Below are 111,150 nucleotides of genomic sequence, written 5' to 3' on the forward strand. Positions count from 1 at the left end.
GGTGCTCAGCCTCATGGCGGCCGCGATGCTCGCGAGCCTGGTGGCGCGCTGGATCGCGCGGCCGCTCTATCCGGCGCTCGCGGCGGCGCAGGTCGCCGCGCTGCGGCTCGATGCCAACGCGCGCGAGACGCAAGCGCCGGCGCGGGCTGGGGCGTGATTCGCGCCCGCGCCCGCGGCCGCGCCGTGACGCGCGCAGGCCGGGCAGGTCGAGCAGGGCGGTCAGTGCCGGTGGTCGCGGTCGTCACCGCCACGATGGCCATGCGGCCCGCCAGCGGGACCGCGGCCGCGGTTGGGCTGTGCGTGCTCGATCCGTGCGGCGGGCGGGCCGCCCATCACGTGCGTTTCCCGCTGCGCGCGCGGCGCAGGTGCGGCGCGCGCGGGTCTCTCCGGACCGCGCATGCCGAGGATCGCTTGCGGCGCGGGGGCGGGCGCGACGTGAGGCGCCTCGTGCCGCACGACCGGGCCGCGGTCGTGGTCGTTGCCGTGGTTGTGGCCGTGGTCGTGGTCGTGGTTGTAGTAGTAGCTCATCGACGGCGCCCGATGCTCGTAGCGGTGCCGCTGCGCATAGAACGGCCGGTGGGCGTAGTGCGCGGACCAGTAATCGTCCAGCGCGAAGCCGAGGATGCCCAGGCCGATCAGGCCCGCGACGTTCGGCAGCGCGACGTACGAGCCCTGATACGGATAGTTGAGGCTGCCGCCCCAGACCCAGCCGCGGTCGAGCCCCGCGATCACGTCGCACCACGTGTAGCCGGCGAGGCAACCCTGCACCGAGACCTGCATGCCCGCGGGCAGGGTCACGACAGGCGGATACATCGGATCCGGCCCGGCGCGCAGGGTGAGCGGGGTGGATGAGTAGGCGATCTGCTGGGCCTGTGCGGCGGGCACGAACGCGCCGAGAGACAAGGCGCTCGCGACCGCGAGGATGGTGGACTTCATACGGCTTCCCCTTCGAACGGGAGGCGCGGCACGCGACTGCCGGACCGCACGGCTCCCGCTCACCAATGTAGCGGCGGGGAGGCACCGCTCGATGTCAGCCGAGGCTGGCAGGGCGGGCAGGAGGAAGTCTCGCGGGGCACGGGATGGCATCTCCTGCCCATCCTCTTCAGGAACGGCCATTGCACCATCCAGTCGCCATCCCGTTCACGGCGCGAGCACGCCCAGCGCGAACGGAAGACTTGCCATCCCGAGCAGGGTCGAGAGCGTGACGAGCCCCGCGACGTAGCCGCCGTTGTAGCCCATCCGCGATGCGAGCACGTAGCAGCTCGACGCCGTGGGCAGCGCGGAAAAGGCGAGCAGCACCGTCGTCTGCGCGACATCCAGCCGCATGAGCAGCGCGAGCGCGAGTGCGACCAGCGGCAGCAGCAGGTGCCGGATCGCGAGCACCGACACCGTGAGCGACTTCGACCGCGCGAGCTGCGAAAACTGCATGCCCGCGCCGGCCGTCATGAGGCCGAGCGCGATGGACGCCGAGCCGATGCGATCCAGTGTCGGAGACATCCACGGGGGAACGCGCAGCCCCGCGAGATTCGTCGCGAGCCCGAGCGCCGTGGCGATCACGAGCGGGTTGCGCAAGAGCGCCTTCATGAATCCCGTCTGCGCGTGGCGGGCCATCGGCCAGACGGCCCCGATGTTGAACAGCGGCACGCACACGCCGATCAGGATCGCGATCAGCAGCAGCCCCTGCGCGCCCGCGAGCCGCTCCGCGATCGCGAGCGCGATGAATGAATTGAAGCGGAACGCGACCTGGGCGCTCGCCGCATGCTCGCGTGCATCGATGCGCTTCGAAAGGCCCGGAACGTACGGGATGGCATAGGCCATGGCGATGCCGATCACACCGAGCAGGAGCCCCGCGGCCATCAGCCGCCACGCCGTCGACAGATCGAGCGCACTGCGCGCGATCGACTGGAAAAGAAGCACCGGGAAGAGAAAGAAGTAGACGAGCACCTCCACTTGTTCCCACACGCTGCGCCCGAGCGCCGTGTAGCGGCACACGAGAAAGCCGCAGAGGATGAGCGAGAAGTCGGGCAGGAGCAGTTGCGCGAAGGCCACGGGCGCAAGGATAGCGAACGGCACCGCGCGAAGCCGGGGTGCCTGCCGTCAAAATGTGGGAATCCACAGCCAGCCGCACGTGAATCGGAACTAGCATCCGCGGGTCTTTCGACAAGGAAGCCGCGCAGTCCTTCCCCCCCCTCCCACCGACACCGACACCGACACCCAAGGAGAACCGTTCGATGAATCGCCGCTTCTGGCTCGCAGTCCCGGCCCTCGCGCTGGCCGCCTTCGCCACCTCCGCGTCCGCCGATGGCTACCCCGTCCGCCCGATCAGGCTCACCGTGCCGTTCGCCCCGGGCGGCACCACCGACATCATCGCGCGCGTGATCTCCGAATCGCTCGGCAGGAACCTCGGCCAGCCGGTCGTGGTGGAGAACAAGGCGGGCGGCGGGGGCGTCGTCGGCGCGACGGACACCGCGCATCAGGCGCCCGACGGCTACGTCATCGGCATGGCGACCGTTTCCACCGTCGCGGCCAATCCGGCGATCAACCCGAAGATCCCGTACAACCCGCTCACGGACTTCACGCCGATCGTGAACATCGCCGCAACGCCCAACGTGATCGCGGTGAACCCGGGATTTCCCGCGCGGGACTACAAGACATTCCTCGAGGTGCTGAAGCGCAATCCCGGCAAGTACTCGTTCTCGTCCTCCGGCACGGGCGGCATCGGCCACCTGCAGATGGAGCTCTACAAGAGCCTTTCGGGCACGTTCGTCACGCACATTCCGTATCGCGGCGCGGGCCCCGCCCTCAACGACACCGTCGCGGGCCAGGTGCCGATGATCTTCGACAACCTGCCTTCGGCGCTGCCCTTCATCAAGGAAAACCGTCTCGTGCCCATCGTGGTGGCCGCGCCCGCGCGCGTGAAGGACCTGCCCAATGTGCCCACCTTCCAGGAAGTGGGCCTCGAGCCCGTGAACCGCATGGCCTTCTACGGCCTGTACGGGCCCAAGGGCATGCCGAAGGACGTGGTCGCGAAAATCCACGACGCGGTGATCAAGTCGCTGCAGGACCCGGCGGTGAGAAAGCGCATCGAAGACACGGGCTCGATCGTCATCGGCAACACGCCGGAGCAGTTCGCCCAGCAGATTCGCGAGGAGTACGCGGTGTATAAGAAGGTCGTGGCAACCGCGCATCTTTCCCTGGATTGAGCTCCGACGATTCGATCGACGCATTCATCGACGCCCTCTGGCTGGAAGAGGGCCTCGCGAAGAACACCCTGGCGGCGTACCGGCGCGACCTCGCGCTGTACGGCCGCTGGCTGTCCGCGAGGGGCAAGGCGCTCGCGCAAAGCGGCGAGGACGACCTGCTCGGCTACTTCGCCGCGCGCCACGCGGACACGAAATCCACTTCGGCCAACCGGCGCCTCACGGTCTTCAAGCGGTTCTTCCGCTGGGCGCTGCGCGAGCGCATCGTCGAGGCCGATCCCACGCTCAAGCTGCAGTCGGCCAGGCAGCCGCTGCGCGTGCCCAAGACCCTGACCGAAGCGCAAGTCGAAGCGCTGCTCGCGGCGCCCGACCCCGCCACTCCCCTCGGACTTCGCGACCGCGCGATGATCGAGCTCATGTACGCGAGCGGCCTGCGGGTGAGCGAGCTCGTCACGCTCAAGACCTTCAACGTGAGCCTGAACGAGAACGTGCTGCGCGTCGTCGGCAAAGGCGGCAAGGAGAGGCTCGTTCCTTTCGGAATCGTGGCGCGCGACTGGCTGCAGCGCTACCTCGCATCGAGCCGCCCCGCGATCCTCGCGGGACAGCAGACCGAGGACCTCTTCGTCACGGCGCACGGCCACGGCATGACGCGCGCGATGTTCTGGGTGATCGTGAAGCGCTGCGCGGTGCGCGCGGGCATCGCGTCGCCGATTTCTCCGCACACGCTGCGCCATGCGTTCGCCACGCACCTCCTCAATCACGGCGCGGACCTGCGCGCGGTGCAGATGCTCCTCGGTCACGCCGACATCTCCACCACCACGATCTACACGCACATCGCGCGCGAGCGGCTGAAGCAGCTGCATGCGGCGCATCATCCGCGCGGATGATCCGACCCCGCGCGGGGCATGATCCACCACGCGCCGGCCGCGGCGCGCACAATGGGTGAATGGCGAATTCCCTCGACGCGGCCCCGGCTGCCCGCGCGGCACCGATCCGGCTGCGCTACAAGGCCGATCTGCTTTACGAAGTGCGCAGCGACGTGTGCGATTTCATCTTCAACGTGCAGGCGACGCGCACCGAGCAGCAGCGCGTGGTCTCGGAGACGCTCGGGATCGCCCCCGAGCAGCCGGTGCATGCGTACACGGACCCGGCGACGCACGCGCGGTACTTTCGCCTGCGCACCCGCCCCGGCGCGCTGCAGGTGAGCTGCGAAGCGGTGGTCGACCTGACGCATCGGCGCGCCGCGGCGTCGTCGCTCGGGGAGGTGCCCATCTCGGAATTGCCTGCCTCGGTGCTGCCCTATCTCTACCCGAGCCGCTATTGCGAGTCGGATCGACTGCACCGCTTCGCTTTCGCGGAGTTCGGCGCCTTGCGCCAGGGCTACGAACGCGTCCTCGTGATCCGCGACTGGGTGCGGCGCCACGTCGCGTTTCTCTCCAACAGCTCCGACGGCAACACGTCGGCGTGCGACACGCTGGTCACGAAGCAGGGCGTCTGCCGCGACTTCGCGCACCTGATGATCGCGCTTTGCCGCGCCGTCAACATTCCCTCGCGCTTCGCGACCGGGATCGACTACGGCGCCGACCCGGCGCTCGGGCCGCCGGATTTCCACGCCTATGTTGAGGTGTACGTCGGTGGCGCGTGGTATCTGTTCGATCCTTCGGGCACCGCGATTCCGATGGGGTTCATTCGCCTTGCCACGGGACGCGACGCGGCGGACGCCGCCTTCGCGTCCATCTTCGGCAGCGTGGAGTGGAAGACGCCGGTCATCGAAATCGAAGCGATCGCCGGCGCCGACGGCGTGCGGCGCATCCCCGAGCATTGCGAGGATGCGTTGTCCACCGACGCGGGGCCGGCCGATGCATGAGCGGCCCGGCGGGTCCGGGCACGCCCGCCGTCAATGGTTCAGCAGCAGCTGCAGGATCACCCCGGTGGCGACCGCCGCGAGAACGTAGTCTCCGCCCGTCTGCACCCAGTGGTAGCCGCGGGGCGGCGCGCTCAGGTGATGGCCGCGCCAGTCGTCCACGACGTAGGTCCTGTTGCGGTATTCGGCGGGCAGGCGGTCGCCGCGGTGGAATTCGTGATCGGGCCCGGCGCCGCGCTCGTCCCTCGGGGGAGCGCGATGCTGCTGTGGCGGGTGGGCGCGGGCCCGGTGCGACGTGTTGCGGCCGTCGCCGTGCCGTTGGTCGTCGCGGCCGGCCTGGGCATAGGCGGTCCCTCCGAAGGCAAGGGGCAGCACCAGCAGGGCGCACAGGATCGGGTTTCTATTCATGACGAACTCCATCGAGAGGAAAAGCCCTCTTGTGATTCCAGCATGGCGCCACGCGCCGTGCCGGTCTGTACGGCGCCGCACCGAGCGGCAATATATTTGTTCAAATCGAGAACAGCCACCCGCCGACGGCCGGCCATCCGAGCCAGGCCGTGAGCGCGAGGAGGGCGAGCGTGCCGACGACGAAGCACGCGCCGAGCGAATCTTCGATGTGCCAGGCTTCCAGCTGCGGTTCGGGCGGTTTCATGGGGCGGGCTACTGCATGAACCAGCCGTGGCTCACCACCAGGGACTGGCCCGTGAGCGCGCTGGTCGGAAACGCGGCGAAGAGCAGCGCCACGCGGGCGACGTCGTCGGTCGTGGTGAATTCGCCGTCCACCGTTTCCTTGAGCATCACGTTGCGGATCACCTCATCCTCGCTGATGCCGAGCGTCTTCGCCTGCTCGGGAATCTGCTTTTCCACGAGCGGCGTGCGCACGAACCCGGGGCAGATCACGTTCGCGCGCACCTTGTGCTTCGCGCCTTCCTTGGCGACGGTCTTGCAAAGGCCGATGAGCCCATGCTTGGCCGTCACGTAGGGCGCCTTCAGGAGCGATGCTTCCTTCGAATGCACCGACCCCATGTAGATCACCGAGCCGCCGCGCCCCTGCGCGTACATGTGCTTCAGGCACGCCCGGGTCGTGAGGAACGCGCCGTCCAGGTGAATGGCCAGCATCTTCTTCCATTCGGCGAAGGTGAAGTCCTCCACCGGATGCACGATCTGGATGCCCGCGTTGCTCACGAGGACGTCGATGCCGCCGAACGAGGAGGCCGCCAGATCGACCGCCGCGTTCACCTGGTCTTCGTTCGTGACGTCCACGGCGACGCCGAGCGCTCGCCCGCCGCTCGCATTCAACTCGGCGGCGGTTGCGTCGGCCGCCTCCTTGTTCATGTCGGCGATGACGACCTTCGCGCCTTCGCGCGCATAGACGATCGCGATTTCCTTGCCGATGCCGCTGGCCGAGCCGGTGACGAAGGCGACCTTGTCCTGGAGTTGCATGGGAATGCTCCTTGTGATGATTGCGCGGGAAAGTGGAATGGGGCGGCGCCCGGGCCGGGCGCCCGAGGCATGGCGCGGGCGTCGTGCTTCACGACCCGCCTTCGGCCTGCGGCGCCGGATGCCGCACACGCCCGGGGCCGGGCTGCGCGAGGTCGAACGTGGTCACTCCGTTTTCCGTGGCGCTTCGCAGCCACTCCGGATGGGCGATGGTGTTGCGCATGTCGCGGACGCCGGCGTTCCAGTGCTCCTCGACCATGCCGCGCGAGAACTCGTAGTCCTTGGAGTCGAGCTCGTAGGGCTTGTCGCGATAGATGAGGTGCACGATGTCGATCGGCTCGCACTTCATCTGCTGTCTCAAGGCGACGATGCTCGCGTCGGAACGCCGCCGCGCCGGCAGCTCGGCGATCAGGTCCGCCACGGCCTGCTGCAAGTTGACGTGGGTCGCCGCGGCATCGGTATTCATGCGCGTGCGGCTCGAATACGTGATGTCCTTCTGGCGCTCGATCACTTCCGACAGCGTGCGCGGCATCGAACCGCGCGCGCTGAACAGGTCCACCTGGAGGATCACGAGCCGCCGGTTGCGCTCGTACGAGTCCAGCACGTACTGCAGCGGCGTGTTCGAAAGCAGGCCGCCGTCCCAGTAGTCCTGGCCGTCGATGTGCACGGGCGGAAAGCCGGGCGGCAGCGCGCCGCTTGCCATGATGTGCTCGACCCCGATGCGCTGCGTGGCGTTGTCGAAATAGATCGAGTTGCCCGAGCGGACGTTCACCGCGCCGACGCTCAGGCGCATCTCGCGCCGGTTGATGCGGTCGAAGTCGACCAGCCGCTCGAGCGTCGCCTTGAGCGGCGCCGTGTCGTAGAAGCTGAGCAGCGGCGCGGCGCCGCCCATGAGCAGCGACAGGTCCGCGCGCGGCCGGAAGAATCCGGGAATGCCCGCGAGCATCGCCGCGGCGGCGCTCCACTGGTTGAGCACCGCCCGATCGCCCCAGTGCAGCGGGACGTTCTGCGCGGGGCCGGAAGACACTTCGCGCCAGAATTCACGCAGGCGATCCACCCGCTGGCCGGGCGCGTTGCCGGCGATCAGGGCGGCGTTCACTGCGCCGATGGATACGCCCGCGACCCAGTCGAGGCGGTTGTCGCTCTCGAGAAGCGCCTCGTACACACCCGCCTGATAGGCGCCCAGCGCGCCGCCGCCTTGCAGCACCAGCGCCTTCGCGGCGCCGGTCATCGGCACGGGGCGCTTCAGTCTTTTTCCGTCGGCCGGCTTTGTTCCGGAGGGCATGCGTCCATCACCTTGTTCTCCCATTGCGTGACCTGATGCTCGGCCTCTTCCTTCGCGATGCCGTAGCGCTCCTGAATCTTGCCAGAGAGCTGCTCGCGATGGCCGGCGATCAGCTCGAGGTCGTTGTCGGTCAACTTGCCCCACTGCTGCCGGGCGTGCCCGGTCACCTGCTTCCAGTTGCCCTTGATGCGGTCCCAGTTCATCTTTCGTTCCTCTTCACGATGCGCAGGTGGTTGCTGACCGTCCTCACGCCGTCGGTGGCGCGCGCGATCGACACGGCACGCTCCGCTTCGTCCCTGCTGCGGACGCTGCCGCTCAGCGTCACGGTGCCCCTGCCGCGCGTATCGACCTTGACGCGCGCGAGGCTGCCGGGCCTTTCCTCGGCCAGCCGGGCCTTGATCTTCGTCGTGATGAACGAGTCCTTGACGAATGCCTTGGGGTGTGCACGATCGCCGTCGCCGCCGTTCGATTCGGCGGCGTGGAGGGCGAGCGGCGCAAGCAATGCTCCGATGACGAAACAGGCCGATGCGATCTTGATTTTCATGAATGACTTTCGTGTGTCGGTGATGACGCAGCACATGATGCTCGCGGGCTCGCACCTCGTCTGTGCGCCGGCGCGCATAGTACCTCGCGCCGCCGCTCAGAGGAGAGGACCCCACAAGCGAGCGCCGAGTTCCTTCAGCTTCGACTCGAGGGGCCTGCGCTGCCATGCCTCGAGCTCGATGGCATCGGAGGCGGCGATGTCCTTCTCGTACGCGGCCTGCATCTGCTGCCCGAACTCGCGCCCGAGAATCACCGCGTTGATCTCGTCGTTGTCGATCGCGCTGCGCCAGTCGAGGTTGCTCGAGCCGACGCACGACCAGACTCCGTCGACGATCGCGTCCGCGGCCTGTTCGCCATGCCGGATCGAGGAGCCGCTCGAGTAGACGTTGCTGATGTTGATGCCGCCCAGGAAGGCGATGGCCCCGTCGACCACGAGCAGCTTGCGGTGGTCGCGGTGGTTGGGCGCCCAGCCCTTCTTCAGGTTGAGCGGACTCACCGGATTGAATTCCACCACCTGCACGCCGGCCTGCGCGAGGCGCTCGAAGAACTGCCTGTCGGTGGCGAACGCGCCGACGCTGTCGTAGATCGCATTCACCTGCACGCCGCTTGCCTGCCGCTCGAGCAGCGCCTGCGCGAATTGCTGGCCGATCTCGCCGTCCTCGATGATGTACGACTCGATGTCGATCGCGAGGCCGATCGCGGCCGCCAGCCTGACTGCAACTTTCATCGGGCGGCTCCGGTCATGCCTCGCCCCGCAGTTCCATTCCGATGCCGCGATAGCCGATGAACTGGCAGGTGCGGCTGAACATCGGCTCGCCGCTCACCTGGAACTTCTGTTCGGTGCCGTCGGCGTTGCGGCGGCTGAAGACGAAATCGAGGAAAGGCTCGCGCGCCGCGATCGCGGCCCGCAGCGATGCGCGCTCGGATTCGTTCCACCCCGCGACTTCGTTGTCGCGCTCGCGCGAGACGAGCCCGTCCACCCGGATGCCCAGCATCTCCAGGACCGGACCGGACACCTTCGTGAAGGCGCCGCTCTCGTCCTGCTCCCAGTACCAGTCGCACGCGAGTTCGGTCAGGCTGCGATAGCGCGCCTCGCTCTCGCGCAGCTGTGCGGTGCGTTCCTCCACGGCGGCTTCCAGCCCCAGGCTGTACTCCTGCAGTCGCGCGTGGAGCAGCCGCACTTCCACCATGTTGCGGATGCGCGTCTTCACCTCCACCAGCTCGAACGGTTTGCCGATGAAGTCCCTCGCGCCCGCCTGCAGCGCGCGCAGCTTGTGGCCGGGCTGCGCGGTGATCACGAGCACCGGCAGCCACGGGTCGGTCTCGTTGGTCTTGAGCGCTTCGATCAGCTGGAAGCCGTCCATGCCCGGCATTTGCAGGTCCACGAGGATCAGGTCGAAGCGTTCCCGGCGATGCAAGGCGCACACTTCCAGCGGATTCATCGTGGAGGCGACGTTCGTGTAGCCCGACTGGCGCAGGACCTCCTCCAGCAGCGTGACGTTCGTCGGCTGGTCGTCGACGACGAGGATGCGCGCCGCGAGGATCGCCGCCTCGGCGATCAACATGGGGATTCCCCGAGCGGGAGTCCGCGGCCGCCGCCCGGATTCGCGAGCGCCGCGTCGAGCGCCAGCATGAATTTGCCGACGACGATCGGCTTGGTGACGTAGTTGAAGAAGCCCGCGACGAGGGCGCGCTCGATGTCGCGCGGCACGGCGTTGGCGCTGAGCGCGATCACGGGAATGTGCGCCGTTGCCGGATCGGCCGCGAGCACCTCGAGCGCTTCGAGCCCGCTCATGCCGCCCGGCAGGTTGATGTCCATCAGGATCACCTCGGGCAGGTAGGCCCGGGCGTACTGGATGCCCAGCGGCGCGTCGGGCGCGCTCAGCAGGCGCAGGTCGCCGCGCCGCGAGATGAGCTGGCTCACCAGCTCGAGATTGGCGGGATTGTCCTCGACGTAGAGCACCGTTCGAAGCGCCGCGCCCGGGCTGGCGGCGCGCGCGGGTTCGGCTTCGCCGGCTGTCGCGAGGCTCGCGAGCGGAGCCTGCGCCTGCGCGAACTCGACCCAGAAGACGCTGCCTTCGCCCGGCGTGCTTTCCACGCCGATCGAGCCGCCCATCAGGTCCACCAGGCGCTTGGACACGACCAGCCCGATGCCGCTGCCTTCCTCGGCCTCGGTCTGCTTGCCCAGGCGGTTGAACGGCTGGAACAGCTGGCCCAGCTGCGCGGCCTGCAGGCCCATGCCGGTGTCGCGGATGCTGATGCGGGTGGTTCCCGCGCTGCCCGTGCCGGCATCGATGCCGACCGTGCCGTTCGGGCGGTTGTACTTCACGGCGTTGAAAAGAAGGTTGATCAGCACCTGCTTCAGGCGGGTGCGGTCGGCCTGGATGAATTGCCTGGCGTCGATGCGCGGCGACGCCATGCCGATGCCGCGCGAGCCGGCCTGCGGCTCGATCATCGCGTGGCATTCCGCGATGATCTCCGCGAGCGACACGGGCTCGTTGGACAGCGTGAGCTTGCCCGACTCGATGAGCGCGAGGTCCAGGATCTCGTTGATCAGGTCCAGCAGATACCAGCCGGCCTTCAGGATCTGGTCGACGCCGCGCTTTTGCGTCGCCGTCGGCGGCGGCGCGCCGGTGTCGATCAGCTGCGCGAAGCCGAGGATGGCGTTCAGCGGCGTTCGCAGCTCGTGGCTCATGCCCGAGAGGAAATCGGACTTGGCGCGATTGGCGGTTTCGGCGGCGGCCACCGCTTCCTTCAGAAGCGACTCCGCGCGCTTTCGCGCCGAATTGTCGGTGCCGATCAGCAGATACCCGATGACCTGCCCGTCGCGCCCGCGCAGCGCGGTGATCGACACGATCGCCGGGATGCGGCTGCCGTCCTTGCACACGTAGGTGAGCTCGTGGATGTCCTCGATCTCCCGCGATGCCTTGAAGGCGAGCGCCTCGAAGCCCGGCGCGATCGCGGTGCCCATTTCCAGGCTGAGCGCCTCGGCGCGCTCGCGCACTTCATCGGGGTCGTGCAGATCGCTCGGGGTCAGCCGGTCGACCACTTCGAAGGCGCGGTAGCCGAGCATGCGTTCCGCGCCGCGGTTGAAAAGCTGCACGACGCCTTTCTCGTCCGTCGCGATGATCGAGAAGCTGGCGCTGGTGAGGATCGCCCGTTCGAGCGCTCCTTCCTTCAGGCGCACGACGGTGGAGGGCGGCTCGCGCGCGCCATCGGCTTCGCGCGCGTCGTCGCCCACGGCCTCGAGGGCGCCTCGTTGATGGGACATGGTTCACTTCCGGGTAGGAACAAGCGCACCGCATCTGCTGCGGCTGCCGGCCACCGACGGACTGAAGGGATGGGAAATGCGCGCCTGTTGCGGCAACCCTAAACCGACTCGCCCGCGCCGTATGTGCGGTAGCGAACCGACGGCGCCTCGCGCGCCCCGTCGCTCATGGATCGCGCCGCGCCGCGGCGGAGGCGAACACCTCGGGCACAACGCGCGGGATGTCGTTCATGAGCCGCTCGTATTCCAGCTTCACGACGCCATAGCACTCGCAGACGGTCGCTTCGAGCCCGGCGCGATCCAGCACGTCGATGTGTCCGCGCCGGTAGCGGATGAGCCCCGCGCGCTGCAGGTGGCCCGCGGCTTCGGTGATGCCCTCCCGGCGCACGCCCAGCATCCCGGCGATCAGCTCCTGCGTCATGTGCAGCGAGCTGCCCGAAGTCCGGTCGAGCGTGAGGAGCAGGGCGCGGCACAACTGCTGCTCGACGGCGTGGTGGCGGTTGCACACGGCCGTCTGCGCCATTTGCGTGAGAAGAGACTGCGTGTAGCGCAGCAGCAGGCGCATCACCGGCCCGCCGCGGTTGAATTCGGCCTGCAGCAGCGCGGCGTCCAGGCGATAGGCGTGGCCCGCGCCGCGCGCAACCGCCCGGCTCGGCGTCGTATCGCCTCCCATGAACAGGGAGATGCCGACGATGCCCTCGTTGCCGACGACGCCGATTTCCGCGGCGGCGCCGTCCGCGAGCACGTACATGATCGAGATGACGGACGTCGTCGGAAAATAGACGTGCCGCATGCGGCCGCCGGATTCGCTCAGCACTTTGCCGAGGGGCATCTCGACGAGTTCGAGGCTTGCCGCGACGCGCTGGTATTCGGCTTCGGGAAAAACCGCGAGGAGGTGGTTCTGGGAGGTGGTGTGGGGCGAATGCACCGGGCATTGTCGCCTGTCCCGGCCGGCAATCGTGCGCGGAGCCACGGTCCGCTTGCGCGGGGCCGCGGAACCATGGCTCATCGGTAGCGTCCGACACCCCGACGCGCGGATGTCGCAGCCCGGGACGCGCGCGGCTCCGACGGCCTCGCGCAACCGTCCGGGCACCATCAGCCGGATGAAAATACTCAGCTACCTCCATCTGGTGCTCGCCCAGGCGTTCTACCGCTGGGCCATGAGCGAGATCGACCCCACGCATCCGGACGTTCCGCGCATCATGATGCGGCAACGGGAGTTGTCCGACCGCGCCAGGCGCCTCTTTGCCTGAGCCGTCAGGCCGTCGCGGTTGCCTGCTCGATGACGGCCACGAGTTCGGCCAGCCGTGCGCGCTTCGATACGCCGCGACGGCCGCCGACCACGCCCTGCAGGTCGCGCGTTTCCTCCGGCGAGACGAGCGCGGAGAGATACACCACCGGAATCTTCCTGGTGAGCGCGTCGGCCGCCAGCGCGGCCGCCACGTCGCCGCCGCTCATGGCGGGCATGTCGATGTCGCAGACGATCACGTCCGGCTGCTGCGCTCGGGCGAGCGCCACGCCCGCATGCGGCTCCTGCACGGTGAGGACCTCGTAGCGCGTGCCCAGCTTCGATCCGAGGTAACGCAGGACGACGGCGTCGTCGTCGATCAATAGAACCTTGGTGCGCTTGGCCATGAAGAGCTTCGAGAGTCGCGGTGGGGTGGGGCAATGGGTGAGACGATGGGGTGGGGCATTGTCACGCAACTTTTCGCGCGATGGGGCGCATGGCCGCGCCGCGCGGAGACGAGCGGCAGGAAATGGACGACCGGACGGTCTCGCTTCCCACACGAAACCGCCGCATCCCAACATAATTTGAATCGCGCAACGCTCGTACATTCGTGGACGCGCCCACCACCATCACGCAGCCCGCCACCGAAGAGCTCCCGCGGCGAGGCACCGGCATCGATCTGCGCGGCGATTTCGTGCAAGCCCATGGGGCACGCGTGTTCCTCGTCCTCTGCGCGGTGGGCGGGCTCTTCCTGCTGCCGTTCGCGCTCAACAACTTCGTTCAGGACCGCGCGGTGCTCGGCGTCGCGAGCCTGCTGGTGGTGGTCGGCCTGCTGGGCAATGCGTACGCGATCGCGCGGCACCGCAAGCCCGCGTTCCCGGTGGTCCTCATCTTCGGACCCGCGCTCGTCGCGCTCGGCCTGGCGATGTACGAGCAAGGCCTCGTGGGCATCCTCTGGTGCTACGCCGCGATCCTGCTCATCCATTTCGTGCTGCCGCGCGGGCCCGCCAACCTCTTCAACGGCGCGATCGTGCTCATGGCTATTCCGGCGGCGTGGTTCCACCTGGGGCCTCAGGTGACTGCGCGCGTCGGCGTGACGCTGGCGCTCACCATGCTCTTCACGAACATCTTCTCCTCGATCACCGACGCGCAGCGCAGGAAGGAAGCGCAGCAACGCCAGCGGCTCGACCTGCTCGTGCGCGGCACGAACGCCGGCTCGCTCGAGTGGGAGGCCAACGGCAAGGTGCTCTATTCGCAGCGCCTGCGGGCGCTGCTGGGCCTGCCGCTCGAAGGCGACTCGAGCCGGTGGCAATTCACCGACTTCGTGCACCCCGACGACCGCGAACGCATCGGCGCGCACATCCGCGCGGTGTTCGATGCGCGCGCGCGGCCGCACAGCGTGATCCATCAGCCGCCCGACGACCTGAGGCTCCTGCGCGTGTCCGGCCACGCGATCTGGGTCCACACGGAAGGCATCGCCGTGATGGACGGCCGCGGCCGCACGCAGGCCTTCATCTGCACATTCATGGACATCTCCGAGCACGTGAACGCGCAGCAGGCGCTCCTCGAATCGCACGAGCGCATGCGCGAGCAGGCGCGCCAGCTCGAGCGGCAAAACGAGCAGCTGCGCGAGGCGATCCGCGTGCGCGAGGAAGTCGAACGCATCGCGCGGCACGACCTGAAGACGCCGCTCGCCTCGATCGCCTCCGTGCCGCGGCTCCTGCGCGAATCGGGGCCGCTCGCCGCGCGCGAGGAGGAGCTCCTCGCGATGGTGGAAAACGCCGCGCTGCGCGTGCTGAGCATGGTGAACCTCTCACTCGACCTCTACCGCATGGAGCAGGGCACCTACCGCCTGCGTGCCGAGCCGGTGGACCTGGGCGGACTCGTGCGCACGGTGGCGCGCGAGCTTCGAGGGCATGCGGACTCCAAGCGCATCGCGTTTCGCGTCGAGGCGCCGCGCGAGCCGCTCCTCGGCAAGGGGGAGGAGCTGCTTTGCTACTCCATCCTCGCCAACCTCATGAAGAACGCGCTGGAAGCGTCGCCGGAAGGCGGCAGCGTCACGGTGCGGCTGCAGCGTCACCGGTATGCGACCGACACGGTGATGCTCACGATCCACAACGCCGGCGCCGTGCCCGAGGCCGTGCGCGAGAACTTCTTCCAGAAGTACGCGAGCCACGGCAAGCCGGGCGGCACGGGGCTCGGTGCCTATTCCGCGCGGCTCATGGCGCAGGTGCAAAGCGGCGACCTGCAGATGTCCACCGGCGAATCGGAAGGCACGACGCTTGCGCTGTGGCTGCCGCTCTGGCCCGCCTCGGCGCCCGCGGCGCCTGTGCCGGGCGCACCGAGCCGGCCGGCCGTTTCCGCGCGCGAGGAGACGATGCCGGGCATCCCGATGCCGGCGGAGCCGGCCGAAGCGCAGACGCGCGCGCTCCTCGTCGATGATGACCCGTACAACATCCTCGTGCTCAGAAGCCTGCTGCCCGCGCGCGTGAGCGTGGACGAGGCGGTGAATGGCCGGGCCGCGCTCGAGTGCGTGGCGCGTGCGCGCCCCGACATCGTCTTCCTCGATCTGCAGATGCCCGTGATGGGCGGGCCGGAGACGATCCGGCGGATTCGCGAGCTGCAGCGCGAGCGCGGCCAGGTGCCGAGCGTGATCGTTGCATTCTCCGCGTGGGACGACGAAGCGACGCGGAGGCAGTGCGAGGAGGCCGGGTTCGACCACTACCTCGTGAAACCCGCCACGCGCGAGGAAGTGCTGGCGGTGGTGCGCGGCGAGTCGCTTTCCTGCGCGGCCGATGCGGGCGACTCCATCGACGACGATCCGGGCGCGCTGCTGCCCGAATTCATCGCGTCGCGCCGCGTGCTGATGGGACAGCTGCGCGAGGCCGCCGAGCGCGGCGACCGCAACGCCGTGCGCGCGGCCGCACACATGCTCGCGGGCAGCCTCGGCATGTACGGCTTCGAGGCGGCGGGCGAGCTCAGCCGCGAGATTTCAGTGCAGGCGCAAGCGCGCGAACTGGACTGGCTGCAGCAGCGGTGCGCGGAACTCGCCGAGCGATTCGAGCGGGACCAGGTGCAGGCGCACGCGTAGGGTGCGTTCGGCTCGTCATCAAGCCGACACGCTCGGCGCGGACGATCCCCGGGCGGAGGATGCGGCAAACGATGAAGCGAAGAATCCGCGCGGCCGCCGCCGCGGCGCTGGCCGTGCCCACGTGTGCGCTGGCCTGCGCGTCGAGCGTCGAGGAGGTTGCCGCGCTGCTCGGGGAGAAGCGCCTGCCGCAGGCGTGGGTCGAGACGTCGATGGCCGACGGCAAACCGCTCGTGATGTCGCTCGCGCAACGCGACGGCGTGCTCTTCATGCAGTTCTACAAGACCCACGAAGGGCTCTGGGCGCAGGGCCCGGTGGCGGTGTGCGCGAGCAACGACGAGGTCGTGGCCGAGATCGCGCCGGGGCGCGTCGCGCTCGGTCCGGCCGCGCACTGGCTGCTGCGTCAGGCGCTTGCGAACGGCGCGCGCTTTCGGCTCGCCAGGCTCGGCCGGCGGTTGCGCGTGGCAACCACCGGCTGGAGCGGAATCTTCGCGCCGGCCGAGTAGGCGAGCAGGCGCCGCGTTCACGGCACGGCCGCGCAGGCGTGTGCTATCAACGGGGCATGGCTGCCTTGGCACCGCTCGATCGCCTGCCCGCGTTCGATCGCGAAGGGCGCTTGCGCGTCGTGATCGAAGCGAGCGCGGCAACGCGCACCAAACTCAAGTACGAGCCGCGCCTGCGCGCGTTCGAGCTGCACCTGATGCTGCCGGTGGGCAGCGCCTTTCCCACGGATTTCGGCTTCATTCCTTCCACGCGCGGTGGCGACGGCGACCCACTCGATGCACTGGTCTTCGCGGACGAGCCGCTCGCACCGGGCATCGTCGTGCCGTGCCACGTGCTGGGTGTGATCGAGGCCGAGCAGACAAGCGCCGCGAACGCGAAGCCGGTGCGCAACGACCGCTTCATCGCGGTGGCCGCCGCTTCACACCGGTTCGGTCACTGGCGTTCGCTCGAGGACGTGCCCGGGAAGGTGCTGTGCGAACTGGAAGCGTTCTTCGTGTCGTACAACGCGCAGCGAGGTGTGAAGTTCACGCCGCTCGGGCGAAAGGACGCGGCCGCGGCGCGGCGGGCATTGAAGCGATCGGCCGGGGCGGGATCGTCAAGGAGGAAGCGGTGACGCTGACGGTGGATCAGCGCCAGAACGGCCGCACCTCAGCGCGGAAGCGCCGGCATGCCTTCTCGCATTCGGCGAGCGCGGCGCGCCGGTTCGCCTGCAGCCAGCCGACCGCGAACCACGCGGGTGCTTCGATCGCGGTGCGCTCGTTCCACGCCGAAAGCGCGGTGATCGTGTCCTGATACTCGCCCAGCGCGTCCTGCAGCGGCTTGATCGTTTCGAGGAAGTCCTCGACCTGCGTGCGCCGGTACAGCGTGCCAACGAAATCCGCGAGATAGCGCAGGTGCTTCAACCGCTTGCGCAGCGCGTGCTGCCCTTCGAGCGGAAGCGCCGCAAAATCCTTCGTGCCCTTGCGCACGCGGCGATGGAGTTTCTTCAAGCGCGCTTCGATCAGCGCGTGAAGCGCGTGTGGATCGGCCGCAGGCAACTCGCCGTCGGTGCAGAGGTTGCCGAGCACGTGCAGCAGCACGGACTGCAACCGGCCCTCGCGCACAGTGGCCCCCGGGTCCGGCGGGTCGCTTCGCGGCACGTGCAGGCGGCCGGACGGCGCGCCGTCGGCCTCCATCTGCCGGATGAGGCGCGGCTCGACGTAGGTGCTGTCGCGGTAGGCGCCCAGCGCGCGGAACGCATCCTTGAGCACCTGGATCTCCGCGGGCGAGCAGAACGGCGCCAGCGTCTGGAATTCGCGCAGCGCCGTGCGCAGGCGGCGCAGGCCGACGCGCATCTGGTGGACGTGCTCGTCGGCGTACGCATCGGCGGCGATCGCGCTCGCGTTGCCCAGCACCTGGCTCAACGCGGAGCCGACGACCGCGCGTGCGACGGCGGGCACGTCCATGTTCGCGTCGAGTTCGGGTGCCTCGAAGCCGGTGGGCTCGATGCGCTCTTCGGCCGCCGCGAGACGCCGGCCCCGCATCGACTTCGTGACCGTGTCGAGCCAGAGGCCGTGCTGTTCGCACCAGCGCTGCGCGAGTTCGATGGCCGATGCACGGCTGCCTTGCTTCAGTTCCAGTTCGAGTTCGGCGATGTCCTCGTGACGGCGCCCCGCGATCACGCGGCCCGTATCGAGCGCGAGTTCGACGGTGGTGGTGCCGACCGTGAGCAGTCGCGTGGTGCGCGAAATGTCGGTGCGGAATTGTTCGCCGAGCGAAGCGTCCGCCTTGGCGCCGAGGCCGCCCAGGGCATCGGCGAGCAGCTTGCCCGCATCGGTGCCCTTGTGCCGGGCGAGGCGGATGCGGGCATCCTCGCCCTCTGCCAGCACGACTTCGTGTTCGAGGCGATCGAGCATGCCGTCGCCCGGCGCCTTCACGGTCTGCACCCAGTGTCGGCCTTCCTGGCGCAGGCGCAGCACGACTTGGCGCGCGGCGAGCTTGCCGTCTTCGGTGTCGAAGTAGCGTGCTCGCAGGCGCTCGTCGCGCGATTCGCCGCGGCGCACGGCGGCCTGCACGGCGGCGAGCCTGTCGCCGGGGACGTTCAGCTTGATCTCGAATTCGCTCACGGCGCGAAGCGTAGCAGGGTCGCGTGCCGGCCGATCGGAAGCTTTCCAATTCGGCTACAATGGCAATCCTTTCGGGGGTGTAGCTCAGCTGGGAGAGCGTCGCGTTCGCAATGCGAAGGTCAGGAGTTCGATCCTCCTCATCTCCACCAAAGGCTTCCGGTTTTCAGATGTGGGTTCTTAGCTCAGTTGGTAGAGCAGCGGACTCTTAATCCGTAGGTCGTAGGTTCGAATCCTACAGGACCCACCACTTCAAACCTGTCCTTCCCGAAGAGATACGTGACTGAACGTACCTGAGACATGGGTGACATCCTCGCGCCGAACGCGTTGTCGAGGGGTTGCAATGTCCTGGTTGCGAAAGGCATCAGCGAAAGCATGAAATGAGCCTTGCCATTCAGCTCCAAGCCAGCTCCAAGCCAGCCCGAGGCCAATCGAGCGCGATCAAACGTCCACTGGATGAGAGTGTCACGTAGGCGGTCCGCCGGTCCGGTCCACCGAAGCAGATATTTGTAGTGAACAGGTCGGGCAGCGGCGTGTGGTCGATTCGCTTTCCGTCCGGCGCGATCGTCGTGATGCCGCCATTGAACAGCGTCGCGACGCAGATGTTGCCGTCGGCCTCGACGGCAAGCGAATCGAAAAGCTGGTAACCCGGCAGGCCCGCCACCAACGTGCCGCCATTGGGCGACGGGAACGGCTTGCGATCGATCTCACCCGGCGCGCGAACGGCGAAGGCCCACAGCCGGCCGGTTGCTGTCTCTGCCACATATAGGACGCAGCCGTCGGGTGACAGCCCGATCCCGTTGGGCGTCATCATGGGATGGATCACTTCGCGGATCTCGCTGCCGTCGATGCGCGCGTAGTAGACGCCGCCCTGGTCCATGTCGCGCTCGCGGCGCTTGCCCAAGTCCGTGAACCAGAAGCCTCCCGCGCTGTCGAACACGATGTCGTTCGGCCCGCGCAGCGGTCCGTTGGGCGACTCGCGATACAGCACGCTCCATTCGCCGGTGACCGGATCGACACGCTCGATTCTTCCGCCGCCGTAGGCCATCGACTGGCGACCAGGGCGCACGCCATGCTCATCGCGATGCCACTCGAACCCGCCGTTGTTGCAGACATAGACGGCACCATCGGGCCCGATCGCCGCGCCGTTGGGCCCGCCGCCCAGATGCGCAACGACTTGCTTCTCGCCTGAAGGCCGCACGCGCGTCACGTTACCGTGCTGGATCTCGACCAGCAGGATCGACCCGTCCTTCATTGCGATGGGCCCTTCGGGGAACCCCAGTCCTTCAGCCAGAATTTTCACGATCGTCCTTCGCCCGCAGGGAACACGCGCTTGCCGCGCGGCGTTGAATACTCTAGTATGGTACTCGCGTCCGGTTCGCGGACCCTCGCGGAGGCAGGAGAAATTTCGTGAAGATCGAGCAAGTCCAGAGTCTCCATTGCGATGCGGGATGGAGGACATTCTCCTTCCTGAAGGTGACCACCGATGACGGTCTCGTGGGCTGGTCGGAGTACACCGAGGGTGACGGCAGCCGCGGCCTGACGTCGGTGATCCACGGCATGGCCGAGGGCCTGATCGGGATGGACCCGCGCCCCGTGCAGGCGATCGCGTCGCTCCTCTACATCCGCCACCAGCAAGCGGCGAGCGGCGTCAACCAGCGCGCGATGGCGGCGATCGAGAACGCACTGCTCGACATCAAGGGCAAGGCGCTCGGCGTGCCGGTCTACGAATTGTTCGGCGGGCCGATTCGCACCCGGTTGCCGGTCTACTGGTCGCACTGCGGCACCTACCGCGTTCGAAACCATCGCGACGTCGGAACGCCGCAGGCGATGACCTATGACGACATCTCGGCACTCGGCGCTCATGTGAAGACGCGCGGCTTCAAGGGCCTCAAAACCAACATCCTGGACTTCGACGGCACGCGGCTGGTGGGTTTCGGTCCCGGCGCCGGGCGCACGCCGGGCTGGCCGGAACTGAACGTCGATCGCAGGGCGCTGAAGGCGGTGCGCGATACACTCGCCGCGTTTCGCGCCGGGGCCGGCCCGGAGATGGACCTGTATCTGGACGTCAACTATCACTTCAAGACCGAGGGACTGCTGAAGGTTGCGAAGGCCGTCGAACCCTACGACCTCGCGTGGCTGGAATTCGACACGTGGGACCCGCGCGCGCTAGCCTTGATTCGCAGTCGCGCGCCATGTCCTGTCGCCTCGTCCGAGTCGGTGTCGGGCCGGCGCGGCTATCGCCCGTTCCTCGACGCCTACGCATCGGACGTCGTCATCGTCGACGTGCTGTGGAACGGCATGCTCGAGTCGATGAAGGTTGCCTCGATGGCCGAGAGCTACGAGGTCAACGTCGCACCGCACAACTACTACGGCCACCTCGCCACCGCGATCAGCGCTCACTTCTGCGCGGTGGCGCCGAACTTTCGGGTGATGGAGGTTGACGTCGACAGTGCGAGCTGGCGCGACGAGCTGTTCGTGAACGCACCGGTCATCGACAACGGCGACTTGCTGCTGCCCACCGGGCCCGGCTGGGGCGTGGAGGTGAACGAAGCGGCTGTGCGCGCCCATCCCCCGAAGTAAGGTTGGATCGATGATGGACTTCACAGGCAAGGTTGCATTGATCACCGGCGGCGGCGGCGACATCGGCCGGGCTGCGGCGCTCGCCTTCGCAGCGCATGGCGCGAGAGTCGTGGTCGTGGACATCGACGAGGAAGCCGGCCTCGCCTGCACGAATGCGATCGAGGAGCACGGCGGCGATGCCCGCTTCGTGCGCGCCGACGTCGCGCGCTCCGACGACGTGCGGCGCTACGTGCAGGCTTCGCTCGATGCCTACGGCGCCATCGACTGCTTCTTCAACAACGCGGGAGTCGAGGGTGCCATCGCGCCGACGCAGGACTATGACGAGGCGATGTTCGATCGCGTGATCGGCATCAACCTGAAGGGCGTGTTCCTCGGCTTGCGCCATGTCCTGCCGGTGATGCTGCGACAAGGGGGCGGCACCGTCGTGAACACGGCATCGATCACCGCGATCTTCGGCGGTGCCGGCATGCCCGCCTATGTCGCCTCCAAGCACGGCGTCCTGGGCCTGACCAAGGCAGCGGCGGCCGATGTCGCGCGAATGGGCGTGCGCGTGAACGCCATCTGCCCCGGTCCCGTGGAGACGCGGATGATGCGTTCGATCGAGACGCAGCGCAACCCGGCCGACCCCGTCGCGATGGGCGTGGCCATCCGTGCCGGCATCCCCACCGGCGCCTACAGCACGCCGCTCGAAATCGCGAACGCGGTCCTGTACCTGTGCTCGCCGCTCTCCGGCAACGTCACCGGAACCCATTTGATGCTCGATGGCGGCCGCACGGCCACGGGTGGCGCGCCATCGCCGAACCGAATCCAGGAGAACATGAAATGAAAGCTCTCGAAGGCAAGGTCGCGGTGATCGTCGGCGGCACCAGCGGCATCGGCGCGCGCACGGCGGAAGTCTTCGTCGAGGAAGGCGCGACCGTGGTGATCGCGGGCCGTCGCAGCGACGCCGGCGAAGCGTTGGCAAGCAAGCTGGGCGGCGCGGCAAGCTTCGTGAAGACCGACGCGGCGAGCGAGACGGAGTTGAAGGACCTGATCGACGGGACGGCCCAACGTTTCGGCCGCATCGACTGCCTCTTCAACAACGCGGGGTACGGTATTCCCCAGCGCAGCATCGCCGACCTGGACATCGCCGAGTTCGATGCGCAGATGGCTGTCATCGTACGCGCCGTGGTACTGGGCATGAAATTCGTCGCGCCGGTCATGCTGCGCCAGCGCTCCGGCTGCATCCTCAACACGGGCAGCATCGCCGCGCATCGCTCGGGGCTGAGTTCGCAGACCTATTCGCTTGCCAAGGCGGCGGTCGTGCACGCGACGCGTTGCGTGGCAGCCGAACTCGGCGAGCACAACATCCGTGTCAACAGCATCTCGCCCGGTGCCATCGTGACCGGCGTGTTCGCCAAGGGCGTCGGCGTCGATCCCAATACCGCAGACCGGCACCTCGAGACCGTGACCAGGCACTTCGCCAATGCGCAGCCGATCCCGCGCGCCGGCATGCCGCAGGACATCGCCCAGGCTGCGCTGTTCCTCGCGTCCGACTCCGGCAGCTTCATCAACGGCGTCGACCTCGTGGTGGATGGAGGCGTGATCACCGGCAACCGTTTCTCCGCGGGCATCCAGGCGCGGCGCGATTTGGTTGCCGCAGTGAAGGCCGAGATCGACTCGGCCGGCTGAGCGAAAGGCAACGACAGTGTCCAACAAGATCATCGTCACGTGCGCCGTCACCGGCAGCGGGGAAGGCTTCCGCACCAATCCCGCGGTGCCGATCACGCCGGAGCAGATCGCGCGGGCCGCGCTCGAAGCCGAAAGCGCCGGCGCCTCCATCGCGCACCTGCACGTGCGCGACCCCGAGACCGGCAAGGGATCCGGCCGCGTGGATCTGTACCAAGACGTCGTGGAACGAATTCGTGGCGCTCGGTCGCAACTGATTCTCGAGTTGTCGTGCGGGCGCGGCGGCACCTATGCGTTCGACGCGGCCAAGCTGGGTGTTGCCGGCGAAGGATCGACGTTGCTCGCCGCGGCCGAGCGCGTGGCGCACGTCGAACTATTGCGCCCCGAGCTGTGCAGCCTGGACGTCGGCTCGATGAACTTCGAAAAGCTCGTCTACATGAACGCGCCGAGCGAGTTGCGCGAAATGGCGCGGCGCATCCGCGCGGCGGGCACGCGGCCCGACCTCGAAGTGTTCGAGCTCGGGCACATCGAATTCGGCAAGCAGTTGATCCGGGAAGGACTTGTGGAGACGCCCGCCTTGTTCCAGGTCGTGCTGGGCGCGCGCTGGGGCGCGCCGGCGACGCTATCGACGATGCTGGCGATGAAGGACTCGCTCGCGGGCCTGCACTGGTCGATCGCCGATCTGGGCTCCGGTCACCCGCATCGCACGATCTCGCAAGGTGCACTTCTGGGTGGCAGCGTGCGCGTCGGCCTCGAAGACAGCATCTACATCGAGCCGGGCGTGCTGGCCAGCAGCAACGCGCAACAGGTCGAGCAGGCTGTCACGCAGATGCGCCACCTGGGCTACGAAGTCGCCACGCCGCGCGAGGCGCGCGACATGCTCGGCCTGAAGGGGCCCTGACTTTGGGAGACAGCGATGCCGCGCCAGATGTGGACCCTCACCCAGTCGGACGCCAGCTTCCTCGTCGATCGTGCGATCGAGGCGGCTGCGGGGATGGGTGTGCGTGTCACGGTTGTCGTGGTGGAGGCGAGCGGCGTCCCCCTTGCGCTGCTCCGCATGGACGACACCAAGCCCGCGAGCGTCCACGTTGCGCAGGCCAAGGCGTGGACCGCCGCGTTGTTCCAGCGGCCCAGTGGCGACTACGGCCCCACCACCGCACCGGGCGCCATTGCCTACGGTCTGCCGAATGCATTTCCCGGCTGGATGGTCCCGCTGATCGGTGGCCAGCCGATCGTCGCGGCCGGAGTGTGCATTGGCGGCATCGGTGTGAGCGGCGCGACGGGCGAGCAGGACGACGGCATCGCTCAGGCCGCAACGGCCGCGTTCGCGCAGCGGGCGGTGGCATGAAGAGCAAGAAACTCACCGTGGTCCGCACACCGGACAAGCTGGGCGACATGGGACTCGCATCGCCGCGCTCGTCGCTGTCGTCGGTCGACTCCGCCGCGCAGCATATCCAGCAGGAGTTGCGGCGCGCGATCGTGACGCTGGAACTGCCTCCGGGTGCGCACCTGTCGGAGAACGAAGTCGCGTTGCGCTTCGGCGTCTCGCGCCAGCCGGCGCGCGAGGCGATGATCGCGCTCGCCAAGCTCGGTCTCGTGCGCGTCGTGCCGCAACGCGGAACGGTCGTGGTGAAGATCTCGGCGCGGCAGGTGATGCAGGTGCGCTTCACGCGCGAGGCGATCGAGACGGCGATCGTGCGCCAGGCCTGCGCGCGCTTCGACCCGATGTTCCGCGCCAGCATCGACACCATCCTCGCGGCGCAGCGCAAGGCGGCGAAGGACGGCGACTTCGTCACCTTCCAGCTGCACGACGAGCGTTTCCATGCAGCGCTCGCCGCCGGCGCCGATGCCGAGCTGGCGTGGCAGGCCGTCATCGACATCAAGGCCCACATGGACCGCGTCTGCCACCTGACGCTGCTGGACCAGAAGACGGTGCTCGGGCTGATCGCGCAGCACGAGACCATCCTGGCCGCCATCGATGCGCACGATGCGGACGCAGCCGACCGCGCCATGCGCCGCCACCTGACCGAAGTCCTTCGCTCGCTGCCGAAGGTGCTCGTGGATCGCGCGGACCTGTTCGAATGAGAAACGCCGGCATCGACAGTTTCTTCGACCGGCATTTCGCGCGGGTCACGGTGCTGCCCACGTTCGCGATGATGCTGTGCGTCTTCGGCCTGCCGCTCCTGTTCTCGCTCTACCTGGGCTTCAACTCGTGGGGCCTGGAGCAGTCCCTCTTCGCGGGCAAATTCGTCGGCCTTGCCAACTACGACGATGTGGTGAGCAACCCCGTGTTCCAGAAGGCGACGCTGATCACCTTTGGCTATACGGCCGCCACCGTGGCGGCACAGATGCTGCTCGGGCTCGGGATCGCGCTGCTGCTGAACGTGGACCTGCCAGGCATGCGCGTGTTCCGCAGCGTGCTGATCGTGCCGATGATGATGACGCCGATCGTCGGCGCGCTGTGCTGGAAGCTGCTGCTCGACCCGAGCCACGGCATCCTGAACCAGTGGATCGGCGCGGAGGTCGTGTGGCTCGGCCGCCCCGACACGGCGATCTACGCGATCTGGCTGGTCGGCGTCTGGCAGAACACCATCTACGTCACGATCATCGTGCTGGCCGGGCTGCGTTCGCTGCCGAGCGAGCCGCTCGAGGCGGCCGCGATCGACGGCGCCGGCCGCCTCGCGACCTTCTGGTTCATCACGCTGCCGATGCTGCGGCCCTACCTGCTGGTGGCCCTGCTGCTGCGCACGATCTTCGAGTTCCGCGCCTTCGACAACATCTATGCGATGACGGGCGGCGGCCCGGCGAACAGCACGATGGTCCTCTCGATGTACACCTACCTCACGACGTTCGTGCAGTTCGACTTCGGTTTCGGCGCGGCAGCGGCCTGGCTGATGCTGCTGATGTCGCTCGTGATGTGCGTGCTGTTCATCATCGTGATCCGCCGCCGGGAGGCGCTCTGATGGCCGCCGTGACCGGTTCCGCACGCGCGCGCAAGCTGGAGTCGGCGCTGATCTATGCCGCGCTTGCGATCCTCGCGTTCGCATTCCTGTTCCCGGTGCTCTGGGTGTTCGGCCTGTCGCTCAAGACGCGCTCCCAGGTGTTCGCGTCGCCGCCGCTCTACCTGTGGTGGCCGACGTTCGAGAACTACGCCGCGGTGCTCGTGCGCGCGGACTTCGTGCGCGCCTTCACCAACACGATGATCGTGTCGACCAGCGCCGTGCTGCTGTCGCTCGCGGTCGGCGCACCGGCCGCGTATGCGTTTGCGCGCTTTCCGTTCCGCGGCCGCTCGGCGCTGTTCTTCGCCCTGCTCGTGATGCGCATGCTGCCGCCGATCGCCGTGCTGGTGCCGATGTACCTGCTGTTCCACAAGATGGGGCTTGCGACCACGCGGCTGAGCGTCGTGCTGGCGTACACGACCTTCAGCCTGCCGCTGGTGGTGTGGATCATGCGCGGCTACTTCGAGGACTTGCCGGTCGAACTGGAGGAGAGCGCGTGGATCGACGGGGCCAGCCGCTTCGCCGCGTTCCGCTTCGTCATCCTGCCGCTGGCCCGGCCGGGGCTGGTGGCGGCCAGCATCCTGTGCCTGCAGCTGGCGTGGAACGACTTCCTGTTCGCCGCCGTGCTGACCAACAACGCCACGCAGACGCTGCCCGTGATGATGGCGGCCTTCAACGCGGGCGAGTCCGGCATGGACTGGGGCGGACTCACGGCATCGGGAATGCTGGTCACCCTGCCTGTGGTCCTCTTTTCATTCCTGGCTCAGCGCCACCTCGTGGCGGGCCTGTCGTCGGGAGCGGTCAAGGGCTGAACGCGCGGAGCGGCCCCTGACCTTTCAGCAAGTCGGTTCCGCATCGTTTGTGAGTCGAGTGGTACGTGCAACCCAAGGAGACAACGAAATGGCTGCATTGAATCGAAGGCAATTGTTGAAGGGCTCGGCGGCCGGCGTGCTGGCAGCTTCCTCGGTGAGGGCGTGGTCGCAGTCCAAGCCGGACAAGCTGGTGCTGGTCTGCGAGAACTCGCGTGCCTGGAAGCGCACGCTGCTGGAGGAAGTGGCGCCGACGTTCGAAAAGGTCCACGGCATCAAGATCGATTTCACGATGCTGCCGGTGGACGCGTGGCGCGCTCGCCTGAAGGCGGAACTGAACGCAGGGTCGACCGGCATCGACCTCGCGATGCTGTCGGTGCAGATGTCGGGGTGGATGGCGCCGCACGTGCTGGACCACAACGAAGTCGTGCGCAAGATCATGGCGCGCGACCCCGATTTCGCGTGGGACGACTTCCTCGGCAAGTCCGCGGGAACCTACGACGGCAAGCTGGTCGGCATTCCCTATCGCATCACGGCGCAGATCCTGCACTACCAGAAGGCGTTGCTGCAGCAAGCCGGCTTCACGCAGGCACCGCGGACCTTCGCCGAATTCGAGAAGGCCGCGATCGCCGTGAACTCGCCGCCGACGCGCTACGGCTTCGGCCTGATGGGCAAGCAAGGCGCCGGGACCTTCACCAACGTCGTGCCCTGGATCTTCTCGGCCGGCGGCCGCCTGCTGGACTTCAAGACCGGCGAGATCTACATCGACGATGACAAGGCGGCAGCCGGCCTGCAGTTCTACGCCGACCTGTTCAACAAGGACAAGGTCGTGCCACCGGAAGCCACGACGTGGGAGTTCGACGAGATCATTGCTGGCGCGCAGAAGGACAGGTACGCGATGTCCGTCACGTTCTCGTCGTACGGCACGCTTTTCAACGACCCGAAGCTGTCGAGCACTGGCGGCAAGTGGGCCTGGGCGACGATGCCGGGCTACCCGTCGAAGGAGCAGAACCGCAGCCTGGTCGACGGCCAGTTCATGGCGATCTCGAAGTACTCGAAGAACCAGGATTGGGCGATGGAGTTCGTGCGCATGGCTTGCGGCAAGCAGGCGATGATCCGCTCCATGGAGGGCGGCAATGCACCGCCGCGCAACTCGTGCCTGCGCGACCCGCAGATGGTGGCCGCGCTCGGCTGGCCCGCCGTCGCCGCGGAGGCGATCGAGAAGGGCGGCATCCCGATCTCGCAGGAGGCCGCGTGGGACGGTCTGGAGATCGCGCTGCGCACCGGCGTGTCCGAAGCGTTGCTCGGCCAGAAGACGGCCAAGGCCGCGCTGCAGGGCGTCGCTGCCGAATGGCGGCGCAACCTGCGCCGCGCGGGCATCATCAAGTCGTGACGTCGCGGGCAGGACCGAGTGGCCGAAATTTCCATCGACAACGTTCGCAAGGCCTTCGGCGCCCACGAGATCTTGCATGGCGTGAGCGCGAAGGTCGCGGACGGCGAGTTCGTGGTGCTGGTGGGGCCGTCGGGCTGCGGCAAGTCGACCCTGCTGCGCATGATCGCCGGGCTGGAAACGGTCGGCAGCGGCACGATCCGGATCGGCGACCGCGTCGTCAACGACGTGACGCCGCAGGACCGCAACGTCGCGATGGTGTTCCAGAATTACGCGCTGTACCCGCACATGACGGTCTACAAGAACCTGGCCTTCTCGCTGCGGTTCCAGGGTGCGTCGCGCGCGGAGAGCGACGAGAAGGTCCGGCGCGCAGCCGGCATCCTCGGGCTCACGGAGTTGCTGGACCGCTATCCGCGCCAGCTCTCGGGCGGGCAGCGGCAGCGCGTGGCGATGGGCCGGGCCATCGTGCGCGATCCGCTGGCTTTCCTGTTCGACGAACCGCTGTCGAACCTGGACGCGAAGCTGCGCGTGCAGATGCGCGTGGAGATCAAGGCCTTGCACCAGCGGCTGCGCACGACCATCGTCTACGTCACGCACGACCAGATCGAGGCGATGACGATGGCCGATCGGATCGTCGTCATGCGCGATGGCTCGGTCGAGCAGGTCGGTGCGCCGCTCGAGGTGTACGACTCGCCGGTGAACCGGTTCGTCGCGGGATTCATCGGTTCGCCGGCGATGAACTTCCTCGATACCCGCTACGTGACCGTAGGCGGTCCCGGTGTGCGCACGGCGGGCGGCACGGTGCTGCAACTCGCAACCCAAGCAAATCTGGCCGAGAACCAGCCGGTGGTCTATGGCGTGCGACCCGAGCACCTCGAGGTGTCGTCAACGGGCATCCCGGTCGTCGTCTCCGTCGTCGAGCCGACCGGATCGGAGACCCACATCTTCGCCAGGGCCGGTGAGCAGGACGTGACGGCGATCGTGCGCGAGCGAGTCGACGTCATTCCAGGACAGACCATCCACCTGAAACCGAAGGCCGACCGCGTCCACCTGTTCGATGCCGAGTCCGGCTTGCGGCTGCCGCACTGAGGGCGCGACGGCCGACATCCCGGACCGACTCCCACGGCCAGAGGCGTGAGCACCCGCCGCGTGCCGCCAGATCTTGTGCCGCAAGCCTGGGCCCCTGGCTCGAGGGTCGACGCGGTCGCCTGCGCGGCAGTCCACATTCATGCCGCCACTTGCTTGTCGGCAAGCGTGGCACCTCGGCCCGCCTCTGCCCGCTCGATCGCTTCCAGGGACTTGCGCGCCGTCTCCGGCCCCAGGAGGGCGACGATGAAAGCGCAGACGAGAAATACCGCCGTGCACAGAGCGATGACAGCCGCGGCCGAGCCCGCCTGAAACAGCGTCAGCACGATGAACGGAACGAAGACGCCCGATACGCGCGCGGCCGTGTTGGCAAATCCGTTGCCGCGCATCCGGTATTCCGTGGGGAACAGCTCCGGCACGTAGCAACCCATGCCCAGAGCCGCCACGAGGTACAGGCCGACCATCAACACGAGACCCGCTCCGAGCAGGACGAGATCGGATGAAGCGCCGAGGTATACGAGGCCCGCGAGCGCATCGAGCAGCAGCACGGCAACGAGCGTCTTCTTGCGCGCAGCCCGGTCCGCCAACCAGATTCCGACCACGCATCCGAGCGGCGCGCCGGCCGACATCATGGCGGTGAACGCGAGCGATTGCGCGATCGAGAGGCCCTGCTTCACGAAGAACGTGGGCATCCAGGCGACGAAGCTGTAGATGACGATCACCAGCGACACGGCGATTGTCGTCGACACGAGCGTGCGGGGAAGCACTGCCCGGCCGAAGAGCACGGTCCAGGGAACGTGGCGTTGCGCGGGCTGGGCGGTGGCGATCGTGCCGGGCACCGACTGTGTCCTGGAGACTTCCGCCTCGATGGCAGCCATCAGTGCGGCGGCTTCTCCGTGCCGGCCCTTCGATTCGAGCCACCGCGGCGACTCCGGCATCGAGCGCCGTGCCAGCCAGACGAGGAGCGCGCCGATGCCCGCGATCACGAACATCCAGCGCCAGCCGAAGTTCGGAACGACGAGGAACGAAACGGCTGGGGCCACGAACACACCCATGTTCACGATCAGCGCAAGCATCGCACCCCACCGCCCCCGCACCTGTGGAGGCACGAATTCCGCCAGCAGGGCGTAGCCGATCACGCTCTCGGCGCCCAGTCCGACGCCGATCACGAACCGCAGGCCGACCAGTACCTCCATCGACGGCGCGCACGCGGCAGCGACCGACGCGAAGCCGAACAGGAGGAGGTTGAACTGGTAGGCGAATTTGCGCCCGAACCTGTCGCCGACGATGCCGCCCACGAACGCGCCGGTCGCCATGCCGATGAACGTGGCGGACATGAAGAGCGCGTTCAGGTCCAGGCTCGACCATCCCTCCCGCATCACGGCAGCCAGGATGCTGCTGCCGATGTACAGATCGAAGGCGTCGATGAAGAGGCCCGCGCCGATGAGCACAAGAATGCGCCAGTGGAACGGCGAGATGGGCAGGCGATCGAGGCGATCGCCTGCATGCGCGCCTGCGGTCGTGGCGGTCATGTGGCGATCAGTTGATCCACGGGCTGTCCCATGAAGGCTTGACCTCGGGTCCGTGCGTCTGCTTCGTGTAGAGGCGCAGGCGCCGGCCATCGGGGTCTTCCACCACGATCAGCCATCCGACCAGCCCGGCGAGTACCGGCGAATGCGGCAAATTCTTCGCCTGGAAGTGGGCGCGCCACTTCTCGAGATCGGCGGGGCCATCGACGGTCAGCGTGATGGGATCGAGCCCCTTCTGCGACTTTGCGGCGGCCGGATCGAGGCGGATCTCGAGTTCGGTACCCAGACCGGGAAACGACAGGATGTAGGCGAACAGCGTTCCGTCGGGCTTGCGATGGTCCATCGCCGTCTTCGTGCCAAAGGCCGCTTCGTAAAAGGCCCTGCTCTTTTCCAGATCCGCGACCACGAATTTCAGGTGGTGAATGCCAAGCGCGACAGGCGCGCCTGGCGCGGCCGTTTGCGCAGCCGCGGGCGCGTTGGCGCAGGCGCACAGGCACGCGAACGCCGGCGCCAAGAGAAATCCGGCGAATCGATCGATGTAGTTGCATCTCATGGTTGGCTCCTTTGGTGCTCCGTTGATCTCTACCGCTTCAGCATCCGCGCGACCAGATCGCCGCCAACGATCGAAGCCCCATGGTAGATGGCGCGGAGGCGGGTCGCCAGCAAGATGCTCCCTGTCATGCGAGGCGATGGCTGCCGACGCATGTCTAGAACGCGTGCCGCAAGCCGATGCCGAAGCTGGTCGCGCTTGCGCTGACGTTTCGCGGCGGCGCAGGCAGCGTGGTCGTGACGGTGTGGTCGTTCATTGCGATGGCGTAGACATCGGTTCGCTTGGAAAAGAAGTAGTCATAGCCGACGCTGGCAACGCGCCGGCTGAAGTTGCCGCCCGGCGCAGTGGGGGGCACAGGTGGAACGACGTCGCCTGTCTTGCGCGATGCATAGCCAGCGAGGATCTGCCCCGCGCCAACGGGGATGGACACGCTCAGGCTCCAGAGCCTGTGATCGCGGTCGGCCGGAGCAGCCAGCAGGCCGCCATCCTTGATCGCGCCGAGATTGGCGTGCACCTTGGCCCACTTGAAGTCGTAGGTGCCTGACAGAAGCCATGACTTCGTCTGCGAGAACGAAGTGCCGTCGGCAAACGTGAGCGGCGTTTTCTTCACGTCCTGCCATGCCAGCCCCGCGTACAGGTCACCCGTCCGATAGAACACGGCCGCGCCCAGGTTGCGCTTGCCTTGCCCCTCCGGCAACGCGCCGGCCACGCTGAACGACAAACCGCCCAGGGACGGGCTGTCGTAGACGATCTGGTTGTTCCATGCCGTTCCGCCCGACAACGGGCCGCCGACGAACATGACGAGGTTCATCGGCGAAAACGTCGTCGATGCGCCAAAGGCGTTGGCCGACAGCGAGTTGATGAACATCAGCGTCGTCACGTTGCCGAAACGCAATGAGCCGTAGCGCGCGTGCCCGATGCCGACCCAGGAGGTGCGGCTGAAGAAGCCGTCGCCTCCCAGGTTGGTGGGGGGGCCGAGCGCATCGCTGCGGCCCAAGGCGCCCGTATCGGCGCGGATGAAGGTGGAGAGCTCGAATGCCGCGTATGCGCCATCGCCCAGGTCCTCGCGCCCGCGAAAGCCGAGGTAGCTCGTGGACAGGCCGCCACCGTTGAGCACCTGCACGGGCCTGGTCGCCGAGTTGGCACCCGGCAGCGTGCCCATCCGGCCGACAAAGAGGTCCATCAATCCATAGATCGTCACGCTCGACTGCGCATGCGCAACTCCCCCGATGGTCAGCAATGCGGCGCCGACCAGGCCCAGCTTCCATTTCATCCTCGTCTCCATTCGTTGATTGAACCCAGCTCCGTTGGCCCCCTCAGGCCGCCAATGTTTCTTCTCGCCCCTTCACTGTCACTTCCAGAAGGCCAACGCCTTCGATCTCCGCGGCGATCTCGTCACCGGCTTGCAGGAACGGCACGCCGTGCGACTTGGCAGAGCCTGCGGGCGACCCCGTGAATACGACATCGCCTGGCTCCAGCGTCACGAAGCGGCTGATGATGGCGAGCTGCTCTTCGATGCTGTAGAGCATTTCGCGGGTCGATGCGTCCTGGCGAACCACGCCGTTCACGCGCAGGCTGAGACGCAAGGCGTGCGGATCCGGCACGAATGCCGCGGGCCGGATGTACGGCCCCATCGGGCTCATCGTGTCTTGCGACTTGCCGCGCGCGAGATCGACCGGCATCGCCGAGCCGGCCGGCTTGATCAGTTCGCGCGCGCTGAGGTCGAGGCCAACCGAGTAGCCCGCAATCGCGCGCCGCGCCTGCGCTTCGCTCGCATGCGACAGGCGCTTGCCGACGACGACAGCCAGCTCGATCTCCCAGTCGAATTCGCTCGTGTCGGTCGGCACGACCACCGTGCGGCCCGGACCGACCATCGACGTCGTCGGCGGCTTGAAGAAAAAGGGCATGGGTTCCCAGCGGGCGATGGGCAAACCCATTTCTGCCAGGTGTCCGCTGTAGTTCGCGCCGACGGCGATCAGCTTGTTCGGATACAGGATGGGCAACTGCAGGTGGGACTTCGCGTCCGCCAGGTGGGGCAGGCCCGACCGCGGGTCGGCGCAAGCGATCGCCAGCGCCTGGAGCCGGTCGAAGGCGGCCTCGCCTTCGCAGATCAACTCCTTGACACTGCGCCCACGCGGCACGTCTTGGCCACGTGCGCGAAGCGCTTCGAGCGACCAATACATGCCGTCGATCTCCAGCGCGGCCACCGGCGATTCATCGAGCACCGTTGCAAGACCGAACTTCATGCACCATCCTTGAAACGCGCGGGCGCGTACTGTTTATCAACAGATCGTCTGGAAGCTGACGATATGGCGGGATGCTAATCGACATGAGGCGAGGCGTGCGTTCGGGTATTCCCGGGGTGCGGGCAGTCTTCTAGAGGTCCAGCACCAGCAGGTCGCTCTTGGCTCGCGAGACACACAACATCAGCGACCGACCCGCCTCGCGCTCCTCACGCGAGAGGACGTAGTCGCGGTGATCGGGCACACCTTCGATCACCGTTGTTTCGCACGTGCGGCACATGCCTTCGCGGCAGGAACACGGCACGTCGTAGCCGCTTTCCTCGAGCACCTGCAGAATGGACTTGCCCTGCGGCACCACCAGAATCCGCCCGCTGCGATCGAGCCTCACCCTGAAGTCCGTGGTGACACCATTCGCAACGCTCTCGGCCGGCGGGGAGAACCACTCGAAGAAGGCGGGATTTTCGGGATGGTCCTTCGAGAATTTGTCGACCGCATTCATCACTGGCGTGGGACCGCAGCAATAGATGGGCACGCCCGCATCCACGACGAAGGCCGGGCCGGCAAAATCGAACAGCGCGCGCGCTTCATCGTCGAAGTGAAATCGCACACGGTCGGCGCCGAGCGCCCTCAGTTCGTCCTGGAAGGCCGCGTGGGCGCGAGTGCGGGCCAGATAGAGCAGGCGCCAGTCCCAGCCCTTGCTCGCGCAATGGCGGATCATCGACAGGATCGGCGTGATGCCGATGCCGCCCGCAACGAATTGAAACGCGTCCTGCCCAGGCCGCAGCGCGAAGTTGTTGCGCGGCTCGCCGATGTCGACCATGGCACCGCACCGCAAGTCGGCATGTACGCAGCGCGACCCGCCGCGGCCCGCGTGCGCCTTCGACACGGCGATCTCGTAGCGACTCGTTTGCCGGCCGTCGCCGAGCAGCGAGTACTGCCGCACGAGGCCGTTCGGCAGATACAGGTCGATGTGCGAGCCGGGTGTGAACGCAGGCAGGTCGTTGCCATCGGGCTTGCGCAGGCTGAGCTTCACGACATCCGTCGCCACATCGCTGCGTCCCTCGACCGAGACACGGATCCTCTTCATGACGGCGCGGTCCTCAAGCTGCCACGGCCTCTTCCCTGATCCGTTTCTCGATCAGCCAGCGCAGGTGCGACAGCGGCGCATCCGATGCAATCGCCTTGAGCTTGAACGACGGATCCGCGTCGAGCACTTTCTGCTGCGTCTCGATCATCACCTTGTCCTCGTGGAAGCCCTCGAGGATGCTGTCGTGAAGCGAATGCGCGATGCGCTCGATGTCGCGGGTGCGGTTGTGCATGTAGACCCAGAAGAAGTGCGTGGTGCCATCCGTCTCCGGCGTCATCGCCTGGAAATTGCGGAACTCGATCACGCCTTCGCGGTTGCCTTCGCGGATGCCGGTGCCGGCCGGCGAAAACCCGGACTCGAGGAAGAAGTAGCCCGGCACTTTCATCTGCGAGGTGTTCCACCGATCCACCTTCGTCACCTTCCTTTCGAACTTCCTCACGAAGGGCGGCAGATCCGTGTTCATGTGCCACTTGGTCAATCTGAAGCCGTCGTCCAGCCGCTCCATCGGCGCGGCCTCGCTCTCGACCGCGTACTTTTCGGAGCCGCCGAGCGTGTTGGTATGGACGTAGGCGATGTGGTTCAGATCGGCCAGGTTATCGGCGATCAGCAGGTAGCTGGCGTCGTAGTGCAGGTAGTCGGGTATGCCGTGCCATAGGGGGTCCTTCAGGTACGGGAAATCGGGAATCGTCGACTCGTCGGCCAGCGCCGGGTCGCCCATCCAGATCCAGACCAGGCGGCCGCCGTCGACCACGCGATAGCTCTTCACCTTCAGGTTCGGCGCAATCCTCTCCTGCCCCGGAATCTGGATGCATGCACCGGTGCCGTCGAACAGAAGGCCGTGATACATGCAGCGCACGCAGTTGCCCTCCAGCCTGCCCAATGACAACGGTGCGCCCCGGTGACAGCAGCGGTCCTCGATGGCAACCACGTTGTCGTCGTGGCCCCGGTACAGCAAGACCTTCTCGTTGAGCAGCGTGCGGCCCACCAGGGCGTTGTCTTTCAGCTCGTGGCTCCAGGCTGCCACGTACCAGCAGTTCTTCATGAACATGTCGTCGTCTCCGGTCTGTCGAGGAAATCGTGCTGTGCCGCGTCGAGCGCCATCACGCCGACCGTGCAGCCGCAGGAAAATGCGGGAATGGGTTCGTAGCACCAGACTTCGCCCGTCGATCCGCGCGCGGCTGCGGCTGCGGCGATGAAAGTGCGGATCTCGTAGCCGCCTTGGCCGCCTTCGCGGTAGGTCTCGTCGTCCGTGTAGCCGATGAGCGCGGCGCGGTCGTTGCGCGTCCAGCGGTCCAGGAACTCCTTGTCCCACGCTTCGTTGATCGTTCCCGAGTCGGGCGTGCACGGCCAGTGCGAGATGCCGCCCGTGCCGATCACGGCAATGCGCTCGGGGATGCTGTCGGCGGCGCGGCGAATCGCTTCGCCGAACGCATACACGCGGTGCAGCGGCGCCATCGGCGGCGCCTGGCAATTGATGTTGACGGGGACGACCGGCAGGGCATAGTCCGGCGTCAGGTGCTGCAGCGGCACCATGATCCCGTGGTCGAACTTCCACTCCTCGCAGTAGCTCACGTCAACGTGCTGCATGACGCCGTCGATCAGCTTGCGCGAGATCGCGGCGCTCCCCGGCACTCTGCGGCGGGGGATGCGCAGCCAGTCCGGGTCCTCGATCGGCCCCTCGTAGTGCGGCGCCATGCCGATCGCGAACGCCGGCATGTTGTTCATGAAGAAGTTGGCAAAGTGCTCGGCGGCGATGACGACCAGTGCGTCGGGCCGCGCCTCCTGGAGCGCGACGCGCATGCGTGCGTAGGCCGCGCGCAGGCGCGAATATTGCTCGGGGTCCGCGCGCTCGGTGCGGGCCGTGATGCCCGGGCCATGGCTGCAGACGCCGGCGAAGACCAGGCTCATCGCTGCACCGCTTTCGCCGCGTAGAGCCCCGCGCGCACGGGTCCATGCTCGCTCACGCCCTGCTTCATCGCGGCGATGTACGCATCCCACTCATAGCCGCAGGCCGCGGCGAAGTGCATCAGCAACTGCCCGTTGACGCCCAGGACATAGAGCAGGCCGATGTCGGGCCCGCAAAGCGCATCGGCTTCTTCGCAGTCCAGGTCGCAGGCTGCGGCGAACTGCTTCGGATCGGCGCGGTACCGGTTCATCGCGGCTTCGTCGCGATTGACCTCGTAGATCGCCTTCTGCAGCGCGTAGAGTGTCATCACGCCTGCCCCAAAGCCCGCGCGAAGCCAGGCGGCAGCTCGTACGGGCGCACGGCACGTTCACGCGCGAGGGCCTTGCGCACCGCCGGGCGCGCGAGGAGGCGTTCCGCCAGCGCTGCATAACGCGGCCGATCGGGCAGTGCCGCCTCGATGCGCTCGTCGAAGCTCCACGTGTAGAACACGAACAGGTAGGCGTCCACGGCCGAGAAACGCGCACCCAATGCGTAGTCGGCCTCGCCCAGCCGGGTCTCGACTTCCTGCAGAATCTTCGCGAGCTTCTTCTGTGCATGCTCGCGCACCGAGTTCATCGCCTGCGGGTCGTCGCCCGCATAGGCCTGCGGCCGGAAGATCGACCGGTACGCCACGTGCATGGTGCCGGAGATCCAGTTCATCCATTCGTGCGCCCGCGCGCGGGCGAGCGTGCCGGGCCGCGGGATCAGCTCGCTCTCGGGCGCGAGATCGGCGATGTGGGTCAGGATGGCGTGCGACTCGGTGACCACCGCGTTGCCCACGGCGAGCGAAGGCACAGCGCCGGCCGGGTTGATCTTCAGGTAGGCAGGCGTCGTGTTCTGCCCGGCGCGGATGTCGACCGCAACGGCCTCGTACGGCAGGCCGGATTCCTCGAGCGCGATGTGCGGCGCGAGCGAACACGCCTTCGGGCTGTAGTAGAGCGTGAGCTGGGGCGCAAAGGCCCGCGATGCCTGGTCCTGCATGCATTCGAGAGTACGGGCGCTCCTCTCGCGCGCTGTCATCACGGGCTGATGACACCACTTTGCTGCCGCGCTTTCAGGAAGAAACCAGCAGGTCGTGAAGTTCGCGCACCGACCCGACACCGAACTTCGCGTACGCGCGGCGGCTGTAGGTGATGACGGTATTGATGCTCAGGCCCAGTGCCTCGGCGGTATCGCCGAGCGTGGCCCCGCTCAGCAGATTCGCGCAGACGTCGAGTTCGCGCGCCGAGAGCGGCGCACCGGCGTTGTGGTCCAGCGTCTCGCGCCAGCGGGCCACCGGAATGGCGCGCGGCAGGGCGAGCCTGGCGTGCGCATCGACGAACGACAGCAGCAGCGGCGACGCGGCCGTGAGCGAATCGAGTTCGGCTTCGGTGAAGCGGCCCGTGCTCGTGTCGCGATAGCAATGGAGGAGCGCCGCGGTGCCGTCGGCGCGCAAGCGCGACATCGTCAGGCGATCCTCGATGCCGGTCTCATCGTAGCACTCGACGCGATAGCGTTCGTTCGGCACCTCTTCGCGCGTGCGGTACTTGAGGACCACGGATTCGCCGGCTGTGCCGCGCGCGGCCGGCGGGGGCTCCCGGCCCTCGTCGTATCGATTCATCCCGTCCATGTAGCGCAGCGCGGCGCGCGCGCCCCTGGAGTGGGCGACGCGGCTGGAAGCGGCAAGCAGCCGCAGCTCCGCGCCGCGCAGCCGCAGGAACATCGCGCAATGATCGACAAGGGCGAAGTGGTTGAGCGCATCGATCATTGCGCGGGCCCAGGCGGGCTCGCCAACCGACCGTGCGAGCGACTCGATCCAGTCGAGCGACAGGCGAGCCTCGACACCGCGGTCCAGCGATGTCCAGGTGCGCATGGCAGAGTCCCCTCGCTCAGGCGCCGCCGCGGCAGAGCGCGTACTCGAGCGCGTTGCGCAATGCCTGCCGGGCGTCGCCCGCTGCTTCGGGAGCACGCCAGGCGACATGGCCGTCCGGGCGCACCAGCACGGCACCCGTCTCGCCGATTCCATACAGTGCGCAGAAGTCCACCGACTCCGGCGCAAGGTCGCCATCGGGCGCGACACGCCAAGGCTCGACCGCCGGCAGCGTGCCCTCGCCGGCCAGTGCGCGCGAAGCTTCCACCCAAGCCTGCCCCTGTGGCCCCGCCATCAATGTGAAGCCGCCGTCGAAGAGCATCACGCTCGACACGCGGATGCGCTCCTGCGCCGTGCGGCCCCAGAAATGCGGCGCGCGCCAGCCCGGCTTGGCATGCGGCACGTAGTCGATCACCGGGTTCGCCACGGCGGGCGCCGCGACGCCGTCGGGCACGAAGGCGCAGCGGCCGGCGGTGCCTTCATAGTGGACGCCGAGGTCCAGGCCGGTCCAGTTGCCGTACTGGCGTGATGCCTCCACGATGCGGCGTCGCTCCTCGACGCCACTCGATTCGCGCAGCGCGCGCATCATCTTTTCCGTATGGCCCGAGTTCACTTCGGCGAAGGCGCAGTTGCGCAGGGCCGTCTCGCGCCGCTCGGCGTCATAGGTATCGAGCAGCGCATCGGGCGCCTCGCCGCGCAGCACGGCCGCCAGTTTCCACGCCAGGTTGTGGGCGGACTGGATGCCGGTGTTCAGGCCCCAGCCGCCGTGGGGCAGCGTGCGGTGCGCGGCGTCGCCGGCCAGCAGCAGCCGGCCCTGGCGGAAGCGCTCGGCCACCGCCGCCGTGAGCGTATACGTGTAGTGCTTGTGCAGGTCGATGGCGGGGGCCTCGCCTTCGGGCGCGCCGATCAGGCGCTGCAGCCGGCGCACCACCTCCTCGCGGCTCCAGGTCTCGGGCTGTTCGCGGGCAGGGTCGTACATCATGTGGCCGGCCCAGGTGGTCTTGCCGTCCAGCGGATGGAACACGCCGACGCAGCCTGGTGCAAGTGTCCAGATCAGCGCACCTTCGCGTCCCGCCGTGAAGCGCGAGAGGTCCGCGTGGAAGTGCGTCCCGACGAACGACTTGTACGTGGCCCAGTGCGAGTTGCCGATGCCGGCCTGCTCGCGCAGCGCGCTCTGGCCGCCGTCGGCCGCCAGCAGCCATTGCGCACGCACCTCGCCCGTGCCGCCGCCTTCTCGCGCGACCGTCGCGACGATGCCGCCGTCCACATCGCGAAACCCCGTGACTTCATGATCGAACCGGATGTCACTTCCCAGAGCAACGGCCTTGCGATAGAGCATCGGGTCCAGCTTGTCCTGCGCCGCGATGCGGTATTCGCAGGGCGAGAACGCCGCGGTGGAGCCGGGCGCCATGTTGCCCTGCATGATGCCCACCAGTTCGCCGGCCATTCGCTCCGTGTAGGTGAACGAGCGCGACCAGAGCGGCGGCAGCGCATCGGCGCGCAGGTCCTCGCCGAGATCGAGCTGGGTGAGGATCTCGACGCTGCGCACGTTGATGCCGCGCGCCCGCGGCAGCTCGTTGATGCGCGCGCGTTTTTCCAGCACGAGCGCGTGAATGCCCTGGCGTGCCAGAACGATGGCCAGCACCAGACCCACCGGGCCGGCGCCCGCGATGAGCACTGGCACTTCGCCTGGCAGGTCCATCGTCTTGTCGGCGTTCATCGCTGTCTCCTCGTGGTCTTCGTCGTCATCCTCACACGTCACCGCCGCCCATGCGCCCTCAGAAAATCGGCCAGCGCCCCCGACCATTTCGCCGCATCGCTACCCGAAGCGCAATGCCCGTGATCACTGTCGATCTCGAAATAGCGCGCATCGACACCGGCCGACTCGAGCGCCGCCATGATCAGCGGCGCCTTCGCCGCGGGCACCAGCTTGTCGCTGCGCGAGAGCACGAGCAGCAGCGGCGCGCGGATTTCGCCCAGGCGGTCGCGCACGTCGAACGCGGCCATTGCCCTGAACAGGATCAGGAGCGAATTGGCGTCGAAGGTGCGGGCCCACTCGGCGGCCAGGCGCTGAAGTTCGCGCGTGCGTTGTTCCGTGTCCAGAGACTGGTCGGCCAGCACCGCGTCCGCGCCGAAGGCCCTCAGGCCGCTCGCGCGCTTGCGGGTCAGGTACGCGGTGAGGTCACCGCGTCCGTAGTAGTCGCCGCCGCGCCAGTCGGGGAGGGCCTGCAGTTCGGCCTGCAGCGCGGCCACGTCGGCGCCGGGCATGGCGGGCGCGCAGATCACGGGCACGAGCGCATCCATGAAATGCGGATGGTCCACCCCCCACTGGAACACCTGCGCGCCGCCGAACGAATGGCCCGTGACGGCGACGAGGTGCTTGACGCCCAGGTGATCCAGCAGCGCCTTTTGCACGGCAACGATGTCGGCGACGCGGACTTCCGGGAAGCTCGAGCCCCAGGGCTGGCCTGTCGCCGGGTCGATGCTCGCTGCGTTGGTCGAACCGTACGACGAGCCCAGCGCGTTGGCGCAGATGACGAACCAGCGGTCGGTATCGATCGCGCGGCCGGGGCCGATGAGCTCCGACCAGGACCCATCGACGACGTGGCTCGCATCGGTGATCATGTCCGGCCCGCCCGTGTACCCGTGCGCAACGAGGATGGCGTTGCATCCATCGGGCGCAAGCGTGCCGCGCGAGAAGTACGCGGTGCGCACTTCGGGCAGGAAGCCGCCCTGTTGCAATTTCAGGCCGGCCAGCGTGAAGGTACCCGCGACGGCCTCGCCGGCCTCGATGGTTGGGAGAGCAACGGTTGGCATGCAGCGCAGCATAGGCCGCGCATTCCATCAGCCGCATCGATGGCCGGCTTGTTACGTATCGACATGGCCTATTCGGGCCGACTGCCGCCGCTCGAGAGAGGGCGCACCTGTTCTCTCTTCAGGCCTGTCCCAGCGCCGCGGTGATCTGCTCGACCAGCCACTGGTGGGCCTTGCTCGATTCGTTGCGCACGTGCCAGTGCACGCGCACCTCGAACTCCGGCACGGCGATGGGCAGCGGCAACGCCTTGATGCCACCCAGCCGCACGTACATCTGCGCCACCCGGTTCGGCACCAGCACCAGCAGGTCCGTATGGTCCAGCAGCTGCGGCAGGTTCATGAAGTGCGGCACGCGCGCCACGACCTTGCGGGCGAGTTTGCGTTCGGCCAGCGCTTCATCGATCAGCTGGTTGCCGCGCGTGGGCGTGACCACCATGATGTGGCGCGACGCGACGAACTGGGCGAGCGTGAGCTTCTGCCTGATCGTCGGGTGATGGACCGACATGACGCACACATAGCGCTCGCGGAACAGCGGCGCGCTGGAAGTGCTGGCCAGCAGCGCCGGTTGGTTGCCGACGACGGCGTCGAGCCGGCCGAGCGCGAGGTCGTCGGCGACCTGCTCGCCGATCTTTTCGATGTCGATCTCGACGCGCGGAGCGCGCGACTGGATCTGCCGCAGCAGCGCCGAGGTGAACGACAGCGCGCCCACATCGGACATGGCGATGCGAAAGCGCCGGGTGGATTGCGCCGCAATGAAACGCTGGCGCGGCTCCAGCGTGCTGTCGATGCTGGCCAGTGCCTGGCTGAAGCGCTGGTACAACTGCTCGCCCACGCTGGTGGGCACGAGCCTGCCGGCGGCGCGGCGAAAAAGGCTGTCGCCCCCATAGGCTTCGCGCAACCGTGCGAGCGCGTGGCTGAGCGTGGGCTGGGTCAGCGCGAGGCGTTCCGCGGCACGCGTCACGCTGCGCGCCTCGTAGATCGTGACGAAGACGCGCACAAGGTTCAGGTCCAGGCGCGGGGGCGCGGGCGACATAGAAGCGGCTGATGTGTAACAGGCATTCTATCGATTCGATTGATGGTGGGACGGCACTACGCTCCACCGCATGACGACGCAGCCCACGGCCATGGAATTGCTCTCGCAGCTGGCTGCAGCACCGGGCGTGGGCGATCTCCTGCCCGGCGCCACGATCCCACCCGCCTACCACGGTGACTGGATGACACAGGCACCGGCGGGCACCGCGCTGGCGCTGGCTCGGCCACGCGACACGGCCGAAGTCAGTGCCACGCTCGCGGCCTGCCACCGCCTGCGCGTGCCCGTCGTGCCGCAGGGCGGCCGCACCGGCTTGGCCGGAGGGGCAACACCTGTGTCCGGCTGCGTGCTGCTCTCGCTGGAACGCATGAACCGCATCGAAGCCGTCGATGCGGCCGGCTCCACGATCACCGTGCAGGCCGGCGCCACGCTGCAGTCGGTGCAGGAGGCGGCGCGCGACGCCGGCCTCTTCTTTCCGCTCGACCTGGGCGCACGCGGCTCGTGCCACGTCGGCGGCAACCTGTCGACCAATGCCGGCGGCAACCGCGTGCTGCGCTACGGCATGGCACGCGACCTGGTCCTGGGCCTGGAAGCCGTGACGGCCGACGGCACGGTGCTGTCGCACCTGAACACCGTGCTCAAGGACAACACCGGCTTCGACATGAAGCAGCTGTTCGTCGGCACCGAAGGAACGATGGGCGTGATCGCGCGCGCGGTGCTGCGGCTGCATCCGCAGCCGCGCAGCACGCAGACCGCGCTTTGCGCGCTGCCCGACTACGCAAGTGTGCTGCGCCTGCTGCGCCTCGTGCGCGAAGGCATCGGCCCCACGCTGTCGGCCTTCGAGCTGATGTGGCCCGACTTCTACGGCCTGGTCACGACGCGCGTCGCGGGGCTGGAGCCGCCGCTCGCGCACGGCGCCGGCGCATATGTCCTCGTCGAGTCACTGGGCGTGGAGCCGGATGAGGATGCCGCGCGCTTCGAGCGCGTACTGGCCATGGCGATGGAAAACGGCGTCGTCGGCGACGCCGTGATCGCGCAGTCCGGCGGCGAAACGGCGAAGCTGTGGAAAGTGCGCGATGCCTCGGGTGAACTGCGCTCCATCTTCTGGCCGCATGTGGGCTTCGACGTCGGCATACCAACCCGCTCGCTCGGCGAATTCATCGAAGAACTCACGGCGCGCCTGCAACAGCGCTGGCCGCAGGTGCGGACCGTCTTCTTCGGCCACGTCGGGGACTCGAATGTGCATATCGGCGTCAAGGTGGGGGACGGCGAACAACCCGAAGCGGAGATCGACGACACGGTCTACCGCACGGTCGGAGACTGGCGCGGATCGATCTCGGCCGAGCACGGCATCGGCCTGCTCAAGCGCGCCCATCTGCACCACTCGCGCAGCCCGCAGGAACTGGCTCTGCTGCGCACGCTCAAGACCGCGCTGGACCCGCACGGCATCCTCAACCCCGGCAAGGTTGTTCCGGCATGAACCGGCACGCCGGCCCACACGATTCGAGACTCCCTGGAGACCGCATGAACACCATCACGCGCGCGCTGGCCGGCGCCGCCATCTTCGCCACGCTGTGGTCCGCGATCGCCGCGCATGCGCAGGCGCCCGCGCCCGTGTTCCCCACGAAGCCAGTGCACATCACGACGCCCTTCCCGGCCGGCGCAGGGCCGGAGGTCGTGTTGCGCGCAGTGGCCGACAAGCTGCAGCGCAAGTGGGGCCAGCCCGTGATCATCGACAACCGCCCCGGCGGCCATGGCTTCATCGCGATCGGCGCGTTCAAACGCGGCGCCACGGACGGCCACGACCTGATCCAGCTCGACAGCCTGCACCTCACCGCGTATCCGCAGCTGTTCAAGAAGCTGCCTTACGACCCGGCAAAGGACTTCGAACCTCTTTCGACACTGCTGCGCACCAGTTTCTTTGTCGTGACATCGGCCAACGGCAAGTACAAGTCGATGGACGACATTCTTGCGGCGGCAAAGGCGCGCCCGGGCAAGCTGAACTACGGCAGCTGGGGTGTCGGCAGCCCGGCACATCTCGGCATCGCGGTTCTCGCGACGCAGACGAACACCGAGATGCAACACGTCGTCTACAAGGACGCGAACACCCTCTACGCCGATGTGAGCTCCGGCCAGATCGACTTCGCGCTCGGCACGCTCGCGGCCCTTCGCGCGTTCTCCGGGCGCCTCGTGCCGCTGGCGGTCGCCTCGCCGCAACGCCATGCGGGCGCGCCCAGAGTGCCGACAGTTGCCGAGTCGGGCGGCCCTGCGGGATTCGAAGCATCGGGCTGGATCCTGCTCGCCGCGCCCAAGGGCGTTGCGCCGGAGGTGGCGACGCAGATCCGCAACGACGTCGAAGAGGCGCTCGCGCATCCTGACGTGCAAGCGATCCTGACGACGGCGGGATACGATCGGTTCACGCTCACGCCGCCGGCTCTGCGCGCGTTCATCGCAACCGAGGCGACGCGCTATTCGGACCTGATTGCCAGGACCAGGATCGAGATGGATTGAATGGAAGTCTCTTCACGGCTCCCCTGGCGGCCCTGAGCGGCGAGGTGAGCCGGCGCGGCCCGCCGTCTGCGCGAACCGGACCTTCGTCCGCTACCGGCGCACCAGCGGGATCTGCAGATTGGTGGGGCGATTGGCTTCGGTGTCGAAGCCGCGGCCGTCCACGTTGCGGGCGCCCCAGAACAGCATGCCGTGCGACAGGTAGACCAGGTCGTACTCCATGAAGTGGCGGCCTTCCACCAGCCCGAATGGCGCGAAGGCCTTGCCGAAGATCTTCTGCGGCACGTTGACTTCCCACTTCGCGTACCCCGCCGAGGCGACGCGGTCGAGCACATCGGCGAACGGCGCGGCAAGGGGCGTCACCTGGTAGTCCTCGTCCGCGATGAAGTCCACCTTGTAAGCCCCGGGTGCGATGGGATGTTCGCCCTGCCACTTCATGTGGCCGCGCAGGTGGATGCGCGCGAGCGGAACTTTTCCATACGGGTCCGCGCTGTTCACGATGGTGAGTTCGAAGCGATCGTCGCCGAGGGCCTTGAAGTCGCGCGACAGGTAGAAAGGCTTGAGGCTGCCGTCCGGATTCTTCGTGGCGCTCGGGCGGATCTCCGGCGCGATGCTGGACCATTCGCCCCGCAGGGCTTGCCGGATTTGTTCGATCGACATCGTCGTTTCCTTGTGGACGGGTGCGGCGCAGCCGGCCGCGAGGAGGAAGGCTGCCGCGAGGCCGCACGCTTGCAGGAAGGCCCCGGGCTTCATAAGATGAAAGTCTGCGCGGCCGACGTGGCGCGCGCTATCCGAAATCGGCAAGAGAGTGCACCGGTGAACGCGCGATCCAGCGTCTTCGAGGATTTCCACCTCCATGGCGGCCCCGCGCCGGAGTGGAACCAGCGCTACCTGCAGATGTCCTGCGGTGTCATGCGCAGCTCGCTTGCGGATTGGAGCGGGGACGGCGTGCACGCCTATCGCAAGTGGATCAGCGAACGGGTTGTGCAGCAGGGCGGGTTGCCGGGTGCGCGAATCTGCCTGTCCGTGCTCGGCGCCGAAGGCAGCGGCCGCATGCGGGTGCAGGGGCGCGAGTTCGGTGACGCCGACCTGCTGGTGCTGCGTGGGGGCGACGATTTCGAATTCCACCGGCCCGCGGGCGCCGAACTGCTGTCGCTTGCGTTCGGCATGGAAGACTTCCTCGCGTGTCTCGACGAGATGCAGCTGCCCGTGATGCTGTCGACCGCGGGGATCATGCGGCCCGCGCCGGGCGTACTCGGTGAACTCCGGCGCGCGATCCGGTCGCATTCGGCGGGCATGCAACAGGGCGAGCCGCGCGACTTGCTGCGCGTTTCGTGCGAGGCGCTCGCGAGCGCGGCCGACGCAGCACCGCAGCGCCTCTCGAGTTTCGCCGCGGCGAAGCTCGTGAAGCGGTGCCAGGACATCGCCATGGCCCAAGCCGCGCCACTGCAGATCGAGGACCTGTGCCGCAGGCTGCACACCAGCCGACGGACCCTTCAGGCCAGCTTCAACATGGTGGCCGGCACGACCCCGCTCGCCTACCTGCGCAACCTCCGATTGAACGCGGCGCGACGGCGGCTCATGTCGAGCCCCGCGCGTGAGGTCAATGTGTCGCAGGCGGCCGGCGAGGCCGGCTTCGATCACTTCGGCCGCTTCGCGGGCGACTACAAGGCGCTGTTCGGCGAGGCGCCTTCCACCACGAAGCGCTTGGTCTCCTGAAACTCGTTCGCCGCGCGCCCACTGTGCCCAACGGCGTGACGCTGCCTTGCGCGAATGCGACGCCCGCCGTTGCCGACACCGCCAGCGCCATCCCCCTGGCCAAGCACGGGCACGTCCGACACCGCGCACGCTGTCATTCGCGACGTCTCTTCGTAAGATGCGGTCCTGATGGATGATCTCGCGCACCTGTTCGAAGAGCTCATGGCGTTCGTGTCGGTCGTGGACGCCGGCGGATTCAACGCCGCGGGCGACCGCTTCGGCGTGCCGCCCTCGCGCCTGAGCCGCTGCGTCGCCGCCCTCGAACAGCACCTCGGTACGAGCCTGATCGTGCGCACGCCGCGCAGGTTCGAGGTCACCGACATCGGTCGTCGCACCTACGAGGACGCGCTGGCGATGCGGGCGCGGCTGGAGGAAGCGCTTGCGGCGGCTCGCGAATCGCAAGGGGAACCTTCGGGCCTGCTGCGTGTGTCGTGTCCCATGGTGCTCGCGTCCGCCGTCGTGGGTCGCATCGCGATCGCGTTCATGCAACGCTTTGCGCGTGTGCGCATCTCGATCGAATCCACGGACGGCCGCACACGGCCATTCAGCGAACCCGCGGACCTCGCCATCCAGCCGAGCCTGCAGCCGCTGCGCGACTCCAGCATGGTGGCGCGCACGCTCATCGAGGCGCGCTACGTGATCGTGGGCGCACCGCGGCTGCAGCATGGCATTGCGGCCTCGCCCGGTCCTTCCGGCTTCCCGCGATTTCCCGCGATCGGATGGACGTTCTTCGCGCAGCCTGCCCGCTGGCAACTGAAGCATCGCGAACACGGCGCGCACGAAATCGAGGTGGACGTGCGGTTCACCACCGACAACCTGCTGCTCGTGCGCGAAGCCGCGCTCGCTGGCGTGGGAATTGCGCAATTGCCGTACGAGCTGTGCCGCGAAGACATCGAAAGCGGGCGGCTCACCATGATCGCGCCCGACTGGACCCCACCTCGCGTCGGCATCCATGTGCTGTACCCGTCGCGCCGCGCCCTCACGCTGGCGGGACGCAAGTTCATCGATGCGCTCGTGGAAGGCCTGGCGCCCCGGGATCGCGGCGAAGTCTGACGCCACGTCATCGTTCCAGCGCTGGAACACTGCGTTCCAGCCGCGACCTTACGCAGCGCACGCAGCGTTCCTAGCATTCGATGCAGCCGCATTCCGCGGCGCACCGAAAGGAAATCCATGCGCATCGACGACCGTTTCGGGGCGAGCACGCGCCGCCGGTTCCTGCTGTCCACTGCCGCGCTTGCCGCTGCTCCGCTCGCCGGCTGCGGCGGAGGCGGCGGCCCGTTCGTCGCGACGACAACGTCGGGCAGTTTCCAGGGCCAGTCGCAGGACGGCGTCGACTCCTGGCTCGGTATCCCCTATGCGCAGCCACCCGTCGGCGCGTTGCGGTTCCAGGCACCGCGGCCCGTGCAACCTGCGGCCGGCATCGTCGCCGCAAGCGCTTTCGGCGCGGCCAGCGTGCAGACCGTCGCGGGCATGACGTCGTGGATCTATCCAACGCAGGATGTGCAAGGCGAAGACTGCCTGAGCCTGAACATCTGGGGCCCGTCGGGGGCCCACGGCTTGCCGGTGATCGTCTGGTTCCACGGCGGAGGCTTCCGCACGGGCGCGACGCGTATGCCGTTGATGAACGGCCAGGCGCTTGCGCAGCGCGGCGTGGTGGCGGTCACGGCGAACTATCGCCTCGGCGCGCTCGGCTTGCTGTCGCATCCGGATTTCGCCGATTCGCGCAACGGCACGACGGCCAACTGGCAGCTGCAGGACATGGCCGCGGCCCTGCAATGGGTGCGCGACAACATCGCGGTCTTCGGCGGCGATCCGTCGCGCGTGTGCGTGATCGGGCAATCGGGCGGTGCGATGCACACGATCATGCTCGCGCAGAACCCGGCGTATCGCAGCCTGTTCCAGAAGGCAGTGCTGCTGAGTCCGCCCAGCGTGACCCCGCCCGCATCGTTGACCGCAACCGACGCGGCCGCGTACACGCAGTTGCTCGCGACGACATTGGGCACCACGCCACGCGGCCTGCGCGACGTGCCCGCGCAAACGCTGCACGCGGCCGAGCTCGCGCAGAACGCCGGAACGCTGCCGGCGAGCTTCACCTCGGGCAGGTCGCCGTACAAGCTCGCACCGGTCATCGACGGCACGACCTACCTGGGTGACTGGACGCGGCGCGACTGGCCGGCCAACGTGCCGGTCGTGATCGACTACACGCTCGACGAAGGCGCGTTCTGGTGGAACGTGTACGACCCCGCGACGAACACCCGGCTCACGCCTGCGCCGCCACCCACGCTGCCCGCGGTCACTGCGGCATTGACCGCGCAACTCGGTGGCCGGGCAGATGCCGCCGGCGCGGTGATCGATGCGTACACCAGTGCGGCGATCGCGGAAGGCCGGCCGGCCGACGCTGTCTCGCTGTGGATCGACATCTTCGGCGACCAGCTGCTGCGCAACTTCGGCACGCGCTATGCGGCGCGGCTCTCGGCCGCTGGAGTTCCCGTGCGCTACAGCACTTACATGCATGCGGTCCAGGTGCCGGGCCAAGGCGTGCCGCACTGCGCCGATGTTCCCATGCTCTTCGGCACCTACGCGCTCGACTATTACCGCGCGAAGATCGGCACGGGTGCGCAGGAGTCGAAGCTTTCCGACGAGTTCGCAGGCGCGATCGTGTCGTTCGCGCGCGATGCGCAGCCGACGCTGAAGGGCGGCGCCGCGTGGCCGCTCTATCAACCGGGCGCCAACACTTCGGTTCGTTGGGGAGAGGGCGGATCCGGCGATGCAGTGATAGGCGCCGTGCCGAAGCTGAACCAGCTGGCCGTGTGGGACAGCGTGCTGGGTTACTGATGGCGTCGTGAAGGCGAGCGTTCTATCCGCTGCAACGGAGCGTTCCCCCGGGACGGCTTCTTCGCGAGCCGGCATCTCCGTATCGTCCGTTCATTGCCTTACGAACCTCACGAACCCAAGGAACGACAATGAACATCCTGCACCTGGACTCGAGCGCGCTCGGCGCCAACTCCGTCTCCCGCTCGCTCACGGCCAAGATGGTCGCGCAACTCCTGCGCGTCGAGCCCGCGGCCGACGTCAGCTACCGCGACCTCGCCGCGATGGCGATGCCCGCGGTCACCGAAGAGCTGCTTCACGCCATGCGCCGCTTCCCGAATGCGGCCGAAGTCGAAATCGCGCCGCACCTCCTGCCCGAAGTCACCCTGGCGCAAGAACTGATCGACCAGCTGCTCGCGGCGGACACAGTCATCATCGGTGCGCCGATGTACAACTTCTCGATCCCGCAGCCGCTGAAGGCGTGGATCGACCGGGTGGTCATGCCCGGCCGGACGTTCAGGTACACCGCGGAAGGCCCGCAGGGCCTCGCCGGCGGCAAGCGCGTCATCGTCGTCTCCACGCGCGGCAGCCGCATGTCGGGCTCGCCTTACGAGACCGCGCTGGATCACCAGGAGGCCTACCTGCTGGCCGTGCTCGGCTTCATCGGCATCAAGGACGTGAAGTTCGTGCGCGCGGAAGGGCTCGGCATGTCCGCTCTCCGTGACGAGGCCATCGCTGGCGCCGAGGCGCAGGCGCAGCAGCTGGCCGGTGAAATGCAACTTGCTGCCGAGCTGACCTGACATGTCGACGACAGAACGCGGTCCCTTTGCGCAAGCGCAGCGTCTTCGCGCCATCATCCACCGGTCGCGCGGTTCGAACCACGGCGCCATCACGCGGCTGATGAGTCCCGGCGACCTGGGCCAGGTGCTGAAGCCGTTCGTGTTTCTCGATGCCTTCGACAACGGCGGCAAGCCGTTCCCGACCTTCGGCATGCACCCGCATTCCGGCCTCGCGACCCTGACCTATGTGCTGGAAGGCAGCGTGAGCTATCGCGACACGAACGCAGCCTCCGGGTTCCTGCGCGAAGGCGGCATCGAGTGGATGAGGGCCGGCAGGGGCGCATGGCACTCGGGCGGGGCAGGGGATCCGGGCGTCACGCGCGGGTTCCAGTTGTGGGTCGCACTGCCGCCGAATCTCGAGCTCGGTCCCTCGCTGAGCATCTACAAGAGCGCGCACGAAATCGGCGAGGCCGGTCCCGCCCGCGTCCTGCTCGGGGAGCACGAAGGCGTGCAAGGCCCGTTCGCCGCCCCGGCCTCGATGAACTACCTCGCCGTGTCGCTGCGAGCCGGTCAGCGATGGCGCTACGAGCCGCCCGCGAATCATTCGATCCTGTGGCTCGCCACCGCGAAGGGGAGCATTCGCACGCTGGAGGCGGTCCAGCCGGGGGAGATCGTGGTCTTCGAGTACGGAGATCGCGCGGTCGACATCGTCGCATCCGAGGACGCCGAATTCGTCATCGGCTCGGCCGTGCCGCATCCGCACGACCTCGTCCTCGGCTACTACTCGGTGCACACGTCCGAGGGCGCGCTCGCGGCTGGCGAGACGCACATCCGGCAACTTCGCGAAGCGCTCGTCGCGAGCGGACGCTTCTGAAACCACGCCCGCGCGATGGGTTGTCCGCGTCGGACATGGCCGCTGCGCGCCGTGCGGCCTCGCCCGGTTCTGCGATGACCAGTTCTGCGATGACCAGGTCGGCCTCGGTGATCGCTTCGAACCGAAGCTCGGACTCGTCGGTGACCGCCACGCCATCGCCCTCGGCAAGGTGCAGGCCGTTGACCGTCACTTCACCCGCCGATGCGACGACATAGAGTGCATGTCCCGGCGGGACGCCATACGCGATGCGCCTGCCTGCGCGAAGGTGTCCGCCCAGCAGGCGGGCCGGCGATCAATGCACGCTGCTGCAACGATCCGTTGCGTTTGCCGGCCTACTGGAACTGTGCCTCGCGAAAGCCTTCGGCGAGCGCGTCCAGGAGGGTCCGCACGGCCGGGACCATCCCTTTCCTGGAGGGAAAGACCGCGTGGACGACGCCGGCCTGTGTCGTCCACTGCGGCAGCAGGTGCGCGAGTCTTCCGCTGGCGATTTCCTGGTAGACCATCCGCTTCGGCAGGTGCGTGGCCCCGATGCCTTCGAGCGCGGCATCGCGCAGGCTGATCAGGTCGTCCGTCGCGAGGCGGGGACGATGGGTGATGCTCCGTGTGGTCCCGTCCTGGGCCGTGAACTGCCACATGTAGCGCCCGCTGGAACTGCTCATCGCGAGCGTGGGATACGGCGCCAGGTCCTCGATCGTCGACACGGGGCCGAACCGCATCACGAGATCGGGCGCGGCGACCAGCACGAATTGCGACATCGCAAGCGTTCGCATCGCGAGGTCCGAGTCCTCCAGCGGAGGCAGCCTCACCCTCAACGCGACATCGAACCCTTCTTCGAGAACATCGACCTTGCGGTTCGTGGCCTCGATCAGGAGCTCCATGCCGGGATTCTTCGCGAGCATCTGCCCCAATATGACGGAGACGCCGCCGTGCAGCAGGCCGGGAGGACAGCTCATGCGAACGAGTCCCCTGGGAGTGGCGAGCGCCTGCGAGATCGTGTCGCGCGCCGCCTGCGCTTCGGCGAGCACTGCGCGGCAGTGAGCATGAAACGCCTTGCCGGATTCCGTGAGCGAGATGCTGCGCGAGTTGCGGTTGAGCAGTCGGACCTCGAGTTCGCGCTCGAGGGCGGAGATGCGACGGCTCAGCTTGGAGGCCTGCAGGCCCAGGTCCCGGGCAGCGGCACTGAACCCGCCGGCGTCCACCACCGCCGCAAAGAAGTACATGTTGTTCAGGTCGCCGATCGGTTGCATGCGAATGCTCCAGCTAGGCCGTCTTTTCCTCTGCCAGGCCGAGTTCTTCGATCATCGCTTCGCGAATCCTGAACTTCTGGACCTTGCCGGTCACGGTGGTCGGAAACGCGTCGACGACGCGGATGTACTTCGGCACCTTGTAATGCGCGATCCGCCCCCGGCAGAAACTGCGAACCTCGTCCTCTTCGATGGTCTGCCCGGCCTTGGGGATGATCCATGCACACAGCTCTTCGCCGTAGTGCTGGTCCGGCACACCGACGACTTGCACGTCCAGCACTTTCGGATGGCGGTAGAGGAATTCCTCGATCTCGCGCGGATAGACATTCTCGCCGCCCCGGATGACCATGTCCTTGATCCGTCCCACGATGTTCACGAAGCCTTCGTCGTCCATGGTCGCCAGGTCGCCTGTGTGCATCCACCCTTCGGAGTCGATGGCTTCGCGCGTCTTCTCGGCGTCTCCCCAGTAGCCGCGCATGACGGAGTAGCCGCGCGTGCAGAACTCGCCCGATCGGCCTCGGGCAACCGTTGTGCCGGTTTCGGGGTCGACGATCTTGATCTCGATGTGCGGCTGCACCCGCCCGACCGTCGTGACGCGCCGCTCGAGAGGCGTGTCCGTATCGCTCTGGCAGCTGACGGGGCTGGTCTCGGTCATGCCGTACGCGATGGTCACTTCCCGCATGTGCATCTCGTCGACCACCCGCCGCATGACCTCGATCGGGCACGCCGTGCCGGCCATGATCCCGGTGCGAAGGCTGGTCAGGTCGAATTCGGCAAAGCGGGGATGGTTCAGCTCGGCGATGAACATCGTCGGAACGCCGTGAAGCGCGGTGCAGCGCTCGGCCTCCACCGTTTCGAGAACAATGAGCGCATCGAAGCCATCATTGGGATATACGATCGCGCTTCCATGCGTGAGGCAGGCGAGGTTGCCGAGCACCATGCCGAAGCAGTGGTACATCGGAACGGGGATGCACAACTTGTCCTCGTTCGTGAGCTTCATGCATTCACCGATGAAGAAGCCGTTGTTGAGGATGTTCCGGTGGGTCAGGGTCGCGCCCTTGGGAAATCCGGTCGTGCCGCTCGTGAACTGCACGTTGATCGCGTCGTGCGGGTCCAGCGTTGCCTGGACGGCAGCCACCCCGGGGTCGTCGGGATCGCCGCTGTCGAGCAGCGTGGAGAAGCGCTCGGCGCCCGCCTCGGACGAGACATCGGATGGGCCGTCGATCCACCAGATGCGGTCGAGTCCGGGAAGACGCGCGCGGCCCAGCTCGCGCAGCATGTCCATGTAGCGGCTCGTCTTGAACCGGGGCATGGTGACAAGCGCCTTGCAGCCGACTTTGTTCAATGCGTACTCCACCTCGCAGGCGCGGTAGGCGGGGTTGATGTTCACGAGGACCAGCCCCGTCTTGGCGGTCGCGAGCTGCATCAGCACCCATGCGACGTTGTTGTGCGACCAGATCCCGATCCGGTCGCCCGGCACCAGCCCCGCACGCAGGAGGGCGCTTGCGAGCCGGTTCGACTGTCGCTGCAGCTCCCGGTAGGTCAGGCGCCGGTTCTCGTGCCGGCTCACCAGCGCGAGCCGCTGCGGCTCGCGCCCTGCGATGGCGTCGAAGAAGTCGCCGATCGTCTGCTCGATCAACGGGTGATCGGCGGGGCCCCGATCGTACGAAAGACGGTGGCTCATGGCTGGCGCTCCTTGTGTCGTTGCGGTGGTCATCGGCCGAGGAAGACGACGGGGTCGGACTCGACACCGCGCTTCATGGTCTCGACGCGCGCGGTGGGTGGTGGCCGGGTGCAGCACGTCATTCGTCCAGCACGGCTTCGGCCTGGACGTCTTCGAGCGCGCTCAGCAGGCCGAGCGCGAACGCGACGCCGGCCCTGCGCTCCTTCTGCGAAAAGCGTTGCTTGGCCGGCGCGAGGATCGACCGGCGGGCGAGCTCCTCCACGGTGTCTTCGACCACGCGCAGCCCGGGCTTCGTGAGCCGGATCAGGAAGCCGCCCTGATGCGCCGGGTCGGGCTGCCGCTCGACATACCCGGCCGCGGCAAGGCGGTCGATCTTCTTGGTCATTGCGCCTGAAGTGACGAGGAGTGCGCGGAACAGGTCGGTCGGCCGCTTCACGTATGGATTGATCTTCCATGGAAGTAACTTGGGCATTATCTGACTGCCGGCTTGGCCGCCGCAATCTTTCCTCTGTGGATTGCTTTTCCTTGGACGCTAGGGTTTCTACCGAGTTGTTCGACGCCATGATGAATTATCTTCCATGGAAGATCAGAACGCAATTCACGCATCCGAACCGCTTCCCACCGGAGTCTCTCCAGATGAACACGCTTCTTGCCATCGCCCGCCGCGCCGTCGGCTTCCTGCTCCTCGGGGCCGCTGTCGCGAGCCAGGCCCAGGAGGTCGTCAAGATCGGATTCGTGGGGCCGTACACCGGGCCCTTCGCGGTCGCGGGCCAGGCTTACAGGCAGGGCGTGGACGCCTTCATCGCGTTGAACGGCGACAAGGTCGCGGGCCGCAAGGTGGAGGTCATCTACCGTGACAGCGCGGGCGCCGATCCGACGCTCGCGAAGCGATTGGCCGAAGAGCTCATCGTCAAGGACAAGGTTGCGATGCTGGCGGGCTTCTACCTGAGCCCGGAAGTGGCGGCGACGGCGCCGGTGGTCAACAGCGCGAAGGTGCCGCTGTTCATCGTGAACGCGGCGACTCCCGGCCTGCCGAGGATGTCACCGTACTTCGTGCGCATGGGCCAGTCGATCAACCAGCCGGCCGAACTCGCCGCAAGTTACGCGCGCCAGGCGGGAAAGTCGCGTGGCTACGTGGCCGTCGCCGACTACGGACCGGGCCACATCGTGGAGGAAGCCTTCATCGCCAGGTTCACGGCCGAGGGCGGACAAATGACGGGAAACGTGCGCATTCCGCTCAACACCGCGGACTTCGCCCCCTTCGCCGAGCGCATCGCCAATGCGAACCCCGACGTGCTGCAGATCTTCCTGCCGCCGGGGGCTGCCGCGATCGGGTTCAGCAAGGCGCTTGCTGCGCGCGGCCTCACCCACAAGCTGCTGATCATCGGCCAAGGCGAGGCGGAAGACGGCGACCTGCCGCAATTCGACGACTCGATCGTCGGCTTCAAGTCCATCCTGTATGTCGATTCGAGCACGAAGGACGCGCAGAGCACCGCATTCGTCGGATGGCTGGCAAGGAACGCACCCGGAGCGCACCCCAATTCGTTCAACGTCGGCGCGTTCGACACGATGCAGCTGGTGTTCAAGCTCCTTGGCGACCAGGCGGGCAAGCCGCTGGACAGCCAGGCTGCATTGAAGTCGCTCGCGGGCTACAGCTTCAAGAGCCCGCGAGGGCCCGTCACCATCGACCCGGCGACTCGCGAACTCGTGCAGAACTTCTACCTTCGCGAAGTCGTCAAGGCCGACGATGGAAGCAAGCGCAACAAGGTGATCAAGGTGTGGGAGCAGGTGAAGCCCCCGGCGGCGAAGTAGCACGCAACCCCCGCGCACTGCCATGGCTGCCGCCGCCTTCATCTTCCTTTACGGGCTCTCCTATGGGCTGGTCCTGTGCCTCGTCGCCCTCGGCCTCGTGGTCACCATGGGTCTCATGCGCGTGATCAATCTCGCGCACGGTGCGTTCGCTGCCTTCGGGGGTTATCTCGCCATCACGCTGATACAGCGCGCGGGCATGCCGTATGCGTTGGCGGTGCCGCTCGCGGTGCTGGCCGTCGCGGCCTTCGGCGTCGTGGCTGAACGGCTGGTCTACGCGCGCCTGTACTCGAAGAGCCAGCTCGACCAGGTGCTGGTCACCATCGGGCTCAACCTGGTTGCCGTCGCGGTGCTGTCCATGCTGTTCGGGCCCAACATCGTTCCGCTGCAATTGCCGGATGCGCTTCGCGGCAACCTGGACCTGGGGTTGCGCACATTCGAGGTCTATCGGGTGTTCGCCGGCGCAGTCTGTGTCGCGGTCATCGCGGGGCTGTGGTGGGTGTTCGAGCGCACGTCGACGGGGGCGCGCCTGCGCGCGGCCGTCGACAACCGCAGCATGGCCCAGGCGACCGGCATGAACGTGCCGCTCCTGTTCTCGATGACATTCGCACTGGGCTGTGGGCTCGCCGCACTCGGCGGCATCCTCGCCGCGCCGATCCTGCCGATGGAGCCGATGTGGCCGATGAAGTATCTGGTCCTCGTGCTCGTCGTCGTCGCGCTCGCGGGCCACGGCCAGCTGACCGCGTCGATTGCGGTTGCGGCCATCGTCGGCATCGTCGACACGGGCGGCCGCTACCTGTTCCCGCAGTACGGCGCGTTCGTGATCTACCTGCTGTTGATCTCGTTGATGATCGCGCGACCGGATGGCTTGCTGGTCGACCGCGCGGAGAGGGCCTGAACCATGACCTCCCTGCCGGCGGGTTGCGTCCTCAACCGTCATCGCATCGGCCTGGGTGAGCTCGCGTGGTTTGCCGCGGCGCTCGGCAGCTTCTTCGCATTTCCGGAATACCTGGCGCTCGGCACGTCGGTCCTGGTGATGGTCCTGCTGGTCCTGTCCTATGACCTGCTGCTCGGCTACTCGGGTGTCCTTTCGCTCGGGCATGCGGTCTACTTCGGCCTGGGCGCTTTCGTCGCCGGCCGGCTCTCGCTGGCCGGATGGAGCGACCCCGTCGCCGATGCAATCGTCGCGTTGGTCGCCGCCGGCATCGCGGCAGCCCTGGTCGGACCGTTTCTGCTTCGGCTCACAGGCCTGCCGCTGCTCATGGTGACGCTCGCGTTGTGCGTGCTCGTGTTCGAGGCGGCACACCAGGCGACGCGAATCACCGGCGGCGATGACGGCCTGTCGGGGATCCAATTCGACGCGATCTTCGGCCTGTTCGACTGGGGACTGGGCGGGCGCGCGAGCTACCTCTATGTGCTCGGCTGGCTCGCGCTGACATACACCGTGCTGAAGCGGGTCGTGGCCTCACCCTTCGGTGTGATGCTGCAAGGCATCCGCGAGAACCCGAGGCGGATGCGCCTCATCGGCAATCGCGTGCTGCCGCACCGGGTCACTGCCTACACGATCAGCGGTGCGATCGCCGGGCTGGCGGGAGCGCTGTTCACGGAAGCGAACGCATTCGTCGGCCTCGGCGTGTTCTCGCTCGAGACTTCGATCGACGTGCTCGTGATGCTCGTGCTGGGCGGCGTCGGCACGCTGTATGGGGCCTTCGTGGGTGCGCCCGTCTACATGGTCCTGAAGCATTTCTCGTCCCAGTGGAATCCTTTCTGCTGGATGCTCGTGATCGGGCTGCTGCTGGTCGCCGTGGTGATGTTCGGCCGCGGGGGGCTGCTGGGATCGGCCCAGATGTTGATCGGCCGCGTGCGAAGGACTCACGCATGACGCTGGCGACGATCGCCCTCGAAGCGCGCGGCCTTTCGAAGCGGTTCGGCGCGCTGCACGTGACGCAGGACGTCTCCCTCGCCTTGCACGCCGGGGCTCGCACCGCCCTCATCGGGCCGAATGGCGCGGGCAAGACGACCCTGGTCAACCTCCTCACGGGGATGCTGCGCGCCGACGCGGGCAGCTTGCATCTCTTCGGAGAGGACCTCACCCGATCCGATGCCTCGGTGCGCACACGCAAAGGCCTGGTCCGCACGTTCCAGATTTCCAGCCTGTTCGCGCCGCTCACCGTGTTCGAGAACGTCTTCATCGCGGTCGCCCAGGCCGGCGGGCGCGGCTTTTCGATGTGGAAGCCGGCTGCCCGAGAGCGGCACCTGCTGCAAAGAACGGAAGCGCTCGTCGTGCAACTCGACCTGCAGGCGGACATGCACCGCCCGGTCGGGGAGATCGCCTACGGGCGGCAACGACTGGTGGAAATCGCGATCGCGCTGGCGCTCGAGCCGAGAGTGCTCCTGCTCGACGAGCCTGCCGCCGGCATTCCCAGCACCCAACTGGATCTGCTCCATCGGGCCATGGACAGCCTGCCCGCCGAGATCGCCGTGCTCATGATCGAGCACGACATGCACATGGTGCGGCGCTTCGCGTCGCAGGTCGCGGTGCTGGTGGAGGGTGCGTTGCTGATGTGCGGGGAACCCCGCGAAGTGATGGCCCATCCGCAGGTCCAGTCGGTCTACCTCGGCACGTCCGGCCGGGAGCGTTTCGAGGGGAGGCTCGCGCATGCTTGAAGTTCGCCGCTTGAGCGGAGGCTGGGGCCCCACGCTGGTGGTGGAAGACGTGAGCTTCCAGGTGAAGCCCGCCGAGACCGTGGCGATCGTCGGGCGCAACGGCGTGGGGAAGACCACCTTGCTGGAACTCCTGGTGGGCCGTGCACGACGCCACGACGGCGCCGTGCTGCTGCAAGACAGCGACGTCGCTCATCTGGCGACTCACGAGCGAGCGCGGCGCGGCCTCGGCTTCGTTCCCCAGGGACGGGAAGTGTTCGCGAGCCTGACTGTCGCCGAGCATCTGGAGATTGCGCAGCGCCCCGGCACATGGAACGTGCCGCGCATCCTCGAACTCTTTCCACGTCTCGGAGAACGGCTCGGGAGCCACGGCAACCAGCTGTCGGGAGGCGAGCAGCAGATGCTGGCGATCGCCCGGGCGCTCCTCGGCAACCCGCGCGTGCTGTTGATGGACGAACCGTTCGAAGGCCTCGCGCCCGTGATCGTCGAGCACCTGGCGCATAGCATCCGGCGCATCGTCGCGACCGGCTCCATGGCGCTCCTGCTCGTGGAGCAGCGAGTGGACATCGCCTTGCGCCTGTCGAACCGCTGCCTGGTCATGGACCGCGGACGCATTGTTCACGAGGGCGAGAGCGACGCGCTCGCCGGCGACGAGAACGAACTGGCGTCTCTGATGGGCCTGGGTGCGTGAGGAACGGAACATGAGATTCGACGGGAAGGTCGCCATCGATGGCGGCTGCGTTCACCACTGAGGCAGCGATGTCAGAAGGCACTTTTACCTGGAGCGAGGAATTCGAAGTAGGGCATGACGGCATGGACGCCACGCACCGCGAGTTCGTGAGTCGTGTCGGCGCGCTCCTGGCCGCGACGGACACCGAGATGGCGTCGCGGCTCGAGGCGTTCGCCGAGCACGCGAGAAGCCACTTCGCCGAGGAAGACGACACCATGCGGCGCGGCGCGTACGACGCGGGCGGCTGCCACATCGAAGAGCATGCGGCCGTGCTGAAGTCGCTGGCCGATGTCCAGGCCGCGCTCGCCGCAGGGCGAAAGCAAGTCGTGCGCGAGTTCGCGCGGGCACTCGCCGGATGGTTCCCCGAACACGCGCGCGTCATGGACCTGGGTTTGGCGCGCTGGATGGTGCGGCAGCGGCTGGGAGGCGCGCCCGTGCTGGTCCGTCGTCGCGCCACGAACTCGACGATCGGAGTCCAGTGATGGAAGAACTCGTACGCGTCGAGGTCACGGCCCGATGGGAACTGGCCGAAGGCACGGCCGGCTTCGAACTTGCCGCGGTGGAGGGCGGCCGCCTGCCGCCGTTCGAGGCAGGGGCCCACATCGACGTGCATCTGCCTGGAGGACTGGTGCGCCAGTACTCCTTGCACGACCTCCCGGCCGATCCGCCCCGCTACCGGATCGGCGTGCTTCGCGAGGCGCAGTCGCGCGGGGGCTCTGCTGCGCTGGTCGACAGCGTGAAGGTCGGCGACGGGCTCGACATCAGTGCGCCGCGCAATCACTTCGCTCTCGACAAGAGCGCGAGCAGGTCGATCCTGATGGCCGGCGGCATCGGCATCACACCGATCCTGTGCATGGCAGAACAACTCTCGCGCGAGCGGCATCCTTTCGAGCTGCACTACTGCGGCCGGACAGCGGCTCGCATGGCCTTCGTGCAGCGGCTGCTGGCCGCCGACTACGCCGATGTCGTCCGAATCCACATCGATGACGGGCCGCAGGAGCAGCAGCTCGATGCCGCCGCCGTCATCGGACCTCCGGATGGCGGCACGCATCTCTATGTCTGCGGGCCGGCCGGGTTCATGGACCACGTCCTGAAGACGGCGCGCGACCTCGGCTGGAAGGAGCCGCAGCTGCATCGCGAATACTTTGCCGCCGCACCGATCGACCACTCCTGCGATGGGCCTTTCGAGATCGAGCTCAAGACGAGTGGCCGCGTGATCAAGGTCGAAGCGGACAAGAGCGCGGCCGAGGCGCTGCACGACGCCGGCATCCCGATCGCGGTCTCCTGCGAACAGGGCGTGTGCGGCACCTGCATCACGCGCGTCGCCGAAGGCGTGCCCGACCACCGCGACCTCTATTTCACCGACGCGGAACACCAACGCAACGATTGCTTCACGCCGTGCTGCTCGCGCTCGCGCACGCCACGGCTGGTCTTGGACCTCTGATCTCACCGAAAGGACCCGACATGCTCAGCAAGCAGGACAACGAAACGATGTGCCGTACCGGCCCGGGTACACCCATGGGCGACGCCATGCGGCGATTCTGGATGCCGGTGGCGCACGCCACGGACCTGCCGGAATCGGGCGGCGACCCGAAGGTCGTGGAACTGCTCGGCGAGCGGTTTCTCCTGTGGCGTGACGGCGAGGGCCGCCCGGGCCTGTTCGCGGAAGGCTGCCTGCATCGAGGTGCATCGCTGCAACTGGCGCGGTCCGAACCCGACGGCTTGCGCTGCATCTATCACGGCTGGAAGTTCGCGGTCGACGGCAAGGTGCTGGAAACGCCCAACGTCGCCGACCCGCGCTTCAGGGAAAGGATCAAGGGCCGGACGTTCCCGGTCCAGGTTGCGGGCGGCCTGGTGTGGGCTTACCTCGGACCGAAGGACAAGGTGCCCGAGTTCCCGCACTACCCGTTCATGGACCAGCCGGACGAGCGGCGCATCAACGTGATGGCCGTGGTCAACTGCAACTTCGTCCAGGTGATCGAAGGCCTGGTCGACTCCTCGCACCTCACCATCCTTCATGCGGGCGCGCTGGCCCAGACCAGCGGCATGGACATGGACTTCGCCAGGAAGACCACGCACATGCAGTTCGATGCCTCTCCCGACATCGAGGCCGACGAAACCGACTTCGGATTCCACTATGTCGCGCTGCGCACCGTCGGCGACAAGCGCATGGCACGCATCGCTTCGTTCATCGCGCCGTGCTTCCTTTGCAACGCGAACGGCGACCTGTGGTTCGCGATGGTCCCGGTGAACGACGAGCGCTGCAATTTCTACCACGTGTGGTGGCATGCCGAGAACCGGATCGGGATCGACCCGCTGCGCAGCCGGCAATTGAACTTCGTCGGGCTGGACGAGCCGACACTGGAGCGCTTCGGCATGACGCCCGGCACATGCGACACGCCGGCGGCGATGACCTGGCGCAACGGCTATGGCCAGGACCGCGTGGCGCAGCGCGGCGGCCACTTCTCCGGGCTGCACACGTTCACGCAGGAAGATGCGGGCTGCAGCATCTCGGCCGGTCCCATCCGCGACCGCTCGCAGGAAATGCTGTCTTCCGCGGATCTCGCGATCACCCAGCTCTATCGCAGCCTGCTCGCCTGCATTCGGGGCGCGAAGCAAGGTGGTGTCATCGCCGCACTCGCCGCCGACGTGGGCAGCGTCGTCGGCACCTCGGGCGAGCTCGAGCCGGGCCAGGACTGGCGCAGCCTCGTGCCCCACCACAAGATCGTCTCGAGTCCCCATCTCGCCGCGAGTCGCGCGGCCGCGTAACCCATCCCGCAAGAACCCAGGAGTCACCATGCTGAACCGCCAACACAACGAACTGCTTTGCCGCGTCGGGCCCGAGACGCCGATGGGCACCATGATGCGCCGCTACTGGCACCCCGTGTGCACGTCGGCGCAACTGCCCGAACCCGATTCCGCGCCGCTGCGCGTGCGCCTGCTCGGCGAGGACTATGTCGCCTTCCGCGACAGCGAAGGCCGCGTCGGCCTGATGGAAGAGCTGTGCATGCATCGAGGCGCGTCGCTGGCGCTGGGACGCGTGGAAGAGGGCGGCATCCGGTGCATCTACCACGGCTGGAAATTCAGCGTCGACGGCACCGTGCTGGAAACGCCGAACCACCAGGACCCGAAGTACCGCGCGAAGATGAAGGCACCTTCGTTTCCGGTGCGCGAAGAAGGCGGCATCGTGTGGGCCTATGTCGGACCGAAGGAGCACAAGCCCGCCTTCTCGCGCTACGCGTTCATGGACGCGAAGCCGCAACACCGCGTCGTGCTGCGCATCAACGTGAGCTGCAACTACCTGCAGCTGGTCGAAGGCGGAGAGGACAGCTCGCACGTCGGCGTGTTGCACACCAACATGGCGCGACCCGGATGGAAGGACTCGGAGTTCAACCGCAATGTGGATGTGGTGAACCCCGCGGCGCTCGCATCCAACGATCTCGAGCCGTCGCTGAAAATCGAGGACACGACGTTCGGGTTTCAGTATGTCGCGCTGCGCAAGACCGACAAACCCGGCACGAAGAACGCGCGTGTCGTGCCATTCATCGTGCCCTATGGCCGCATCATCCCGGCAACGGCCTTCCTGTTCACGGTGCTCGAAGTTCCCGCGGATGACACGCACACCAGCACCTATATCGTCGTCCACGGCGAGGCACCGGTGACCGAAGAGAAGATCCTCGGCCTGCTGGGCCTCGACGACCCGAAGTACTACGACCGCAAGAACTGCGTGTTCACGGCGACCTGGGCCGACTCGTTCGGCCAGGACCGGGAAATGATGAAGGAGAACTGGACCGGGCTGAAAGGCGTGGAGATCGAGGATGCCTCCATCGCCCTGTCGCAGGGACCGCTGTACGACCGCTCCAAGGAACACCTGGTCCCGTCCGACCAGGCGGTGATGCGTGTTCGCCGCGTGTTGATCGACTCGGTGAACCGCGTCGGAGAAGACAAGCCACCGCTCGGTGTCGGATTGGACCTCACCCGCGTGAGCGCGATCGACGCCATGTTCGAAGAAGGCGCGGTGTGGCAGGACCTGCTTCCCTCGCACCGCGAAGTCGTTCCTGCCTGAGGAGCCCGGATGACCCCCGACTACGGCGTTCCGGATTATCTCGAGCTGCTGCGTCTCGACGGGAAGAACTTCGTCGTGCTCGGCGCCGGGCAGGGCATCGGCGAGGCGACGGCCCACGCACTCGCGCAGGCGGGCGCCCGCGTGCTCTGCGTCGACCGCGAAGAGGAGCTTGCCGTCAATGTCGCCAAGGCGGTCGACGGCATGCCATTCGTGGGCGACGTCACCGTGCGCGAAAACATGCAGCGCGCCTTCGACGCGGCGATTCGAAGCTTCGGCCGGGTCCACGGCGTCGTGGACATCATCGGCATGGCCGACCTGCGGCCGATGGCCGAATTCGACGACGCAGCCTGGAGCCGGCAGTTCGACGTGGTCGTCCGCCATGCATTCCTCGCCACGCAGATCGGTGCCGAGCTGATCGCAAAAGCCGGTGGCGGGACCATCACTTTCGTCGGCTCGGTGGCGGGCGATCGCATCGTCCCGCCGGAGACGGTGTATGCCAGCTCCAAGGCTGCGCTGCATCACTTCGTCCGTGGAGCCGGGATCGAATATGCACCTCGAGGCGTACGCGTGAACGCGGTTTCACCGGGCTTCGTGCGCACGCCACGCCTCGATCGGTTGCTGCCCGAGCAGGCATGGCAGTCGGTAGGTGAAGCGATCCCGCTCGGCCGTGCCGCGATGCCGGCAGAAGTGGCCGCGCCCATTCTGTTCCTCGCGTCGGAGCTCAGCTCCCACATGACCGGACAGATCGTCGTGGTGGACGGTGGCGCGACCCATCTCACGCCGTTCCCCAAAGTCTTCGTCGCTCCGAAGAAGCCCTGAATGGCTGCGTCGCTGCACATTCACCCCGCGCTGCGCGAACTCGCGCAGCAGGCAGCCGGGCTTCCGAGCATGTCGCAGGTGTCGCCGGCGCAGGCGCGCGCCGGCATCGCGGCTCGAACCGCCAGCCGGCCACGCGGCCCGCAGGTGGCGAACGTGTTCGAACTCGAGATCGCGGCAGAGGCAGGCGTCATTCCTGCGCGCGTCTACGACCCCGGCTCCGCGGCCGGCGTTGTGGCCGCATTCCACGGCGGGGGATGGCTGATGGGCAGCCGCGAGAGTTTCGACGCCACATGCCGTCATCTCGCCATCGACTCGGGACTCGCGGTCGTGAACATCGACTACCGGCTCGCACCCGAGCATCCGTTTCCCGCCGCGTTCGATGATGCATGGGCTGCCGTGTGCTGGATCGCGGAACATGCGACGCAATTCGGATGGCCGCAGGATCGGCTCGGCGTCTTCGGCGAGTCCGCCGGCGCAAACCTCGCCGCGGCCATTTGCCTCATGGCGCGCAATCGGCAAGCCCCGCGCATATTGGCGCAAGCACTCGTCTATCCACCAACGGATGCATTGCTCACGGCCGCTTCGCTCGACACCTATGCCGAAGGATTCCTCCAGCGAACGGCGGACGTGAAGTACGCATTTGCGACCTACGCGCTGGATCAGGGTGTCTCGCCGACGGACTGGCGGCTTTCCCCGTTGCACGCGAAAACGCACGCCGGCCTTCCGCGCACGCTGGTGATCACGGCCGAGTGCGACGCCGTGCGCGACGATGGCGAGGCCTATGCCGCCAAGCTGGCCGAAGCGGGCGTCGATGTCGCCTGCGTCCGATACCTCGGCATGCTGCACACGTTCTACGGAATGCGGGGAACATTGGAAGCGGCGTCGGTGGCGCAGCGGCAGGTGGCGGACATGCTTCGTACCGCACTCGTGGAAGGGTGAACCGCAACTGCGACGCGGACTTCACCGGGTGCGCGGCAGCGCCGGGCATCGCCGCGGCCTCCATCCAGGAAAGATCGTCCTAGCGACCGGCCTTCTTTCGTCCGCGCTGCGGGGCAGGTTCGTCTTCCTGGGAAGCATCGGCCAATCCCGCATGCTCCAGCGCCGCCAGAACGCGCATGGCGAAGCGGCTGCCGGCCTCGCGTTCCGACTGCGTGAACTGCGACATGGCCGGCGCGATCACGGATTCCCTGGCGAGATACTCGACGACCTCTTCCACCACTTGCAGGCCCTTTCGCGTCAAGTGGACCAGGAAGCCTCCGCCATGGCCGGGATCCGCCATGCGGTCCACCAGGCCGCGCTCGGTGAGCCGATCGACCTTCTTCGTCACGGCCCCCGACGTCACCAGCAGGGCACGGAACAAATCGGTGGGCCGCTTGGCGTAGGGCGGCCCACCGCGCCTGAGAGCCAGCAGCACGCGCATGTCGTCGCCGCTGATCTTGTAGCGCCGTTCGCACATCCGGTCGTATGCGCGCCCGACCAATGTTCCGAGCCGCATGAAGTAGATGGCCAGCAGGAAGTCGGACAAGTCGAGGTCGCTGCGCTCGCGCTGCCACTGCAACGTGATGAGTTCGACCAGGCTGGCCGCAGGGGCTGTCTGCGCGACCGTACCGGGCGGAGGCGTGGATTTCGGTTTTGTCTTGGTGACCATGGCTGTCGTTGCAATCACCGCAATGATACGTTGCGCCGCCAGGTCTTCTTCCATGGAAGGTCAGCGCATAGAGTTGAAACCGAGCCGAACTTGTGCTCGTTCACTTCAACCCATGGAGACCATCATGTCGAAATCCTTCAATGCCGGCACCGGGCCGCTTCCCGTGATCGGCCGCGTTCTGCTGGCCCTGCCGTTTCTCCTGAGCGGTGTGGGCAAGCTGGCCGCGCCCGAGGCCACTCAAGGCTACATCGCGTCGACGTCCGTTCCGCTGCCGGTGATCGCCTACGCGCTCGCCGTGATCGCCGAAGTCGGCGGCGGCGCGATGCTGCTGCTCGGCTATCGCGCGCGCCTCGCGGCGCTCGGCCTCGCCGTGTTTTCGATCGCCGCCGCCCTGATCTTCCATCACAGCCTCGGTGACCAGAACCAGTTCATCCACTTCATGAAGAACGTGATGATCGCCGGAGGCCTGCTGCAGATCGTGGCGTTCGGTGCCGGATCGTTCAGCCTGGACAACCGGTCCGCGGCCCGCACCGGCGTGCTGCGCTCTGCCTGAACATGGAGACGCAACAACTACTTCTATGCTCGGGCAATGGTCGGGCGCGAGTTCGCGGCGCCGATGGTCGTTTCGACCTTCTGGCGCACCGCATTGCCGATTGGCTTGGAAGGCGCGGCTGAACCGGTTCGATCGCGGCTCACGCCGCGGAGAACCGCGTCCGCACCGTGCCAACGCCTTCGATGCGTGCTTCGAATCTGTCGCCAGCCGCCACCGGCACCATGGGCCCGAGTGCACCGGTGAGCACGAGATCGCCTGCGCGAAGCGGCTGCCCAAGTCCTGCCAGCTTGCGTGCGAGCCAGGCGGCGGCATTCAGCGGATGCCCGAGGCAGGCTGCGCCGTTTCCGCTGGAAACGGTTTCATCACCGCGAACCATTGTCATGCCGGCAAGCTTCAGATCGAGACCGTCCAGAGTTGTCGGGACGCCACCGAGCACCACCAGAGCGCTGGACGCGTTGTCGGCAACGGTATCGGCAAAGCGGATGTTCCAGTTGGCGATGCGGCTGCCCACGATTTCGATCGCCGGCAGCACGTACGAGATCGCGGAAATGAGGTCCACAAGCGTGGTATCCGCAGCGGGCAGATCGCGACACAGTACCAGTGCGACTTCGGCTTCCACCTTCGGCTGCAGCGTACGCGCCATCGGGATCTCCTCGTCATCGCCGTACACCATATCGGCGAAAAGCGTGCCGAAGTCCGGCTGATCGACGCCAAGCTGCCGCTGGACGGCGACCGAGGTCAACCCGATCTTGCGTCCGATCACGCGCCGCCCGCGTGCCTCGGAGTGCCTGACGTTCGCGAGCTGAATGGCGTATGCCACACTGCCGTCGGCATCTGCTCCGATCTCGTCGCGCAGGGGAGCGATCGGCTCACGATCGTCTTGCGCCCGGCGCAGGCGCTCGGCCCACGCTTCGATCTGCTTTTCCATCGCTTCTCTCTCTTTCCTTTTTCAACGGGGCTTCAGCCACAGCAAGACCGAGCCTGCGCAGGGTAGGCAAAGCGAGCCATCGGGCCGAGAAGCCTGATTTTCCACCGGGCATGGTCGGCGAGGCACCGAACGAGCCGCAAGAAAACTCACGGGGCTGGAGATTTTGTCGGATGCGCTTTCGATGGCATCGATTTAAGGTCCGGTCTTTTGGAAAGAAGATTCATGGGCCCGCTCGGGGGTGTCAAAGTCATCGAGTTCACGGGGCTCGCGCCCGGGCCATTCGCGGCGATGATGCTCGCCGACATGGGCGCGCAGGTGCTGCGCATCGACCGGCCACAACAAAGGTTTCGCCCACTGGCCCCCCGTTTTACTCTGCTGGATCGCAACCGCCGCGCCATCGCGGTGGACATCAAGACACCGAAGGGTGTGGCCCTGGTCCGACGCCTGGCGAAAGAGGCCGATGCACTGATCGAAGGCTTCCGGCCGGGGATCATGGAGAAGGCAGGGCTTGGACCGGATGCGCTGCTCGAGCTGAACCCCCGGCTGGTGTACGGCCGGATGACCGGGTGGGGGCAGGACGGCCCGCTCGCCCGCGTGGCGGGACACGACATCAACTACATCGCGCTGACCGGCGCGCTCGACGCAGTCGGCGAGGCCGGCCGGGCTCCGACCATCCCGCTCAACCTGGTGGGCGATCTGGGTGGCGGCGGGATGTACCTTGCGTTTGGCATGGCGTGCGCGCTGTTCCAGACCGGCAGGTCGGGCCGCGGGCAAGTCGTCGACGCCGCCATGGTCGATGGCGCTGCATCGCTCATGACCATGTTCCATGGCTTCCTCGCCGCCGGCCGCTGGGCCGGTCGCGGGGGCGGCATGGGCGGCGGCAATCCGGCCTATCGCGTCTACGAGACTTCCGACGGAAAGTACATCAGCATTGGCGCGGTGGAAGAGCCGTTCTACGCGGAACTGCTTCGCCTCACGGGGCTTGACGACGGCTCGATGCCCGATCGGGCCGATCGCGGCAACTGGCCGCGGATCCACGAGCGCTTCGCCTCTGTGTTCAAGGCGAAAACGCGCGACGAGTGGGATTCGCTTCTTGGCCATACCGACACCTGCTTCGCGCCCGTGCTGGACCTCGACGAAGCGCCCGATCATCCCCACAACCGGCACCGCGGTACCTACGTCGAGATCGACGGCATCGTCCAGCCGGCGCCTGCCCCGCGATTCAGCCGCACGGTGCCGGAGGTACCGAAGGCGGGCGTCGAGCCTGGAGTGGATCTGGACGCCGCCCTGGCGGGGTGGGGCTTCTCGGCCGACGAGATCGCGGACCTGCGTTCGAGCGGCACCGCAGCCTGAACGCCGACAATGAAAGACGAAACATGACGAGAAGCAAGGCATGAGCGCGCTGGACTCGCTCGCGCTCACCGCGATTCCGCCGCAAGACGAGGCGTTGCGCCAGCCTGTGCGCGATTTTCTGGCGCAGTACGTCGCGGCCCTGCCGGCCCATGTTCGCGCTCGATCCTGGGGCGGCTACGACGCGCAGCTCAGTCGCGAGCTCGGCGCGCGTGGGTGGCTCGGTCTGACGCTGCCCAAGGAATACGGCGGCGGCGGACGCAGTGCTTACGCGCGCTATGTCGTGGTCGAAGAGTTCCTGAATTTCGGCGCGCCCGTGGGCTCGCACTGGATCGCGGAGCGGCAAAGCGCGCCCAATATCCTGAAATACGGCACCGATGCGCAGAAACGCCGCTACGTGCCGCCGGTTTGCCGCGGCGAAATGTATTTCTGCATCGGCATGAGCGAGCCCAACGCGGGCTCCGACCTCGCGAGCGTGCGCACGCGCGCCGCGAGGACCGAAGGTGGCTGGGTCCTCGACGGCCAGAAGATCTGGACGACCAACGCGCACAACTGCCACTTCATGATCGCGCTCGTGCGCAGCTCGGGCACGGCCGATGACAGGCACAAAGGTTTGTCGCAGTTCATCGTCGACCTGAAGCTGCCCGGCGTCACCATTCGGCCCATCACCGACCTTTCGGGCGACTCGCACTTTTGCGAAGTCTTCTTCGACAACGTGCGGCTTCCGGACGATGCCTTGCTGGGCACCGAAGGCGCAGGCTGGGAACAGGTGATGTCCGAACTGGCCTTCGAGCGCAGCGGCCCGGAGCGCCTGTTTTCCAGCATCGTGCTCTTCGACGAGTGGCTCGCCTACATCCGCACGCCGCAGGGCCGCACGCCGGAGTCGGTGCGGCTCGCGGGGAAGATCGGTTCCCAGCTCGCGCCATTGCGGGCGATGTCCGTTGCCGTCACGAGCAAGCTCGCGCACGGCGAAAGCCCCGTCGTCGAAGCAGCGCTGGTCAAGGACCTCGGCACCGGGGTCGAACAGGCCATTCCTGCGCTGATCGCCGACGACTTGTTTCGCCGCCCCGCGCATGATGTGCCGATGGAGCTGCTGCGCACGCTCGACTTCGTCACGCAGGCCGCGCCTTCGTACTCGCTGCGCGGCGGCACGCGCGACATCCTGCGTGGAATGATCGCGCGCGGCCTCGGGCTGCGCTGAACGAGACGGCAGGCAAACCATCATGGACGAACTTCTATCCGACGCATTGCGGCAACTGCTGCGCGATCAGTGCACGCCCCAACGGGTCCGAGAGGCCGAAGCCGGCCGCCTGCCGGCGTCACTGTGGGCGAGCCTGGAGGCATCCGGCTTTGCCGACGCGCTGGTGTCCGAGGCGCAAGGCGGCGCGGGCCTCGCACTCTCCGACGTGTTCCCGCTTTTCGTGCTCTGCGGCTCGCATGCGGTGCCGGTGCCGCTGGTGCACACCATGCTCGCGCGGGGCCTGCTCGCCCGGGCAGGGATCGACCGGCCGCAAGGCAGTATTGCGATCACCATCGTGACGTCACGCAACGCGGGCGGCATGCGCTGCGCTCACACCCCTCTGGGCCGCGTCGCGGACTGGGTGCTGGCTTGCGAGAGCGGCGGGGAGGGGGAACGCAGCGCATGGCTCGCACCGACCGAAGAAGCGGACGCCGAGCCGGGTGTGTTCGCGCTCGACGCTTCGCTCGAGTGGAGCGCGGCTGCGGCCGGCCGCGCCACGCGAATCGCCGCGGACTTCGATGTGGAAGCGCTGCAGGCCTGCGCCGCCGCGGCGCAGCTTTCGGGCGCGCTCATGGAGGTGTTCAATCGCACACTGCAATTCGCCAACGAACGGCAGCAGTTCGGCCGCCCGATCGGCAAGTTCCAGGCGATTCAGCACCAGCTGAGCGTGATGGCGGAGCACGTCTTCGCGGCGCGCATGGCCGCTCAGCTCGGGTGCTACTCGAAGACGGCAACACCCGACCGGCTGCGCGTTGCCGTTGCCAAAGCGCGGACGAGCGAGGCGGCACTGGAAGTGGCCGCGGCGGCGCACTCCATCCACGGGGCGATCGGCTTTACCGCCGAATTCGACCTGCAGCTCTACACGCGCAGGCTCCACGCCTGGCGGCAGGCGGCGGGTTCCGAGTCGCGCTGGCATGAGGTTCTGGGCGAGGCGCTCGTCGACGAGCCCGGTCGTCTCGCGCTCGACCTCATCCGCGCCACAACCGACGTGCATTGAATACCCGACTCACGAAAGAGAAAAACGCCATGGCCTTCCTCACCCAGTCGCGCGAAGGCGCCATCCTTGTCCTCACCATGGACCAGCCGCAGACGCGCAATGCGCTCACCGGAAACACCGCGGTCGAAGAGTTCGTGCAGGCCTGCGCCCAGGTGCAGGCGGACCGCAGCATCCGCGCGGTCGTGCTCACGGCCGAAGGCAGCGTCTTCAGCTCCGGCGGCAATGTGAAGGACATGCAGAAGTACTTCCTGAACAAGCCCTCGGCGGACACAGTGCGCGACGAATACCGCAACGGCATCCAGCGCATCCCCAAGGCACTCTACGGCCTCGATGTCCCCGTCATCGCTGCGATCAACGGCCCCGCGATCGGCGCGGGACTGGACCTCGCGTGCATGTGCGACATCCGGATCGCGAGCGAGAAGGCCACTTTTGCGGAGAGCTTCGTGAAAGTCGGGATCGTGCCCGGCGACGGTGGGGCGTGGCTGCTGCCCCGCGTGGTGGGCATGTCGAAGGCCTCCGAGATGGCTTTCACCGGCGAAGCGTTGGGCGCGCAGGAGGCGCTCGCCTGCGGACTCGTCTCGCGCGTGGTCGCGCCCGAGGCGTTGATGGAGGCCGCGCTCACGCTTGCGCGCAAGATCGCCGCGAACCCCGGCGGCGTGCTGCGGATGACGAAGCGCCTCCTGCGCGAAGGAGAGCGCGCCACGCTGGAGTCGCTGCTCGAAATCTCCGCGTCCTACCAGGCGATCGCGCACATGGAGCCCGATCACCACGAAGCCGTGAAGGCGTTCGTGGAGAAGCGCCCGCCCAGGTTCTCCTAGTCCGCCGGCTCGAACGGCGTTGTCCACCACTTGTTGGACATGCCTGCCTGCCAACCGAAGAGATCCATGACGTGGCGGCCGCGCTACGCGGCGCTGAGCGAGTGTTCGATGAAATCGAGGATGGTGGACTCGAGCGAATCGATGTCGAGCTTGCGGTTGCTCATGAGAAATTCCATGCTGACGCCGCGCACCAGCGCGACGTAGATGGCGCCGTGTTTTTCAAAATCGACCTTGCGGATTTCCCCGGCCTTCCATGCTTCCTCGAGATGCCGGGCAAAGCCGCGCCGCCACTGGCCGACGAAGTGCTCCACCTCCGCCTTCAAGGTCTCGTTGCCGTAGAAGGACTCGGAGAAGATCGAGAACAACGCGGCGATGGCGACCGGGTCGCGCCGGAGGCTGAAGAAATGTGTCCTGACCCGGGCGCGCAATGCCTTGAGTCCCGTGAGTCCCTGGACGTTTTCGTGCAGCCGCTCTTCGAAAACCACCTGCATCGACTTGAGCAGCGCGACGACGAATTTGTCCTTGGTACCGAACGCATAGACCGGCAGCCCCCGGCTGTAGCCCGCGGCCACGCCGATATCCGCAAGCGTCGTACCGGCGACGCCGTTCTTGGCAATGAGCTTGGTGCCGGCGCGAATCATGCGCGCATCCGACTCTTCGCGCCGCTCGCTCTGCGTGCGCGGCGGCGCGGGCATTTCAGCGCGGTTCGCCTTGCGCGGCGATGTCTTCGACGCGGCTGCAGCGGGTCTGCGTACAACGGCTTTGGAAGTGGGCATGTCCGAGAGTGTTTCGACCGGTCGGCGGTTGGGGGCGGCGGCTTGCTGGCGAGCACGCAAATTATATGCCGCAGTCCTTCAAGCGGCCGCGCCAGCCGTGAGCCCGACGACGCGATCGCGCCGCCACGATCGAATGCGCTCGATGCCGACGCCCCAGCCGAGCAGCGCCTGTTCGACGTTCGCATCGACGGGTCGCGGCGGCCCTGGCAGGGCCGCCGGCGTGGCGCTGAATCGCGGCGCGGGCCCCGGCTGCACGATCCCCGCCGCGTCCTTGAAGAATGTTCCGCGCGCCCGGTTGTGCGGATGATCCGGCGCCTCGGCCATCGATAGCACCGGGCTGAAGCACGCGTCGCTCTGCGCGAACGCGGCAGCCCATTCGTCGCGCGTGCGCGTACGGATCGCCGCCGCGATCGCTTCGCGCAGCTTCGGCCACTCGCTGCGATCGTCGCCCGTGATGCCGCAGTGAGCGAGCCCCAGCTTGGCGAACAGCTCCTGGCGAAACCGGCTTTCGATCGCTCCCACGGCGACGAACTTGCCGTCGCTGCACTCGTAAGCGTCGTAATAGGGCGCGCCGGAGTCGACGATGTTCGTGCCGCGCTCGGGGTTGTTCAATCCCGCTGCGTGGTTGCCGAAGAAGTTCATCATCAGCGAAGCGGCGCCGTCCACCATCGCCGCATCGACCACTTGCCCTTGGCCGGTGACGCGGGCGCAGAGCACTCCCGCAAGGCAGCCGAAGGCCAGGTACAGCGCGCCGCCGCCGTAGTCCCCGACGAGGTTCAGCGGTGGCGTGGGCGGCTGGCCCGCGCGTCCTATGGCATGCAGCGCACCGGTGAGGGCGATGTAGTTCACGTCATGGCCGGCGTTTCGGGCGAGCGGGCCGTCCTGGCCCCAGCCCGTCATGCGGCCGTAGACAAGCTTGCGATTGACTGAAAGGCACTGGTCCGGACCGAGGCCGAGCCGCTCCATCACGCCGGGCCGGAACCCTTCGAGGCAGACGTCGGCGGTGGCAAGCAGTTCGAGCGCCGCGGCGACACCGGCGGCGCTCTTCAGGTCGATGCTGATGGCCGGCCGGTTGCGCAGCGTCAGGTCGAACTGCAGCGGCTTCTCGACGCCGAGGCTGGGCTTGCGGGCCCGATCGAGCCGGATCACGGTGGCGCCCAGATCCGCCATCAGCATCGCGCACATCGGTGCCGGACCGAGGCCCGCGAATTCGACAACCTTCAGGCCGTCCAAAGGTCCCGCAGCCATCACTGCACCTTGATGTTGGCAGCCTTGATGACGCGCGCGTACTCGTCGCGCTGGGCTTCGAGGTAGCTTCGGAAGTTCGCGCCGCAGCGAGGCTCGATGACCAGGCCGAGTGACGTGAGTTTGCCGCGCACGTCGGGGGAGCCGAGTGCGTCGGTGATCATCTCTTCGAGCGCGGCGAGGGTCTTCGCCGGCGTCTTCGGCGGTGCGAGGAAGCCGAAGAACACCGAGGCCTGCACCGCGTAGCCCTGCTCGCTGAAGGTCGGCAGGTTGGGCATCAGCGCCACCCGCTCGCGTGTCGCCACGGCAAGCGGTCGAAGTTTGCCCGCGTCGATGTGCGGCTTGAGTTCGGCGTAGTTCGTGAAGACGCTCGTCATGTGGTCGCCCAGCACCGCGGTGATCGCCGGCGCGCCGCCCGGATAGGGCACGTAGGTGAGGTCGATGCCGGCGGCCATCTTCAACACTTCACCCGCGATATGTTGCGACGAGCCGGGACCGGACGAGCCGAACGAGAGCTTGCCGGGTTGCGCCCGGGCCGCCTCGACGAGGTCCTTCAGCGTTCGATACGGCGACGACGCGTTGACCGCGATCACCTGCGGCGACTCCACGATCATGCACAGCGGCTCGAGTGCGGCCGTGTCGTACTGCAGGTCCTTTCGCAGGACCGCGTTGATCGAGAACGAATTGCTCGTGATGAGCACGGTGGTGCCGTCGGGCGCGGCGTGGGCCACAAGGGCGGTGCCGATCGTGGAGCCGCCGCCCGCCCGGCTTTCGACCATGGTCTTCTGCCCGGTCCTCTGCGTGATCTGTTCGGCGATGCTGCGGGCGATGATGTCCGTCGTCCCCGCAGCCGCGAAAGGATTCACGAATCGGATCATCCTGTCCTTCAATTCCTGCGCGCCGGCGGCCGCGGCTGCGAGCACGAGGAGTGGGGCGAGCAGGAGTGCCGCGAAGGTACCGCGCAAGCCCGGTGGGAGTTTCGTCATCTTCGCTGCCTCGATTCTCAGTTGCTTGCCGTGGCGCCGGACTTCTCGACGAGGTCCTTCCACTTCACGATTTCACGCTCGATGAAGGTGGCGAAGTCGCGCGGTCCGAGGTCGAGTGCGACCGCGCCCGCGCCGTAGTTGTAGTCGACGACCGACTGCTTCTTCAGCGCGGTGCCGAAGGCTTGCGACAACTTCTGCACGACGTCGGCGGGCGTGCCCGCGGGCGCGAAGATGCCGTACCAGGGGCTCAACACGACTTCGGGCAGGCCCTGTTCGGCGGCGGTCGGGATGTTGCGGCCCGGTACGCGGCGGCTGCTCGAAACGGCGAGTGCCCTCAGCTTGCCCGACTCGATGTGGGGCCAGCTCGTGGGCAGATAGTCGAACAGGATGTCGATCTGTCCGCCCAGCATGTCGTTGAGCGCCAGCGCCGAACCCTTGTACGGCACATGGAGCAGCCGGATCTGCGCGGACTGCTCGAGCAGCACAGTTGCGAGGTGAAGAGTCGAGCCCACACCCACCGAACCGTAGGTCGCCTTGCCCGGATTGGCTTTCGCGTAGGCGACGAACTCCGCAAGCGTCTTGTACGGCTTCGTGGCCTGCGTGACGAGCACCATCGGCGTTTCGGTGAGGCCGTGCACCGGCACGAAATCCTTCAGCGGGTGATAGGGAAGGTCCTTCACGAGGTAGAGGCTTCCGACCATGGGCCCCACGCTTCCATAAAGGAGCGTGTACCCGTCCGGTTTGGCCAGTTGCACGGCGCGCGCTCCGATGGTGCCGCCCGCCCCGACTCGGTTCTCCACGATAACCGGCTGTCCGAGCTGCTCTTTCAGCGACAGCGCCAGCTGTCGCGCGCTGGCGTCGGCAAGGCCGCCCGCGGCGAAGGGCACGACGATCGTGATGGGGCGACTCGGATAGGTCTGAGCCCAGGCCTGCAGGGAGGACGCGAGCAAGAGCGCCAGCAGGGCGCGAACGATCGTCATGGGCGTGTCTTTCGGAAGGTTTCGGACCAGACCATACCGTGTCAGCCAGTTACTTGTCAACAAGCAAGCAATTTGCCGGGGCGGCCGGATCCGGTGAATTCGGTCAGGAAGTGTCCGTGATGCCGTGGAACATACTTGTTTGCTAACAAGTTACTTGATAGACTCGGCTTCAAATTCTGGAGCTTCCGATGACTGGCGTTCTCAACGGCATACGCGTTCTCGACTTCGGCCGCTACATCGCCGGTCCGTATTGCGGCGCGCTCCTCGGCGATTTCGGCGCTGAGGTCATTCGCATCGAAAAGCGCGAAGGCAGCGAAGACCGCTGGACCATGCCGGTGGGCGAGGACGGCACCGGCGCCGCCTTCATGCAGATGAACCGCAACAAGCTCAGCATCACGCTCGACCCCGCGGCGCCCGAGGGCCGCGAAGCGGTGCGACGGCTCGTCGCGGTGTCCGACGTGGTGATCGCCAACATGCCGCTCGCGCAGCTGAAGGAACTGGGGCTCGACTACGAGACACTGGAGAAGATCAACCCCCGGATCATCGTGTTCATGAACTCCTGCTTCGGTTCGGTGGGCCCGTTCGCCAAGCGCCCCGGCTTCGAGACCATTGCACAAGGGATGTCGGGTTCGATGCACCTCACGGGCGACGGCATCACGCCGATGCGGGTGGCGGTGCCGGCAAACGACTTCGGCACGGCGACGTTCGGTGCGCTCGGTATTCTCGCGGCGTTGCTCGAGCGGCAGAAGTCCGGCCGCGGCCAGCTGGTCGAAACCTCGCTGCTGCACACCGCGTTGAACCTCTCGGACGCCAACCTGATCGAGGAAGCGCTTCTGAAGAAGGACCGCATCGCCAAGGGCAACCGCAGCTGGCACTCCGGTCCCTCGGATTGCTACCGGACGAAGGACGGCTGGATCGTCCTCATGGTGATCGGTCCGGGGCTCTTCAAGCGCTGGGCTCGCCTCATGGGCGAGGAAAAGCTCTGGACCGAAGACCCGCGGTTCGCGACCGACCAGCTGCGTGGCGACAACGGCGAAGCCCTGAGCATCCGCCACCAGCAGTGGTGTGCATCGCGCACCACGAAGGAAGCGCTCGCCGAGCTCGAAAAAGCGCATATCCCGGCCGGTCCCATCTACTCCCTGCCGCAAACACTCGCCGACGAACATATCAAGGAGGCGGGTTTTCTGGAGGAGATCGACTACCCGGGTTTGCCGAAGCCGGCGCCCGTCGTCACGACGCCGGTGAAGCTGTCTCGCACTCCGGGCAAGGTGCATCGCCGCCCGCCTTTGCTCGGCGAGCACACGCATGATGTGTTGACCAGGATCGCCCGGTACACCGAAGCCGAACTCGATGCGCTGCGCGCGAAGGACGTCATCTGATGCATGCGATCGCCAAATCCACTGCCAAAGACACTGCCGACATGAACGACACAGAGCGCCTCGACGCCCTTTTCAGCGAACGTTACAGCTGCCGCGGCTACCTGCCACGACCGGTTCCCGAGGCCGACCTGCGGCGCATCGTCGAGATCGCACAGAAAACCGCGTCCTGGTGCAACTCGCAGCCGTGGCAGGTGTACATCCTCAGCGGAAGCGCGAAGGACCGTTTTCGCGACGGCCTTCTTCGATACCGGCAGGACCACGATTCGAAGCCGGACATCGACTTTCCGCGCGAATACGTCGGCGTCTACCAGGAGCGCCGCCGGGAGTGCGGGTTCCAGCTCTACGAGAGCGTGGGCGTGGCGCGCGGCGACCGGGTTGCATCCGCGAAGCAGGCCGAAGAGAACTTCAAGCTGTTCGGCGCTCCGCACGTGGCAATCGTGACCACACCCGAAGCGCTCGGCACGTACGGCGCCGTGGACTGCGGCGCCTGGGTTGCCAATTTCATGCTGATTGCACGCAGCATGGGGGTGGCATCGATCGCGCAGGCGGCGCTGGCCGGCCAGTCCGCGTATATCCGCGAGTTCCTTCAGCTGCCCGCCGAGCGCCTGATCGTGTGCGGCATTTCGTTCGGCTACCCGGACTCCGACCACCCCGCCAACCGGTTTCGTACGCGCCGCGCCAGCATCGGGCAGGCGGTGCAGTTCATCGAGGCCTGAAGCAGGATGAGCCATTACCTTCCCGTGCGGCCGGACTGGCTCGCCTCGTACACCGAGACTGCGATCGACCCGGACGTCGCAATCGTCGACTCGCATCATCACGTATGGGACATCCCCGAGTGGCGGTACATGTTCGAGGACGTGCTTGCCGACATGCGGGCGGGGCACCGCGTCATCGCATCCGTCTTCGTCCAGTGCTACTCGATGTACCGCAAGGACGGGCCGAAGGAGCTGCGCTGCATCGGCGAAACCGAATTCGCGAACGGCGTGGCGGCCATGTCGGCGAGCGGCGTCTATGGCGACACGCGCATCTGCGATGGCATCGTTGGAATGGCCAACCTCACTGCCGGCGCGGAAGTCGAGCGCGTACTCGAAGCTCATGTCCGAGCCGCCGGGGAGCGATTCAAGGGTATTCGACAGATTACCGCCTATGACGACGAGCCCGCGATCCACAACAAGAAGTGGGGCCTGGCCGCCGGCATCGCAGGCGATGCGGGATTTCGCGCGGGCTATCGCCGCCTCGGTCGCATGGGCCTGTCGTTCGACGCGTACGTGTTTCACACGCAGCTCGGCGAGCTGGCCGGGCTGGCGCGCGCCGAACCGGAAACCACACTGGTCCTCAACCATGTCGGAGCACCGGTGGGCATCGGGCGATTCGCGGGGCAGCGCGAAGCTGTGGCGAAGGCCTGGCGCGCCGGGATTGCCGAACTCGCTGCCTGCCCGAACGTGTTCGTCAAACTCGGCGGCATGGGCATGGCCACGGTGGGCTTCGATTTTCACCAGCAGGCGCAGCCACCTTCTTCGGACATGCTGTCGGCCGCGTGGGCGCCGTACATGGACTACTGCATCGAGAAGTTCGGTCCTGGCCGCTGCATGTTCGAGAGCAACTTTCCGGTCGACAAAGGCTCGTGCAGCTACGTTGTGCTCTGGAACGCCTTCAAGAAGATCGCACGGCGCTACACGGCTGCCGAGCAGTTCCAGCTGTTCGCGGGGACGGCGGGTGCGGTCTACAGGTTGCCGAGCGTGGCGGCGCTTTCGACGACCCGGGTCGTTGCAACATGAAGGCGCTGGTCTGCAAGGCGTTCGGCACGCCCGATTCGTTGGCCATGACGGAGCTGCCGGTGCCCGAACCGGCAGCCGGAGAGGTGCTGATCGAAGGGCATTTCGCCAGCCTCAACTTCCCGGACATCCTCATGGTGGCCGGCACTTACCAGGGCTGCCCGCCGCTGCCCTTCGTTCCGGGCATGGAAACGGCGGGCTACGTGCGCGCGGTGGGCTCGGGAGTGAGCGAGTTCGCCTTGGGCGATCGTGTCATGGCGCGCACGGGCGGATTCGGTTCATTCGCCGAGTACGCTTGCGCGCCGGTCTCGGACGTGTACCACGCACCGCAGGCGCTGCCGCTCGAAATGGCCGCCGGATTTTCAGTGAGCTACGGTTCTGTCTATCACGCCCTCGTCGATCGCGCCCGCTTGCAGCCCGGTGAAAACCTGCTGGTCCTCGGGGCTGGCGGAGGCACGGGCGTGAATGCGGTGGAAGTCGGCAAGCTGCTCGGCGCGCGAGTGATCGCCGCGGCCGGCAGCGCGGACAAGCTGGCGGCCGCCCGCGAGTTCGGCGCCGATGAGGTCTTCAACTATCGCGAGGAGCCGCACTTTCGCGACACGGTGAAGAACCTCACGGGAGGCCACGGCGCCGACGTCGTGTTCGATCCGGTGGGCGGCGATGCTTTCGACGAGTCGCTGCGTTGCATCGCGTGGGCCGGCCGCATCCTGGTGTTCGGTTTCGCTTCGGGCCGCATACCGCAGGTTCCCGCGAACCACGTGCTCGTGAAGGGTTGCGATATCGTGGGCGTCTTCACCGGTGCATTCACACGCAAGACGCCCGGCAAGAGCCGCCGCAACATGGAGCAGCTGCTCGCGTGGGTGGAAGCGGGCAGGCTGAAACCGCCTGTGCCCGTGATTTACGGCCTGGACCAGGTGCCGCTGGCGATGCGTCACCTGCAGGAACGCACGCTGGTCGGCAAGGCGGCCATCCGCCTGCGCTGAACTTCAGCGGCCCTTGAACACGGGTCTGCGCTTTTCGACGAATGCGGCGACGCCTTCCTTGGAATCTTCGCTCGCGAGCACTTCGCGCACCTCGGCCGCCTCCACACTCATGCCGCGCTCGTCCACGACGTCGCCGGCTGCCGCGATGCACCGCTGGATGCTGCGATAGGCCACCGGGCTGTATTGGGCGACTTCGGTGGCCACCGCGACTGCGCGCTCGAGTGCGAGAGCGGGCGTGTCCGTCACGTAGCTGACCAGGCCCCAGTCGAGCGCCTGTTGCGCGTCGAGCACTCGGGCCGTCAACATGAGCTCGGCCGCGCGGGCGCGACCGACGAGTGCCGGCAGGAACTGAGTCCCGCCGTACGACGGGATGACGGCAAGCTTGATCTCCGGCATCGAAAACTTCGCCGTGGATGCGCAGATGCGCATCGTGCAGGCGAGCGCGAATTCGAGGCCGCCGCCGTAGGCGAGGCCGTTGATCGCCGCAACCGTGAAGAGATGCGACTGCGACAGCCGCAGCAGCAGGTTGCGGACCCGGTCGTTTTTCGCGGGGCGCTGGTCCCAGGCGAGTCCGGCGTTGTCCTTCAGGTCCGTGCCGGCGCTGAATGCGCGTTCGCCTTGCGCCGTGATGACCAGAAAACGCGCTGCCTCGCTTTCGAGCGTGTCGAGGCAGCTCTCCAGTCCGTCCCACACCGGACGCGTGAGCGCGTTCAGGCGCTCCGGGCGCGTGATGGTGAAGACGGCGCCGCCTTCCTTGCGTTCGACGGTGAAATCCATGAGGTCTCCAGTCAGGCGTCTTGCGATGCGGCCGAGGCGAGCAGCTCGGCCAGGTTGTCTTCGAGGAAGGTCGTGGAAAGCTCGCCCGCGAGATAGCGGGGATCCTCCGCCAGCGACCGCAGCAGCGGCAGGTTGGTTGAAATCCCCTCGACAACCGTCGCGCGCAGCGCTTCCCGCATCAGGCGCAGCGCATCACCGCGTGTGGGTCCGTGCGTGATGAGCTTCATCACCAGGTTGTCGTAGTAGGGCGAAACCGTGTCGCCCGGCTCGAAGCCGGTGTCCACGCGCAGTCCGGCCATTGCGGGCGTCTCGAGCCGTCCGATGCGGCCCGGCGACGGCCGGAACGAGCGCGCCGGATCCTCCGCACACACGCGCACTTCGATCGCGTGGCCCTGGAGCGCGATGGGCTCGGCCAGCGCAACGTCATCGAGCCGGCCCATCGCGAGTTCGAGTTGCATGCGTACGAGATCGAGATCGGCAATGGCCTCGGTCACCGGGTGTTCGACTTGCAGGCGCGTGTTCATTTCCATGAAGTAAAACCGGGCGTCGGCTTCGTCGAACAGGAATTCGATCGTGCCCGCGCCTTCGTACTCGCAGGCCCGTGCAAGGGCCGTGGCTGTGCGGGCCATCTCGCGGCGCACTTCGTGCGGGATGCGCGGTGCGGGCGCTTCCTCCAGCACTTTCTGCCGGCGCCGCTGCATCGAGCAGTCGCGGTCTGAAATCGCAATGGCGCCGCGCGCGCCGAATCCGAACACCTGGACTTCCACGTGCCGGGCCTTCTGGATGCATCTCTCGAGATAGATCGCGCCGTCGCCGAACGATTTCGCGGCCAGGTTCGACGTCGAGCTCGCGGCGGCAAGCAGTTCCGCGGCCGATTCCACGCGTCGAATGCCAATGCCGCCACCGCCGGCCGATGCTTTCACGAGCAGGGGAAATCCGACCGCCGCAGCATGTCTGGCCAGTGCATCCTCGTCGGACGCAAGAAGCTTCCCCGAGCCGGGCAGTACGGGGACACCCGCGCTCCTTGCGACGTGCCGAGCCGTTTCCTTGTCGCCCATCAGGTTCAAGGCGTGCGGAGAAGGTCCGACGAAGACAATTCCGGCGTCGCTGCACGCGCCGGCGAAGGCGGCGCTTTCGGAAAGAAAGCCATACCCCGGATGGACGAGCGTCGCGCCCGTGCGCAGCGCCGCTTCGACGAGCTTCGGAATGTCGAGATAACTTTGCGCGGCCGGCGAAGGGCCGATAGCGACAGCCTCGTCGGCGAGCCGCACGTGGCGGGCTCCGGCGTCCGCCTCCGAATGCACGGCGACGCAGCGAAGCCCGAGGGCACGCGCGGTGCGCATGATGCGGCAGGCAATCTCGCCGCGGTTTGCGACCAGCAGTGTCGTGTGCTTCTTCATGAGCCTGGCCGCGCACTCAGATCGGAGAGATCTGCCGCACCTTCGGCGGCTGCCTGTTCGTTCTGCGGGGCGGACAGTCGTCGAAGATCTCGATCAGGCGCTGGCGGGTCTCGCGGGGGTCGATCACGTCGTCGAGGCCGAACGAACTCGCCGCGGACAACGCGCCCAGCTGCGCCTTCAGGGTCTGGACGAGTTCGGCGCGTGCGGCGGCAGGGTCCGCCGCCTCTTCCCAGTCCTTCCGATAGGCCACGTCGACCGCGCCTTCGACCGAGAGCGCGCCAAGTTCCGCGGTGGGCCAGCACAACGCTGCATCCGCTTCGAAGCTGCGGCCGCCACCCATGGCGTAATACGCCGCGCCATAGCCTTTGCGCAGCGCCACCGAAACACGGGGCACGGTGGCCTGGCCCAGTTCGAAAAACAGCCGTGCACTCTTGCGCGCGATGCCGGTGCTTTCGGCGGCGCTGCCGACGGCGAAGCCGGGTACGTCGATCAGCATCACGAGAGGCAGGCCGAATGCGTCGCACACCGCGATGAAGTGCGCCGCCTTTTCGCACGCCGGCGTGTCGAGCATGCCGGCGCGAAATCTCGGCTGGTTCGCCACGATGCCGACGGGCCGCCCATTCAGGCGCGCGAGCGCCGTCACGATGTTCTTCGCGTAGTTCGGCTTCAGCTCGAACACGCTGTCCCGGTCGACCACCCGCTCGATCACCTGTTTGACGTCGTACGCGCGCCGGGTATCGGCCGGCACGATGTCGAGCAGCGACTCTTCGCGCCGGTCCACAGGGTCGTCGCAGGGGACGATGGGAAGAGGGCACTGCGCGTTGGTCGGAAAATAGGAGAGGAACTTGCGCACGGCATCCAGCGCCTCCTGTTCGGTGTCGACGGCGAGGTCCGCGAGGCCGTTCTTGTCCGCCTGCGTTGCCGCGCCACCGAGCTGCTCCTTGTCCAGGTCTTCTCCCGTGCTCGCCTTCACCAGAGCGGGCCCGGCGATGCCGAGCGTCGAATAGCCCCGGATCATCACGACGAAGTCGGACATCGCAGCGTAGTTCGTCGGACCCGCGAAGCCGACACCCATCATCGCGGTTGCGATGGGTACCCAGCCCGAGAGCCGCGCCAGGTTCTGGAACACGCTGGAGCCCGCGGCGAAGTAGCGCGCATCGAGCCCGTCCTGGATGCGATGGCCGCCTCCTTCGAGCAGGTACACGACCGGGAACCCGTTGTTCAGCGCCTTCTCCGCGAGCCGCGCATGTTTGAGCATGCCGTGCCGCCCCGTGGATCCACCGTGGACGGTGAAGTCGGTGCCGTACACCATCACGGGCCGGCCGTCGACGACGCCCTTGCCGCAGACGATGCCATCGGCCGGCGCGACGATGTCCGCGTTCCAGCGCGTGACGCGCAAGGGCTCCACGAGCGAGCCGAACTCGCGAAACGACCCCTCGTCGAGGATCGTGTCGATGCGCTCGCGCAACGTCATCCGGCCGAGGGCCCTGCGTTTGTTCACGGCCTCCGGCCGCGCGGCGTCCATCGCCGTGGCGCGGAAATCGGTCACCTTCTGCAAGAGGTCTCGGGCGTGGTCGTTCATATGGGGCAGGAGTCGGCGGGGTGTGGAAAACGAGCCGATCTTAAACACTTGTCGGCTAACAAGCAAGTTGATATACTGCCTCGCATGGCCTCCGAGATCACCGAAGCGCGGCGCACGCAACGAGAGCGGCGCGAAGAGTCCGAGCTGCGGATGCTCAGGGCCGGCACACGCCTGATCGCCTGGGGCGGTGTCGCCTCCACCACGCTCGCGGCCATCGGCGTCGAAGCCGGATACAGCCGCGGCCTGCCGGTGTACGCATTCAAGTCCAAGCAGGGTTTCATCACGGCGCTGCTGAACTCCATGGAGCAATGGTTCGACGCCACGCTCAAGACGGCGCTCAAAGGCAAGTCCGGACTGCTGGCGCTCGAAGCGCGGATCGGCGCGCACTTCGACGGCGTCAAGCGCAACCCCGTTGCCGTTTCGGCGCTATACGCGATCTACATCGAGTCGTTGTTCGGCATGCCCGAAGTCCGTCCCGCGGTGGAAGAGCTCAGTGCCAAGTGGCGCGACGGCTTTCTCTTCCATCTTCGCGAGGCCCACGCCCTGGGCGAGATCGAGGGCGACGATCTCGAAGGTGTCGCGGCTCTCCTGCTCGGAATGGTGCGGGGCATGCTGATAGAACACCTCATGAGCAACCGCAGACTCGACCTCGAGTCGGTCGGCACGCACATCGCCAGGTTCGTGCGCGCGATGCGTAGCGCTCCGCTCGCCGAAGCCGGGCGCCCGGCGTCCTGAATAGACAAAAGACAAAGTCAACAGAGGAGCATTCATGCCGACCGTCGAAATCAAGTCCGACATGACCGGAACGGTGATCAGTCTCGAGAAGAACAACGGCGACCGCGTTGCCGCCGGCGACGCGCTGATCCTCATCGAGTCCATGAAGATGGAAGTGGAGATTGCTTCCACCGCAAGCGGCACGCTGGAGTCGTACACGGTCGGCGTGGGAGACGCGGTGGCCGACGGTCAGTGCATCGCGACCGTTTCGTCCTGAGAACGGCGTGTCGCACGAGATGGCACCCATGACCTCTGAACGGGTGGACCCGCGCGTGCCGGCCGCGCGGGAGTGCGTGCTGCGATACGTACTCGACCGCCACGCAAGCGAGCGCGGCAGCAAGGTGTTCGCCCGGCTCGCGGATGGCACGGAGTGGACCTTCGCCGAAGTTCATGCCCGGACTCTCGAGATGGGTGCGGCGCTGCAGGACGTCGGGGCGAGGCAGGACGACCTGGTGCTTTCCTTCATGCCGAATGGCGGCGACGCGATGCTGGCGTGGTTCGGCATCAATTACATCGGCGCCGCGTGCGTTCCGCTGAACACCGCGTACAAGGGCAAGATGCTGGAGCATGCGCTGAACCTCGCGCGTGCCCGCGTGCTGGTCTGTCACCCTGCGCTCGCCGAACGGATCAAGGAGGTGGACGCTCGGTACCTCACCGACGTCGTCATTGCGGGAGAAGCCACCGGTGTCGACCTCGGCGAGCGCGTCCGCGTGCATGCGCTCGCGGACCTGCTCGCCCGCGGGACGCAGGTGCAGCCGCTCGCCCATGCCATCGCGCCATGGGACTTGCAGGCCGTCATCCACACCTCGGGGACCACGGGCCCCTCGAAAGGCGTGATGGTGACCTACGCGCATCTCGCGACGACCTGCAACGCCTTCGAGTCGCTGACCTCGGAAGACCGCACGATGGCGAGCCTTCCGCTCTTTCACAGCGGCGGCATCGTCGCCGTGAACCGCATGGTGCTCAAGGGTGGCTCGGTGGCGATCGTCGAGTCGTTTTCCACGAGCACGTTCTGGGACGTGATCCGCGAAACGGGCACGACCTGCCTCACCCTGCTGGGCAGCATGGCGCCTTTCCTGATGAAGGCGGCGCCGAGCCCGCGCGACCGCAGCCACCCGTTGCGGCAGGTCGTGATGATGCCGCTCATCGACGACGCGGTGCAGTTCGGCGAGCGGTTCGGCGTCCAGGTTTACACCACGTTCAACATGACCGAAACGTCGTGGCCCATCTTCAGCGACCCGAATCCCGGTGTACGCGGAACTTGCGGCAAGGCCCGCAAGGGCGTCGAAGCGCGCATCGTGGACGCGAACGACTGCGAGCTGCCACCGAACACGGACGGCGAACTGATCCTTCGAACGGACGCTCCGTGGACCATGCTCGCGGGCTACCTGAACGATCCCTCGGCGACCGCGGCCGCGTGGCGCAACGGCTGGTTCCATACGGGTGACATCCTTCGGTGCGACGGTGAGGGCAACTTCTTCTTCGTGGACCGCCTGAAGGATGCGATTCGCCGCCGCGGCGAGAACATCTCCTCCTTCGAACTCGAAAACGAGGTGATGCAGCACGCGCTGGTGCGTGAAGTCGCGGTGGTCGGCGTGCCTTCCGAGTTCGGCGAAGACGACGTGCTCGCGGTCGTTGCGCTGCGGGAAGAAGCGAAGCTCGACCCGGCCGAACTCCTCCAGTACCTCATCGCCCGGGTGCCGTACTACATGGTGCCGCGCTACGTTCGCTATGTGCGGGAGCTGCCGAAGACACCGACCCAGAAGGTCCAGAAGGCGACGCTGCGCGCCGAAGGCGTCACGGCCGATACGTGGGACCGGGAGAAGGCCGGCATCGTGGTCCGGCGCGACGTCATCCCCAACACGAACAAGGCAAAGAGATGATGTTTGCGCCGATCCCCCGCGTGCCGTGGCAGCTCGAGGAGCTTCCCTTCTTCGACGAATCGCATCGTGAACTCGCGCAGCGCATCCGCACATGGAGCACCGGGAACGAGCGCCTGCTCGGACATCCCATGCAGGGCACGGACGAGCGGGCGTTCGCGCTCGAACTCCTGGCGAGCCTCGGCAAGGGGGGCTTCCTGCGCTATGCGGTGCCCCATCCACGTGCCGACGGCACGATGGCGCTCGACGTGCGCGGCCTGTGCGTGCTGCGCGAAGCGCTGGCCTACGACTCTTTCCTGGCCGACAGCTTCTTCGTGATGCAGGGCCTCGGCACCGCTCCCGTCTGGCGTCACCCGGACGCCGCGCTGCGCGATCCCCTGCTCGACGCCTGCCGCGAGGGCCGTCGCATCGCCGCACTGGCGCTCACCGAGCCCGACGCGGGTTCGGATCTCGCCCAGGTGGCGACGACGGCCCGGCTCGAAGGCGATCGCTATGTGCTCAACGGCCAGAAGGCATGGATCACGAACGGGGGCCTTGCGGACCAGTACGTGGTCGTCGCGCGCACGGGCGAGGCGGCGGGCGCCAAGGGGCTCTCCGCCTTCCTGGTCCCGGCGGACGCGCCCGGCCTGTCCTTCAGCGAGCCCGTGGAGCTCGTTGCGCATCACCCCATAGCGCATCTGACGTTCGAGAACTGCACGGTGCCGCGCGAGGCGCTGGTTGGCGCAGCGGGTACGGGCTTCAAGGCGGCGATGGCGGCATTCGATGTGTTCCGTCCTTCGGTCGGCGCCGCCGCACTTGGCGCGGCGCGCCGTGCGCTCGCCGAGACCGTCCAACGCGTGAAGCAGCGCCGCATGTTCGGCCAGTTCATGTCGGAACTCGGCGCAGTGCAGGCGAAGGTTGCGGACATGGCCGCCGACGTCGACGCCGCCGCCATGGTGGTCTATCGCGCGGCCTGGATCGCCGACGTGCGCGGCGGCCGCTTCACGAAGGAAGCGGCCGTGGCCAAACTCGTCGCAACCGAATATGCGCAGCGCGTCATCGACACGGCGGTGCAGCTGTTCGGCGCGCTCGGCGTCGCACGCGGCAGCAAGGTCGAAGAGCTTTATCGCGACATCCGGCCGACCCGCATCTACGAAGGCGCATCCGAAGTGCAGCGCCTGGTCATCGCCCGCAACGTGCTCGCCTGAGCGGGCCCAAGAAAGGACATCATGAGCAACACACCCGTCATCGTCGACGCCATCCGCTCGCCGATGGGCAAGGGCAAGATGGGCGGCGGCCTGTCCGGCCTGCATCCCGTCGACTTGCTTGCACAGGTGCTGAAGTCGATCGTGTCGCGCAACGACCTCGATCCCGCCACCATCGACGACGTGATCATCGGCTGCGTGAGCCAGGTGGGCGAGCAGTCCGCCACGCCCGGCCGCATGGCCGTGCTGGCAGCGGGTTTCCCGGCGCACGTCCCATCGACGACCATCGATCGCAAGTGCGGCTCGAGCCAGCAGGCCGTGCACTTCGCGGCGCAAGGCATCGCGGCCGGTGCGTACGACATCGTCATCGCCGGCGGCGTCGAGTCCATGAGCCGCGTGCCCATGGGCAGCGCCCGCATCGGCAATGCGGACCCGTTCGGCGCCGGCGTTCGCGAGCGTTATGCACCCGGTCTCGTCGGGCAAGGCGTCGCTGCCGAACTGGTCGCCGCCAGGTGGGGCATCACGCGCGAGGAGTGCGACGCGTACGCGGTGCAGTCCCACCATCGCGCGGCCGCGGCGATCGAAGCGTTCGGCCGCGAGATCGTGGCGATCGACATCGGCGCAGGGAAGATGGAGCGCGACGAGACCATTCGCGCCGACAGCAGCGCCGCCGCCCTGGCGCAACTGAAGACTGTCTTCGCCGACGAAGCCCTTGCGAAGCGGTTTCCGCAGCTCGGGACGTGGAAGGTCACGGCGGGCAACTCCTCGCAGATCACCGACGGCGCGGCCGCCGTGCTCGTGATGAGCGAAGCGAAGGCGACAGCGCTGGGGCTGAAGCCGCGTGCGCGTTTCGTCGGATTCGACGTGATCGGCGACGACCCGATGCTGATGCTCACCGCGCCGATTCCGGCGACGCAGCGCGTCCTGAAGAAGGCGGGCATGAAGGTGGAGCAGATCGACCACTACGAGATCAACGAGGCGTTCGCGCCCGTTCCCCTGGCGTGGCAGCGCGAACTGGGGGCCGATCCCGCGCGGCTGAACCCTCGGGGCGGCGCCATCGCGCTCGGGCATCCGCTCGGCGCATCCGGCGCCCGCCTGCTCACCACCATGCTGAATGCCCTCGAGCAGACCGGTGGCCGCTTCGGCCTCATGTCGATGTGCGAAGCCGGCGGCATGGCCAACGCAACCATCATCGAGCGCCTGTAGGCGACAGGGACAGCCATGCAGATCAACAACACTTCCTCGATCGTGACCGGCGGCGCTTCGGGCCTTGGTTTCGCGACGGCAACACGCCTCGCGCGCGCGGGCAGCAAAGTGGTGATCCTCGACCTCCCGACGTCCGACGGCCGCGTTGCCGCGGAGTCGATCGGCGCCACCTTCGTCGCCGCCGACGTGACCGACGAAGCCCAGGTGAATGCCGCGCTGGACGCCGCCTGCGGCCTCGGCGAGATGCGCATCGTGATGCACTGCGCGGGCCGCGGCGGCGCGCTGCGCATTCTCGACAAGGAAGGCGAACCCGGCTCGCTCGAGCACTACGAAAACATCGTGCGCATCAACCTCATCGGCTCGTTCAACGTGCTGCGCCTGGCCGCGGCGCGCATGGCCAGGCTGGAAGAGCGCGAAGGCGAGCGAGGCGTGGTCGTCCTCACGGCGTCCATCGCGGCATTCGAAGGCCAGATCGGCCAGATTCCGTATGCGTCGTCCAAGGCAGGCATCGTCGGCATGACCCTCGTGGCCGCGCGTGATCTCGCGACCCGGCGAATCCGCGTCAACACGATCGCCCCCGGCGTTTTCGACACGCCCATCCTCGCGAGGCTCCCGGAGAAAGTGAAGGCCGCACTCGGCGAGGCGGTGCCCAACCCTTCGCGCCTCGGCCAGCCCGACGAGTTCGCGCAACTCGCGCAGCACATCATCGAAAACCCGATGCTCAACGGGGAAACCATCCGCCTGGATGGTGCGCTTCGCATGGGCCCGCGCTGAAGCGAAGGACGAAAAGCATGAGCGAAGTCGAAGTCCGCCACGTCGATGGCGTATCCATCATCGCGATCAACCGCCCGCAAGCCCGCAACGCCGTCAATTTCGCGGTCGCGCAGCAGATTGCCGCGGCGATCGACGAACTCGAGTCCCGGGACGACCTGCGCATCGGCGTCCTCACCGGCAACGGCGGCTCGTTCTGCGCCGGCATGGACCTGAAGGCATTCCTGCGCGGTGAGGTGGGGCGTGTCGAAGGCCGCGGTTTCGCCGGCCTGACCGAGAGCCTGCCGACCAAGCCGCTCATTGCCGCGGTCGAGGGCCACGTGCTCGCCGGCGGCTTCGAGCTGGCGCTCGCCTGCGACCTCATCGTCGCCTCGTCGGCATCGAGTTTCGGCCTGCCCGAGGTGAAACGCGCGCTGACCCCTTCTGCCGGCGGACTGCTGCGCCTGCCGCGCCAGCTTCCTTATCGCATCGCCATGCAGCTGGTGCTCACAGGCGACCCGATGACGGCACGCGAGCTTGCCGCGTTCGGACTCCTGAACAAGGTCGTCGAGCCGGGGACGGCGCTGGACGAAGCGCTGCAGCTGGCAAAGGCCATCGCGCGGAACGGTCCGCTTGCCATCAAGGCGTGCAAGAAGGTCCTGATGGCCGCACCGGACTGGTCCCAGGCGGAGATGTTCCCAAAGCAGCGCGAGATCACGGGGCCCGTGTTCGCTTCCGAAGATGCGAAGGAAGGCGCGCGCGCCTTTGCCGAAAAACGCGCTCCCGCCTGGAACAACCGGTAAGGAGTCGCAGGTGCAAGCCACAACCGAAAACCCGCTGCGCCTCGACGGCAAGACGGCACTCGTCGTCGGCGGCTCCAGCGGCATCGGCAACGCCATCGCGCAAAAGCTGCGGGCCTTTGGCGCCCGCGTGCACGTCTGGGGCACGCGCGCGAGTGCGAGCGACTATGAAGGTGTCGAGGGCTCCGATCTCAGCGGCCTGGGCTACGCGCAGGTCGACGTGGCCGACTCCGAAGCCGTGAAGCGCGCGAGCGATCCGTTCGATCGTCTGGACATCCTCGTGCTTTCGCAGGGCATCGTCCTGTACAAGCGGCAGGAATTCCAGATCGAGGGGTTCAGGCGCGTCGTGGATGTCAATCTCAACAGCCTGATGGGTTGCGCCGCGCGATTCCACGATGCGCTGGCGGCGAGCAAGGGCTCGATGATCGTCATCAGCTCCGCCGGCGGCATCCGCGCGACGCGCGGCAACCCCGCCTACGGCGCATCGAAGGCCGCCGCGATCGGACTCGTGAAGTCGCTCGCCCAGGCGTGGGCGCACGAAGGGATTCGTGTCAATGCCATCGCACCGGGACTGGTGGACACCAAGCTCACCAAGGTGACGGTGGCCAACCCCGAGCGGCTGCGCGAAAGGCTCGAAGGCATTCCCCTCGGACGCCTCGGGACCACGGAAGAAATCGCGGGCATCGCGCTCTTCCTGAGTTCGCCGCTCGCGGGCTATGTCGTCGGCGACACCATCGTGGCCGACGGTGGCCGCACCTTGTAAGGAAAAACCCGCCGTGCCGATCTACTACCCCGACGTCCTGTCTCAGGAAACTCAGGAGCGCACGTTCTCCTACACGCGCAAGGACGTGATCCTCTATGCGCTCGGCGTCGGAATGGGGACGAACCCGCTCGACGAGAACGAACTGCGCTTCATCTACGAGAAGGACCTGCGTGTCGTCCCGAGTGCGGCGACCGTGCTGTCCAATGTGTGGGGCAGCTCGTGGCCACCCCCGGCATATGTGCAGACGAAGCCCGGCCTGCGCAATTCCACGATCGACCCGGCCACGGTGCTGCACGGGGAGCAGAAGGTGGTGCTTCACCGCCCCCTGCCGCCGGAGGGCCGCTTCACGACGAGAAGCCGCTACATCGGCGCCTTCGACAAGGGAGCGGGCAAGGGTGCGGTGGTGGTGTCCGAAGCGACGTGGCGGGATGAAGAAGGCACGCCGGTCGCAACGCTCACCAGTACCGCCTTCGGCCGTTCCGAAGGTGGATTCGGCGGCCCGCGCGAAGGACAGCCCGCACCGCACATCGTGCCGACCCGCGCGCCCGATCGGACCGTGGAAGTCGCGATCCCCGAAGGACAGGCGGCGCTGTACCGCCTGAGCGGCGACACGAATCCGCTGCACATCGATCCGCAAGCGGCGCGCCGCGCCGGATTCGAGCGGCCCATCCTTCACGGCCTGTGCGCGTTCGGCATCACCTGCCGGGTGGTCCTTGCGCATATGGCCAACCATGACGACCGCCGCATCCGCAGCCATCAGTTGCGCTGGACGGCGCCTGTTTACCCCGGAGACGTGCTCGCCGTGGACCTCTGGCGCGACGGCACGCAGGTTTCGTTCGCCGCGCGCGTGCCGGCACGCAACGTCACCGTGGTAGGCAACGGCTTGACCGTCCTCGCGGACGGGTCATGAGTTTTGCTGGGGGCCGGTGCGCAATTCCCGATTGCCTCGCGCCCCACCCGCTTCCACACTGAAACGACTGGAGACACAGATGAGCACCGATCAAAAAGACCTGGAGCAGCAGACCTCCCGCTTCTGCGACGTGGGCGGGATGACGGTCCACTTCCACGACCTCGGAAAGGGTGAGCCCCTGGTCCTGCTGCACGGCGGCGGCCCGGGTGCGGCTGGATGGAGCAACTACAGCCGCAACGTCGCGTTCTTCGCGCAGCGCTTCCGCACGATCGTCATCGACATTCCGGGTTTCGGAAAGTCCGACAAGAAGGCGGCGAGCAAGGACGTGCTGGAGTTCATGGCCGGCGCGGTTCGCGGCGTGCTCGACAGCCTGGACATCCCCAAGGTGAGCTTCGTCGGCAATTCGCTTGGCGGCGGCGTGGCGCTCAAGTTCGCGCTGATGCATCCCGAGCGCGTGGAGCGCCTGGTCCTGATGGGCTCGGGCGGAAGCATCCCGATCTTCAACACGATGCCCGAAGGCGTGAAGCACCTTCGCGGGTACTACGGGGGCACCGGCCCCTCGTTCGAGAAGCTGAAAGCCTTCATCGACTGCCTGGTGTTCGATCCCTCGCAGATCAGCGACGAGTTGCTGCGCGGCCGCTACGAGAACAGCCTCGACCCCGAAGTGGTCGAGAACCCCCCGCTCAAGATGCTCGCGCAGTCGGCTTCGGACCAGTTGTGGCGCGACAACCTCGGCACGCTGCCGCATCGCACGCTGCTGGTGTGGGGTCGCGAAGACCGCACGGTGCCGCTCGACGCGGCGTTCATCCTCCTGCGCACGATCCCGCAAGCCTCGCTGCACGTGTTTCCGCAATGCGGGCACTGGGCGCAGTGGGAGAAGGCAGACGAGTTCAACTCGCTCGTCGCCGGATTCCTCGAACGCGCCTGAAGGGCCGGTCATGGAATTCGCGGTCATCAACCTCCTGAACGGCCTCAGCTACGGGATGCTCCTGTTCATGCTCGCGGCCGGCCTGACGCTGATCTTCAGCATGATGGGCGTGCTGAACTTCGCCCACGTGAGCTTCTACATGCTCGGGGCGTACGTCGGCTACAGCATCTCCATCAAGCTCGGATTCTGGGCCGGCCTGGTCATCGCTCCGGTGCTGCTCGGATTCCTCGGCGCGGCCGTCGAGCGTTACGGCTTGCGGTCGGTGCACCGGCACGGCCACGTGCACGAGCTGCTCTACACGTTCGGCCTCGCCTATGTCGCCACCGAACTGGTCCAGGTGATCTGGGGCCGCGCACCGGTGCCGTACAAGCTGCCGGCCGTGCTCGAACAGCCGCTCTTCACGCTGTTCTCCACCACGTTCCCGGTGTACCGCGCGTTCATGATCCTCACGGCCGTCGCGATGCTGGGCGCCTGCTTTGCCGTGCTGAAGTTCACTCGCATCGGGCTGGTGATCCAGGCCGCGTTGACGCACCCGTCGATGGTCGAGTCGCTCGGTCACGACGTGCCGCGCGTGTTCATGCTCGTGTTCGGAGGCGGCAGCGCGCTGGCTGCGCTCGCGGGCGCCATCGGCGGCAGCATCTTCAGCACCGAGCCGAGCATGGCGCAGTCCATCGGCAGCATCGTGTTCGTGGTGATCGTGATCGGCGGTCTCGGCTCGCTCGCGGGCGCGTTCGTGGCGTCTCTTCTGATCGGCATTGTGCAGACGACCGCGGTCGCCATGGACCAGTCGCTCGCGACCTTGCTGAAAGCGCTCGGCATCGACGTCGGGCCGTCGGTTCCCGGCTATGCGGTTCTTTCCACATCGATCGCGCAGCTCGCGCCGCTTCTTCCCTACCTCGCGATGGTGCTGATCCTGACGCTGCGTCCGCGCGGCCTGCTGGGGACGCGCGCATGACCGCGCTGGCCGACGCGGCGCCGCGCGATGCTTCCGCCCTCGTGACGAAGCGACCCCAGAACGTATGGATCGCGGCTTCCATCGCCGCGGCATTGTTCGTGGCGGTGCCTTGGGTGATCGACAGCACGGCGCTCTCGGTCGTCTGCCAGATCGGCATCGCGATCGTCTTCTCGCTGTCGTACAACGTGCTGCTCGGCCAGACCGGCGTGCTGTCGTTCGGCCATTCGCTGTATTCGGGCTGCGCGGGCTTCTTCACCGCGCATGCGATGAACATGGCGGCGAAGGGTGAGCTATTCGGGTTGCCCGTGGCATTGATGCCGCTCGTCGGTGCGGTTTGCGGGGCGGGACTCGGCGTCGTGTTCGGCTATGTCGCCTCGCGCCGGCACGGAATGGCCTTCGCGATGATCACGCTCGGAACGGCGGAACTCGTCCACGCGGCCTCGCTGATGTTCAACGGCTTCTTCGGCGGCGAATCCGGGGTGACAACGAACCGCATGTACGGCGCGCCGCTCCTCGGACTCACGTTCGGACCGCAGAGCCAGGTCTACTACCTGATCCTCGCATGGGGTGCCTTGAGCGTCTTCCTGATGTACCAATTCCGCCTGACGCCGCTCGGCCGCATGGCGTTCGCGCTGCGGGACAACCCGGAACGCACCGAGTTCATCGGCTACGACTCGAAGAAGATCCGCTACCTGACGATGATCGTGTCGTGCATCTTCGCCGGCATTGCAGGCTCGCTGGCCGCGATCAATTTCGAGATCGTCACGCACGAGGGCGCGAGCATCGGGGCCGCGTCGCTGGTGCTGGTCTATACGTTCATCGGCGGCACGACGATCTTCTACGGCCCGATCATCGGCGCTGTCGTGGGGACCCTCATCACGGTTGTCGCGAGCGGCATCTTCACTGCGTGGTATCTGTACCTCGGGTTGTTCTTCATCGCCATCGTCGTGTGGGCTCCGACCGGGCTCGCCGGGCTGCTGCAGTCGGCCCTGCTCGTGTGGAAACACGCGTCGGTGCGCGGTGTCTGGTCCTCTCTTGCCATCGCTTCGCTGCCGCTGCTGACGGGCGTTGCGGGCTTCGTCACGCTCACCGAAATGCTCTATCACCGCACTTTCATCGTCGGCTCCGACACCGGCGCGAAGGTGTTCGGCCTCACGTTCGACACGGCCTCCGCCGTGCACTGGTGTGTCCCGGCGGGGGTCGTCGTCGTGTCATACGTCGCATTTCGTCTGGCGCGCCGGCCGTTCGAGGCACGGTGGAACCTGGCGCAGGACGAAGTCAATGCCGCCCTCCGAGAGGAGGCCCTTCGATGAGCGCCGTGGCACTGGAGCTGAAGCACCTGCGCAAGCAGTTCGGGCCGGTGGAAATCATTCGCGGCGTCGACCTGCAGGTGATGCGGGGCGAACGCTGCGCGCTGATCGGGCCGAACGGCGCGGGGAAGTCGACGCTTTTCAACCTGATCTCGGGCCAGCTGGCGGCCACCTCGGGCGCGGTGCTGCTGAAAGGCCAGCCGGTGATGGGCCTGTCGCCGTACGAGATCAATCGCCGCGGCCTCTCGCGAAGTTTCCAGATCACGAACATCTTCCATCGGCTGACGGTCCACGAAAACCTGGAGTGCGCAGTGCTCTGGGCCAAGGGGCATGGCTATTCGGTGTGGAAGCGGCTTCCGAACATGCGCGACGTGCGCGAAGCGGCGGATGCGGTCATCGAGCGCATCGGGCTGAAGGGCCGCAGGTCGGTCCAGGCCGGCCTGCTCACGTATGCCGAGCAGCGCGCGCTCGAGATCGGCGTCACGATCGCGAGCGGCGCGGAACTGATCCTGCTGGACGAGCCCACAGCGGGCATGAGCCGGTCGGAGTCGGACGAGGTGGTCCACCTCATCCGCGAGGTGACCGTCGGCAAGACGCTGCTCATGGTGGAGCACGACATGGGGGTGGTCTTCGGCCTCGCCGACCGCATCGCCGTGCTTGTGTATGGCCAGGTGCTGGCGCACGGCACGCCCGAGGAGATCCGCGCGAACAAGGCGGTCCAGGAGGCGTACCTGGGCGCGCACGAGGACGAGGAGGCGCAGTGAGCGAAGTCCTGCTGGAATTGCGAGGTGTCCACGCCTGGTACGGCAAGAGCCACGTGCTGCAGGGCGTGGACATGACGGTGCGCAGGGGTGAAATCGTCGGGCTGCTGGGCCGCAATGGCGTGGGCCGCTCGACGACCGTCAAGGCCATCATGGGCCACGTGCAGGCCGCCGGCGAGATCGTGTTCAACGGCCAGAACCTGTTGGGGCTCAAGCCCTTCGAGATCGCGCGCCGCGGCATGGGTTACGTGCCCGAGAACCGCGAAATCTTCCCGACGCTCACCGTGGAACAGAACCTGGTGCTCGGCGACCGCAAGGGCAGCACCTGGCGGCTTGCCGATATGTACGAGCTGTTCCCGCGCCTTGGCGAGCGCAAGCACACCCCGGCTGGGTCGTTGTCCGGCGGCGAGCAGCAGATGCTGACGCTTTGCCGCACGCTGATGGGCGACCCGCAATGCATCCTGATCGACGAGCCCACCGAGGGGCTCGCGCCCCTGATCGTCGTGCAGGTCTCGCGTTTCCTCGAACGCCTGCGCGACCGGGGCGTGACGGTGGTGCTGGTCGAGCAGAAGCTCGACATCGCATTGAAGATTTCGCGGCGGATCTACGTCATGGGCCACGGTCATATCGTGTTCGAGGGCGCGCCCGCCGAACTGCGCGCGGACCGCGCGCTGCGCAAGGAATGGCTCGAAGTCCAATGAGCCGCAACCCAACTTACAGGAGACAATCGTGAAAAGCACTTCCCTCGCGGCCATCGGCATCGCCTTCGCTGCCGCCTTCGGTCCTCTTGCCGTACAGGCGCAGACCGTGAAGGTGGCGTTCATCGACCCGATGTCGGGGCCGCTTGCCGCGACCACGCAGAACCAGCGCCGCAACATCGACGAGACGCTGGCCTACCTGCGCAAGCGGGACAAGTGGCCGGACGACTTCAAATTCGAGGTGGTCCCGTTCGACAACAAGAACGAGCCGCAGACGTCGCTCATCCAGCTGAACAAGGCGGTCAACGAAGGTTACCGCTTCATCCTGCAGGGGCTGAGCTCCAGTGTGAGCCACGCGATGATCGAAGGGGTGAACAAGTACAACGAGCGCAACCCGGGGAAGGAAATCCTCTTGCTCAACCCCACCTCGACGGACACCGAGCTCACCAACGAGAAGTGCAGCTTCTGGCATTTCCGCTTCGAGCCCAACACCGACATGAAGGCCGAGGCGACCACCTCCCAGATCGTGCAGAACATGCCCGAGGTCAAGAAGATCTACCTGATCAACGCAAACTATGCGATGGGCCAGGCGACGTCGAAGGCGCTGAAGGAGCTGCTGAAGCGCAAGAAGCCCTCGCTCGAAATCGTCGGCGACGACCTCGTGCCGTTCAACCAGGTGAAGGACTACTCGCCCTACGTGGCCAAGATCAAGGCGTCCGGCGCCGACCTCGTCGTCACCAGCCTCTTCGGTCCCGACATCATCGGCATCCTGAAGGCCGCACGCGACGCGGGCATCAAGACGAAGATGTTCACCTACTACGCGCACAACCGGGGCGTGGCCGGCTCTCTCGGCGACGCCTTCGTCGGGCAGGTCTACAACACGACGCTGTGGAACCCGAACAACCCGCCGGACTTCAAGGGCAGCGAGCTGCTCACGGCTTTTCGCAAGAAGTATCCGGGCGACGACATCAACGTGCCCAACATTCCCAACGTGTTCGCGATGGTTGCCGCGGCGGTCCTGAAGGCGAAGAGTACCGAGCCCGTGAAGGTCGCGTACGCGATGGAGGGGATGAAAATGAACGGCCTGGCCGACGAGATCGAGATGCGCAAGTCGGATCACCAGCTGCAGCAGCCGCTGTACGTCACGACCTACGTGAAAGTGGACGGCAAGGACAAGGACCTGAAGTTCGACACCGACGGCTCCGGCTACGGGTGGAAGACGATCAAGCGGCTCGATGCCTTCGTCGCGAGCCAGCCCACCTCGTGCCAGATGAAGCGTCCGTAACGACTGCCTCCGCTCGAGGGCGCGCCGCCACGTGAACGCATCCTCCGTCACCGTCGCGGCAGTGCCCGTGTGGACGCCGCTCGCCGTTGCGGCATTCCGCGGTGTGTGGGTCGCGGGGACGCTGTTCTACATCGGCAACGCGATGCTGAACATGGCCGCTTCGTGGCTGATGATCGAGATGACGGGCTCGCCCTTCCTTTCCGCGTTGGTGCAGACGGCCTCGTTCCTGCCGATGTTCCTGCTGTCGCTGCCCGCCGGCGTGCTCGCCGACACAGCCGACCGGGTGCGCCTCGTGAGTTGGGTGCTCGGTGCGTACGCATTGCTCGCGGCTGCCTTCTCGGCGCTCGCCCTCGGTGGGCTGATCGGGCCGGCGGCCGTCCTGGCTTTCACGTTCACGTTGGGCATGTGTTCCGCGCTGCAGACGCCTTCGGCGAACGCGGTCGGCATCGACCAAGTCCCTCCGTCGCTGCTTGCCCCCTCGGTGACGCTGATCGCGATGGCGTTCAACGCCGCGCGCGCGGTCGGTCCCGCCCTCGCGGGCCTTCTCTTTGCCGCTGTCGGCGGCGGTGCCGTCTTTGCCGTCGGTGTCTTCACCGCCGTGGGCCTCATGGCAGCGGTGCACAGGTGGCCGCCCCCCGAGCTCACGGGGCAGCGGCTGCCTCCCGAGCGCATGTGGAACGGGATCGTCACCGGTCTGCGCTACGCGCGGCACGCGCCCGCCATCCGGTCGCACCTGGTGCGCACCGTCGCGTTCGCCATCTCGGGTGCGTCCGTCTGGGCGCTTGCGCCCGCCGTCGCGCAGAGGCTGGGCCTCGGCGCGACGGGGTATGGACTGCTCATGGCTTGCATGGGCAGTGGCGCCGTCACCGGCGGCTTCTTCACAGGGCTCCTGCGAGCGCGGATCGGTCTCGAGCGGCTCACGCGCGCCTGCACCATGACCTTCGCTGTGACCATCCTCGTGTGTGCCTTCTTCGGGCAGCGGGAAGTGGTGTTTCCCGCGCTGTTCGTGGGCGGCGCGGCGTGGATCGGCATCACCGCCAGCTTGAATGCGGCGGCGCAGACCGGCGCGCCGCGCTGGGTGCGTGCGCGCGTGGGCTCGATGCATACGGTGGCGGCGCTGGGTTCCTTCGCGATCGGATCCGCGGCGTGGGGCGCGCTTTCGAGTCTTGTCGGCGTCGATGGCGCGCTCGTCGTTTCATCCGCGGCGCTGGTTCTCACGCTCCTGGCGAGCCGGTGGTTTCCGCTGAGCGTCGGTGCACAGGAAGACGCGGCCCTGGCCGCGCCTTGGGCCGGCCTCTTCGTCCTGCGCGAGCCCGAGGCCGATGCCGGGCCGGTCGCGGTGGAGATCGCATATCACGTCGCGGATGCCGATGTCGATGACTTCCTGCGGACCGTCCGGGAGCTTTCGTCCTTCCGCAGGCGCGACGGTGCCTACTTCTGCCGCATCTACCGGGACCTCGGAAACCCGTCGCGTTTCGTGGAACGGTTCATCGTGGCGAGTTGGGCCGACCACTTGCGCTGGCGCGCAAGGGCGACGGTCCGTGCCACGGCGCTCGAGGAGCGTGCGCGCCAGTTCCAGATTCGCGGCGAGCCCGTGACCACCCATTGCTACCTTGCGCAGTAGTGATCGACCTTCCCGAAGCCATCGCATGAATTCATTCGACGTCGTGATTGCGGGTGCGGGTCCGGTGGGCCTCGTGCTCGCGATCGATCTGGGACGCAAGGGCGTGCGCACGCTGCTGCTCGAAAGGGACGCGGAGACAAAGGCCTATCCGAAAATGGACCGCTCCAACGCACGCACGATGGAGTTGTTTCGCCGTCTCGGCCTGGCCGATCGGGTGCGCGCACTGGGCTATCCGGCGGACGCGTCCATGGATGTCTTCATCGTGACGCGCCTGGCCGACGAGCCGATCCTGCGCTTGCGCTATCCGACGGTGGCCGAACACCGCGCGGCCATCGCCGCGTGCAAAGATGCCTCCGAGCCGCTGGAGCCCTACCAGCTCGTGTCGCAGAACGACCTGGAGCCGATGCTGAAGGAAGTTGCCGAAGCCACGCCGAACGTCACGGTACGCTTCGGCTGCGCGCTCGCGGGCTTTTCGCAGGACGCAGAAGGCGTTCAGGTGCACCTGCAACCCTCTGGCAGCGCGCCCGAGCAGGTGCGCAGCCGCTATCTCGTGGGCTGCGATGGGGCGACGAGCCTCGTGCGCAAGACGCTCGGCATTCCGCTGCAGGGGCGCGGCAGCCTGCGATCGCTGCGCCAGGTCACGTTCCGCTCGGAGACCTTGTACGAGCAACTGGGTTGCAGGCAGGGCCGCCACTATTACTTCGCCGATGGCGGCGGCGGCGCCATCGTCGTGCAGGGCAGCCGCAAGGAGTTCACGATGAACGCCGCGCTCCCCGAGGATGCGGACCTCGAGCAAGCCGTGCGCGAGCATGTGGGGTTCGACTTCGATTTCCGGATCACGGCGACGACGAGCTGGAAGCACCATCTGCTGCTCGCCGAGCGCTACCGCGAAGGCCGCGTGTTCATCGCCGGCGACGCGGCGCACCTCATGATTCCGACGGGTGGTCTCGGAATGAACACAGGCGTGGGCGATGCCGTCGACCTCGCCTGGAAACTCGCGGGCACCGTGCACGGGTGGGGCGGCCCCGGACTGCTGGCGAGTTACGAGATCGAACGTCGCAAGGTGGGCGCGCGCAATGTCGAAGCCGCGGGCTGGGCGGCGGCCGGTGTCGGGATGTGGCGATCGCTGTGGAAGCCGCAGGTTTCGCACGCCACGGCCGAGGGCGCCGCGTTGCGCAGCGAGATCGCGCTCGCCGCGGATCTGCATCACCGGCGCGTGCACGAGATGGCCGGCGTGGAGCTGGGCTACAGCTACGCGGGCTCCCCGCTCATTTCCAGCGAGACGGGAGGGGGAGACGAGTGGGAAACGACCCGCTACAGGCCGCACACGCGCCCGGGCGTGCGGCTGCCGCATGTGTGGCTTGCCGACGGGCGGGCGATGCAGGACGCTTTGGGCGACGGCTACACGCTGCTGGACCTCGACGGCCGGCTGCGAGCGGACGAGCTTGCCGAGGTCCACGGCGCCTTCGCTGCGCTCGGGGCGCCTTTCGACGTCGTGCAGCTGCATGAACCGCACGTGCGCGAGGTGTTTGGGTTTCCACTCCTGCTGTTGCGCCCGGACCTGCACGTGTACTGGCGCGGGCATGCAATGCCGGCGAGCGCCGGCGCGCTCGCACGTGCCGCGACCGGGCATTCAGGTGCGAATCCGGGGGGCGGTGTGCATGCCGACTGAATTTGCCCTCCAGGCGGATGTAGTCGTTGTCGGAGCCGGCCTCGCCGGCAACGCGGCCGCGCTCGCCGCAGCCGAAGCGGGCGCCACCGTCTGTCTGCTGGAAAAGGGCCGGGCATTCGGCGGTTCGTCGGTTCTTGCAGGCGGGGGACTCGCCTTCGCCGGCACCGACATGCAGCAGGCGCTCGGGATGCAAGACAGCGTCGAAGCACTGCGCCGCGACCTGCTCGAGACCGGGGCCGGCAGAAACGACCCGCAGATGCTGCAGGCGTACCTCGACCATCAGTTGGCCACGTTCGAGTGGCTGCGCGAGCGCGGTGTCGACTTCAAGCTTGCGCCTGCGACGTTGCCCGGTGGCGTGAACCGGATCCACGGCACGGAAATCGGCGAGGTGACACGCGTGCTTCATGGCCGCGTGCTCGCGCATCCGAAGGTGGTGTATGCGCGCAACGCGCGCGTGCACCGACTTCTGCGCAGCGCTGTCGGCCGCGTGCATGGCGCGCGGGCGGAAATCGAGGGTCGCGAAGTTGGCGTGCAGGCCCACCGCGGCGTCGTGCTCGCAAGCGGCGGCTTCGTTCGCAATGCGCAGCTGCTATGCACTTTCGCGCCCCAGTGGATCGATGCCATCAAGATGGGAGGGCGCGACAACACCGGAGACGGTTTCCTCATGGCCTGCGCGCTCGGCGCCGGTCTGGCCGACATGGCGTACATCGAGGCGACGCTCGGCGCATCGCTCGATCGCTACCCCGATCTCGCGCAGCGCGAAGGCGATTCGCCAAGCCTGCTGTTTCCCGTCATCCGGGGTGCGATTCTCGTGAACCTCGACGCACGACGCTTTGCGAACGAGTCGCTCAACTACAAGGTGCTCGGCGCCGCGGGGGCCAGGCAGCCGAAAGGCGTTGCGTTCCAGATCTTCGACCGCAAGGTCATGGAGCGGTCGCTGCCGTCGCCTGCGCCCGCGAACTACAAGGAAGCGCACCGGCGCGGCATCGTTCGCGCGGCCGACAGTGTGGCCGCGCTTGCGCTCGGCCTCGGACTCGATGCGGCGCGCCTGCGGGAAACGATCGACCGCTACAACACAGCCGCGCTGAACGGTGCCGACCCGGAGCACGGCCGTCCGATTCCCGACTACGGAACGCCGGGCGGCGCGTGCATCGACACGCCGCCGTTCTACGCGTTTGCGTGCGCAGCCGCGCTGACCACGACCTATTGCGGCATTCGCACGGATGCGCGGATGCGCGTGCGAGATGTCTGGGGCGAACCGATCCCCGGGCTCTACGCCGCCGGTGAAGTCACCGGCGGCTTCCACGGCGCCGCTTACCTGAGCGGCACCGCCCTCGGCAAGGCGGCGGTGCATGGCCGCCTCGCCGGCCTTGCTTGTGCCCAGGACTTGTCTCAGGACCCACGCCATGACCCACGCCATGACCCACGCACGCCCCGCTGACCCGAACGATGTGCTCGACCTCATCGACGTCGCGCAGGACCCCTCCGACTCGCCGGAAGGCCGCCGTATCGCACGGCGCCTGATCCGCCACTGGTGGACCACCGTGCGAGCGAAGGACCTCGACTCGCTCATGACCGTTCTTGCGGACGACATCGTGATCGAGCTGCCCTTCAACGAATCGGGCCGCAACGAAGAGGGAGCATTCCGCCGATACCAGGGTGCGGAGCAGGTCCGCGGGTTCTGGAGCACCGCCTTCAAGGCGGAAGGACAGAGCCATGGAATGACGGATGTGGAAATCACGGTCAGCGCCGACGGCGGCAAGGTCTTCGTCGAAGGTCGGGGAAATCTCACGATGGCGAACGGCAAGAGCTACCGCAACCGCTACGTGTTTCGATTTCTGATCGAGCAGGGGCGGATCCGGCACGTGCGGGAGTACTACAACCCCATCACCTCGGCCCACGCTTTCGGCCGCCCCGTGGCTGGGAAGTTCACCATCGATTCGCTCTGAACAAATTTCGCCGCCCGGCTGCTTACTAGTTGACAAGCAAGTAATTGAGAGATAACTTCCGGGATGCGCGCCGGGCCTGCGCCCGCACAGGAGACACCCTTATGAAAAAGCTGCCACCCCTCAACGCCGTGCGGGCCTTCGAAGCCGCCGCGCGCCACGTCAGCTTCACAAAGGCGGCGGCCGAACTTTGCGTGACCCACGGTGCCGTGAGCCGCCATGTGGCTACGCTCGAGGGATGGCTCGGCGTGCGCCTGTTCCAGCGCAATGCGTCGCATCTCACGCTGACGGCCGCGGGCTGGAGCTACCTGCGGGACGTCTCCGTGGCGCTGGAAAGGCTGGAGTCCTCGTCGATGTACCTCATGCAGCGGCTGGCGCCGTCGGTGCTGCGCGTGAATGCGGCGCACGCGTTCGCGATGCGATGGCTGATGGGCCGGATCTCCGCGTTCAATCGCAAACATCCCGAGATCGAGCTGCGGCTGTCGACCTCCGACAGCCCCGCCGATTTCCGCGTCGACAACTACGACGTGGCGATCCGCACGAGCGTCGGGCCCGCGCACGAATGCAACGTCGCCGCCGTCATGCCGGATGTGCTGGCCCCCGTATGCCATGTCGACCTCCTCGACTCCACGCCCTCGCGTACGGTCGCCGATCTCGCGGGCCTGACGCTCATCTCTTATGGCGCAGCACCGGTGAGCTGGGATGACTGGATCGCGGTTGAAGAAACCGGCGGCGTCCGCGCGGGCGGCACGCTGCACTTCGAATCCATGTGCCTTGCTCTGCAGGCGGCTCGCGAAGGGCTGGGCATTGCCTTGATCCCGCTCGGGCTCGTGGCCGACGAACTGGTCGCCGGACAGATGTGCGTTCCCTTCGGCAAGCGCGGCCTCAGGCAACTCGGCTGGGACGCGTACTTCACCGGCGGCGCGGGCACGTGCCCGGTGGTCGGCGCATTCGTCGAGTGGCTCGCAACCGAAGGCCGCGACACGAAACGACTTCTCGATGAATGGGCATCCGAAAAGGGCTGGGCTCTGGATCGCACCGTCGAAACACTTCTCCAGGAGCAATCTTGATTACCTTTGAACTCAGTGAAGAGCAGAAGATGGCGCAGTCCGCCATGCAGGACTTCGCTTCGAAAGTTCTCGGTCCCGCCGCGCAGAAAGCCGACAGGGCCGCGCACGCCGACGACGCGACGCTCGACGAATTGTGGGAATCCGGCATCGTCCAGTCGCAGATCGACCAGCCCGAGGCCGACCGCTCCGCCGTGCTGAACGCGATCATTCTGGAAGAGCTTGCCGCGGGCGATGCATCGCTCGCGCTCTCGCTCGCCGCGCCGCTCGGCTACGTGCGTGCCGTTGCGCAGCAGGGCTCGGCCGCGCAGCGCGCTGCCCTGTCGGAGTTCGCCGGCAGCGACCGCTTCCGCGCGGCCGCGATCGCCCTGATGGAGCCGCACTTCGGATGGAACCCGCGCGCGCTGAAAACGAAGGCCACACGAGTGGCGGGTGGCTGGCAGCTCGATGGCGCGAAGACCATGGTCCCGTTTGCCGAACGCCTCGACAAGCTCCTGGTCATCGCGGCGTCGCCGGAGGGCGACAAGGCTTTCATCCTCGACGGCAAGGCTGCCGGCCTGAGCGTCTCGAGCCGGCACAACACGCTCGGCTTGCGCTGTCTGCAGATGGGCGACGTGCGCCTGCAGGGCGTACACGTTGCCGAGGCGAATGTGCTCGGGGAGGGTGCGGCCGTGGACGTGCAAGCCATCATCGACTCCGCGCGCGTCGGCCTGGCTGCCGTCATGACGGGCCTGTCGCGCGGCATCACCGACTACGTGATTCCCTACACCAAGGACCGAGTCGCGCACGGCTCGGCGCTCGCGCGCAAGCAGGTCGTCGCGTTTCGCATCGCGGACATGCACATCGAGACGAACGCCATGCGCTGGATGAGCTGGCGCGCGGCGTGCGACATCGAGAAGGAAGCCGCCGATGCGACGCGCAGCGCGCAGCTGGCGTACACCTACGCGGCGGGCCGCTGCATGTCGATCGCCGACGAGGCCGTGCAGGCATTCGGCGGCCACGGCTATGTCCGCGCCCACCCCATCGAGATGTGGTATCGCAACGCGCGTGTCCTCGGCATGCTCGAAGGCCTCGCCGCCGTCTGAATCGAACTGGAGCCCAAATGGTTGATTTCACCCTTACCGAAAAAGACAGGCACATCCTCGGCATCCAGCTCGAAGACGAGCAGACGGTTCTGAAGTACGCGCGCTACTACGACCAGCACCACGACGAGCTGCAGCCGGAGGAGCTCCCCGAGGCGGCCGGGCGGCCGAATCCTTACGAGCTCGCGCACAGCGAGGAAGGCACGAGCGGCGCCGTGCTCACCGAGGCGCTCCTGCATTTCCACACGCCCGATGTCCGCATGCGGATCACGCGCAGCGGCTTGGGCGACAAGATCGTGAACTACGGCGGCACCGCGCAGCAGAAGGCGCGCTGGGGGCACAAGACGCTCTCCATCGCGATCACCGAACCCGGCGCGGGTTCCGACCCGATGATGATCACCGGCAAGGCTCGCTATGACGCCGCAACCGACGAGTGGATCCTCAACGGCGAAAAGATCTACTGTTCGCAGTTCGGCATGGCCGACGGCGCGGTCGTCATGCTGCGCGGCGAGCCCGACGCGAACAACATCCGACCTTTCCTGTCGTTCGTCGTCGAGAAGGGCACGAAGGGCCTGCAGGTGCTGGGCCAGGTCGACAAGATGGGCTGCCGCAACTGGGACACCGCCGACTTCGTGCTGCAGGACTGCCGCGTGCCGGCCATCAACAAGCTCGACGTTGACTTCGGCGGGGCCTTGCAGGTGTTCAACGGCACGCGGCCGATGGTTGCTGCGATGGGCATGAAGTACGCCCGCAGCATCATGGAGGTTGTGTTGGCCAAGCTGGCTGAACAAGGCCAGGACATCGACTATGGGACCAACACGCATGGCCGCAGCGCCGTGCAGGAAAAGCTGCTGGGGATGGAGGCCGAATACGAGGCCGCGAAGCTCGTGGTGCTCCATTCGAAGTGGACGGAACAGAACCAAGGCAACGCGAGCAAGGCCACGATGAAGGAAGCCGCCGAGGCCAAGGCGATCGGGGGACGCGCCTCGCGGCGCATCAGCCAGGAGGCGCTGGCGCTCCTCGGGCCGTCGGCCCTCGCCGAGGAAAATTTCCCGGAGAAGTGGTTTCGCGACGCACGCATCTTCGACATCTTCGAAGGCCCCGGCGACATCTGCCGGCTGATCGTCGCGCGGCACATCCTCGGCTATTCGAAGAGGGAGCTCAGCTGACATGGATGCCGCCCGGAAATTGATCGACGCGACCGAGGACACATACCGGGTCTCGCGCGCCTGCTTCACCGACGCCGACATCTATCGGGCGGAGCGTGACAGCATCTTCAACACGTGCTGGCTGTACCTCGGCCACGGCTCCGAGCTTGCGAAGCCGGGGTCGTTCGTGACGCGATCCGTCGGCGGGCGGCACCTGCTTTTCAATCGCGACGCACAGGGCGAGTTTCACGCGTTCTTCAACACCTGCCCGCACCGCGGCGCGACGGTATGCCGCGAGCGCGCCGGCAACGCGAAGAACTTCACTTGTGCCTACCACGGCTGGGTGTTCGCGGCCGATGGCAAGCTGCGCAACGTGCCGGGCATCGAGACCTACTGCCAGGGCTTCGCGGACGACCCGAAACACAACCTGGTGCCGGTTGCGCGCCTGGAGCAGTACCGTGATTTCTGGTTCGTCTGTTACGACCGCGACGCCATCAGCCTGGTCGACTACCTCGCCGGTTCGGCCGAATACCTCGACCTGCTCGCCGACCAGTCCGAAGCCGGTATGGAGATCGTCGGCGGCACGCAGGAATACCAGATCAACGCGAACTGGAAGCTGCTGGTCGAAAACAGCATCGACGGCTACCACGCACCGACCACCCACTCGACCTATCTCGACTACCTGCGCGACGCGAACGGACCGAGCGGCATCATGCCGGGCATCGGCAAGGCACTCGACCTCGGCAACGGTCACGCCGTCATCGAGTACCTGGCGGCATGGGGTCGCCCGGTTGCGCACTGGACGCCGTCGCTGGGCGAGGACCGCAAGCCCGAGCTCGACGCCGTGATGCGCAAGCTCGTGCAGCGCCATGGCCCCGAGCGGGCGGAGCGCATCGCGCAGAGCAATTTCAACATGCTGATTTTCCCGAACCTCATCGTGCTCGACATCATGTCCGTCTCGCTGCGCACGTTCTACCCGTGCTCGCCCGACCAGATGGAGGTCACCGGCTGGGCACTCGGGCCGTCCGAAGAAAGCGAATCGCTGCGCGCGACGCGGCTGGACAACTTCCTCGAATTCATCGGCCCCGGCGGATTTGCGACGCCGGACGATGTGGAGATGCTCGAGCACTGCCAGCGCGGCTACGCGAATGCGCGCGAGACGGGCTGGAACGACATTTCCAAGGGCATGGCGCGCGATGCGCCGATGTCGCACAAGGACGAGCGGCAGATTCGCGTGTTCTGGCAGCAGTGGCGCAAGTACGTCGAAGACAGGGCGCACCCATGAGCCCGATTCGATACCGCCGACTCGGCTACGTCGCTTTCGAAGTGACGGACCTGCAGCGGTCGATCGCCTTCTACCGCGATGTCGTCGGGCTGCAGCTCGAGACGGCGGACGAGGGCGCGGCTTTCTTCCGATGCAGCGAAGCCCACCACGATTTCGTGCTGTATGCGGCAGCGGCACCGGGCCTGCGCCGCGTCGCGTTCCAGCTGGAGAGCGCCGAGGTGCTCGCGCGTGCGCGAGAGTACATCGCGGGGCTCGGGTGGCCGGTCGCAGCCGTGCCCGGGAACGAAACGGCCGCACTCCATCAGGGCGAAACATTCCGCTTCCGGTTGCCGGTGAACAACCTGCAAGTCGAGTTCTACGCCGAGATCGAGCCGGGTGCGACGCCCTGGATCCCGAGCGTGGCGAAGATTGCGCGCATCGGCCACTGCGTGATCGCATCGAACCAGCCGGAGGCGATCGTGCGCGACCTGCTGGACCACCTCAATTTCCGCGTCTCGGACAAGTTCGGTGAAGCGGTGACCTTCATGCGCTGCTTCCCGAACCCCTATCACCATTCGTTCGGTGTGGCGCGTGCGGAGACCGACCGGTTCCATCACCTGAATTTCATGGTGGTCGACATCGACGACATTGGCCGTGCAACGAACCGCCTGAAGAAAAACGGCGTCGAGATCGTCTTCGGACCCGGACGCCACGACATTTCGGATTCCATCTTCCTGTACTTCCTGGATCCCGACGGAATGACCGTCGAGTACAGCTTCGGGATGGAGGAGTTCGACGAGCATAGCCCGCGCGCGGCGCGCCTGCTGCCGACGAAGCCGGAGGTACTCGACTCGTGGGGTGGATTGCCGACGCCGCGCATGGGCAAGCAGGGCCGCCTCGTCAACGAAGAGCCCGTGAAAGGCTAGCCGAACATGCACCCGACCCACACAGCAATCGCAGCCGCGACGGTCTCACGAGCGGAAGTCGAGGATTTTCTATTCCACGAAGCCCGGCTGCTCGACGAGTGGAAGCTCAGGGAGTGGGAAGCGCTCTTTGCGGCCGACGGTGTCTATCACGTGCCGACCACGGGCGCGCCCGAAGCCGCATCGCCGGCCACCACGCTGTTCTATGTGGCCGACGACCGTTTGCGCATCACGCAACGCGTCACACGGCTTCTGAAGAAAGGTGCGCACGCGGAGTACCCGCGATCGAAGACGCGCCACATGATCACGAACGTGCGCATCGAAAGCCGCGAGGGCGACGAGCTCGTCGTGCAGTCGTCGTTCTTCGTTCACCGATCGCGCGACGGGTCGAGCCAGTCCTACGTCGGCCACTACCGCCACCGTCTCGTCGTCGAAGATGGCCGCTTCATGATCCGCGAGAAGCGTTGCACGCTCGACACGGACTCGCTGCGCCCCCTCGGCCGCATCAGCATCGTGTTGTGAGCGCGTCCGTGCAGACCCCGCAAGCCGCCCGCCGTTTCGAAGGACAGGTCGCCGTCGTCACGGGCGCCGCGCAAGGCATCGGCCGTGCCATCGCGCACCGGCTCGCAGGCGAGGGCGCTTCACTGGTGCTCACCGACTTGCTCGACGAAGAGTTGCGGGCCACCGCCGCGGAGGTTGCGCAGCGCGCGGGCGGGGAGGTCGTGTACTGCAGCGGCGATCTTTCGCGCGAGGAGAGCGCCGAGGCACTGCGCAAGCGCGCGATCGAGCGCTTCGGGCAAGTCGATGTCCTGGTGAACAACGCGGGCGGCGGCGTCATCGCGCCGTTCCTGAGCCACACACCCGAGACGCTGCGCGCGACCATCGACCGCAACCTGTGGACGCTGCTGTGGGTCGTGCGCGCCATTCTGCCCGGCATGGTCGAACGCAACTACGGCCGCATCGTCAACCTGGGTGCCGACTCGGTGCGCAACGGTCTGCACAACCACGCTGCGTACAACGCCGCCAAGGGCGGCATGCACGGCCTCACGACCGGGCTCGCTCGCGAGTTCGCGAAAAGCGGTGTGACCGTCAATACGGTCGCGCCGTGCGCCGTGGCCACGGAAAAATTCCGCAAGGCGATGAACGAGCGTCCTCTTGCCGTCGCGCCGTACCTGGACGTCATTCCGATGGGGCGACCCGCGGAAGAGGACGAAGTCGCCTCGATGGTGGCCTACCTTGCCTCGCGCGAAGCCTCGTTCGTCACCGGACAGGTCGTGAGCGTCAACGGCGGAAGCGCGATGCTGTGACGGCGAAGCCTGCGACCCATCGCGCCATCGACGTCCACACGCATGTGGTGCCGGGCCGGTTTCCCGCGTACACGGGGCGGACGGCGCGAGACCTCTGGCCGTCGATGGCCGATGCGCCGAATTGCCATCGGCACGTGATGCTCAAGGGCAGCATCTATCGCACCGTCCCGCATTCCTGCTGGGACTGCGCGGCCCGCGCCGCCGACATGCCTGCCATGCAGGTCGGGCGGCAGGTGCTTTCGCCCATGCCGGAACTGCTGTCGTACTGGCTGCCGGCCGATGACGGGCAGGCGATGTGCCGCTTCCTGAATGAAACCATTGCGGAGTTCACCGCGTCGGACCCGACGCGGTTCACCGGCCTGGGTGCGGTGCCGCTGCAAGACGTCGATGCGGCCATCGCGGAGTTGCACCATGCGATCGACGCGCTGCATCTCGCGGGCGTCGAGATCGGCACGAACATCAACGGCACGGTCATCGGCGACGCGAGCTTCGAGCCCTTTTTCGCGGCCGCGGAGGCGCTGGGAGCCGCGGTGTTCGTTCATCCGCTGCGGCCCTCCGGGCTGGACCGGGTCGTCGGCCCTGCGATGCTGGAACAGGTGCTTGCGTTTCCCGGCGAAACCGGGCTTGCCGCGGCCTCGCTCATCACCGGGGGCACGCTCGCCCGCCATCCCCGCCTTCGCATCGCATTCAGCCACGGCGGCGGAAGCCTGCAGGCCCTGCTGCCGCGCCTGCAGCATGGCTGGCATGCGTTTTCGAAGCTGCGCGAAGCGGTTGCGCAGGAGCCCGCTGCCGCGGCGCGCACGATGTTCTACGACAGCCTCGTCTACGACGCGGCTGCGCTGAAGCGCGTGGTCGACGTGTTCGGCGACACGCAGGTGATGGTCGGCTCGGACTACCCGTTCGCGATCCTGGACAAGGACCCCACCGCAGGTATCCGTGCGCTGGATTGCGACGATGCGGCACGCGAGCGCCTCTTGTGGCGCAATGCTTCGCGCTGGCTCGGAAAGGCCGATGAGTGACGACGACAGACCACCTCATTTCGCTCGCCGGAACGGATCGGACCTACGCATGCGCGGCGGGAGACACGCTGCTGCGCGCTGCCTTGAGGGCAGGCGTGGGCATCTCGTACGAATGCAACGCGGGCTCCTGCGGCACCTGCAAGGTCGAACTGCAGCAGGGCGAAGTGACAGACCTGTGGCCGCAAGCGCCGGGGCTATCGGCGAAGGATCGTCAACGGGGCCGGCGCCTTGCTTGCCAGTCGGCTCCGCTCGGGTCTTGCACGATCAAGACCCGCCTGTCCGACGAGGCGCTCGCGCGGCATGCTCCGGTACGACGCCGCGCCGTGCTGGTCGACCGACGCGCCGTGACGCACGACATCGCCGAATTCACTTTCCGCGCGGACGGCGCGGCGCAGTTCCAGGGTGGCCAATACGCCATGCTTCGGCTTGCCGTATCGGGGGCCCCTCGCGCCTATTCGATGTCCAACACAGCCAATGCGGACGGCCTGTGGAAGTTCATGGTTCGACGCACACCCGAAGGCGTCGTGAGCAACGCACTTTTCGGTCTCGCGGCGGGCGCCGAAATCGAACTCGACGGCCCCTTCGGCCTGGCGTATCTGCGCGAGCAATCCCCTCGCGACATCGTCT

The 111,150-nt window shown here is 67.1% G+C and carries 113 protein-coding genes, 2 tRNA genes and 1 pseudogene (1 of these 116 only partly in view); 74 read left to right on the plus strand and 42 right to left on the minus strand.

Annotation, left to right across the window (positions count from 1 at the left end; genetic code table 11):
- Positions 1 to 219: 219 nt before the first annotated feature.
- Positions 220 to 936, minus strand: coding sequence for an SH3 domain-containing protein (locus VHA82_RS17950; RefSeq protein WP_325546280.1), 717 nt, complete (start codon positions 934 to 936; stop codon positions 220 to 222).
- 204 nt (positions 937 to 1,140) lie between these two features.
- Positions 1,141 to 2,049, minus strand: a complete 909-nt coding sequence (locus tag VHA82_RS17955; protein ID WP_325546282.1) for an AEC family transporter — start codon at positions 2,047 to 2,049, stop codon at positions 1,141 to 1,143.
- Between the two features lie 182 nt (positions 2,050 to 2,231).
- Here VHA82_RS17955 and VHA82_RS17960 point away from each other — a divergent pair, with 182 nt between their 5' ends.
- The 3 genes from VHA82_RS17960 to VHA82_RS17970 are packed head-to-tail and all read left to right on the plus strand — an operon-like array spanning position 2,232 to position 5,067.
- Entirely contained in the window at positions 2,232 to 3,203 is a 972-nt protein-coding gene (locus VHA82_RS17960) for a tripartite tricarboxylate transporter substrate binding protein BugE (RefSeq protein ID WP_325546284.1), read from the plus strand.
- Complete coding sequence (gene xerD, locus VHA82_RS17965) at positions 3,200 to 4,087, plus strand: site-specific tyrosine recombinase XerD (RefSeq protein ID WP_325546286.1); 888 nt, start codon at positions 3,200 to 3,202, stop codon at positions 4,085 to 4,087. Before VHA82_RS17960 ends, xerD begins: the two co-directional genes overlap by 4 nt.
- Positions 4,088 to 4,146: 59 nt before the next feature.
- Positions 4,147 to 5,067: a transglutaminase family protein gene (locus VHA82_RS17970; RefSeq protein WP_325546288.1), complete on the plus strand. Its 921-nt coding sequence runs from the start codon at positions 4,147 to 4,149 to the stop codon at positions 5,065 to 5,067.
- Positions 5,068 to 5,097: 30 nt separating this feature from the next.
- Here the strand turns inward: VHA82_RS17970 and VHA82_RS17975 are convergent, their stop codons facing one another.
- The 10 genes from VHA82_RS17975 to VHA82_RS18020 form a co-directional block, all read right to left on the minus strand.
- Complete coding sequence (locus VHA82_RS17975) at positions 5,098 to 5,472, minus strand: RcnB family protein (RefSeq protein WP_325546290.1); 375 nt, start codon at positions 5,470 to 5,472, stop codon at positions 5,098 to 5,100.
- Between the two features lie 100 nt (positions 5,473 to 5,572).
- Positions 5,573 to 5,716 (minus strand): hypothetical protein, encoded by a 144-nt coding sequence (locus VHA82_RS17980; RefSeq protein WP_325546292.1) that lies wholly within the window; start codon positions 5,714 to 5,716, stop codon positions 5,573 to 5,575.
- An 8-nt stretch (positions 5,717 to 5,724) separates the two neighbouring features.
- A complete protein-coding gene (locus VHA82_RS17985) occupies positions 5,725 to 6,507 on the minus strand; it encodes a 3-hydroxybutyrate dehydrogenase (protein WP_325546294.1) in 783 nt (260 codons plus the stop codon).
- 88 nt (positions 6,508 to 6,595) lie between these two features.
- On the minus strand, positions 6,596 to 7,789 hold the full coding sequence (locus tag VHA82_RS17990; RefSeq protein ID WP_414708671.1) for a patatin-like phospholipase family protein: 1,194 nt from the start codon (positions 7,787 to 7,789) through the stop codon (positions 6,596 to 6,598).
- Complete coding sequence (locus VHA82_RS17995) at positions 7,750 to 7,992, minus strand: CsbD family protein (RefSeq protein WP_325546296.1); 243 nt, start codon at positions 7,990 to 7,992, stop codon at positions 7,750 to 7,752. Before VHA82_RS17995 ends, VHA82_RS17990 begins: the two co-directional genes overlap by 40 nt.
- Positions 7,989 to 8,333: a BON domain-containing protein gene (locus tag VHA82_RS18000; protein ID WP_325546298.1), complete on the minus strand. Its 345-nt coding sequence runs from the start codon at positions 8,331 to 8,333 to the stop codon at positions 7,989 to 7,991. Before VHA82_RS18000 ends, VHA82_RS17995 begins: the two co-directional genes overlap by 4 nt.
- 96 nt (positions 8,334 to 8,429) lie before the next feature.
- Positions 8,430 to 9,059, minus strand: coding sequence for a phospholipase D-like domain-containing protein (locus VHA82_RS18005; protein WP_325546300.1), 630 nt, complete (start codon positions 9,057 to 9,059; stop codon positions 8,430 to 8,432).
- Positions 9,060 to 9,072: 13 nt separating this feature from the next.
- Positions 9,073 to 9,897 carry a response regulator gene (locus VHA82_RS18010; RefSeq protein WP_325546301.1) on the minus strand — a complete coding sequence of 275 codons (825 nt, stop codon included), beginning with the start codon at positions 9,895 to 9,897 and terminating at the stop codon, positions 9,073 to 9,075.
- Positions 9,891 to 11,603 carry a hybrid sensor histidine kinase/response regulator gene (locus VHA82_RS18015; protein ID WP_325546302.1) on the minus strand — a complete coding sequence of 571 codons (1,713 nt, stop codon included), beginning with the start codon at positions 11,601 to 11,603 and terminating at the stop codon, positions 9,891 to 9,893. Before VHA82_RS18015 ends, VHA82_RS18010 begins: the two co-directional genes overlap by 7 nt.
- A gap of 163 nt (positions 11,604 to 11,766) precedes the next feature.
- Entirely contained in the window at positions 11,767 to 12,528 is a 762-nt protein-coding gene (locus tag VHA82_RS18020; protein WP_325546304.1) for a Crp/Fnr family transcriptional regulator, read from the minus strand.
- 175 nt (positions 12,529 to 12,703) lie between these two features.
- Here VHA82_RS18020 and VHA82_RS18025 point away from each other — a divergent pair, with 175 nt between their 5' ends.
- Positions 12,704 to 12,853, plus strand: coding sequence for a hypothetical protein (locus tag VHA82_RS18025; RefSeq protein WP_325546306.1), 150 nt, complete (start codon positions 12,704 to 12,706; stop codon positions 12,851 to 12,853).
- 4 nt (positions 12,854 to 12,857) lie between these two features.
- On the opposite strand, the gene VHA82_RS18030 is transcribed toward VHA82_RS18025, so the two are convergent.
- On the minus strand, positions 12,858 to 13,235 hold the full coding sequence (locus VHA82_RS18030) for a response regulator (RefSeq protein WP_325546308.1): 378 nt from the start codon (positions 13,233 to 13,235) through the stop codon (positions 12,858 to 12,860).
- Positions 13,236 to 13,438: 203 nt separating this feature from the next.
- On the opposite strand from VHA82_RS18030, the gene VHA82_RS18035 reads away from it, so the two are divergent.
- The 3 genes from VHA82_RS18035 (at position 13,439) to VHA82_RS18045 (ending at position 17,033) form a co-directional block, all read left to right on the plus strand.
- A complete protein-coding gene (locus VHA82_RS18035; RefSeq protein WP_325546310.1) occupies positions 13,439 to 15,919 on the plus strand; it encodes a response regulator in 2,481 nt (826 codons plus the stop codon).
- 71 nt (positions 15,920 to 15,990) lie between these two features.
- Entirely contained in the window at positions 15,991 to 16,422 is a 432-nt protein-coding gene (locus VHA82_RS18040) for a hypothetical protein (protein WP_325546312.1), read from the plus strand.
- Positions 16,423 to 16,478: 56 nt separating this feature from the next.
- Entirely contained in the window at positions 16,479 to 17,033 is a 555-nt protein-coding gene (locus VHA82_RS18045; RefSeq protein ID WP_325546314.1) for an inorganic diphosphatase, read from the plus strand.
- A gap of 13 nt (positions 17,034 to 17,046) precedes the next feature.
- On the opposite strand, the gene VHA82_RS18050 is transcribed toward VHA82_RS18045, so the two are convergent.
- Positions 17,047 to 18,525 (minus strand): CHAD domain-containing protein, encoded by a 1,479-nt coding sequence (locus VHA82_RS18050; RefSeq protein ID WP_325546317.1) that lies wholly within the window; start codon positions 18,523 to 18,525, stop codon positions 17,047 to 17,049.
- A 73-nt stretch (positions 18,526 to 18,598) separates the two neighbouring features.
- On the opposite strand from VHA82_RS18050, the gene VHA82_RS18055 reads away from it, so the two are divergent.
- Together VHA82_RS18055 and VHA82_RS18060 are read left to right on the plus strand one after the other, a co-directional pair.
- Positions 18,599 to 18,674, plus strand: a tRNA-Ala gene (locus VHA82_RS18055).
- Between the two features lie 22 nt (positions 18,675 to 18,696).
- Positions 18,697 to 18,772, plus strand: a tRNA-Lys gene (locus tag VHA82_RS18060).
- A 144-nt stretch (positions 18,773 to 18,916) separates the two neighbouring features.
- Here the strand turns inward: VHA82_RS18060 and VHA82_RS18065 are convergent.
- Positions 18,917 to 19,825, minus strand: coding sequence for an SMP-30/gluconolactonase/LRE family protein (locus VHA82_RS18065; protein ID WP_325546319.1), 909 nt, complete (start codon positions 19,823 to 19,825; stop codon positions 18,917 to 18,919).
- A gap of 107 nt (positions 19,826 to 19,932) precedes the next feature.
- On the opposite strand from VHA82_RS18065, the gene VHA82_RS18070 reads away from it, so the two are divergent.
- From VHA82_RS18070 to VHA82_RS18115, 10 genes are all read left to right on the plus strand, one after another.
- A complete protein-coding gene (locus VHA82_RS18070; protein ID WP_325546321.1) occupies positions 19,933 to 21,105 on the plus strand; it encodes a mandelate racemase/muconate lactonizing enzyme family protein in 1,173 nt (390 codons plus the stop codon).
- 10 nt (positions 21,106 to 21,115) lie between these two features.
- On the plus strand, positions 21,116 to 21,931 hold the full coding sequence (locus tag VHA82_RS18075; protein WP_325546323.1) for a glucose 1-dehydrogenase: 816 nt from the start codon (positions 21,116 to 21,118) through the stop codon (positions 21,929 to 21,931).
- Positions 21,820 to 22,776: a glucose 1-dehydrogenase gene (locus VHA82_RS18080; protein WP_325546325.1), complete on the plus strand. Its 957-nt coding sequence runs from the start codon at positions 21,820 to 21,822 to the stop codon at positions 22,774 to 22,776. Before VHA82_RS18075 ends, VHA82_RS18080 begins: the two co-directional genes overlap by 112 nt.
- Positions 22,777 to 22,792: 16 nt before the next feature.
- Positions 22,793 to 23,674, plus strand: a complete 882-nt coding sequence (locus VHA82_RS18085; RefSeq protein ID WP_325546327.1) for a 3-keto-5-aminohexanoate cleavage protein — start codon at positions 22,793 to 22,795, stop codon at positions 23,672 to 23,674.
- A gap of 15 nt (positions 23,675 to 23,689) precedes the next feature.
- The gene (locus VHA82_RS18090; protein WP_325546329.1) at positions 23,690 to 24,121 is read left to right on the plus strand and encodes a GlcG/HbpS family heme-binding protein; all 432 of its coding nucleotides are present in this window, start codon (positions 23,690 to 23,692) and stop codon (positions 24,119 to 24,121) included.
- Positions 24,118 to 24,858 carry a GntR family transcriptional regulator gene (locus VHA82_RS18095; protein WP_325546332.1) on the plus strand — a complete coding sequence of 247 codons (741 nt, stop codon included), beginning with the start codon at positions 24,118 to 24,120 and terminating at the stop codon, positions 24,856 to 24,858. The genes VHA82_RS18090 and VHA82_RS18095 overlap by 4 nt, the downstream gene beginning before the upstream one ends.
- On the plus strand, positions 24,855 to 25,736 hold the full coding sequence (locus VHA82_RS18100; protein ID WP_325546334.1) for a sugar ABC transporter permease: 882 nt from the start codon (positions 24,855 to 24,857) through the stop codon (positions 25,734 to 25,736). The genes VHA82_RS18095 and VHA82_RS18100 overlap by 4 nt, the downstream gene beginning before the upstream one ends.
- Complete coding sequence (locus VHA82_RS18105; protein ID WP_325546337.1) at positions 25,736 to 26,584, plus strand: carbohydrate ABC transporter permease; 849 nt, start codon at positions 25,736 to 25,738, stop codon at positions 26,582 to 26,584. The genes VHA82_RS18100 and VHA82_RS18105 overlap by 1 nt, the downstream gene beginning before the upstream one ends.
- A gap of 88 nt (positions 26,585 to 26,672) precedes the next feature.
- The gene (locus VHA82_RS18110) at positions 26,673 to 27,974 is read left to right on the plus strand and encodes an extracellular solute-binding protein (protein WP_325546339.1); all 1,302 of its coding nucleotides are present in this window, start codon (positions 26,673 to 26,675) and stop codon (positions 27,972 to 27,974) included.
- Between the two features lie 18 nt (positions 27,975 to 27,992).
- Complete coding sequence (locus VHA82_RS18115) at positions 27,993 to 29,060, plus strand: sn-glycerol-3-phosphate ABC transporter ATP-binding protein UgpC (RefSeq protein ID WP_325546341.1); 1,068 nt, start codon at positions 27,993 to 27,995, stop codon at positions 29,058 to 29,060.
- Positions 29,061 to 29,197: 137 nt separating this feature from the next.
- Here VHA82_RS18115 and VHA82_RS18120 read toward each other — a convergent pair whose 3' ends face one another.
- The 13 genes from VHA82_RS18120 to VHA82_RS18180 all read right to left on the minus strand — a co-directional run bounded on the left by VHA82_RS18120 (position 29,198) and on the right by VHA82_RS18180 (position 42,107).
- Positions 29,198 to 30,589: an MFS transporter gene (locus tag VHA82_RS18120; protein WP_325546343.1), complete on the minus strand. Its 1,392-nt coding sequence runs from the start codon at positions 30,587 to 30,589 to the stop codon at positions 29,198 to 29,200.
- Positions 30,590 to 30,596: 7 nt separating this feature from the next.
- Positions 30,597 to 31,100, minus strand: coding sequence for a VOC family protein (locus tag VHA82_RS18125; protein WP_325546346.1), 504 nt, complete (start codon positions 31,098 to 31,100; stop codon positions 30,597 to 30,599).
- A 193-nt stretch (positions 31,101 to 31,293) separates the two neighbouring features.
- Complete coding sequence (locus VHA82_RS18130) at positions 31,294 to 32,409, minus strand: porin (protein ID WP_325546348.1); 1,116 nt, start codon at positions 32,407 to 32,409, stop codon at positions 31,294 to 31,296.
- A gap of 43 nt (positions 32,410 to 32,452) precedes the next feature.
- Positions 32,453 to 33,343 carry a fumarylacetoacetate hydrolase family protein gene (locus tag VHA82_RS18135; RefSeq protein WP_325546350.1) on the minus strand — a complete coding sequence of 297 codons (891 nt, stop codon included), beginning with the start codon at positions 33,341 to 33,343 and terminating at the stop codon, positions 32,453 to 32,455.
- Between the two features lie 169 nt (positions 33,344 to 33,512).
- Entirely contained in the window at positions 33,513 to 34,466 is a 954-nt protein-coding gene (locus tag VHA82_RS18140) for a PDR/VanB family oxidoreductase (protein WP_325546352.1), read from the minus strand.
- A 13-nt stretch (positions 34,467 to 34,479) separates the two neighbouring features.
- Positions 34,480 to 35,514, minus strand: a complete 1,035-nt coding sequence (locus VHA82_RS18145; protein ID WP_325546354.1) for an aromatic ring-hydroxylating dioxygenase subunit alpha — start codon at positions 35,512 to 35,514, stop codon at positions 34,480 to 34,482.
- Positions 35,505 to 36,374, minus strand: coding sequence for an extradiol ring-cleavage dioxygenase (locus VHA82_RS18150; protein WP_325546356.1), 870 nt, complete (start codon positions 36,372 to 36,374; stop codon positions 35,505 to 35,507). The genes VHA82_RS18145 and VHA82_RS18150 overlap by 10 nt, the downstream gene beginning before the upstream one ends.
- The gene (locus tag VHA82_RS18155) at positions 36,371 to 36,679 is read right to left on the minus strand and encodes an aromatic ring-opening dioxygenase subunit LigA (protein ID WP_325546358.1); all 309 of its coding nucleotides are present in this window, start codon (positions 36,677 to 36,679) and stop codon (positions 36,371 to 36,373) included. Before VHA82_RS18155 ends, VHA82_RS18150 begins: the two co-directional genes overlap by 4 nt.
- Entirely contained in the window at positions 36,679 to 37,392 is a 714-nt protein-coding gene (locus VHA82_RS18160; protein WP_325546360.1) for a glutathione S-transferase family protein, read from the minus strand. Before VHA82_RS18160 ends, VHA82_RS18155 begins: the two co-directional genes overlap by 1 nt.
- A 73-nt stretch (positions 37,393 to 37,465) precedes the next feature.
- A complete protein-coding gene (locus VHA82_RS18165; protein ID WP_325546362.1) occupies positions 37,466 to 38,263 on the minus strand; it encodes a helix-turn-helix transcriptional regulator in 798 nt (265 codons plus the stop codon).
- 16 nt (positions 38,264 to 38,279) lie between these two features.
- Complete coding sequence (locus VHA82_RS18170; protein ID WP_325546364.1) at positions 38,280 to 39,980, minus strand: FAD-dependent monooxygenase; 1,701 nt, start codon at positions 39,978 to 39,980, stop codon at positions 38,280 to 38,282.
- 38 nt (positions 39,981 to 40,018) lie between these two features.
- On the minus strand, positions 40,019 to 41,077 hold the full coding sequence (locus VHA82_RS18175; protein WP_325546366.1) for an alpha/beta fold hydrolase: 1,059 nt from the start codon (positions 41,075 to 41,077) through the stop codon (positions 40,019 to 40,021).
- A 118-nt stretch (positions 41,078 to 41,195) separates the two neighbouring features.
- Positions 41,196 to 42,107, minus strand: coding sequence for a LysR family transcriptional regulator (locus tag VHA82_RS18180; RefSeq protein WP_325546368.1), 912 nt, complete (start codon positions 42,105 to 42,107; stop codon positions 41,196 to 41,198).
- Positions 42,108 to 42,177: 70 nt separating this feature from the next.
- Here VHA82_RS18180 and VHA82_RS18185 point away from each other — a divergent pair, with 70 nt between their 5' ends.
- Both VHA82_RS18185 and VHA82_RS18190 read left to right on the plus strand, forming a co-directional pair.
- Positions 42,178 to 43,584: an FAD-binding oxidoreductase gene (locus VHA82_RS18185; RefSeq protein WP_325546370.1), complete on the plus strand. Its 1,407-nt coding sequence runs from the start codon at positions 42,178 to 42,180 to the stop codon at positions 43,582 to 43,584.
- Positions 43,585 to 43,628: 44 nt separating this feature from the next.
- Entirely contained in the window at positions 43,629 to 44,615 is a 987-nt protein-coding gene (locus VHA82_RS18190) for a tripartite tricarboxylate transporter substrate binding protein (RefSeq protein ID WP_325546372.1), read from the plus strand.
- Positions 44,616 to 44,705: 90 nt separating this feature from the next.
- On the opposite strand, the gene VHA82_RS18195 is transcribed toward VHA82_RS18190, so the two are convergent.
- A complete protein-coding gene (locus tag VHA82_RS18195; RefSeq protein WP_325546374.1) occupies positions 44,706 to 45,272 on the minus strand; it encodes a hypothetical protein in 567 nt (188 codons plus the stop codon).
- A 156-nt stretch (positions 45,273 to 45,428) separates the two neighbouring features.
- On the opposite strand from VHA82_RS18195, the gene VHA82_RS18200 reads away from it, so the two are divergent.
- The 5 genes from VHA82_RS18200 (at position 45,429) to VHA82_RS18220 (ending at position 50,834) form a co-directional block, all read left to right on the plus strand.
- Positions 45,429 to 46,331: a helix-turn-helix domain-containing protein gene (locus VHA82_RS18200; protein ID WP_325546375.1), complete on the plus strand. Its 903-nt coding sequence runs from the start codon at positions 45,429 to 45,431 to the stop codon at positions 46,329 to 46,331.
- Between the two features lie 168 nt (positions 46,332 to 46,499).
- Positions 46,500 to 47,423: a LysR substrate-binding domain-containing protein gene (locus tag VHA82_RS18205; protein ID WP_325546376.1), complete on the plus strand. Its 924-nt coding sequence runs from the start codon at positions 46,500 to 46,502 to the stop codon at positions 47,421 to 47,423.
- Positions 47,424 to 47,540: 117 nt separating this feature from the next.
- A complete protein-coding gene (locus VHA82_RS18210; RefSeq protein ID WP_325546377.1) occupies positions 47,541 to 49,205 on the plus strand; it encodes a carboxylesterase/lipase family protein in 1,665 nt (554 codons plus the stop codon).
- Between the two features lie 128 nt (positions 49,206 to 49,333).
- Entirely contained in the window at positions 49,334 to 49,981 is a 648-nt protein-coding gene (locus tag VHA82_RS18215) for an FMN-dependent NADH-azoreductase (protein ID WP_325546378.1), read from the plus strand.
- 1 nt (position 49,982) lies between these two features.
- Positions 49,983 to 50,834 carry a pirin family protein gene (locus VHA82_RS18220; RefSeq protein WP_325546379.1) on the plus strand — a complete coding sequence of 284 codons (852 nt, stop codon included), beginning with the start codon at positions 49,983 to 49,985 and terminating at the stop codon, positions 50,832 to 50,834.
- A gap of 94 nt (positions 50,835 to 50,928) precedes the next feature.
- Here the strand turns inward: VHA82_RS18220 and VHA82_RS25260 are convergent.
- From VHA82_RS25260 to VHA82_RS18235, 4 genes and pseudogenes are all read right to left on the minus strand, one after another.
- Positions 50,929 to 51,114: pseudogene (locus tag VHA82_RS25260) on the minus strand (hypothetical protein); the annotation flags it as partial.
- Between the two features lie 52 nt (positions 51,115 to 51,166).
- On the minus strand, positions 51,167 to 52,081 hold the full coding sequence (locus VHA82_RS18225; protein WP_325546380.1) for a LysR substrate-binding domain-containing protein: 915 nt from the start codon (positions 52,079 to 52,081) through the stop codon (positions 51,167 to 51,169).
- A 13-nt stretch (positions 52,082 to 52,094) separates the two neighbouring features.
- Positions 52,095 to 53,762 carry an AMP-binding protein gene (locus tag VHA82_RS18230; RefSeq protein WP_325546381.1) on the minus strand — a complete coding sequence of 556 codons (1,668 nt, stop codon included), beginning with the start codon at positions 53,760 to 53,762 and terminating at the stop codon, positions 52,095 to 52,097.
- A gap of 118 nt (positions 53,763 to 53,880) precedes the next feature.
- A complete protein-coding gene (locus VHA82_RS18235; protein WP_325546383.1) occupies positions 53,881 to 54,234 on the minus strand; it encodes a MarR family winged helix-turn-helix transcriptional regulator in 354 nt (117 codons plus the stop codon).
- A gap of 164 nt (positions 54,235 to 54,398) precedes the next feature.
- Here VHA82_RS18235 and VHA82_RS18240 point away from each other — a divergent pair, with 164 nt between their 5' ends.
- The 11 genes from VHA82_RS18240 to VHA82_RS18290 all read left to right on the plus strand — a co-directional run bounded on the left by VHA82_RS18240 (position 54,399) and on the right by VHA82_RS18290 (position 64,789).
- Positions 54,399 to 55,574, plus strand: a complete 1,176-nt coding sequence (locus VHA82_RS18240) for an ABC transporter substrate-binding protein (protein ID WP_325546385.1) — start codon at positions 54,399 to 54,401, stop codon at positions 55,572 to 55,574.
- Between the two features lie 22 nt (positions 55,575 to 55,596).
- Positions 55,597 to 56,469 (plus strand): branched-chain amino acid ABC transporter permease, encoded by an 873-nt coding sequence (locus tag VHA82_RS18245; RefSeq protein ID WP_325546387.1) that lies wholly within the window; start codon positions 55,597 to 55,599, stop codon positions 56,467 to 56,469.
- A 3-nt stretch (positions 56,470 to 56,472) separates the two neighbouring features.
- Complete coding sequence (locus tag VHA82_RS18250) at positions 56,473 to 57,453, plus strand: branched-chain amino acid ABC transporter permease (RefSeq protein ID WP_325546389.1); 981 nt, start codon at positions 56,473 to 56,475, stop codon at positions 57,451 to 57,453.
- Complete coding sequence (locus VHA82_RS18255; RefSeq protein ID WP_325546392.1) at positions 57,450 to 58,238, plus strand: ABC transporter ATP-binding protein; 789 nt, start codon at positions 57,450 to 57,452, stop codon at positions 58,236 to 58,238. Before VHA82_RS18250 ends, VHA82_RS18255 begins: the two co-directional genes overlap by 4 nt.
- Positions 58,231 to 58,926, plus strand: coding sequence for an ABC transporter ATP-binding protein (locus VHA82_RS18260; protein WP_325546394.1), 696 nt, complete (start codon positions 58,231 to 58,233; stop codon positions 58,924 to 58,926). The genes VHA82_RS18255 and VHA82_RS18260 overlap by 8 nt, the downstream gene beginning before the upstream one ends.
- Before the next feature lie 68 nt (positions 58,927 to 58,994).
- Positions 58,995 to 59,447, plus strand: a complete 453-nt coding sequence (locus VHA82_RS18265; protein WP_325546396.1) for a hemerythrin domain-containing protein — start codon at positions 58,995 to 58,997, stop codon at positions 59,445 to 59,447.
- Positions 59,447 to 60,409 (plus strand): PDR/VanB family oxidoreductase, encoded by a 963-nt coding sequence (locus tag VHA82_RS18270; protein ID WP_325546399.1) that lies wholly within the window; start codon positions 59,447 to 59,449, stop codon positions 60,407 to 60,409. The genes VHA82_RS18265 and VHA82_RS18270 overlap by 1 nt, the downstream gene beginning before the upstream one ends.
- A 20-nt stretch (positions 60,410 to 60,429) precedes the next feature.
- Positions 60,430 to 61,734: a Rieske 2Fe-2S domain-containing protein gene (locus VHA82_RS18275; protein WP_325546401.1), complete on the plus strand. Its 1,305-nt coding sequence runs from the start codon at positions 60,430 to 60,432 to the stop codon at positions 61,732 to 61,734.
- Positions 61,735 to 61,762: 28 nt separating this feature from the next.
- Entirely contained in the window at positions 61,763 to 63,031 is a 1,269-nt protein-coding gene (locus VHA82_RS18280; protein ID WP_325546403.1) for a Rieske 2Fe-2S domain-containing protein, read from the plus strand.
- A 9-nt stretch (positions 63,032 to 63,040) separates the two neighbouring features.
- Positions 63,041 to 63,850, plus strand: a complete 810-nt coding sequence (locus tag VHA82_RS18285) for an SDR family oxidoreductase (RefSeq protein WP_325546405.1) — start codon at positions 63,041 to 63,043, stop codon at positions 63,848 to 63,850.
- Positions 63,851 to 64,789, plus strand: a complete 939-nt coding sequence (locus VHA82_RS18290) for an alpha/beta hydrolase (protein WP_325546407.1) — start codon at positions 63,851 to 63,853, stop codon at positions 64,787 to 64,789. It begins immediately after the preceding gene.
- Positions 64,790 to 64,868: 79 nt separating this feature from the next.
- On the opposite strand, the gene VHA82_RS18295 is transcribed toward VHA82_RS18290, so the two are convergent.
- A complete protein-coding gene (locus VHA82_RS18295; protein WP_325546409.1) occupies positions 64,869 to 65,552 on the minus strand; it encodes a MarR family winged helix-turn-helix transcriptional regulator in 684 nt (227 codons plus the stop codon).
- A 70-nt stretch (positions 65,553 to 65,622) separates the two neighbouring features.
- Here VHA82_RS18295 and VHA82_RS18300 point away from each other — a divergent pair, with 70 nt between their 5' ends.
- Complete coding sequence (locus tag VHA82_RS18300; protein WP_325546411.1) at positions 65,623 to 66,051, plus strand: DoxX family protein; 429 nt, start codon at positions 65,623 to 65,625, stop codon at positions 66,049 to 66,051.
- A gap of 139 nt (positions 66,052 to 66,190) precedes the next feature.
- Here the strand turns inward: VHA82_RS18300 and mhpD are convergent, their stop codons facing one another.
- Positions 66,191 to 66,979 carry a 2-keto-4-pentenoate hydratase gene (mhpD, locus tag VHA82_RS18305; RefSeq protein WP_325546413.1) on the minus strand — a complete coding sequence of 263 codons (789 nt, stop codon included), beginning with the start codon at positions 66,977 to 66,979 and terminating at the stop codon, positions 66,191 to 66,193.
- Positions 66,980 to 67,201: 222 nt separating this feature from the next.
- On the opposite strand from mhpD, the gene VHA82_RS18310 reads away from it, so the two are divergent.
- From VHA82_RS18310 to VHA82_RS18325, 4 genes are read left to right on the plus strand one after another with little or no spacing between them, the layout of a single operon-like run.
- Positions 67,202 to 68,332 (plus strand): CaiB/BaiF CoA-transferase family protein, encoded by a 1,131-nt coding sequence (locus tag VHA82_RS18310; protein ID WP_325546415.1) that lies wholly within the window; start codon positions 67,202 to 67,204, stop codon positions 68,330 to 68,332.
- Between the two features lie 40 nt (positions 68,333 to 68,372).
- Positions 68,373 to 69,530, plus strand: a complete 1,158-nt coding sequence (locus VHA82_RS18315) for an acyl-CoA dehydrogenase family protein (protein ID WP_325546417.1) — start codon at positions 68,373 to 68,375, stop codon at positions 69,528 to 69,530.
- 22 nt (positions 69,531 to 69,552) lie between these two features.
- Positions 69,553 to 70,566: an acyl-CoA dehydrogenase gene (locus VHA82_RS18320; RefSeq protein ID WP_325546419.1), complete on the plus strand. Its 1,014-nt coding sequence runs from the start codon at positions 69,553 to 69,555 to the stop codon at positions 70,564 to 70,566.
- Between the two features lie 29 nt (positions 70,567 to 70,595).
- On the plus strand, positions 70,596 to 71,384 hold the full coding sequence (locus tag VHA82_RS18325; protein WP_325546421.1) for a crotonase/enoyl-CoA hydratase family protein: 789 nt from the start codon (positions 70,596 to 70,598) through the stop codon (positions 71,382 to 71,384).
- Between the two features lie 83 nt (positions 71,385 to 71,467).
- On the opposite strand, the gene VHA82_RS18330 is transcribed toward VHA82_RS18325, so the two are convergent.
- The 4 genes from VHA82_RS18330 to VHA82_RS18345 form a co-directional block, all read right to left on the minus strand.
- Positions 71,468 to 72,079, minus strand: coding sequence for a TetR/AcrR family transcriptional regulator (locus VHA82_RS18330; protein WP_325546423.1), 612 nt, complete (start codon positions 72,077 to 72,079; stop codon positions 71,468 to 71,470).
- A gap of 159 nt (positions 72,080 to 72,238) precedes the next feature.
- On the minus strand, positions 72,239 to 73,408 hold the full coding sequence (locus VHA82_RS18335) for a CaiB/BaiF CoA-transferase family protein (protein WP_325546425.1): 1,170 nt from the start codon (positions 73,406 to 73,408) through the stop codon (positions 72,239 to 72,241).
- Positions 73,408 to 74,391 (minus strand): tripartite tricarboxylate transporter substrate binding protein, encoded by a 984-nt coding sequence (locus tag VHA82_RS18340; RefSeq protein WP_325546426.1) that lies wholly within the window; start codon positions 74,389 to 74,391, stop codon positions 73,408 to 73,410. Before VHA82_RS18340 ends, VHA82_RS18335 begins: the two co-directional genes overlap by 1 nt.
- Positions 74,392 to 74,408: 17 nt before the next feature.
- Positions 74,409 to 75,371: a tripartite tricarboxylate transporter substrate binding protein gene (locus tag VHA82_RS18345; RefSeq protein ID WP_325546429.1), complete on the minus strand. Its 963-nt coding sequence runs from the start codon at positions 75,369 to 75,371 to the stop codon at positions 74,409 to 74,411.
- 188 nt (positions 75,372 to 75,559) lie between these two features.
- Here VHA82_RS18345 and VHA82_RS18350 point away from each other — a divergent pair, with 188 nt between their 5' ends.
- From VHA82_RS18350 to VHA82_RS18365, 4 genes are read left to right on the plus strand one after another with little or no spacing between them, the layout of a single operon-like run.
- Positions 75,560 to 76,750, plus strand: a complete 1,191-nt coding sequence (locus VHA82_RS18350; RefSeq protein ID WP_325546431.1) for a CoA transferase — start codon at positions 75,560 to 75,562, stop codon at positions 76,748 to 76,750.
- Entirely contained in the window at positions 76,750 to 77,466 is a 717-nt protein-coding gene (locus VHA82_RS18355; RefSeq protein ID WP_325546433.1) for a nitroreductase, read from the plus strand. Before VHA82_RS18350 ends, VHA82_RS18355 begins: the two co-directional genes overlap by 1 nt.
- 6 nt (positions 77,467 to 77,472) lie before the next feature.
- Positions 77,473 to 78,528 (plus strand): amidohydrolase family protein, encoded by a 1,056-nt coding sequence (locus tag VHA82_RS18360; RefSeq protein ID WP_325546435.1) that lies wholly within the window; start codon positions 77,473 to 77,475, stop codon positions 78,526 to 78,528.
- Positions 78,525 to 79,508 carry an NADPH:quinone oxidoreductase family protein gene (locus VHA82_RS18365; protein ID WP_325546437.1) on the plus strand — a complete coding sequence of 328 codons (984 nt, stop codon included), beginning with the start codon at positions 78,525 to 78,527 and terminating at the stop codon, positions 79,506 to 79,508. Before VHA82_RS18360 ends, VHA82_RS18365 begins: the two co-directional genes overlap by 4 nt.
- A 3-nt stretch (positions 79,509 to 79,511) precedes the next feature.
- Here the strand turns inward: VHA82_RS18365 and VHA82_RS18370 are convergent, their stop codons facing one another.
- The 3 genes from VHA82_RS18370 to VHA82_RS18380 are packed head-to-tail and all read right to left on the minus strand — an operon-like array spanning position 79,512 to position 83,267.
- On the minus strand, positions 79,512 to 80,285 hold the full coding sequence (locus tag VHA82_RS18370) for an enoyl-CoA hydratase/isomerase family protein (RefSeq protein ID WP_325546439.1): 774 nt from the start codon (positions 80,283 to 80,285) through the stop codon (positions 79,512 to 79,514).
- Between the two features lie 11 nt (positions 80,286 to 80,296).
- Positions 80,297 to 81,685, minus strand: a complete 1,389-nt coding sequence (locus VHA82_RS18375; protein ID WP_325546441.1) for an acetyl-CoA carboxylase biotin carboxylase subunit — start codon at positions 81,683 to 81,685, stop codon at positions 80,297 to 80,299.
- A 16-nt stretch (positions 81,686 to 81,701) separates the two neighbouring features.
- A complete protein-coding gene (locus VHA82_RS18380; RefSeq protein WP_325546443.1) occupies positions 81,702 to 83,267 on the minus strand; it encodes an acyl-CoA carboxylase subunit beta in 1,566 nt (521 codons plus the stop codon).
- Positions 83,268 to 83,351: 84 nt separating this feature from the next.
- Here VHA82_RS18380 and VHA82_RS18385 point away from each other — a divergent pair, with 84 nt between their 5' ends.
- The 28 genes from VHA82_RS18385 to VHA82_RS18520 all read left to right on the plus strand — a co-directional run.
- Positions 83,352 to 84,002, plus strand: a complete 651-nt coding sequence (locus VHA82_RS18385; RefSeq protein WP_325546445.1) for a TetR/AcrR family transcriptional regulator — start codon at positions 83,352 to 83,354, stop codon at positions 84,000 to 84,002.
- 34 nt (positions 84,003 to 84,036) lie between these two features.
- On the plus strand, positions 84,037 to 84,258 hold the full coding sequence (locus tag VHA82_RS18390; RefSeq protein ID WP_325546447.1) for an acetyl-CoA carboxylase biotin carboxyl carrier protein subunit: 222 nt from the start codon (positions 84,037 to 84,039) through the stop codon (positions 84,256 to 84,258).
- Positions 84,259 to 84,286: 28 nt separating this feature from the next.
- On the plus strand, positions 84,287 to 85,924 hold the full coding sequence (locus tag VHA82_RS18395; protein ID WP_325546449.1) for an AMP-binding protein: 1,638 nt from the start codon (positions 84,287 to 84,289) through the stop codon (positions 85,922 to 85,924).
- Positions 85,924 to 87,108: an acyl-CoA dehydrogenase family protein gene (locus VHA82_RS18400; RefSeq protein ID WP_325546451.1), complete on the plus strand. Its 1,185-nt coding sequence runs from the start codon at positions 85,924 to 85,926 to the stop codon at positions 87,106 to 87,108. The genes VHA82_RS18395 and VHA82_RS18400 overlap by 1 nt, the downstream gene beginning before the upstream one ends.
- Positions 87,109 to 87,129: 21 nt before the next feature.
- Positions 87,130 to 88,311: a thiolase family protein gene (locus VHA82_RS18405; RefSeq protein WP_325546453.1), complete on the plus strand. Its 1,182-nt coding sequence runs from the start codon at positions 87,130 to 87,132 to the stop codon at positions 88,309 to 88,311.
- Positions 88,312 to 88,326: 15 nt separating this feature from the next.
- On the plus strand, positions 88,327 to 89,085 hold the full coding sequence (locus VHA82_RS18410; protein WP_325546455.1) for an SDR family NAD(P)-dependent oxidoreductase: 759 nt from the start codon (positions 88,327 to 88,329) through the stop codon (positions 89,083 to 89,085).
- Positions 89,086 to 89,102: 17 nt separating this feature from the next.
- Positions 89,103 to 89,864 carry a crotonase/enoyl-CoA hydratase family protein gene (locus VHA82_RS18415; RefSeq protein WP_325546457.1) on the plus strand — a complete coding sequence of 254 codons (762 nt, stop codon included), beginning with the start codon at positions 89,103 to 89,105 and terminating at the stop codon, positions 89,862 to 89,864.
- A gap of 10 nt (positions 89,865 to 89,874) precedes the next feature.
- Complete coding sequence (locus VHA82_RS18420) at positions 89,875 to 90,624, plus strand: SDR family NAD(P)-dependent oxidoreductase (RefSeq protein ID WP_325546459.1); 750 nt, start codon at positions 89,875 to 89,877, stop codon at positions 90,622 to 90,624.
- A 13-nt stretch (positions 90,625 to 90,637) separates the two neighbouring features.
- Entirely contained in the window at positions 90,638 to 91,534 is an 897-nt protein-coding gene (locus tag VHA82_RS18425) for a MaoC/PaaZ C-terminal domain-containing protein (protein ID WP_325546461.1), read from the plus strand.
- Positions 91,535 to 91,613: 79 nt separating this feature from the next.
- A complete protein-coding gene (locus VHA82_RS18430) occupies positions 91,614 to 92,462 on the plus strand; it encodes an alpha/beta fold hydrolase (protein ID WP_325546463.1) in 849 nt (282 codons plus the stop codon).
- A 10-nt stretch (positions 92,463 to 92,472) separates the two neighbouring features.
- Positions 92,473 to 93,417, plus strand: a complete 945-nt coding sequence (locus VHA82_RS18435) for a branched-chain amino acid ABC transporter permease (protein WP_325546465.1) — start codon at positions 92,473 to 92,475, stop codon at positions 93,415 to 93,417.
- Complete coding sequence (locus VHA82_RS18440; protein ID WP_325546467.1) at positions 93,414 to 94,730, plus strand: branched-chain amino acid ABC transporter permease; 1,317 nt, start codon at positions 93,414 to 93,416, stop codon at positions 94,728 to 94,730. The genes VHA82_RS18435 and VHA82_RS18440 overlap by 4 nt, the downstream gene beginning before the upstream one ends.
- Positions 94,727 to 95,491, plus strand: coding sequence for an ABC transporter ATP-binding protein (locus VHA82_RS18445; protein WP_325546470.1), 765 nt, complete (start codon positions 94,727 to 94,729; stop codon positions 95,489 to 95,491). The genes VHA82_RS18440 and VHA82_RS18445 overlap by 4 nt, the downstream gene beginning before the upstream one ends.
- Positions 95,488 to 96,189: an ABC transporter ATP-binding protein gene (locus tag VHA82_RS18450; protein ID WP_325546472.1), complete on the plus strand. Its 702-nt coding sequence runs from the start codon at positions 95,488 to 95,490 to the stop codon at positions 96,187 to 96,189. The genes VHA82_RS18445 and VHA82_RS18450 overlap by 4 nt, the downstream gene beginning before the upstream one ends.
- Before the next feature lie 28 nt (positions 96,190 to 96,217).
- Positions 96,218 to 97,471, plus strand: a complete 1,254-nt coding sequence (locus tag VHA82_RS18455) for a branched-chain amino acid ABC transporter substrate-binding protein (protein ID WP_325546473.1) — start codon at positions 96,218 to 96,220, stop codon at positions 97,469 to 97,471.
- Between the two features lie 31 nt (positions 97,472 to 97,502).
- Positions 97,503 to 99,095, plus strand: coding sequence for an MFS transporter (locus VHA82_RS18460; RefSeq protein ID WP_325546474.1), 1,593 nt, complete (start codon positions 97,503 to 97,505; stop codon positions 99,093 to 99,095).
- A 25-nt stretch (positions 99,096 to 99,120) separates the two neighbouring features.
- Positions 99,121 to 100,767: an FAD-dependent monooxygenase gene (locus VHA82_RS18465; protein WP_325546476.1), complete on the plus strand. Its 1,647-nt coding sequence runs from the start codon at positions 99,121 to 99,123 to the stop codon at positions 100,765 to 100,767.
- Positions 100,757 to 102,208, plus strand: a complete 1,452-nt coding sequence (locus VHA82_RS18470) for an FAD-dependent oxidoreductase (protein WP_325546478.1) — start codon at positions 100,757 to 100,759, stop codon at positions 102,206 to 102,208. The genes VHA82_RS18465 and VHA82_RS18470 overlap by 11 nt, the downstream gene beginning before the upstream one ends.
- On the plus strand, positions 102,186 to 102,716 hold the full coding sequence (locus tag VHA82_RS18475; protein WP_325546480.1) for a nuclear transport factor 2 family protein: 531 nt from the start codon (positions 102,186 to 102,188) through the stop codon (positions 102,714 to 102,716). Before VHA82_RS18470 ends, VHA82_RS18475 begins: the two co-directional genes overlap by 23 nt.
- Before the next feature lie 101 nt (positions 102,717 to 102,817).
- Complete coding sequence (locus tag VHA82_RS18480) at positions 102,818 to 103,783, plus strand: LysR substrate-binding domain-containing protein (RefSeq protein ID WP_325546482.1); 966 nt, start codon at positions 102,818 to 102,820, stop codon at positions 103,781 to 103,783.
- Entirely contained in the window at positions 103,717 to 104,865 is a 1,149-nt protein-coding gene (locus VHA82_RS18485) for an acyl-CoA dehydrogenase family protein (protein WP_325546484.1), read from the plus strand. The genes VHA82_RS18480 and VHA82_RS18485 overlap by 67 nt, the downstream gene beginning before the upstream one ends.
- Positions 104,866 to 104,882: 17 nt before the next feature.
- Positions 104,883 to 106,031, plus strand: a complete 1,149-nt coding sequence (locus VHA82_RS18490) for an acyl-CoA dehydrogenase (RefSeq protein ID WP_325546486.1) — start codon at positions 104,883 to 104,885, stop codon at positions 106,029 to 106,031.
- A 1-nt stretch (position 106,032) separates the two neighbouring features.
- Positions 106,033 to 107,295: an aromatic ring-hydroxylating dioxygenase subunit alpha gene (locus VHA82_RS18495; RefSeq protein ID WP_325546488.1), complete on the plus strand. Its 1,263-nt coding sequence runs from the start codon at positions 106,033 to 106,035 to the stop codon at positions 107,293 to 107,295.
- Positions 107,292 to 108,200, plus strand: a complete 909-nt coding sequence (locus tag VHA82_RS18500; RefSeq protein WP_325546490.1) for a VOC family protein — start codon at positions 107,292 to 107,294, stop codon at positions 108,198 to 108,200. The genes VHA82_RS18495 and VHA82_RS18500 overlap by 4 nt, the downstream gene beginning before the upstream one ends.
- 6 nt (positions 108,201 to 108,206) lie before the next feature.
- A complete protein-coding gene (locus VHA82_RS18505; RefSeq protein ID WP_325546492.1) occupies positions 108,207 to 108,719 on the plus strand; it encodes an aromatic-ring-hydroxylating dioxygenase subunit beta in 513 nt (170 codons plus the stop codon).
- The gene (locus VHA82_RS18510; RefSeq protein ID WP_325546494.1) at positions 108,716 to 109,504 is read left to right on the plus strand and encodes an SDR family oxidoreductase; all 789 of its coding nucleotides are present in this window, start codon (positions 108,716 to 108,718) and stop codon (positions 109,502 to 109,504) included. The genes VHA82_RS18505 and VHA82_RS18510 overlap by 4 nt, the downstream gene beginning before the upstream one ends.
- Positions 109,501 to 110,523 (plus strand): amidohydrolase family protein, encoded by a 1,023-nt coding sequence (locus tag VHA82_RS18515; protein ID WP_325546496.1) that lies wholly within the window; start codon positions 109,501 to 109,503, stop codon positions 110,521 to 110,523. Before VHA82_RS18510 ends, VHA82_RS18515 begins: the two co-directional genes overlap by 4 nt.
- Positions 110,520 to 111,150, plus strand: the 5' portion of a protein-coding gene (locus tag VHA82_RS18520) for a 2Fe-2S iron-sulfur cluster-binding protein (protein WP_325546499.1). Its footprint extends 395 nt past the window's final position; only the first 631 of its 1,026 coding nucleotides appear in the window; the start codon lies at positions 110,520 to 110,522; its stop codon lies off the right edge, out of view. Before VHA82_RS18515 ends, VHA82_RS18520 begins: the two co-directional genes overlap by 4 nt.

The organism is Ramlibacter sp. (assembly GCF_035548915.1).
Classification (GTDB): Bacteria; Pseudomonadota; Gammaproteobacteria; order Burkholderiales; family Burkholderiaceae_C; genus Ramlibacter.

Coding starts and splice junctions, on each gene's coding strand:
- VHA82_RS18505 (WP_325546492.1), top strand. CDS start 108,207: ATGCACCCGACCCACACAGCAATCGCAGCCGCGACGGTCTCACGAGCG.
- VHA82_RS18335 (WP_325546425.1), bottom strand. CDS start 73,408: ATGGCTGCGGGACCTTTGGACGGCCTGAAGGTTGTCGAATTCGCGGGC.
- VHA82_RS18210 (WP_325546377.1), top strand. CDS start 47,541: ATGCGCATCGACGACCGTTTCGGGGCGAGCACGCGCCGCCGGTTCCTG.
- VHA82_RS18140 (WP_325546352.1), bottom strand. CDS start 34,466: ATGAAGAGGATCCGTGTCTCGGTCGAGGGACGCAGCGATGTGGCGACG.
- VHA82_RS18225 (WP_325546380.1), bottom strand. CDS start 52,081: ATGCAACCGATCGGCGACCTGAACAACATGTACTTCTTTGCGGCGGTG.
- VHA82_RS18465 (WP_325546476.1), top strand. CDS start 99,121: ATGAATTCATTCGACGTCGTGATTGCGGGTGCGGGTCCGGTGGGCCTC.
- VHA82_RS18175 (WP_325546366.1), bottom strand. CDS start 41,077: ATGCCAACCGTTGCTCTCCCAACCATCGAGGCCGGCGAGGCCGTCGCG.
- VHA82_RS18235 (WP_325546383.1), bottom strand. CDS start 54,234: ATGCCCAAGTTACTTCCATGGAAGATCAATCCATACGTGAAGCGGCCG.
- VHA82_RS18075 (WP_325546323.1), top strand. CDS start 21,116: ATGATGGACTTCACAGGCAAGGTTGCATTGATCACCGGCGGCGGCGGC.
- VHA82_RS18475 (WP_325546480.1), top strand. CDS start 102,186: ATGACCCACGCACGCCCCGCTGACCCGAACGATGTGCTCGACCTCATC.
- VHA82_RS18120 (WP_325546343.1), bottom strand. CDS start 30,589: ATGACCGCCACGACCGCAGGCGCGCATGCAGGCGATCGCCTCGATCGC.
- VHA82_RS18100 (WP_325546334.1), top strand. CDS start 24,855: ATGAGAAACGCCGGCATCGACAGTTTCTTCGACCGGCATTTCGCGCGG.
- VHA82_RS18025 (WP_325546306.1), top strand. CDS start 12,704: ATGAAAATACTCAGCTACCTCCATCTGGTGCTCGCCCAGGCGTTCTAC.
- VHA82_RS18485 (WP_325546484.1), top strand. CDS start 103,717: ATGGGCATCCGAAAAGGGCTGGGCTCTGGATCGCACCGTCGAAACACT.
- VHA82_RS18220 (WP_325546379.1), top strand. CDS start 49,983: ATGTCGACGACAGAACGCGGTCCCTTTGCGCAAGCGCAGCGTCTTCGC.
- VHA82_RS18370 (WP_325546439.1), bottom strand. CDS start 80,285: ATGGATTTCACCGTCGAACGCAAGGAAGGCGGCGCCGTCTTCACCATC.
- VHA82_RS18500 (WP_325546490.1), top strand. CDS start 107,292: ATGAGCCCGATTCGATACCGCCGACTCGGCTACGTCGCTTTCGAAGTG.
- VHA82_RS18185 (WP_325546370.1), top strand. CDS start 42,178: ATGACGACGCAGCCCACGGCCATGGAATTGCTCTCGCAGCTGGCTGCA.
- VHA82_RS18255 (WP_325546392.1), top strand. CDS start 57,450: ATGACGCTGGCGACGATCGCCCTCGAAGCGCGCGGCCTTTCGAAGCGG.
- VHA82_RS18430 (WP_325546463.1), top strand. CDS start 91,614: ATGAGCACCGATCAAAAAGACCTGGAGCAGCAGACCTCCCGCTTCTGC.
- VHA82_RS18010 (WP_325546301.1), bottom strand. CDS start 9,897: ATGTTGATCGCCGAGGCGGCGATCCTCGCGGCGCGCATCCTCGTCGTC.
- VHA82_RS18180 (WP_325546368.1), bottom strand. CDS start 42,107: ATGTCGCCCGCGCCCCCGCGCCTGGACCTGAACCTTGTGCGCGTCTTC.
- VHA82_RS18205 (WP_325546376.1), top strand. CDS start 46,500: ATGGATGATCTCGCGCACCTGTTCGAAGAGCTCATGGCGTTCGTGTCG.
- VHA82_RS18345 (WP_325546429.1), bottom strand. CDS start 75,371: ATGACGATCGTTCGCGCCCTGCTGGCGCTCTTGCTCGCGTCCTCCCTG.
- VHA82_RS18195 (WP_325546374.1), bottom strand. CDS start 45,272: ATGTCGATCGAACAAATCCGGCAAGCCCTGCGGGGCGAATGGTCCAGC.
- VHA82_RS18145 (WP_325546354.1), bottom strand. CDS start 35,514: ATGTTCATGAAGAACTGCTGGTACGTGGCAGCCTGGAGCCACGAGCTG.
- VHA82_RS18325 (WP_325546421.1), top strand. CDS start 70,596: ATGGCCTTCCTCACCCAGTCGCGCGAAGGCGCCATCCTTGTCCTCACC.
- VHA82_RS18350 (WP_325546431.1), top strand. CDS start 75,560: ATGACTGGCGTTCTCAACGGCATACGCGTTCTCGACTTCGGCCGCTAC.
- VHA82_RS18240 (WP_325546385.1), top strand. CDS start 54,399: ATGAACACGCTTCTTGCCATCGCCCGCCGCGCCGTCGGCTTCCTGCTC.
- VHA82_RS17995 (WP_325546296.1), bottom strand. CDS start 7,992: ATGAACTGGGACCGCATCAAGGGCAACTGGAAGCAGGTGACCGGGCAC.
- VHA82_RS18315 (WP_325546417.1), top strand. CDS start 68,373: ATGAGCGCGCTGGACTCGCTCGCGCTCACCGCGATTCCGCCGCAAGAC.
- VHA82_RS18155 (WP_325546358.1), bottom strand. CDS start 36,679: ATGACACTCTACGCGCTGCAGAAGGCGATCTACGAGGTCAATCGCGAC.
- VHA82_RS18230 (WP_325546381.1), bottom strand. CDS start 53,762: ATGAGCCACCGTCTTTCGTACGATCGGGGCCCCGCCGATCACCCGTTG.
- VHA82_RS18170 (WP_325546364.1), bottom strand. CDS start 39,980: ATGAACGCCGACAAGACGATGGACCTGCCAGGCGAAGTGCCAGTGCTC.
- VHA82_RS18130 (WP_325546348.1), bottom strand. CDS start 32,409: ATGAAATGGAAGCTGGGCCTGGTCGGCGCCGCATTGCTGACCATCGGG.
- VHA82_RS18360 (WP_325546435.1), top strand. CDS start 77,473: ATGAGCCATTACCTTCCCGTGCGGCCGGACTGGCTCGCCTCGTACACC.
- VHA82_RS17990 (WP_414708671.1), bottom strand. CDS start 7,789: ATGCCCTCCGGAACAAAGCCGGCCGACGGAAAAAGACTGAAGCGCCCC.
- VHA82_RS18405 (WP_325546453.1), top strand. CDS start 87,130: ATGAGCAACACACCCGTCATCGTCGACGCCATCCGCTCGCCGATGGGC.
- VHA82_RS18265 (WP_325546396.1), top strand. CDS start 58,995: ATGTCAGAAGGCACTTTTACCTGGAGCGAGGAATTCGAAGTAGGGCAT.
- VHA82_RS18290 (WP_325546407.1), top strand. CDS start 63,851: ATGGCTGCGTCGCTGCACATTCACCCCGCGCTGCGCGAACTCGCGCAG.
- VHA82_RS18310 (WP_325546415.1), top strand. CDS start 67,202: ATGGGCCCGCTCGGGGGTGTCAAAGTCATCGAGTTCACGGGGCTCGCG.
- VHA82_RS18440 (WP_325546467.1), top strand. CDS start 93,414: ATGACCGCGCTGGCCGACGCGGCGCCGCGCGATGCTTCCGCCCTCGTG.
- VHA82_RS18480 (WP_325546482.1), top strand. CDS start 102,818: ATGAAAAAGCTGCCACCCCTCAACGCCGTGCGGGCCTTCGAAGCCGCC.
- VHA82_RS18365 (WP_325546437.1), top strand. CDS start 78,525: ATGAAGGCGCTGGTCTGCAAGGCGTTCGGCACGCCCGATTCGTTGGCC.
- VHA82_RS18445 (WP_325546470.1), top strand. CDS start 94,727: ATGAGCGCCGTGGCACTGGAGCTGAAGCACCTGCGCAAGCAGTTCGGG.
- VHA82_RS18190 (WP_325546372.1), top strand. CDS start 43,629: ATGAACACCATCACGCGCGCGCTGGCCGGCGCCGCCATCTTCGCCACG.
- VHA82_RS18435 (WP_325546465.1), top strand. CDS start 92,473: ATGGAATTCGCGGTCATCAACCTCCTGAACGGCCTCAGCTACGGGATG.
- VHA82_RS18160 (WP_325546360.1), bottom strand. CDS start 37,392: ATGCAGGACCAGGCATCGCGGGCCTTTGCGCCCCAGCTCACGCTCTAC.
- VHA82_RS17975 (WP_325546290.1), bottom strand. CDS start 5,472: ATGAATAGAAACCCGATCCTGTGCGCCCTGCTGGTGCTGCCCCTTGCC.
- VHA82_RS18000 (WP_325546298.1), bottom strand. CDS start 8,333: ATGAAAATCAAGATCGCATCGGCCTGTTTCGTCATCGGAGCATTGCTT.
- VHA82_RS18375 (WP_325546441.1), bottom strand. CDS start 81,685: ATGAAGAAGCACACGACACTGCTGGTCGCAAACCGCGGCGAGATTGCC.
- VHA82_RS18005 (WP_325546300.1), bottom strand. CDS start 9,059: ATGAAAGTTGCAGTCAGGCTGGCGGCCGCGATCGGCCTCGCGATCGAC.
- VHA82_RS18495 (WP_325546488.1), top strand. CDS start 106,033: ATGGATGCCGCCCGGAAATTGATCGACGCGACCGAGGACACATACCGG.
- VHA82_RS18490 (WP_325546486.1), top strand. CDS start 104,883: ATGGTTGATTTCACCCTTACCGAAAAAGACAGGCACATCCTCGGCATC.
- VHA82_RS18395 (WP_325546449.1), top strand. CDS start 84,287: ATGACCTCTGAACGGGTGGACCCGCGCGTGCCGGCCGCGCGGGAGTGC.
- VHA82_RS18300 (WP_325546411.1), top strand. CDS start 65,623: ATGTCGAAATCCTTCAATGCCGGCACCGGGCCGCTTCCCGTGATCGGC.
- VHA82_RS18090 (WP_325546329.1), top strand. CDS start 23,690: ATGCCGCGCCAGATGTGGACCCTCACCCAGTCGGACGCCAGCTTCCTC.
- VHA82_RS17950 (WP_325546280.1), bottom strand. CDS start 936: ATGAAGTCCACCATCCTCGCGGTCGCGAGCGCCTTGTCTCTCGGCGCG.
- VHA82_RS18470 (WP_325546478.1), top strand. CDS start 100,757: ATGCCGACTGAATTTGCCCTCCAGGCGGATGTAGTCGTTGTCGGAGCC.
- mhpD (WP_325546413.1), bottom strand. CDS start 66,979: ATGGAAAAGCAGATCGAAGCGTGGGCCGAGCGCCTGCGCCGGGCGCAA.
- VHA82_RS18285 (WP_325546405.1), top strand. CDS start 63,041: ATGACCCCCGACTACGGCGTTCCGGATTATCTCGAGCTGCTGCGTCTC.
- VHA82_RS18150 (WP_325546356.1), bottom strand. CDS start 36,374: ATGAGCCTGGTCTTCGCCGGCGTCTGCAGCCATGGCCCGGGCATCACG.
- VHA82_RS18105 (WP_325546337.1), top strand. CDS start 25,736: ATGGCCGCCGTGACCGGTTCCGCACGCGCGCGCAAGCTGGAGTCGGCG.
- VHA82_RS18165 (WP_325546362.1), bottom strand. CDS start 38,263: ATGCGCACCTGGACATCGCTGGACCGCGGTGTCGAGGCTCGCCTGTCG.
- VHA82_RS18040 (WP_325546312.1), top strand. CDS start 15,991: ATGAAGCGAAGAATCCGCGCGGCCGCCGCCGCGGCGCTGGCCGTGCCC.
- VHA82_RS18280 (WP_325546403.1), top strand. CDS start 61,763: ATGCTGAACCGCCAACACAACGAACTGCTTTGCCGCGTCGGGCCCGAG.
- VHA82_RS18410 (WP_325546455.1), top strand. CDS start 88,327: ATGCAGATCAACAACACTTCCTCGATCGTGACCGGCGGCGCTTCGGGC.
- VHA82_RS18110 (WP_325546339.1), top strand. CDS start 26,673: ATGGCTGCATTGAATCGAAGGCAATTGTTGAAGGGCTCGGCGGCCGGC.
- VHA82_RS17985 (WP_325546294.1), bottom strand. CDS start 6,507: ATGCAACTCCAGGACAAGGTCGCCTTCGTCACCGGCTCGGCCAGCGGC.
- VHA82_RS18245 (WP_325546387.1), top strand. CDS start 55,597: ATGGCTGCCGCCGCCTTCATCTTCCTTTACGGGCTCTCCTATGGGCTG.
- VHA82_RS18030 (WP_325546308.1), bottom strand. CDS start 13,235: ATGGCCAAGCGCACCAAGGTTCTATTGATCGACGACGACGCCGTCGTC.
- VHA82_RS18355 (WP_325546433.1), top strand. CDS start 76,750: ATGCATGCGATCGCCAAATCCACTGCCAAAGACACTGCCGACATGAAC.
- VHA82_RS18320 (WP_325546419.1), top strand. CDS start 69,553: ATGGACGAACTTCTATCCGACGCATTGCGGCAACTGCTGCGCGATCAG.
- VHA82_RS18385 (WP_325546445.1), top strand. CDS start 83,352: ATGGCCTCCGAGATCACCGAAGCGCGGCGCACGCAACGAGAGCGGCGC.
- VHA82_RS18340 (WP_325546426.1), bottom strand. CDS start 74,391: ATGACGAAACTCCCACCGGGCTTGCGCGGTACCTTCGCGGCACTCCTG.
- VHA82_RS18400 (WP_325546451.1), top strand. CDS start 85,924: ATGTTTGCGCCGATCCCCCGCGTGCCGTGGCAGCTCGAGGAGCTTCCC.
- VHA82_RS18275 (WP_325546401.1), top strand. CDS start 60,430: ATGCTCAGCAAGCAGGACAACGAAACGATGTGCCGTACCGGCCCGGGT.
- VHA82_RS18270 (WP_325546399.1), top strand. CDS start 59,447: ATGGAAGAACTCGTACGCGTCGAGGTCACGGCCCGATGGGAACTGGCC.
- VHA82_RS17960 (WP_325546284.1), top strand. CDS start 2,232: ATGAATCGCCGCTTCTGGCTCGCAGTCCCGGCCCTCGCGCTGGCCGCC.
- VHA82_RS18330 (WP_325546423.1), bottom strand. CDS start 72,079: ATGCCCGCGCCGCCGCGCACGCAGAGCGAGCGGCGCGAAGAGTCGGAT.
- VHA82_RS18045 (WP_325546314.1), top strand. CDS start 16,479: ATGGCTGCCTTGGCACCGCTCGATCGCCTGCCCGCGTTCGATCGCGAA.
- VHA82_RS18095 (WP_325546332.1), top strand. CDS start 24,118: ATGAAGAGCAAGAAACTCACCGTGGTCCGCACACCGGACAAGCTGGGC.
- VHA82_RS17970 (WP_325546288.1), top strand. CDS start 4,147: ATGGCGAATTCCCTCGACGCGGCCCCGGCTGCCCGCGCGGCACCGATC.
- VHA82_RS18295 (WP_325546409.1), bottom strand. CDS start 65,552: ATGGAAGAAGACCTGGCGGCGCAACGTATCATTGCGGTGATTGCAACG.
- VHA82_RS18015 (WP_325546302.1), bottom strand. CDS start 11,603: ATGTCCCATCAACGAGGCGCCCTCGAGGCCGTGGGCGACGACGCGCGC.
- VHA82_RS18415 (WP_325546457.1), top strand. CDS start 89,103: ATGAGCGAAGTCGAAGTCCGCCACGTCGATGGCGTATCCATCATCGCG.
- VHA82_RS18380 (WP_325546443.1), bottom strand. CDS start 83,267: ATGAACGACCACGCCCGAGACCTCTTGCAGAAGGTGACCGATTTCCGC.
- VHA82_RS18390 (WP_325546447.1), top strand. CDS start 84,037: ATGCCGACCGTCGAAATCAAGTCCGACATGACCGGAACGGTGATCAGT.
- VHA82_RS18215 (WP_325546378.1), top strand. CDS start 49,334: ATGAACATCCTGCACCTGGACTCGAGCGCGCTCGGCGCCAACTCCGTC.
- VHA82_RS17980 (WP_325546292.1), bottom strand. CDS start 5,716: ATGAAACCGCCCGAACCGCAGCTGGAAGCCTGGCACATCGAAGATTCG.
- VHA82_RS18260 (WP_325546394.1), top strand. CDS start 58,231: ATGCTTGAAGTTCGCCGCTTGAGCGGAGGCTGGGGCCCCACGCTGGTG.
- VHA82_RS18250 (WP_325546389.1), top strand. CDS start 56,473: ATGACCTCCCTGCCGGCGGGTTGCGTCCTCAACCGTCATCGCATCGGC.